107 protein-coding genes, 4 tRNA genes, 1 pseudogene and 1 riboswitch (1 of these 113 running past the window's edge) are annotated in these 110,847 nt (G+C 57.0%); of the genes and pseudogenes, 51 read left to right on the forward strand and 61 right to left on the reverse strand.

Translation table 11 applies throughout. The features are described 5' to 3' along the window. The 4 genes from mukB to F0319_RS03305 form a co-directional block, all read left to right on the forward strand. A protein-coding gene (gene mukB, locus F0319_RS03290; RefSeq protein ID WP_149366274.1) for a chromosome partition protein MukB crosses the window boundary here: on the forward strand, positions 1 to 582 show its 3' portion. The gene continues 3,870 nt to the left of window position 1, outside the view; only the last 582 of its 4,452 coding nucleotides appear in the window; its start codon lies beyond the left edge, outside the window; it ends in the stop codon at positions 580 to 582. Positions 583 to 759: 177 nt separating this feature from the next. Further along, complete coding sequence (ldtD, locus tag F0319_RS03295; RefSeq protein ID WP_149366275.1) at positions 760 to 2,583, forward strand: L,D-transpeptidase; 1,824 nt, start codon at positions 760 to 762, stop codon at positions 2,581 to 2,583. A 174-nt stretch (positions 2,584 to 2,757) separates the two neighbouring features. Continuing rightward, positions 2,758 to 3,309 carry a peptidoglycan L,D-endopeptidase MepK gene (gene mepK / locus F0319_RS03300; RefSeq protein ID WP_032639289.1) on the forward strand — a complete coding sequence of 184 codons (552 nt, stop codon included), beginning with the start codon at positions 2,758 to 2,760 and terminating at the stop codon, positions 3,307 to 3,309. Positions 3,310 to 3,329: 20 nt separating this feature from the next. Beyond that, positions 3,330 to 3,977, forward strand: a complete 648-nt coding sequence (locus tag F0319_RS03305; RefSeq protein WP_008499950.1) for an MBL fold metallo-hydrolase — start codon at positions 3,330 to 3,332, stop codon at positions 3,975 to 3,977. 48 nt (positions 3,978 to 4,025) lie between these two features. Here the strand turns inward: F0319_RS03305 and aspC are convergent, their stop codons facing one another. The 4 genes from aspC to pncB all read right to left on the reverse strand — a co-directional run bounded on the left by aspC (position 4,026) and on the right by pncB (position 9,879). Continuing rightward, positions 4,026 to 5,216, reverse strand: a complete 1,191-nt coding sequence (gene aspC / locus F0319_RS03310) for an aspartate transaminase (RefSeq protein WP_033145106.1) — start codon at positions 5,214 to 5,216, stop codon at positions 4,026 to 4,028. A 184-nt stretch (positions 5,217 to 5,400) separates the two neighbouring features. Beyond that, positions 5,401 to 6,504 carry a porin gene (locus tag F0319_RS03315; protein ID WP_047651295.1) on the reverse strand — a complete coding sequence of 368 codons (1,104 nt, stop codon included), beginning with the start codon at positions 6,502 to 6,504 and terminating at the stop codon, positions 5,401 to 5,403. A gap of 606 nt (positions 6,505 to 7,110) precedes the next feature. Next, positions 7,111 to 8,511: an asparagine--tRNA ligase gene (asnS, locus tag F0319_RS03320; RefSeq protein WP_111964555.1), complete on the reverse strand. Its 1,401-nt coding sequence runs from the start codon at positions 8,509 to 8,511 to the stop codon at positions 7,111 to 7,113. 165 nt (positions 8,512 to 8,676) lie between these two features. After that, positions 8,677 to 9,879, reverse strand: coding sequence for a nicotinate phosphoribosyltransferase (pncB, locus tag F0319_RS03325; protein ID WP_149366276.1), 1,203 nt, complete (start codon positions 9,877 to 9,879; stop codon positions 8,677 to 8,679). A 254-nt stretch (positions 9,880 to 10,133) separates the two neighbouring features. Here pncB and pepN point away from each other — a divergent pair, with 254 nt between their 5' ends. After that, positions 10,134 to 12,746 carry an aminopeptidase N gene (gene pepN, locus F0319_RS03330; RefSeq protein WP_149366277.1) on the forward strand — a complete coding sequence of 871 codons (2,613 nt, stop codon included), beginning with the start codon at positions 10,134 to 10,136 and terminating at the stop codon, positions 12,744 to 12,746. Positions 12,747 to 12,796: 50 nt separating this feature from the next. Here pepN and ssuB read toward each other — a convergent pair whose 3' ends face one another. From ssuB to ssuE, 5 genes are read right to left on the reverse strand one after another with little or no spacing between them, the layout of a single operon-like run. Further along, entirely contained in the window at positions 12,797 to 13,567 is a 771-nt protein-coding gene (ssuB, locus tag F0319_RS03335) for an aliphatic sulfonates ABC transporter ATP-binding protein (RefSeq protein ID WP_149366278.1), read from the reverse strand. Then, positions 13,564 to 14,355 carry an aliphatic sulfonate ABC transporter permease SsuC gene (gene ssuC, locus F0319_RS03340; protein ID WP_149366279.1) on the reverse strand — a complete coding sequence of 264 codons (792 nt, stop codon included), beginning with the start codon at positions 14,353 to 14,355 and terminating at the stop codon, positions 13,564 to 13,566. Before ssuC ends, ssuB begins: the two co-directional genes overlap by 4 nt. 9 nt (positions 14,356 to 14,364) lie before the next feature. Further along, positions 14,365 to 15,510: an FMNH2-dependent alkanesulfonate monooxygenase gene (gene ssuD / locus F0319_RS03345; RefSeq protein ID WP_008499942.1), complete on the reverse strand. Its 1,146-nt coding sequence runs from the start codon at positions 15,508 to 15,510 to the stop codon at positions 14,365 to 14,367. Next, positions 15,507 to 16,469, reverse strand: a complete 963-nt coding sequence (locus F0319_RS03350) for a sulfonate ABC transporter substrate-binding protein (RefSeq protein WP_149366280.1) — start codon at positions 16,467 to 16,469, stop codon at positions 15,507 to 15,509. Before F0319_RS03350 ends, ssuD begins: the two co-directional genes overlap by 4 nt. Beyond that, positions 16,462 to 17,037, reverse strand: a complete 576-nt coding sequence (gene ssuE / locus F0319_RS03355; protein WP_008499940.1) for an NADPH-dependent FMN reductase — start codon at positions 17,035 to 17,037, stop codon at positions 16,462 to 16,464. The genes F0319_RS03350 and ssuE overlap by 8 nt, the downstream gene beginning before the upstream one ends. Before the next feature lie 248 nt (positions 17,038 to 17,285). Between ssuE and pyrD the strand changes: the two genes are divergently transcribed. Then, positions 17,286 to 18,296 carry a quinone-dependent dihydroorotate dehydrogenase gene (gene pyrD / locus F0319_RS03365; protein ID WP_149366281.1) on the forward strand — a complete coding sequence of 337 codons (1,011 nt, stop codon included), beginning with the start codon at positions 17,286 to 17,288 and terminating at the stop codon, positions 18,294 to 18,296. A 165-nt stretch (positions 18,297 to 18,461) separates the two neighbouring features. Next, positions 18,462 to 19,004 (forward strand): cell division protein ZapC, encoded by a 543-nt coding sequence (gene zapC, locus F0319_RS03370; RefSeq protein ID WP_032651189.1) that lies wholly within the window; start codon positions 18,462 to 18,464, stop codon positions 19,002 to 19,004. On the opposite strand, the gene F0319_RS03375 is transcribed toward zapC, so the two are convergent. Then, on the reverse strand, positions 19,001 to 20,110 hold the full coding sequence (locus F0319_RS03375; protein WP_149366282.1) for a YcbX family protein: 1,110 nt from the start codon (positions 20,108 to 20,110) through the stop codon (positions 19,001 to 19,003). The two genes, zapC and F0319_RS03375, sit on opposite strands and share 4 nt — an antisense overlap. 98 nt (positions 20,111 to 20,208) lie before the next feature. Here F0319_RS03375 and rlmKL point away from each other — a divergent pair, with 98 nt between their 5' ends. The 6 genes from rlmKL (at position 20,209) to rmf (ending at position 28,135) form a co-directional block, all read left to right on the forward strand. Then, entirely contained in the window at positions 20,209 to 22,317 is a 2,109-nt protein-coding gene (gene rlmKL, locus F0319_RS03380) for a bifunctional 23S rRNA (guanine(2069)-N(7))-methyltransferase RlmK/23S rRNA (guanine(2445)-N(2))-methyltransferase RlmL (RefSeq protein WP_021240859.1), read from the forward strand. A gap of 12 nt (positions 22,318 to 22,329) precedes the next feature. After that, entirely contained in the window at positions 22,330 to 24,237 is a 1,908-nt protein-coding gene (locus F0319_RS03385; protein WP_149366283.1) for an ABC transporter ATP-binding protein, read from the forward strand. 13 nt (positions 24,238 to 24,250) lie between these two features. Further along, positions 24,251 to 25,504 (forward strand): membrane integrity-associated transporter subunit PqiA, encoded by a 1,254-nt coding sequence (gene pqiA, locus F0319_RS03390; protein WP_023335152.1) that lies wholly within the window; start codon positions 24,251 to 24,253, stop codon positions 25,502 to 25,504. A 4-nt stretch (positions 25,505 to 25,508) separates the two neighbouring features. Next, complete coding sequence (pqiB, locus tag F0319_RS03395; protein WP_149366284.1) at positions 25,509 to 27,149, forward strand: intermembrane transport protein PqiB; 1,641 nt, start codon at positions 25,509 to 25,511, stop codon at positions 27,147 to 27,149. Continuing rightward, on the forward strand, positions 27,146 to 27,712 hold the full coding sequence (pqiC, locus tag F0319_RS03400; RefSeq protein ID WP_008499932.1) for a membrane integrity-associated transporter subunit PqiC: 567 nt from the start codon (positions 27,146 to 27,148) through the stop codon (positions 27,710 to 27,712). The genes pqiB and pqiC overlap by 4 nt, the downstream gene beginning before the upstream one ends. A 255-nt stretch (positions 27,713 to 27,967) precedes the next feature. After that, a complete protein-coding gene (gene rmf, locus F0319_RS03405; protein ID WP_013097261.1) occupies positions 27,968 to 28,135 on the forward strand; it encodes a ribosome modulation factor in 168 nt (55 codons plus the stop codon). Between the two features lie 70 nt (positions 28,136 to 28,205). Here the strand turns inward: rmf and fabA are convergent, their stop codons facing one another. Both fabA and F0319_RS03415 read right to left on the reverse strand, forming a co-directional pair. Continuing rightward, positions 28,206 to 28,724 (reverse strand): 3-hydroxyacyl-[acyl-carrier-protein] dehydratase FabA, encoded by a 519-nt coding sequence (fabA, locus tag F0319_RS03410; protein ID WP_008499931.1) that lies wholly within the window; start codon positions 28,722 to 28,724, stop codon positions 28,206 to 28,208. Between the two features lie 68 nt (positions 28,725 to 28,792). Then, complete coding sequence (locus F0319_RS03415) at positions 28,793 to 30,553, reverse strand: AAA family ATPase (RefSeq protein WP_149366285.1); 1,761 nt, start codon at positions 30,551 to 30,553, stop codon at positions 28,793 to 28,795. Positions 30,554 to 30,739: 186 nt separating this feature from the next. Here F0319_RS03415 and matP point away from each other — a divergent pair, with 186 nt between their 5' ends. Next, positions 30,740 to 31,192 (forward strand): macrodomain Ter protein MatP, encoded by a 453-nt coding sequence (matP, locus tag F0319_RS03420; RefSeq protein ID WP_008499929.1) that lies wholly within the window; start codon positions 30,740 to 30,742, stop codon positions 31,190 to 31,192. Positions 31,193 to 31,257: 65 nt separating this feature from the next. Here matP and ompA read toward each other — a convergent pair whose 3' ends face one another. Together ompA and sulA are read right to left on the reverse strand one after the other, a co-directional pair. Beyond that, the gene (ompA, locus tag F0319_RS03425; protein ID WP_023311028.1) at positions 31,258 to 32,313 is read right to left on the reverse strand and encodes a porin OmpA; all 1,056 of its coding nucleotides are present in this window, start codon (positions 32,311 to 32,313) and stop codon (positions 31,258 to 31,260) included. A 354-nt stretch (positions 32,314 to 32,667) separates the two neighbouring features. Then, entirely contained in the window at positions 32,668 to 33,177 is a 510-nt protein-coding gene (sulA, locus tag F0319_RS03430) for an SOS-induced cell division inhibitor SulA (protein ID WP_111964573.1), read from the reverse strand. A 217-nt stretch (positions 33,178 to 33,394) separates the two neighbouring features. On the opposite strand from sulA, the gene F0319_RS03435 reads away from it, so the two are divergent. After that, complete coding sequence (locus F0319_RS03435) at positions 33,395 to 34,021, forward strand: TfoX/Sxy family DNA transformation protein (RefSeq protein WP_149366286.1); 627 nt, start codon at positions 33,395 to 33,397, stop codon at positions 34,019 to 34,021. Here F0319_RS03435 and yccS read toward each other — a convergent pair. Both yccS and F0319_RS03445 read right to left on the reverse strand, forming a co-directional pair. Next, the gene (yccS, locus tag F0319_RS03440; RefSeq protein ID WP_149366287.1) at positions 33,978 to 36,140 is read right to left on the reverse strand and encodes a YccS family putative transporter; all 2,163 of its coding nucleotides are present in this window, start codon (positions 36,138 to 36,140) and stop codon (positions 33,978 to 33,980) included. The genes F0319_RS03435 and yccS overlap by 44 nt on opposite strands. Positions 36,141 to 36,159: 19 nt before the next feature. Further along, on the reverse strand, positions 36,160 to 36,606 hold the full coding sequence (locus tag F0319_RS03445; RefSeq protein ID WP_149366288.1) for a YccF domain-containing protein: 447 nt from the start codon (positions 36,604 to 36,606) through the stop codon (positions 36,160 to 36,162). A gap of 123 nt (positions 36,607 to 36,729) precedes the next feature. On the opposite strand from F0319_RS03445, the gene helD reads away from it, so the two are divergent. Continuing rightward, positions 36,730 to 38,784: a DNA helicase IV gene (gene helD / locus F0319_RS03450; protein ID WP_149366289.1), complete on the forward strand. Its 2,055-nt coding sequence runs from the start codon at positions 36,730 to 36,732 to the stop codon at positions 38,782 to 38,784. 58 nt (positions 38,785 to 38,842) lie between these two features. On the opposite strand, the gene mgsA is transcribed toward helD, so the two are convergent. Both mgsA and csgI read right to left on the reverse strand, forming a co-directional pair. Next, on the reverse strand, positions 38,843 to 39,301 hold the full coding sequence (gene mgsA / locus F0319_RS03455; protein ID WP_115874655.1) for a methylglyoxal synthase: 459 nt from the start codon (positions 39,299 to 39,301) through the stop codon (positions 38,843 to 38,845). Positions 39,302 to 39,381: 80 nt separating this feature from the next. Continuing rightward, positions 39,382 to 40,044, reverse strand: a complete 663-nt coding sequence (gene csgI / locus F0319_RS03460; protein ID WP_127730303.1) for a curli synthesis inhibitor — start codon at positions 40,042 to 40,044, stop codon at positions 39,382 to 39,384. Positions 40,045 to 40,217: 173 nt separating this feature from the next. Between csgI and F0319_RS03465 the strand changes: the two genes are divergently transcribed. Beyond that, the gene (locus F0319_RS03465) at positions 40,218 to 40,631 is read left to right on the forward strand and encodes a CoA-binding protein (protein ID WP_008499920.1); all 414 of its coding nucleotides are present in this window, start codon (positions 40,218 to 40,220) and stop codon (positions 40,629 to 40,631) included. 37 nt (positions 40,632 to 40,668) lie between these two features. Here F0319_RS03465 and hspQ read toward each other — a convergent pair whose 3' ends face one another. Further along, positions 40,669 to 40,986 (reverse strand): heat shock protein HspQ, encoded by a 318-nt coding sequence (gene hspQ / locus F0319_RS03470; RefSeq protein WP_013097248.1) that lies wholly within the window; start codon positions 40,984 to 40,986, stop codon positions 40,669 to 40,671. 60 nt (positions 40,987 to 41,046) lie between these two features. Further along, a complete protein-coding gene (rlmI, locus tag F0319_RS03475) occupies positions 41,047 to 42,237 on the reverse strand; it encodes a 23S rRNA (cytosine(1962)-C(5))-methyltransferase RlmI (RefSeq protein WP_014883260.1) in 1,191 nt (396 codons plus the stop codon). 173 nt (positions 42,238 to 42,410) lie between these two features. Between rlmI and F0319_RS03480 the strand changes: the two genes are divergently transcribed. The 3 genes from F0319_RS03480 to yccX are packed head-to-tail and all read left to right on the forward strand — an operon-like array spanning position 42,411 to position 44,060. After that, complete coding sequence (locus F0319_RS03480) at positions 42,411 to 42,968, forward strand: kinase inhibitor (protein WP_149366290.1); 558 nt, start codon at positions 42,411 to 42,413, stop codon at positions 42,966 to 42,968. A 10-nt stretch (positions 42,969 to 42,978) separates the two neighbouring features. Further along, positions 42,979 to 43,767, forward strand: a complete 789-nt coding sequence (locus F0319_RS03485; RefSeq protein ID WP_149366291.1) for an AraC family transcriptional regulator — start codon at positions 42,979 to 42,981, stop codon at positions 43,765 to 43,767. A gap of 11 nt (positions 43,768 to 43,778) precedes the next feature. After that, positions 43,779 to 44,060, forward strand: a complete 282-nt coding sequence (gene yccX, locus F0319_RS03490; protein ID WP_029739909.1) for an acylphosphatase — start codon at positions 43,779 to 43,781, stop codon at positions 44,058 to 44,060. On the opposite strand, the gene tusE is transcribed toward yccX, so the two are convergent. From tusE to F0319_RS03520, 6 genes are all read right to left on the reverse strand, one after another. Further along, entirely contained in the window at positions 44,057 to 44,386 is a 330-nt protein-coding gene (tusE, locus tag F0319_RS03495) for a sulfurtransferase TusE (RefSeq protein WP_111964534.1), read from the reverse strand. The genes yccX and tusE overlap by 4 nt on opposite strands. A gap of 69 nt (positions 44,387 to 44,455) precedes the next feature. Then, on the reverse strand, positions 44,456 to 45,007 hold the full coding sequence (locus tag F0319_RS03500; protein WP_111964533.1) for a LuxR C-terminal-related transcriptional regulator: 552 nt from the start codon (positions 45,005 to 45,007) through the stop codon (positions 44,456 to 44,458). A 10-nt stretch (positions 45,008 to 45,017) separates the two neighbouring features. After that, positions 45,018 to 46,175, reverse strand: a complete 1,158-nt coding sequence (locus tag F0319_RS03505) for a CfaE/CblD family pilus tip adhesin (protein ID WP_149366292.1) — start codon at positions 46,173 to 46,175, stop codon at positions 45,018 to 45,020. A gap of 1 nt (position 46,176) precedes the next feature. Then, positions 46,177 to 48,894 (reverse strand): TcfC E-set like domain-containing protein, encoded by a 2,718-nt coding sequence (locus F0319_RS03510; RefSeq protein ID WP_149366293.1) that lies wholly within the window; start codon positions 48,892 to 48,894, stop codon positions 46,177 to 46,179. Between the two features lie 72 nt (positions 48,895 to 48,966). Next, entirely contained in the window at positions 48,967 to 49,473 is a 507-nt protein-coding gene (locus F0319_RS03515) for a CS1 type fimbrial major subunit (RefSeq protein WP_021240847.1), read from the reverse strand. Between the two features lie 75 nt (positions 49,474 to 49,548). Then, the gene (locus F0319_RS03520; RefSeq protein WP_111964530.1) at positions 49,549 to 50,292 is read right to left on the reverse strand and encodes a fimbrial protein; all 744 of its coding nucleotides are present in this window, start codon (positions 50,290 to 50,292) and stop codon (positions 49,549 to 49,551) included. A 308-nt stretch (positions 50,293 to 50,600) separates the two neighbouring features. On the opposite strand from F0319_RS03520, the gene F0319_RS03525 reads away from it, so the two are divergent. After that, entirely contained in the window at positions 50,601 to 51,356 is a 756-nt protein-coding gene (locus tag F0319_RS03525) for a winged helix-turn-helix domain-containing protein (protein WP_149366294.1), read from the forward strand. Continuing rightward, a complete protein-coding gene (locus F0319_RS03530) occupies positions 51,353 to 51,829 on the forward strand; it encodes a hypothetical protein (RefSeq protein WP_111964528.1) in 477 nt (158 codons plus the stop codon). Before F0319_RS03525 ends, F0319_RS03530 begins: the two co-directional genes overlap by 4 nt. A gap of 54 nt (positions 51,830 to 51,883) precedes the next feature. On the opposite strand, the gene yccA is transcribed toward F0319_RS03530, so the two are convergent. Further along, positions 51,884 to 52,543, reverse strand: coding sequence for an FtsH protease modulator YccA (gene yccA, locus F0319_RS03535; protein ID WP_023335168.1), 660 nt, complete (start codon positions 52,541 to 52,543; stop codon positions 51,884 to 51,886). Positions 52,544 to 52,813: 270 nt separating this feature from the next. Here yccA and F0319_RS03545 point away from each other — a divergent pair, with 270 nt between their 5' ends. From F0319_RS03545 to F0319_RS03555, 3 genes are all read left to right on the forward strand, one after another. Further along, positions 52,814 to 54,442 carry an ABC transporter substrate-binding protein gene (locus tag F0319_RS03545; protein WP_133294121.1) on the forward strand — a complete coding sequence of 543 codons (1,629 nt, stop codon included), beginning with the start codon at positions 52,814 to 52,816 and terminating at the stop codon, positions 54,440 to 54,442. Positions 54,443 to 54,586: 144 nt separating this feature from the next. Beyond that, positions 54,587 to 54,674: transfer RNA gene (locus F0319_RS03550), tRNA-Ser, on the forward strand. 290 nt (positions 54,675 to 54,964) lie between these two features. Next, complete coding sequence (locus F0319_RS03555) at positions 54,965 to 55,222, forward strand: YjhX family toxin (protein WP_149366295.1); 258 nt, start codon at positions 54,965 to 54,967, stop codon at positions 55,220 to 55,222. 106 nt (positions 55,223 to 55,328) lie between these two features. Here the strand turns inward: F0319_RS03555 and F0319_RS03560 are convergent, their stop codons facing one another. The 6 genes from F0319_RS03560 to F0319_RS03580 all read right to left on the reverse strand — a co-directional run bounded on the left by F0319_RS03560 (position 55,329) and on the right by F0319_RS03580 (position 60,466). Then, the gene (locus F0319_RS03560) at positions 55,329 to 56,165 is read right to left on the reverse strand and encodes an alpha/beta fold hydrolase (RefSeq protein WP_111964524.1); all 837 of its coding nucleotides are present in this window, start codon (positions 56,163 to 56,165) and stop codon (positions 55,329 to 55,331) included. Between the two features lie 251 nt (positions 56,166 to 56,416). Beyond that, the gene (locus F0319_RS03565; protein WP_008499867.1) at positions 56,417 to 56,635 is read right to left on the reverse strand and encodes an acyl carrier protein; all 219 of its coding nucleotides are present in this window, start codon (positions 56,633 to 56,635) and stop codon (positions 56,417 to 56,419) included. Between the two features lie 17 nt (positions 56,636 to 56,652). Continuing rightward, positions 56,653 to 58,086, reverse strand: a complete 1,434-nt coding sequence (locus F0319_RS03570; protein ID WP_149366296.1) for an AMP-binding protein — start codon at positions 58,084 to 58,086, stop codon at positions 56,653 to 56,655. Further along, the gene (locus F0319_RS03575; protein ID WP_149366357.1) at positions 58,083 to 59,201 is read right to left on the reverse strand and encodes an MBOAT family O-acyltransferase; all 1,119 of its coding nucleotides are present in this window, start codon (positions 59,199 to 59,201) and stop codon (positions 58,083 to 58,085) included. The genes F0319_RS03570 and F0319_RS03575 overlap by 4 nt, the downstream gene beginning before the upstream one ends. 9 nt (positions 59,202 to 59,210) lie before the next feature. Continuing rightward, entirely contained in the window at positions 59,211 to 59,333 is a 123-nt protein-coding gene (locus tag F0319_RS22465) for a hypothetical protein (protein WP_256371422.1), read from the reverse strand. Then, entirely contained in the window at positions 59,330 to 60,466 is a 1,137-nt protein-coding gene (locus F0319_RS03580) for a D-alanyl-lipoteichoic acid biosynthesis protein DltD (RefSeq protein WP_149366358.1), read from the reverse strand. Before F0319_RS03580 ends, F0319_RS22465 begins: the two co-directional genes overlap by 4 nt. A gap of 277 nt (positions 60,467 to 60,743) precedes the next feature. Here F0319_RS03580 and F0319_RS03585 point away from each other — a divergent pair. Beyond that, positions 60,744 to 60,831 (forward strand) — tRNA-Ser (locus F0319_RS03585). A 45-nt stretch (positions 60,832 to 60,876) separates the two neighbouring features. Here the strand turns inward: F0319_RS03585 and F0319_RS03590 are convergent. The 3 genes from F0319_RS03590 to hpxO are packed head-to-tail and all read right to left on the reverse strand — an operon-like array spanning position 60,877 to position 64,030. Beyond that, positions 60,877 to 61,812 (reverse strand): PDR/VanB family oxidoreductase, encoded by a 936-nt coding sequence (locus tag F0319_RS03590; RefSeq protein ID WP_149366297.1) that lies wholly within the window; start codon positions 61,810 to 61,812, stop codon positions 60,877 to 60,879. Between the two features lie 11 nt (positions 61,813 to 61,823). Beyond that, positions 61,824 to 62,861, reverse strand: a complete 1,038-nt coding sequence (gene hpxD, locus F0319_RS03595; RefSeq protein ID WP_188035081.1) for a molybdenum cofactor-independent xanthine hydroxylase subunit HpxD — start codon at positions 62,859 to 62,861, stop codon at positions 61,824 to 61,826. A gap of 14 nt (positions 62,862 to 62,875) precedes the next feature. Further along, positions 62,876 to 64,030, reverse strand: coding sequence for an FAD-dependent urate hydroxylase HpxO (hpxO, locus tag F0319_RS03600; RefSeq protein WP_149366298.1), 1,155 nt, complete (start codon positions 64,028 to 64,030; stop codon positions 62,876 to 62,878). A gap of 239 nt (positions 64,031 to 64,269) precedes the next feature. Here hpxO and uraD point away from each other — a divergent pair, with 239 nt between their 5' ends. Then, positions 64,270 to 64,770, forward strand: a complete 501-nt coding sequence (gene uraD, locus F0319_RS03605; protein ID WP_149366299.1) for a 2-oxo-4-hydroxy-4-carboxy-5-ureidoimidazoline decarboxylase — start codon at positions 64,270 to 64,272, stop codon at positions 64,768 to 64,770. After that, the gene (uraH, locus tag F0319_RS03610; RefSeq protein WP_115874674.1) at positions 64,767 to 65,090 is read left to right on the forward strand and encodes a hydroxyisourate hydrolase; all 324 of its coding nucleotides are present in this window, start codon (positions 64,767 to 64,769) and stop codon (positions 65,088 to 65,090) included. Before uraD ends, uraH begins: the two co-directional genes overlap by 4 nt. On the opposite strand, the gene guaD is transcribed toward uraH, so the two are convergent. Further along, entirely contained in the window at positions 65,070 to 66,389 is a 1,320-nt protein-coding gene (gene guaD, locus F0319_RS03615; RefSeq protein ID WP_111964518.1) for a guanine deaminase, read from the reverse strand. The two genes, uraH and guaD, sit on opposite strands and share 21 nt — an antisense overlap. A gap of 100 nt (positions 66,390 to 66,489) precedes the next feature. Continuing rightward, positions 66,490 to 67,986, reverse strand: a complete 1,497-nt coding sequence (locus tag F0319_RS03620; protein ID WP_111964517.1) for an NCS1 family nucleobase:cation symporter-1 — start codon at positions 67,984 to 67,986, stop codon at positions 66,490 to 66,492. Between the two features lie 144 nt (positions 67,987 to 68,130). Here F0319_RS03620 and F0319_RS03625 point away from each other — a divergent pair, with 144 nt between their 5' ends. The 3 genes and pseudogenes from F0319_RS03625 (at position 68,131) to puuE (ending at position 70,535) form a co-directional block, all read left to right on the forward strand. After that, on the forward strand, positions 68,131 to 68,847 hold the full coding sequence (locus tag F0319_RS03625) for a GntR family transcriptional regulator (protein WP_111964516.1): 717 nt from the start codon (positions 68,131 to 68,133) through the stop codon (positions 68,845 to 68,847). Continuing rightward, positions 68,847 to 69,679, forward strand: a pseudogene (gene hpxA, locus F0319_RS03630) (allantoin racemase). The gene F0319_RS03625 and the pseudogene hpxA overlap by 1 nt, the downstream one beginning before the upstream one ends. Further along, entirely contained in the window at positions 69,636 to 70,535 is a 900-nt protein-coding gene (gene puuE / locus F0319_RS03635) for an allantoinase PuuE (protein WP_232057393.1), read from the forward strand. Before hpxA ends, puuE begins: the two are co-directional and overlap by 44 nt. A 48-nt stretch (positions 70,536 to 70,583) precedes the next feature. On the opposite strand, the gene hpxZ is transcribed toward puuE, so the two are convergent. Genes hpxZ through hpxW form a run of 4 tightly spaced genes read right to left on the reverse strand, consistent with a single transcriptional unit; the run spans position 70,584 to position 74,144 of the window. After that, positions 70,584 to 70,970 carry an oxalurate catabolism protein HpxZ gene (gene hpxZ / locus F0319_RS03640; RefSeq protein ID WP_149366301.1) on the reverse strand — a complete coding sequence of 129 codons (387 nt, stop codon included), beginning with the start codon at positions 70,968 to 70,970 and terminating at the stop codon, positions 70,584 to 70,586. Continuing rightward, complete coding sequence (locus F0319_RS03645) at positions 70,967 to 72,364, reverse strand: AtzE family amidohydrolase (RefSeq protein ID WP_149366302.1); 1,398 nt, start codon at positions 72,362 to 72,364, stop codon at positions 70,967 to 70,969. The genes hpxZ and F0319_RS03645 overlap by 4 nt, the downstream gene beginning before the upstream one ends. Continuing rightward, complete coding sequence (gene hpxX, locus F0319_RS03650) at positions 72,361 to 72,549, reverse strand: oxalurate catabolism protein HpxX (RefSeq protein WP_045334723.1); 189 nt, start codon at positions 72,547 to 72,549, stop codon at positions 72,361 to 72,363. Before hpxX ends, F0319_RS03645 begins: the two co-directional genes overlap by 4 nt. Before the next feature lie 11 nt (positions 72,550 to 72,560). Next, complete coding sequence (gene hpxW, locus F0319_RS03655) at positions 72,561 to 74,144, reverse strand: oxamate amidohydrolase (protein WP_149366303.1); 1,584 nt, start codon at positions 74,142 to 74,144, stop codon at positions 72,561 to 72,563. A gap of 142 nt (positions 74,145 to 74,286) precedes the next feature. Between hpxW and hpxU the strand changes: the two genes are divergently transcribed. The 7 genes from hpxU (at position 74,287) to hpxK (ending at position 80,658) form a co-directional block, all read left to right on the forward strand. After that, the gene (gene hpxU / locus F0319_RS03660) at positions 74,287 to 75,126 is read left to right on the forward strand and encodes a MurR/RpiR family transcriptional regulator HpxU (protein WP_149366304.1); all 840 of its coding nucleotides are present in this window, start codon (positions 74,287 to 74,289) and stop codon (positions 75,124 to 75,126) included. Positions 75,127 to 75,317: 191 nt separating this feature from the next. Beyond that, on the forward strand, positions 75,318 to 76,100 hold the full coding sequence (locus F0319_RS03665; protein WP_023311064.1) for a transporter substrate-binding domain-containing protein: 783 nt from the start codon (positions 75,318 to 75,320) through the stop codon (positions 76,098 to 76,100). A 4-nt stretch (positions 76,101 to 76,104) separates the two neighbouring features. After that, on the forward strand, positions 76,105 to 76,770 hold the full coding sequence (locus tag F0319_RS03670; RefSeq protein WP_111964571.1) for an amino acid ABC transporter permease: 666 nt from the start codon (positions 76,105 to 76,107) through the stop codon (positions 76,768 to 76,770). Beyond that, a complete protein-coding gene (locus tag F0319_RS03675) occupies positions 76,770 to 77,426 on the forward strand; it encodes an amino acid ABC transporter permease (protein ID WP_168708008.1) in 657 nt (218 codons plus the stop codon). Before F0319_RS03670 ends, F0319_RS03675 begins: the two co-directional genes overlap by 1 nt. Beyond that, positions 77,407 to 78,144 (forward strand): amino acid ABC transporter ATP-binding protein, encoded by a 738-nt coding sequence (locus F0319_RS03680; protein WP_008499843.1) that lies wholly within the window; start codon positions 77,407 to 77,409, stop codon positions 78,142 to 78,144. Before F0319_RS03675 ends, F0319_RS03680 begins: the two co-directional genes overlap by 20 nt. Before the next feature lie 13 nt (positions 78,145 to 78,157). After that, positions 78,158 to 79,399, forward strand: a complete 1,242-nt coding sequence (locus tag F0319_RS03685; RefSeq protein ID WP_115874686.1) for a pyridoxal-phosphate-dependent aminotransferase family protein — start codon at positions 78,158 to 78,160, stop codon at positions 79,397 to 79,399. After that, positions 79,396 to 80,658, forward strand: a complete 1,263-nt coding sequence (hpxK, locus tag F0319_RS03690; RefSeq protein ID WP_149366305.1) for an allantoate amidohydrolase — start codon at positions 79,396 to 79,398, stop codon at positions 80,656 to 80,658. Before F0319_RS03685 ends, hpxK begins: the two co-directional genes overlap by 4 nt. Here hpxK and F0319_RS03695 read toward each other — a convergent pair. Beyond that, positions 80,624 to 81,625 carry a magnesium transporter gene (locus F0319_RS03695; protein ID WP_111964506.1) on the reverse strand — a complete coding sequence of 334 codons (1,002 nt, stop codon included), beginning with the start codon at positions 81,623 to 81,625 and terminating at the stop codon, positions 80,624 to 80,626. The two genes, hpxK and F0319_RS03695, sit on opposite strands and share 35 nt — an antisense overlap. A 60-nt stretch (positions 81,626 to 81,685) precedes the next feature. Then, positions 81,686 to 81,855, reverse strand: a riboswitch (M-box (ykoK) riboswitch). A gap of 158 nt (positions 81,856 to 82,013) precedes the next feature. Here F0319_RS03695 and F0319_RS03700 point away from each other — a divergent pair. Continuing rightward, complete coding sequence (locus tag F0319_RS03700; protein WP_136194661.1) at positions 82,014 to 82,517, forward strand: DedA family protein; 504 nt, start codon at positions 82,014 to 82,016, stop codon at positions 82,515 to 82,517. 1 nt (position 82,518) lies between these two features. Here the strand turns inward: F0319_RS03700 and F0319_RS03705 are convergent, their stop codons facing one another. Further along, entirely contained in the window at positions 82,519 to 83,268 is a 750-nt protein-coding gene (locus tag F0319_RS03705) for an SDR family oxidoreductase (protein ID WP_149366306.1), read from the reverse strand. A 100-nt stretch (positions 83,269 to 83,368) separates the two neighbouring features. Between F0319_RS03705 and F0319_RS03710 the strand changes: the two genes are divergently transcribed. After that, complete coding sequence (locus tag F0319_RS03710; RefSeq protein WP_023335206.1) at positions 83,369 to 83,728, forward strand: winged helix-turn-helix transcriptional regulator; 360 nt, start codon at positions 83,369 to 83,371, stop codon at positions 83,726 to 83,728. 1 nt (position 83,729) lies between these two features. Here F0319_RS03710 and F0319_RS03715 read toward each other — a convergent pair whose 3' ends face one another. Next, on the reverse strand, positions 83,730 to 84,524 hold the full coding sequence (locus F0319_RS03715; RefSeq protein WP_149366307.1) for an SDR family NAD(P)-dependent oxidoreductase: 795 nt from the start codon (positions 84,522 to 84,524) through the stop codon (positions 83,730 to 83,732). Between the two features lie 125 nt (positions 84,525 to 84,649). Beyond that, positions 84,650 to 85,093 carry a winged helix-turn-helix transcriptional regulator gene (locus tag F0319_RS03720; protein ID WP_111964502.1) on the reverse strand — a complete coding sequence of 148 codons (444 nt, stop codon included), beginning with the start codon at positions 85,091 to 85,093 and terminating at the stop codon, positions 84,650 to 84,652. A 152-nt stretch (positions 85,094 to 85,245) separates the two neighbouring features. Between F0319_RS03720 and agp the strand changes: the two genes are divergently transcribed. After that, entirely contained in the window at positions 85,246 to 86,487 is a 1,242-nt protein-coding gene (gene agp / locus F0319_RS03725; RefSeq protein WP_149366308.1) for a bifunctional glucose-1-phosphatase/inositol phosphatase, read from the forward strand. A 33-nt stretch (positions 86,488 to 86,520) separates the two neighbouring features. On the opposite strand, the gene F0319_RS03730 is transcribed toward agp, so the two are convergent. Together F0319_RS03730 and wrbA are read right to left on the reverse strand one after the other, a co-directional pair. Beyond that, positions 86,521 to 86,748: a YccJ family protein gene (locus F0319_RS03730; RefSeq protein WP_008499832.1), complete on the reverse strand. Its 228-nt coding sequence runs from the start codon at positions 86,746 to 86,748 to the stop codon at positions 86,521 to 86,523. Positions 86,749 to 86,768: 20 nt separating this feature from the next. Beyond that, the gene (wrbA, locus tag F0319_RS03735; RefSeq protein WP_023311076.1) at positions 86,769 to 87,365 is read right to left on the reverse strand and encodes an NAD(P)H:quinone oxidoreductase; all 597 of its coding nucleotides are present in this window, start codon (positions 87,363 to 87,365) and stop codon (positions 86,769 to 86,771) included. A 391-nt stretch (positions 87,366 to 87,756) separates the two neighbouring features. Here wrbA and F0319_RS03740 point away from each other — a divergent pair, with 391 nt between their 5' ends. Together F0319_RS03740 and F0319_RS03745 are read left to right on the forward strand one after the other, a co-directional pair. Further along, a complete protein-coding gene (locus F0319_RS03740) occupies positions 87,757 to 87,927 on the forward strand; it encodes a con-10 family general stress protein (RefSeq protein WP_023311077.1) in 171 nt (56 codons plus the stop codon). A gap of 116 nt (positions 87,928 to 88,043) precedes the next feature. Further along, positions 88,044 to 88,967 carry a DMT family transporter gene (locus tag F0319_RS03745; RefSeq protein WP_149366309.1) on the forward strand — a complete coding sequence of 308 codons (924 nt, stop codon included), beginning with the start codon at positions 88,044 to 88,046 and terminating at the stop codon, positions 88,965 to 88,967. On the opposite strand, the gene rutG is transcribed toward F0319_RS03745, so the two are convergent. The 7 genes from rutG to rutA are packed head-to-tail and all read right to left on the reverse strand — an operon-like array spanning position 88,955 to position 94,389. Further along, complete coding sequence (gene rutG / locus F0319_RS03750; protein WP_149366310.1) at positions 88,955 to 90,277, reverse strand: pyrimidine utilization transport protein G; 1,323 nt, start codon at positions 90,275 to 90,277, stop codon at positions 88,955 to 88,957. The genes F0319_RS03745 and rutG overlap by 13 nt on opposite strands. A 21-nt stretch (positions 90,278 to 90,298) precedes the next feature. After that, positions 90,299 to 90,793 carry an NADH-dependent FMN reductase RutF gene (rutF, locus tag F0319_RS03755; RefSeq protein ID WP_111964498.1) on the reverse strand — a complete coding sequence of 165 codons (495 nt, stop codon included), beginning with the start codon at positions 90,791 to 90,793 and terminating at the stop codon, positions 90,299 to 90,301. A 9-nt stretch (positions 90,794 to 90,802) separates the two neighbouring features. After that, positions 90,803 to 91,393, reverse strand: a complete 591-nt coding sequence (locus F0319_RS03760; protein ID WP_111964497.1) for a malonic semialdehyde reductase — start codon at positions 91,391 to 91,393, stop codon at positions 90,803 to 90,805. A 9-nt stretch (positions 91,394 to 91,402) separates the two neighbouring features. After that, entirely contained in the window at positions 91,403 to 92,203 is an 801-nt protein-coding gene (gene rutD, locus F0319_RS03765) for a pyrimidine utilization protein D (protein ID WP_149366311.1), read from the reverse strand. A 7-nt stretch (positions 92,204 to 92,210) separates the two neighbouring features. Continuing rightward, positions 92,211 to 92,597: a pyrimidine utilization protein C gene (gene rutC, locus F0319_RS03770; protein ID WP_010429508.1), complete on the reverse strand. Its 387-nt coding sequence runs from the start codon at positions 92,595 to 92,597 to the stop codon at positions 92,211 to 92,213. 11 nt (positions 92,598 to 92,608) lie between these two features. Next, complete coding sequence (gene rutB, locus F0319_RS03775; protein ID WP_149366312.1) at positions 92,609 to 93,298, reverse strand: pyrimidine utilization protein B; 690 nt, start codon at positions 93,296 to 93,298, stop codon at positions 92,609 to 92,611. Next, positions 93,298 to 94,389, reverse strand: a complete 1,092-nt coding sequence (rutA, locus tag F0319_RS03780; RefSeq protein ID WP_111964494.1) for a pyrimidine utilization protein A — start codon at positions 94,387 to 94,389, stop codon at positions 93,298 to 93,300. The genes rutB and rutA overlap by 1 nt, the downstream gene beginning before the upstream one ends. 245 nt (positions 94,390 to 94,634) lie before the next feature. Between rutA and rutR the strand changes: the two genes are divergently transcribed. Further along, positions 94,635 to 95,273, forward strand: a complete 639-nt coding sequence (gene rutR, locus F0319_RS03785; RefSeq protein ID WP_008499819.1) for an HTH-type transcriptional regulator RutR — start codon at positions 94,635 to 94,637, stop codon at positions 95,271 to 95,273. On the opposite strand, the gene F0319_RS03790 is transcribed toward rutR, so the two are convergent. Together F0319_RS03790 and putA are read right to left on the reverse strand one after the other, a co-directional pair. Next, on the reverse strand, positions 95,270 to 95,665 hold the full coding sequence (locus tag F0319_RS03790; protein ID WP_149366313.1) for a lysozyme inhibitor LprI family protein: 396 nt from the start codon (positions 95,663 to 95,665) through the stop codon (positions 95,270 to 95,272). The genes rutR and F0319_RS03790 overlap by 4 nt on opposite strands. 51 nt (positions 95,666 to 95,716) lie before the next feature. Further along, entirely contained in the window at positions 95,717 to 99,679 is a 3,963-nt protein-coding gene (gene putA / locus F0319_RS03795) for a trifunctional transcriptional regulator/proline dehydrogenase/L-glutamate gamma-semialdehyde dehydrogenase (RefSeq protein ID WP_149366314.1), read from the reverse strand. 423 nt (positions 99,680 to 100,102) lie between these two features. On the opposite strand from putA, the gene putP reads away from it, so the two are divergent. Both putP and F0319_RS03805 read left to right on the forward strand, forming a co-directional pair. Further along, positions 100,103 to 101,611, forward strand: a complete 1,509-nt coding sequence (gene putP, locus F0319_RS03800) for a sodium/proline symporter PutP (protein WP_111964491.1) — start codon at positions 100,103 to 100,105, stop codon at positions 101,609 to 101,611. A gap of 116 nt (positions 101,612 to 101,727) precedes the next feature. Next, a complete protein-coding gene (locus tag F0319_RS03805; RefSeq protein WP_032648964.1) occupies positions 101,728 to 102,147 on the forward strand; it encodes a DUF3574 domain-containing protein in 420 nt (139 codons plus the stop codon). Positions 102,148 to 102,217: 70 nt separating this feature from the next. Here F0319_RS03805 and F0319_RS03810 read toward each other — a convergent pair whose 3' ends face one another. Next, the gene (locus F0319_RS03810; RefSeq protein WP_149366315.1) at positions 102,218 to 103,402 is read right to left on the reverse strand and encodes a NupC/NupG family nucleoside CNT transporter; all 1,185 of its coding nucleotides are present in this window, start codon (positions 103,400 to 103,402) and stop codon (positions 102,218 to 102,220) included. A gap of 251 nt (positions 103,403 to 103,653) precedes the next feature. Here F0319_RS03810 and efeU point away from each other — a divergent pair, with 251 nt between their 5' ends. The 4 genes from efeU to phoH all read left to right on the forward strand — a co-directional run bounded on the left by efeU (position 103,654) and on the right by phoH (position 108,234). After that, on the forward strand, positions 103,654 to 104,487 hold the full coding sequence (gene efeU / locus F0319_RS03820; protein ID WP_111964489.1) for an iron uptake transporter permease EfeU: 834 nt from the start codon (positions 103,654 to 103,656) through the stop codon (positions 104,485 to 104,487). A gap of 41 nt (positions 104,488 to 104,528) precedes the next feature. Beyond that, the gene (efeO, locus tag F0319_RS03825) at positions 104,529 to 105,656 is read left to right on the forward strand and encodes an iron uptake system protein EfeO (protein WP_111964488.1); all 1,128 of its coding nucleotides are present in this window, start codon (positions 104,529 to 104,531) and stop codon (positions 105,654 to 105,656) included. Between the two features lie 5 nt (positions 105,657 to 105,661). Continuing rightward, positions 105,662 to 106,945, forward strand: coding sequence for an iron uptake transporter deferrochelatase/peroxidase subunit (gene efeB, locus F0319_RS03830; protein ID WP_149366316.1), 1,284 nt, complete (start codon positions 105,662 to 105,664; stop codon positions 106,943 to 106,945). Between the two features lie 500 nt (positions 106,946 to 107,445). Beyond that, a complete protein-coding gene (phoH, locus tag F0319_RS03835; protein ID WP_024908976.1) occupies positions 107,446 to 108,234 on the forward strand; it encodes a phosphate starvation-inducible protein PhoH in 789 nt (262 codons plus the stop codon). Positions 108,235 to 108,424: 190 nt separating this feature from the next. Here the strand turns inward: phoH and F0319_RS03840 are convergent. Next, positions 108,425 to 108,512 (reverse strand) — tRNA-Ser (locus F0319_RS03840). A 228-nt stretch (positions 108,513 to 108,740) separates the two neighbouring features. Continuing rightward, on the reverse strand, positions 108,741 to 109,601 hold the full coding sequence (locus F0319_RS03845) for a pirin family protein (protein ID WP_149366317.1): 861 nt from the start codon (positions 109,599 to 109,601) through the stop codon (positions 108,741 to 108,743). 109 nt (positions 109,602 to 109,710) lie between these two features. On the opposite strand from F0319_RS03845, the gene F0319_RS03850 reads away from it, so the two are divergent. Further along, positions 109,711 to 110,616 carry a LysR family transcriptional regulator gene (locus F0319_RS03850; RefSeq protein ID WP_149366318.1) on the forward strand — a complete coding sequence of 302 codons (906 nt, stop codon included), beginning with the start codon at positions 109,711 to 109,713 and terminating at the stop codon, positions 110,614 to 110,616. 134 nt (positions 110,617 to 110,750) lie between these two features. Here the strand turns inward: F0319_RS03850 and F0319_RS03855 are convergent. Beyond that, positions 110,751 to 110,838, reverse strand: a tRNA-Ser gene (locus F0319_RS03855). Positions 110,839 to 110,847: the final 9 nt, after the last annotated feature.

The following is a 110,847-nucleotide window of genomic DNA, read 5'->3' on the forward strand; positions in this document are numbered from 1 at the left end:
TCTGAGCAGCATGAGCAGCATCAGGATCTGTTTAACAGTAACCGTCTGACCTTCTCCGAAGCGCTGGCGAAGCTCTATCAGCGCCTGAACCCGCAGATTGATATGGGACAGCGTACGCCGCAAACCATCGGTGAAGAGCTGCTGGACTACCGAAACTATCTGGAAATGGAAGTTGAGGTAAACCGTGGCTCAGACGGCTGGCTGCGTGCGGAATCCGGAGCGCTCTCTACCGGTGAAGCGATCGGTACCGGTATGTCAATTCTGGTGATGGTGGTACAGAGCTGGGAAGACGAAGCGCGCCGCCTGCGCGGCAAAGACATCTCCCCTTGCCGACTGCTGTTCCTTGATGAGGCTGCGCGTCTTGATGCGCGCTCCATTGCCACGCTTTTTGAGCTTTGCGAACGTCTCGATATGCAGCTCATCATTGCGGCACCTGAGAACATCAGTCCCGAAAAAGGGACAACCTACAAGCTGGTGCGTAAAGTGTTCCAGAACAGCGAACACGTTCACGTTGTTGGGCTGCGTGGCTTTGCACCGCAGCCGCCAGAATCATTGCCTGAAACCACGGCGGACGCTTCCTGAAGCGTCTTCTGACCCGAAGCGGCGCCCTGGCGCCGCTTTTTTTTAAACTTAACTTGTGCTTAGGGCTGCGTTATCTTTAAACTTCTTTACATAAGGTAAGGCAACAGCTTAGCCGTCTACCTATAATGAAAGAAAGCCCCAACGTGATGGGCATGTCGTGAAAACAGGGGGCAAGGGATGTTGCTTAAGAAAGAATGTGGTCGTCAGCTGTCGGCGCTGAGTTTATGCCTGGCAGTGATGTTTGCTCCGCTGTTAACCGCCCAGGCCGACGAGCCTGAAATTGTGCCGACTGACAGCTCGGCAACGACAGGCGCGCAGCCAACGTCGTTGTCCCAGCCTCTGGACCAGTCTCCGGCAACGGCTATCATGGCCGGTATTAAGCCGCTGCCGGAAGGCATCGACGCAGAATCGCTCAGCCAGCAGCTGCAGTCGGGGCTGCCGTCCGGGTACGCGCCTGTCTATCTCAATCCGCTCACGCTCCTTTATGCTGCCCGCGATATGAAACCGATGTGGGAAAACCGCGATGCCGTTCGCGCCTTCCAGCAGCAGCTGGCGGAGGTTGCGATTGCAGGGTTTCAGCCGCAGTTTACAAAATGGGTTGAGCTGTTAACCGATCCTGCCGTCACCGGGCAGGCGCGAGACGTGGTGCTTTCCGATGCCATGATGGGCTACCTGCAGTTCGTGGCGGGTATTTCGGTCAACGGCAACCGTTGGCTTTACAGCGATAAGCCGTACAAGCTGGCGACGCCGGCGCTGTCGGTGATTAACCAATGGCAGTTAGCGCTGGATAACGGCGAACTGCCGCGCTTTATCGCCAGCCTCGCACCGGCGCACCCACAATATGCCACTCTGCACCAGTCGCTCCTCGCGCTGGTGGGTGACTCGCGCCCATGGCCTCAGATGCGCGGCACCGCGACGCTGCGTCCGGGGCAGTGGAGCAGCGATGTGCCTGCCCTGCGCGAGATCCTGACTCGTTCCGGTCTTCTTGATGGCGGGCCACATATTGCGTTGCCAGGCGACGATCCGCAAAATGCGGCGGTCAGCCCGTCAGCTCCCGTGAAAGAGAAAAAAACGATTGCCGTCAGCAATAAACCCGCAGCATACGATCGCGAGCTGGTTGCGGCAGTGAAGCAATTCCAGACCGCACAGGGGCTGGGGGCCGATGGCGTCATTGGCCAGACGACGCGAGACTGGCTGAACGTATCGCCTGCGCAGCGGGCAGGTGTGCTGGCGCTCAATATCCAGCGTTTGCGCCTGCTGCCTGGAACACTCTCTACCGGAATTATGGTTAACATTCCGGCTTATTCCCTGGTCTATTATCAGGACGGTAGCGAAAAACTGGCGTCGCGCGTGATTGTCGGGCGTCCGGATCGTAAAACACCGATGATGAGCAGCGCGCTGAATAACGTGGTGGTTAACCCACCGTGGAACGTGCCGCCGACGCTGGCGAGAAAAGACATTCTGCCGAAGGTCTGGAACGATCCGGGGTATCTGGAACGTCATGGCTATACGGTGATGCGCGGATGGAACAGTAAAGAGGCCATCGATCCTTATATGGTCGACTGGTCGACAATTACGGCTTCTAATCTGCCGTTCCGTTTCCAGCAGGCACCCGGGGCGCATAACTCTTTAGGGCGCTACAAATTCAATATGCCGAGTTCAGACGCTATCTATCTGCACGATACGCCGAACCACAATCTGTTCCAGAAAGATACTCGCGCGCTGAGTTCTGGCTGCGTACGCGTGAACAAAGCCTCGGAGCTGGCCAATATGCTATTGCAGGATGCGGGCTGGAACGATACGCGCATTTCCGATGCCCTGAAGCAGGGGGATACGCGTTACGTTAATATTCGACACAACATTCCGGTCAATCTTTACTATCTGACGGCGTTTGTTGGCGAAGACGGGCGTACTCAGTACCGTACAGATATTTACAATTATGATCTCACCGCGCGATCCGGCGCACAAATTTTGCCAAAAGCGGAACAATTAATCAGGTAAATGAAGCAGTTCGGGAAAAATGATTGTCGTAAGTTAGGGTGAATAAGGGGCAATATCGCTGCAAGCCGCGTATTCACTGGGGTTGGGCGCCTTGACGTACCCGGTTTTGCCAGTTAAGGTGCCCTTCGTGCGCTAAGCATATTACGATTTCTTTTACCTGTAGACCTGATTATCATGGACAAATTTGACGCTAATCGCCGCAAACTGCTGGCGTTAGGTGGTGTTGCGCTTGGCGCAGCGGCCATCTTGCCGACGCCAGCATTTGCCACCCTCTCGACACCTCGTCCGCGAGTTTTAACGCTCAACAACCTGCATACCGGTGAGTCGCTAAAAGCGGAGTTTTTCGATGGCAGAGGCTATATTCAGGATGAATTAGCAAGACTTAACCATTTTTTCCGTGATTTCCGCGCGAATAAAATAAAAGCCATCGATCCAGGACTGTTTGATCAGCTTTTCCGCCTTCAGGGCCTGCTGGGCACCAGCAAGCCGGTTCAGCTCATTTCTGGCTATCGTTCGATTGATACCAATAATGAACTGCGCGCCCACAGTCGCGGGGTAGCGAAAAAAAGCTATCACACGAAGGGACAGGCAATGGATTTCCATATTGAAGGCGTTTCGTTAGCCAATATTCGCAAAGCTGCGTTATCTATGCGCGCAGGTGGTGTAGGATATTACCCCAGCAGCAACTTTGTGCATATTGATACCGGTCCGGTTCGGCACTGGTAATAACGAAACACAGGAGCAGTATGAACTATCGTATTATTCCGGTTACCGCGTTCTCCCAGAATTGTTCTCTCATCTGGTGCGAACAGACTAAACTGGCCGCGCTTGTCGATCCCGGCGGTGACGCTGAGAAGATCAAGCAGGAAGTCGCCGACAGCGGCGTGACGCTCATGCAGATTTTACTGACGCATGGTCACCTCGACCATGTGGGTGCAGCGGCTGAACTGGCTGAACACTACGGCGTGCCGATAGTTGGTCCGGAAAAAGAAGATGAGTTCTGGCTGCAGGGGTTACCCGCCCAAAGCCGCATGTTTGGCCTGGATGAGTGTCAGCCTTTGACGCCCGATCGCTGGCTGAACGAAGGAGAGCGCGTTAGCATAGGGAATGTGACTTTACAGGTGTTGCATTGTCCTGGGCATACGCCAGGCCATATCGTCTTCTTTGATGACCAGTCCCGTCTGCTGATTTCCGGCGATGTGATTTTCAAAGGTGGCGTAGGACGCAGCGATTTTCCGCGCGGCGACCACGGTCAACTGATTCAGTCGATTAAACAGAAGTTATTGCCGCTGGGTGATGATGTAACGTTTATCCCTGGACACGGTCCGATGTCGACGCTGGGCTATGAACGGCTCCATAACCCGTTCCTTCAGGATGAAATGCCTGTCTGGTAACCCGAATAAAAAAAGCCTGCATAACGCAGGCTTTTTTATGGGCGCAAATTACAGTACGGCGACAATCGCTTCGCACAGTGGCGCCATGTTGTCAGGCGTCATGCCTGCAACGTTCACGCGGCCAGAGGCCACGGCGTACACGCCAAACTCTTCACGCAGACGCAGAACCTGCTCTTTGGTCAGACCGCTGAACGAGAACATACCATTCTGTTTGATGATAAAGCTGAAGTCGCGATCCGCGCCTTTCTCAGCCAGGGTGTTCACAAACAGCAGGCGCATGCGCTGAATACGCTGACGCATATCGTTCAGCTCTTGTTCCCAGATAGCGCGCAGCGCATCGTTGCTCAGGATAGTCGCAACAACAGACGCACCGTGTGCCGGTGGGTTAGAGTAGTTAGCGCGGATAACCGATTTCATCTGGCTGAACGCACGATCGACGGTCTCTTCGTTAGCGGCAACCAGCGTACAGGCACCCACGCGCTCATTGTACAGACCGAAGTTCTTTGAATATGAGCTTGCGACAATCAGCTCCTGGTGCACGGCTGCGAACGCGCGCAGGCCTTCGGCATCTTCTTCCAGACCACGGGCGAAGCCCTGGTAGGCAAAATCAAACAGCGGCAGCCAGCCTTTCTCTACGGACAGCTTCGCCAGGTGTTGCCACTGCTCAAGCGTCGGGTCGATACCGGTTGGGTTGTGGCAGCAGCCGTGGAACAGCACCACGTCACCTGCCTGCGCCTCGCTCAGGCTCGCCAGCAGGCCGTCAAAGTCGAGAGAGTGGTTTGCCGCGTCGTAGTAGGCGTATTCACGCACTTCCAGACCCGCAGAGTTAAACACGCTCTTGTGGTTCGGCCAGCTTGGGTTGCTTACCCATACGCGCTTAACAGAGGTGTTTTTCGCAAGGAAATCCGCCGCCACGCGCAGCGCACCGGTACCGCCTGGGGTCTGTGCTGTGCGGGCACGTTTGTCACTCACAATTGCACTGCCTTTACCGAACAGCAGCTCCTGGGTGCAGCGACCAAATTCAGGGATACCATCAATACCGAGGTAGTTTTTGGTGGTTTCGTTTTCCAGCAGATACTGCTCAGCTTTCTTAACGCTGGTCAGTACCGGAGTTTTGCCGGTTTCATCTTTATATACACCAATACCCAGGTTGATTTTGCCAGGGCGGTCGTCGGCACGAAACAGATCGGCCAGGCCCAGAATCGGGTCGGCAGGAGCGGCGGTAATGTTCTCAAACATGACGAAGTTCCATTGTGATTACAGAAGTGAAATCCGCTATCAGGTTAACGGTAGATTTACAAAATGCCAACCGTTTGCGACGAAAAGCGTGCGGCTTTTCAAAAGTCGCCATTATTTTCTGTCAGGCATAAAAAAACAGGGCCGAAGCCCTGTTCATTAAGCATATAACAAAGTGGTGTTCTGATTAGAACTGGTAGGTTACGCCAACGGTAGCCTGGTTGTCAGAGCCAACCCAGCTGGTGGACGCATCTTTGTCGTCCAGCAGGTTGAAGCGGTAGTCACCGTACACGTTGAAGTTCTTGTTGAAGTAGTAAGTCGCACCAGTGGTGATGTATTTCGCCAGGTCACGGTCGCCGATGCCGTTCAGGTCTTTACCTTTGGACTGAACGTAAGAAACGGAAGGACGCAGGCCGAAGTCGAACTGGTACTGAGCGATAACTTCGAAGTTCTGAGTCTTGTTAGCAATGTTATAAACATTACCATCATCATTCGGAACATAGTTTTCGCCGCTGTTACCCAGGCGGCTCATGTTGCGAGTCTCTGCATAAACGGTCGCGAGGTAGATGTTGTTTGCGTCGTATTTCGCGCCAACAGCCCAGGATTCAGCTTTATCGCCTTTACCATCTTTTTTCTGCTCAAGCGTACGGTTAGCGGTGCTGTAGGCACCGATCAGACCGAAGCCTTCACCGAACTCGTAACCCAGTGACAGACCAACGCCGTCGCCGTTTGCTTCATTCAGGTTTTTACGATCGTTTTTACCCTGGTATTGAACGCCAAAGTTCAGACCATCAACCAGACCGAAGAAGTTGTTGTTACGGTAGGTCAGCAGGCCAGTAGAACGGCTGGTCATGTAGTTATCAACATAACCGCCACCCCAGGTTTCGCCAGAGAAGGATGGAGCCATATCGGTGTAGGATTCTACGTCATACACGATACCGTAGTTACGACCGTAGTCCAGAGAACCCGCGTCAGCGATTTTCAGGCCAGCGAAAGCCAGACGGGTTACGTTAGTCTGGTCACCTTCAGCTGCACCGGCGCGAGCACGGTATTCCCACTGGCCGTAACCGGTCAGTTGATCATTGATCTGAGTTTCGCCTTTGAAGCCGATCTGGCCATAAGAGGAGTCAGCGTTTTTGTGTACGCCAGAAGTGGTGAAGCCGTGTTCACCCACAACTTTACCGTAGAAGTCCAGCTTGTTGCCGTTTTTGTTATAGATTTCTGCAGCGTTAGCTGCACCGGCTACCAGCAGGGCAGGGATTACCACTGCCAGAATATTGCGCTTCATCATTATTTATTACCCTCATTGGTTTTTTTATGACACTCGCCACTGCCGTCAATAAATTCTGTCAATAAATATTTCCGGAACTATTGATGAGAGTTAGGTGTCTTTATGTATCTGACAGGCATCTTTCCATTCGCCGAAGCGTTTCGCTAGCCTGAAAGTGCTACAATTCTCAAGATTGAGTAACAGAAAGAAAATATGTGTAACTAAATATGTATTTTTGGGAACTTTGTGAACCACCTCAAACTTCAGAGTGCCCTGGCGAATTAAACAACAGAGCATATCCTATATATATGAATTCCTTATGATTAATTTGGATAAAGGCAATTCATATAAACAGACGCTAAACGACCCGGTTTTTCTTATGACTACTGAAAGCCTTCTGGATGGCTGTAAAAATGGTTGAAATTTGTGCTATTGCCCGATGGTGAAATAATCGCAATAAGACTAGGGTTTATTTTTTGTGGCTGGATGTTTCGCGGAAACAAAACGTAACAGGTAGTGGTTGTGACGGGGCGAAGGTTTAAAGACGCTGACTTTAAGCTGACGAAAACTGACAATACAGAATAAAATAATGGCCAGCAGATGCTGGCCATTTTAGTCTTTTAGCGATTAGAAGCTGGCGTTACGTGGAGTACGTGGGAACGGAATCACGTCGCGTACGTTCTGAACACCGGTAACGTAGGCAATCAGACGCTCGAAGCCCAGACCAAAACCGGCGTGCGGTACGGTACCGTAACGGCGCAGATCGCGGTACCAGCTGTAGTCAGCTGGGTTGAGCCCCATCTCTTCCATACGCGCGTCCAGCACATCAAGACGCTCTTCACGCTGAGAGCCACCGATGATTTCACCAATGCCCGGTGCCAGAACGTCCATCGCTGCAACGGTTTTACCGTCTTCGTTAAGGCGCATATAGAAGGCCTTAATGTCTTTCGGGTAGTTTTTAACGACAACCGGCGCTTTGAAATGCTTCTCGGCCAGATAGCGCTCGTGCTCAGACGCCAGGTCAACGCCCCAGTAAACCGGGTTCTCGAACTTCTCACCGCATTTCTCGAGGATCGCCACCGCGTCGGTGTAGTCCACCTGCGCAAAGTCGGCAGACACAAAACGCTCCAGACGCGCTACTGCATCGCTGTCTACGCGTTCTGCAAAGAATTTCATGTCGTCAGGACGCTCTTCCAGCACCGCTTTGAAGACGTACTTGAGCATCGCTTCCGCCAGGCCCGCAACATCGTCCAGGTCGGCGAACGCCACTTCCGGCTCCAGCATCCAGAATTCCGCCAGGTGACGGCTGGTGTTGGAATTTTCTGCACGGAAGGTAGGGCCGAAGGTGTAGATCTTAGACAGCGCACAGGCGTACGTTTCGCCGTTGAGCTGACCGGAAACGGTCAGGAAGGCCTCTTTACCAAAGAAGTCTTTGTCATAGTCCACTTTACCTTCCGGCGTGCGCGGCAGGTTTTCGAGATCCAGCGTTGAGACACGGAACATCTCACCGGCACCTTCCGTATCGGACGCGGTAATCAGCGGGGTCGACACCCAGAAGTAACCCTGTTCATCGAAGAAACGATGCAGCGCCTGCGCCAGCGTATGACGCACGCGCGCCACCGCACCAATCAGATTGGTACGCGGACGCAGGTGGGCCACTTCACGCAGATATTCGATGCTGTGACGTTTAGCCGCCATCGGATAGGTGTCCGGATCTTCAACCCAGCCGGTGACTTCAATGGCAGAAGCCTGAATTTCGAAGCTCTGGCCCTGGCCCGGTGATGCTACAACCACGCCGGTGACAATAACGGAACAACCCGTTGTCAGGTGCAGAACGTCATCATTGTAATTGGGCAGAGAATTATTAATGACGGCCTGTACAGGATCAAAGCAGGAACCGTCATAGACGGCGAGGAAGGAGATGCCAGCTTTAGAATCTCGGCGGGTACGCACCCATCCGCGCACGGTGACTTCCTGGTCAACGGCGACACGGCCCTGGAGTACGTCGGCTACAGGCACAACGCTCATAATATTCTCTCTGTTAATAGTCGGAAAAAATAAACACTTGTCCACCCTTATGGGGGGATATCTATGTTACCTGCCATCCGCTATCAGACAAGTAAATTTCGCAGTCAAAAGAGAAGAATTGAGAAATAAATAAGGGAAGGGAGCCATAAAGGCTCCCGTAAGCGCTTAACTGGCTTTTTTAATCAAGGGGAGATCGAACGCTTTGCGCAATGCGCGGACAAACGCTTTGTCATGGCAGATGGTTTTACCCGGGCTGTCGGAGAGTTTCGCCACAGGCTTGCCATTACATTCCACCAGCTTTATCACGATATTCAGAGGTTTTACCTGAGGAATGTCGCAGGTCAACCGGGTACCAATCCCGAAACTCAGGTTCACTCTGGTGTTGAAATGACGATAGAGTTCGACCGCTTTCGCCAGGTCGAGATTATCCGAGAAGACGAGCACTTTGCTCATCGGGTCAATGCCAAGTTTCTCGTAATGGGCAATCGCCTTCTCGCCCCACTCGATCGGATCCCCTGAATCGTGGCGTAACCCCTGATATCGCTCTGCAAATTCAGGTCCAAAGTCGCGAAGGAAGGCATCCATCGTAATGCAGTCGGTGAGGGCGATCCCGAGTTGATTCGGGTACTCCTCAAGCCATGCGGCCAGCGCCGCTCGCTGGCTGTTGGCCAGGTCAGGGCTGATCTGCTGATGCGCCTGGAACCACTCGTGCGCCTGGGTGCCCATCGGCGTCAGGTTGAGGCGACGGGCCAGATCGTAGTTACTGGTACCCACGAACCACGGCTCCTGCTGCAGACGTTTAACGATGGCCTCCTGTACGTCGCGCGAAAAACGGCGCCGCGTACCAAAGTCCATCAGGCGGAAGCGGGACATGTCCAGCCCTGCGGTCAGCGTGGAGAAGCCAGCGAGTTTGTTTTCCAGCGCGGCGACCGCCTGCTCGACGCCTTTTTCCGGCGAACGGTAGCGGTGAGCCAGTTCACTGATCACCGCCAGAAGCGGCACTTCCCACATGATCACTTCGCGCCACGGGCCTTCAAGGCGAATATCCAGCTTGCCGTTATCGTTAAGCACGGTGACCTGCTCCGGCTTATAGCGGAAATCGCGCAGCCAGTTCAGATAGTCGGCTTTGAAGAAAGGCAGGCCAGAAAGCCACTGATATTCCTCGTCCTGCAGCGTCAGATGCTGCATAGCATCGACCTGTTCACGAATGGCGTCAGCATAGATACCGAGCAAGTCGTCGCCACGACAGCGGAATTCCGCCGCGACGTGAACGTCATAGTAGTGGTGGAAAACGGCTTGCTGCATATGCAGTTTATACGCGTCGGTATCCAGCAACGTATGCAGAACTGGAGAAGCGAATTGAGTCATAGGTGCGCAGTAGCATCCTCTCACAGGAGCGTTTAGTACAATAAACAACTCCGGAGTATACCTTGTTTAGTGATTTATTGAACCCCGATCACAACATAAGCGCGTTTTATGGTCGAGGGCATTTTGTGCCCCGTGTTATACAAATGTAGCAAAAAAGGGTGTTGACCCTGAAAAGATGAACATTCTGCATAGCGCGATTTGCGCAACAGGAATATATTGAAACGTTACTCGACAAACGATGCATAAGGTTTTCTATGACACAACAGCCACAAGCCAAATACCGCCACGACTACCGTGCGCCGGATTATCTGATTAGCGAAATCGATCTGACTTTTGACCTGGATGCCACTAAAACCGTTGTTACGGCGGTGAGTCAGGTGACGCGCCACAGCGCAACCGCCGTTCCGCTGCGTCTGGATGGCGAAGACCTGACGCTGGTCTCCCTGCATATCAATGATGAAGCCTGGTCGGACTATAAAGAAGAAAACAACCAGCTGGTCATCGACAACCTGCCGGAACAGTTTACGCTGCGCATCGTGAATGAAATCAGCCCGGCCGCCAATACCGCGCTGGAAGGGCTTTACCAGTCTGGCGTGGCGCTGTGTACCCAGTGTGAAGCGGAAGGGTTCCGCCACATTACCTGGTATCTCGACCGTCCGGACGTCCTGGCGCGCTTCACCACCAAAATAATCGCCGATAAAACCCTGTATCCCTTCCTGCTCTCCAACGGCAACCGCGTAGGTGAAGGCGAGCTGGAGAATGGCCGTCACTGGGTTCAGTGGCAGGATCCGTTCCCGAAACCGTGCTACCTGTTTGCGCTGGTGGCGGGGGACTTCGACGTGCTGCGTGACACCTTCAAAACGCGCTCAGGACGCGAGGTGGCGCTGGAGCTGTTCGTAGACCGCGGTAACCTTGACCGCGCGCCGTGGGCGATGACCTCGCTCATCAACTCCATGAAGTGGGACGAAGAGCGCTTCGGCCTCGAATATGACCTCGACATCTATATGATCGTCGCCGTCGATTTCTTCAACATGGGCGCAATGGAGAACAAAGGGCTGAACGTCTTTAACTCCAAATACGTGCTGGCGCGCACCGATACCGCCACCGATAAAGATTATCTCGACATCGAACGCGTCATCGGCCACGAATATTTCCACAACTGGACCGGTAACCGCGTCACCTGCCGCGACTGGTTCCAGCTGAGCCTGAAAGAAGGCCTGACCGTCTTCCGTGACCAGGAGTTCAGCTCCGATCTGGGGTCACGCGCGGTGAACCGCATCAACAACGTGCGAACCATGCGCGGCCTGCAGTTTGCAGAAGATGCCAGCCCAATGGCGCATCCGATCCGCCCGGATAAAGTCATTGAGATGAACAACTTCTACACCCTGACGGTGTACGAAAAAGGCGCAGAAATTATCCGTATGATCCACACCCTGCTGGGGGAAGAGAACTTCCAGAAAGGGATGCAGCTCTACTTCGAGCGTCATGACGGCAGCGCGACCACCTGCGACGATTTTGTGCAGGCAATGGAAGATGCTTCTAATGTCGATCTTTCCCACTTCCGCCGCTGGTACAGCCAGGCCGGTACGCCAATTGTTACCGTCAAAGACGACTACAATCCGGAAACCGAGCAGTACACGCTGACCATCAGTCAGCGCACGCCGCCGACGGCAGAGCAGGAAGAGAAATATCCGCTGCATATTCCGTTCAGCATTGAGCTGTACGATAACGAAGGCAAAGTCATCCCACTGCAGAAGGGCGGCCACCCGGTACACCACGTATTGAACGTGACCCAGGCCGAGCAGACCTTTATCTTTGATAACGTCTACTTCCAGCCGGTGCCTGCTCTGCTGTGCGAATTCTCCGCGCCGGTGAAGCTGGAGTACAAGTGGAGCGATCAGCAGCTGACGTTCCTGATGCGTCACGCGCGCAACGATTTCTCCCGCTGGGATGCGGCGCAAAGCCTGCTGGCGACCTACATCAAGATCAACGTAAACCGTCACCAGCAGGGCCAGCCGCTGTCGCTGCCTGTGCACGTGGCTGACGCGTTCCGCGCGATCCTGCTGGATGAGAAGATTGACCCGGCGCTCGCCGCTGAAATTCTGACCCTGCCGTCAGCAACGGAAATCGCCGAGTTGTTCGAGATTATCGATCCGATCGCGATCGTGGCGGTGCGTGAAGCGCTGACCCGTACGCTGGCTGCTGAACTGGCGGACGAGTTCCTCGCCATTTATAACGCCAACAAGCTTGACGCTTATCGCGTTGAGCACGCGGACATTGGTAAACGTTCTCTGCGTAATACCTGTCTGCGCTACCTGGCGTTTGGTGAAACCGAGCTGGCGAACACCCTTGTGAGCAAGCAGTATCATGAAGCGGATAACATGACCGACGCGCTGGCAGCGCTGGGTGCAAGCGTTGCCGCTGAGCTGCCGTGCCGCGACGCGCTGATGCAGGAGTACGACGACAAGTGGCATCAGGATGGCCTGGTGATGGACAAGTGGTTCATCCTGCAGGCGACCAGCCCGGCGGCCGATGCGCTCAGCAACGTGCGCAGCCTGCTGAAGCATCGTTCCTTTACACTGAGCAACCCAAACCGCGTGCGTTCGCTGATTGGCGCGTTTGCAAGCAGCAACCCGGCCGCGTTCCACGCCGAAGACGGCAGCGGTTATCAGTTCATGGTGGAAATGCTGACCGAGCTGAACAGCCGTAACCCGCAGGTGGCGTCGCGCCTGATTGAGCCGCTGATCCGTCTGAAACGCTACGATGCGAAGCGTCAGGCGAAAATGCGTGCCGCGCTTGAGCAGCTGAAAGGGCTGGAAAACCTGTCTGGCGATCTGTACGAGAAGATTGCTAAAGCCTTAGCGTAATAAAAGTTAACCCGGCCCTCTCCCTGTGGGAGAGGGCCGGGGTGAGGGCATCAGGCATTAGCCTTAGCTTGCTGTAACTCCGTACCTCCACGCTTCATCACCCGATCCAGCACTTCCGCTTCCAGCTCCGCCAGTCTTGCCGAGCCCACGCGACGAGGCCGCGGAAGATCTACCGTCAGATCCAGACCTATTTTGCCATCTTCTATTAAAAGCACCCGGTCGGCCATTGCGACGGCTTCGCTCACGTCATGCGTCACCAGCAGTACCGTAAAGCCGTGTGCCTGCCAGAGAGATCCAATCAAATCCTGCATTTCGATTCGCGTCAGGGCGTCGAGCGCGCCCAGCGGTTCATCAAGCAACAGCAGGCCCGGACGGTGAATTAACGCGCGCGCCAGCGCCACGCGCTGCTTCTGCCCACCCGAAAGGGCTGCAGGCCATTCATCGGCTCGATTTTCCAGCCCAACGGCGGCCAGCGCCTGGCGGGCTTCATCCCTCCAGTTGCCCTTAAGACCGAGCCCGACATTGTCGATAACCGTTTTCCACGGCAGCAGGCGCGCGTCCTGGAACATCATGCGGGTATCGTACTGGATATTCGAAAGCGGCGTTGTCCCTGCCAGAATGTCGCCGCCGTTGGGGGCTTCCAGTCCGGCCAGAAGCCGTAGCAGGGTACTCTTTCCACCGCCGCTGCGCCCGACAACGGCCACAAATTGTCCGGCGGGAATATGCAGATCCAGCCCGTTAAGAATGGTGTTTTCACCGTAGCGTTTGGTGACGCCGTTCAGCAGTAGCGGTGTCCCCTGATTCAGTCGTGCAGTATTCATGCTTTCGCCTCCTGAAGGGTATAGGCCGGGTTCCAGCGCAGCCAGATGCGCTCCAGCCACTGGGCGCTGACGTCGGCGAGTTTGCCGAGCAGGGCGTAAAGGATAATCGCAACCACCACCACGTCCGTTTGCAGGAATTCGCGGGCGTTCATCGCCAGGTAGCCAATCCCGGAGTTGGCCGAGATGGTTTCCGCCACAATCAGCGTTAGCCACATCAGGCCGAGCGCGAAACGCACCCCGACCATAATGGAGGGCAGGGCGCCCGGCAGGATCACGTGAATAAACAGGGAAAAACCGGACAAGCCGTAGCTGCGCGCCACCTCGACCAGACCGCGATCGATATTGCGGATGCCGTGCCAGGTGTTGATGTAAATGGGGAAAAGCGTGCCCAGCGCCACGAGGAAAATCTTGGCGCTCTCATCAATCCCAAACCACAAAATGACCAGCGGGATCAGCGCCAGATGCGGCACGTTGCGCAGCATCTGGATGGAGGTGTCCAGCAGCCGCTCGCCCCAGCGTGAAAGACCGCTGATCAGGCCCAGAACCAGACCAATGCTGCCGCCGATGGAAAACCCGATCGCCGCGCGCCAGGAGCTGATCGCCAGATGCTGCCACAGCTCTCCGCTGACGCTCAGCGACCAGAACGCTTCTACAACGCCCTCCGGAGAGGGCAGAATGCGGCTCGACAGCCAGCCGGTGGACGATGCGAGCTGCCAGAGCGCCACAATGCCGACGGGTAAAAACCACGGCGCGGCGCGCAGCAGCCATTTTTGTGAGGTGGCAGACATGGTCCCTCCTTAGCTCTGTGCGGCTTTGCGTGGAATAAATTCGTTTGCCACGGCTTCGCCCTGCAGCTGGAGCTGCTGCGGCTGCGGAACCTCCGGAATGGCGACATCAAGATGCGGGAACAACAGCTCGCCGACCTTGTACGCCTCTTCCAGGTGCGGATAACCGGAGAGAATAAAGCTGTCGATACCCAGTTCGGCGTATTCATTGATGCGCGCGGCCACGGTCGGGCCGTCGCCGACCAGCGCCGTCCCCGCACCGCCGCGCACCAGACCGACGCCCGCCCACAGGTTCGGGCTGATCTCCAGATTCTCGCGCTTGCCGTTGTGCAGGGAGGCCATCCGGTGCTGCCCGACAGAGTCGGTTTTGGCAAACGCGGCCTGCGCCTTTGCGATGGTCTCGTCGTCCAGATGGGAAATCAGGCGGTCAGCGGCCTGCCAGGCTTCTTCATTGGTTTCGCGCACAATCACGTGCAGGCGAATACCGAAGCGCACCTTGCGGCCATGGGCGGCCGCTTTCGCGCGAACCTGAGCGATTTTTTCTTTCACCAGCTCAGGCGGTTCGCCCCAGGTCAGATAGAGGTCGACCTGCTCCGCCGCCAGATCCTGGGCTACATCCGACGACCCGCCAAAATAGAGCGGCGGGCGCGGCTGCTGCACCGGAGGGAAGTAGAGCTTCGCGTCGCGAACGTGAATATGCTTGCCTTCAAAGGTGACGGTTTCCCCTTCCAGCAGGCGTCGCCAGACGCGGGTGAACTCGGCGGAGGCTTCATAGCGTTCGGTATGGTCGAGGAACACGCCGTCACCCGCCAGCTCCTGTGGATCGCTGCCCGTTACCAGGTTAAACAGGGCGCGGCCGTTGGACAGCCTGTCCAGCGTGGCCGCCTGACGTGCCGCCACGGTAGGGGAGACGACGCTCGGGCGTAACGCGACAAGGAACTTCAGACGCTGGGTGACCGGGATCATCGACGCGGCGACCAGCCAGGCATCTTCACATGATCGTCCGGTCGGGATCAGCACGCCGGTGAAGCCGATTCGGTCCGCCGCCTGCGCAATCTGCTGCAGGTAGCCGTGGTCAACCGGGCGCGAGCCCTCTTCTGTACCAAGATAGTGTCCATCACCGTGGGTGGGTAAAAACCAGAAAAGATTCAGACTCATGATTTAGCTCCTTCTTTGCCTGCGGGCTGCCAGATGCGTTCGCGAATAGTGACCTGTTTTGGCACCAGGTGGTTTTGATAGAAAAGGTCAGCCGTTTGTTGCTGAAGCGCGGCGACGTGTGCGTCCACCGGGGTAATGGTGGTCGGCGGACGGTGGTTGAGATAGCTCGCGATCACCGGCTCAGGTAAGCCCATGGTTTTCGCCAGCAGGGCAATGCTCTCCTGACGCTGGCTCTGAGTCAGGGCATCGGCCTGGGTAAAGGTATCCAGCACGCCCTGAATAAATGCGCCGTTCTTTTCCGCATAAGGGCGCGCGGCCAGATAGAACGAGCCGGTCTGCTTCAGCGTGGTACCGTCTTTCAGCACGCGAACGCCGCCCTGCAGCAATGCGGCGGAGTAGTACGGGTCCCAGATGGCCCAGGCATCAACGTTCTTCTGCTGGAACGCGGCGCGCGCGTCGGCAGGTGTCAGGTAAACGGGCTGAATGTCGGTGAACTTAAGCCCGGCCTCTTGCAGAGCGCGCAGCAAAAGGTTGTGTGAGCTGGAACCTTTCTGGAAAGCGACCTTATGGCCTTTAAGATCGGCGACGCTTTTAATGTCGCTGTTTTCAGGCACCAGAATGACTTCGGCCTTAGGCTTGGGCGGCTCAACGCCAACGTAGACGAGGTCCGCTCCTGCGGCCTGGGCGAATATAGGTGGGATATCGCCCGTGCTGCCGAGATCGATACTGCCCACGTTCAGGGCCTCCAGCATCTGCGGGCCGGCCGGGAACTCCACCCAGGAGAATTTGGTGTCCGGGAAGCGTTTTTCCAGGAGCTGGTGGCTTTTTGCCAGCACCATGCTGACGCTGCCTTTCTGATACCCGATGCGTAAACTTTCCGGAGCCGTTTCTGCGGCATGGGCCAGCGAGGTAAGGGCCATCAGACCTGCCAGACCGATACGGGTGAACGTTTTAAACATGTGCGACTCCTTGAGGCTGACCAAACGCCGGGGCCTGGATATCTCTGCGGTGAAGGGCATGCCAGAACGTCTCCAGGGCGTTATCGAGGCGGGTTTGCAGGTTGGGCGTAAAGTGTGGTTTGTGTTGATAGTCAATGACCTGTGAGTCATCGGCGAAAACCCCATGGAGGATCTCCTGCGCTTTCAGCGCGTTCAGTACCGGCTTCAGGGCGTAATCCACGGCCAGTAAATGGGCAACCGTACCGCCCGTTGCCAGCGGCAGCACGACTTTGCCGTCCAGGGCGCGTTCCGGAAGCAGATCGAGCAGGGTTTTCAGCGCGCCGGAAAAAGAGGCTTTATAAATGGGCGTTGCCACTATTAAGCCGTCAGCGCCGTTAAGCTGCTCGATGAGGGTTTTCAGCGCGGGGCTGTCGAAACGGGCGTAGAGCAAATCTTCAGGTTCGAAGTTATGCAGGTTCCAGTGGCACACTTCCACATCCAGAGCATTCAGTTTTTCACGGGCATATTCCAGCAGGGCGCTGGAGCGCGACGGGAATCGTGGACTTCCGGCCAGGGTAATGACGCGCATACTTCCTCCTTATAACTAATTGTTTGCTTTTATCTAACATTCATAACAATTTTAAGGAGTGTGACACCGCGCGTTTATTCCACTAAATGATTTATCTGCAATTAAAATGCAAAAAAGTGCATAAGAAATGGACGGGGAGGTAAACGATTGCGTTTTACGAGGGTTTTTTGCCGCAGGTCAATTCCCTTTCGCGATGGGATCGCCCATAATCCCCTCCCGGTTTGCACACCGGGAATCCAGGAGAGTTCATGTACTACCCCTTCGTTCGTAAAGCCCTTTTCCAGCTCGACCCTGAGCGCGCTCATGAATTTACATTCCAGCAATTACGTCGTATTACCGGCACGCCTCTGGCCGCGCTGGTGCGCCAGCATGTGCCGGTAAAACCTGTGCAGTGCATGGGGCTGACCTTTAAAAATCCGCTGGGTCTGGCGGCCGGTCTGGACAAAAATGGCGAGTGCATTGATGCCCTGGGCGCGATGGGCTTTGGCTCCATTGAAATCGGTACCGTCACCCCGCGCCCGCAGCCGGGAAATGACAAGCCGCGCCTGTTCCGACTGGTGGAAGCCGAAGGGCTGATCAACCGCATGGGCTTTAATAATCTCGGTGTTGATCACCTGGTTGAGAATGTAAAAAAAGCCCATTTTGACGGGATATTAGGCATCAATATCGGCAAAAATAAAGACACGCCGGTAGAGCAGGGTAAAGATGACTATCTGATTTGTATGGAAAAAGTCTACGCCTATGCCGGTTATATTGCGGTGAATATTTCTTCACCCAATACCCCGGGGCTGCGCTCTTTACAATATGGCGAAGCGCTGGACGATCTTCTGAGTGCCATTAAAAATAAACAAAATGAGCTTCAGTCGATCCACCATAAATATGTTCCGGTCGCGGTTAAGATCGCCCCGGATCTTTCTCCCGAAGAATTGATCCAGGTTGCCGACAGTTTGGTTCGCCATAATATTGATGGTGTGATTGCAACCAATACCACCCTCGATCGTTCCCTCGTGCAGGGAATGAAAAACTGTGACGAAGCGGGTGGGTTAAGTGGCCGTCCGGTACAATTAAAAAGCACCGAAATTATTCGCGCCCTGTCTGCGGAATTAAAAGGTCGTCTGCCGATTATTGGCGTCGGCGGCATTGACTCCGTGATTGCTGCGCGCGAGAAAATGGCGGCGGGTGCGTCGCTGGTGCAGATCTATTCCGGCTTTATTTTTAAAGGACCGCCGCTGATTAAAGAAATCGTTACTCATATCTAATCTTTTCTCTTAATCAGACAACCAGGGCTTTATTTCCAGCCCTGGTTGTTTTATATTCCGTCACTGTTGCTTATTTAGTCATTATAGTCTTTTATTAATGGTGTTATAAACGAGGCGGCAAACAGGACATTTTTAGTACAGGACGTTTGGGGACGGGAGAGACACATGCGAATTAAACCTGACGATAACTGGCGCTGGTATTTTTGCGACGAGCATGACCGAATGATGCTCGACTTAGCCAATGGCATGTTGTTTCGTTCTCGTTTTGCCCGCCGAATGTTAACCCCGGATGCGTTTTCCCCGTCGGGCTTTTGCGTTGACGATGCAGCGCTTTATTTCTCCTTTGAGGAAAAATGCCGCGATCTGGTGCTCTCTAAAGAGCAGCGCGCCGAGCTGGTATTAAATGCGCTGGTGGCTATCCGTTTCCTGAAACCGCAAATGCCAAAGAGCTGGCATTTTCTGCCCCACGGCATGAACTGGACCCCGGCAACGGGCGATGCGGCGAGCGTAAATCTGAGCGATACCGCAGAAGAGGTGAGCCTGCTGGTGGTTGAGCCTGGCGAAAATGCTGCACTCTGTCTGCTGGCGCAGCCCGGCGTAACGATTGCCGGGCGGACGATGCAGCTTGGGGATGCTATTAAGGTCATGAACGACAGGCTGAAGCCCCAGCTTCGCGTGGATGCCTTCAGCCTCGAGCAGGCGGTTTAAGCTTCCAGCTGTACGGACGTTTTCGGGACGCAGCTACAGCACAGAATTGTGCCGTCATTTCCAATTGCTGATTTTTTCAACGCACTCACTTCGCCATCCACCAGCCTGATGCGGCAGCATCCGCAAATGCCTGCGCGACAGGAATACGGTACACGAATACCAGCCTGCTCCAGTTGCTCCAGTAATACCTGCTGGTTGTTGCCACGGATGACGTTGCCCTGCCAGTGAATATCTATCGCGGAGGCGACATTCGTCACAACGTCGACCATTTCTTCTTCCTGCCCTGAGCCGTACACCCTTGCAGGCCCTCGGGCAAGAATCTCTACCTCATCACCGACGCGGATAGCGCCGCTGGAGCGCGGGATGAGGTTCTGGCCGAAATCCACATCGCCGTTGTCCTGCGCGGTGCGGAATGACTGCAATGTCTTCAACGGTTCGCCGGAAGGGTGCTTCTGGCCTTTCTCCGGGCTAACCGTCGTGAAAATGCAGCGGCTGCACGGCTTCACCACGTCAAAAATGACGCTGCCAATGCGGATCACTTTCCAGGTGTCTTCATCCCAGGCGTCGGCGCCCGTCACTACCAGGTTTGGACGGAACTGTTCCATCTGAACGCTGGCTTTACAGCGGCCTTGCAAATCACGCAGTGAAGCTTCGTTAGTCAGCAGGAACGGGAAGCCATCGGCGAAGGAGAGAGGAACGGCGTCGTGGCGCTTCACGCGACGCGTCAGTTCAGGCCCAACCCAGCGCAGCTGCACGTCGCGGGAGAAGAAGCCGCTCAGCCAGCGGTTGATCTCATCCGGGGCGATGCGCGCGGTAAAATGATTGCCCCACACTTCCGTCGGCGCATCGACAGGCGCAAAATCAGCAAAGCGAATTATCGCGCTGGAACCGTCCGGCGCGGTAAGGTGCAAACCGTCATGAAGCGGGGAAGGGGTAAAGCGAACCATCTGAGGGAACTGGCGTGCGGTAATGAACGTTCCGTCAGGCTCGGTGACCATAAAAATACGATCGAAGGCAAATCCGCTCATGTCGGCAAGCGCGTGAGAGACGCCGATGCCGCGCATGGATTTCACCGGATGAATAAAAAGCCTGGATAACGTCGCCACTGCACACTCCCTCGAATGAAAATAAGCCTTCAACTTTATGACATACACGCCATATTAGCTATAATGCGCGACAATTTTCTAAGAGTAAAAGTGACGATATGAATTCTCTGTTTGCCAGTACGGCCCGTGGGCTGGAAGAGCTGTTAAAAACTGAACTGGAAAGCCTGGGCGCGCAAGAGTGCCAGGTGGTTCAGGGTGGTGTCCATTTTGAGGGCGACACGCGGCTTATTTACCAGAGCCTGATGTGGAGCCGCCTGGCGTCGCGCATCATGCTGCCGATGAAGGAGTGCAAGGTCTATAGCGACCTTGATCTCTATACCGGCGTACAGATGATCGACTGGACAGAGATCTTCACCCCGAATGCCACCTTTGCGGTGCATTTCAACGGCGTGAACGACGAGATCCGTAACAGCCAGTATGGTGCCCTGCGCGTAAAAGACGCCATTGTGGACTGCTTCACCCGTAAAAATAAGGAACGTCCCAACGTCGATCGTGAAAACCCCGATCTGCGTATTAACGTCTGGCTGAACGGCGACACGGCAAGCATCTCTCTCGATCTGAGCGGCGCGGGCCTGCACCTGCGCGGCTACCGCGATCGTACCGGTATGGCACCCATCAAAGAGACCCTGGCGGCCGCCATTGTGATGCGCTCCGGCTGGCAGCCGGGCACGCCGCTGCTCGACCCGATGTGCGGTTCCGGTACCCTGCTGATTGAAGCGGCCATGCTGGCCACCGACCGCGCGCCGGGACTGCACCGCGGCCAGTGGGGCTTCAAAGGCTGGGCGCAGCACGATGAAGCGCTCTGGAAAGAGGTCAAAGACGACGCGCAGACCCGCGCACGTAAGGGGCTGGCGGAATATACCTCTCATTTCTACGGCTCCGATAGCGACCCTCGCGTCATTGAGCGCGCGCGCAGCAACGCCCGCCGTGCCGGTATCGGCGAGCTGGTCACCTTCGAAGTAAAAGACGTGGCAAACCTGACCAACCCGCTGCCAAAAGGCCCGTACGGTACCGTGATCAGCAACCCGCCATACGGCGAACGTCTCGACAGCGAACCGGCGCTGATTGCCCTGCACAGCCTGCTGGGCCGCAACATGAAGGACCACTTTGGCGGCTGGAACCTGTCTCTGTTTAGCGCCTCGCCGGAACTGCTGAGCTGCCTGCAGCTGCGTGCCGATCGCCAGTTTAAGGCGAAAAACGGCCCGCTGGACTGCGTGCAGAAAAACTACCATCTGGCGGAGAAGGCGGCCGACAGCAAGCCGTCCGGCGTGGCGGAAGATTACGCTAACCGTCTGCGCAAGAACCTGAAGAAATTTGAGAAGTGGGCGAAGCAGGAGGGCATTGAATGCTACCGCCTGTATGATGCCGACCTGCCGGAGTACAACGTGGCGGTTGACCGCTACGCGGACTGGGTGGTGATTCAGGAATATGCCCCGCCGAAAACCATTGATGCGCAAAAAGCGCGTCAGCGCATGCTGGACGTCATCGCCGCCACCATCGCCGTGCTGGGTATTGCGCCAAACAAGCTGGTGCTGAAAACCCGTGAACGGCAGAAAGGCAAAAACCAGTACCAGAAGATGGGCGAGAAGGGCGACTTTATCGAAGTGGGCGAATACAACGCGCGCCTGTGGGTCAACCTGACCGACTATCTGGATACCGGTCTGTTCCTCGACCACCGTATCGCCCGCCGCATGCTGGGCCAGATGAGTAAAGGCAAGGACTTCCTGAATCTCTTCTCCTACACCGGCAGCGCCAGCGTGCATGCCGGTCTGGGCGGCGCGCGTAGCACCACCACGGTAGATATGTCACGTACCTATCTGGAGTGGGCGGAGCGCAACCTGCGCCTTAACGGCTTAACCGGACGTCAGCATCGCCTGATGCAGGCCGACGTGCTGGGCTGGCTGCGCGATACCGACGAGCAGTTCGACCTGATCTTTATCGATCCGCCGACCTTTTCCAACTCCAAGCGTATGGAAGATAGCTTTGACGTTCAACGCGATCACCTACGCCTGATGACCGACCTGAAGCGCCTGCTGCGCAAAGGCGGCACCATTATGTTCTCGAACAACAAACGCGGCTTCCGTATGGATCATGACGGCTTAGCAGCCCTGGGACTGAAAGCACAAGAAATCAGCCAAAAAACGCTGTCTCAGGACTTTGCCCGTAACCGTCAAATCCATAACTGCTGGTTGATTACCGCGGTCTGAAAGGAAAAATAAATGTCTTTAATTAGTATGCACGGCGCGTGGCTCTCTTTCAGCGACTCACCGCTTCTCGATAATGCAGAGCTGCACATCGAAGATAACGAGCGCGTCTGTCTGGTGGGCCGTAACGGCGCGGGTAAATCCACGCTGATGAAAATCCTTAACCGTGAACAGGGCCTGGATGACGGACGCATTGTTTACGAACAGGATCTGATCGTCTCCCGCCTCCAGCAGGACCCGCCGCGTCACGTGACCGGCAGCGTTTACGATTTCGTTGCGGAAGGGATCTCCGAGCAGGCCGAATACCTGAAGCGCTATCACGAGATTTCGCATCTGGTGATGACCGATCCGAGCGACAAAAACCTCAACGAACTTGCAAAAGTGCAGGAGATGCTCGATCACCACGGTCTGTGGCAGCTTGAAAACCGTATTAATGAAGTGCTGGCACAGCTCGGTCTGGAACCCGATATGGAGCTGTCGGCGCTCTCCGGCGGTTGGCTGCGTAAGGCGGCCCTGGGCCGCGCGCTTGTTAGCGGGCCGAAGGTGCTGCTGCTGGACGAACCGACTAACCACCTGGATATCGAAGCGATCGACTGGCTGGAGGGCTTCCTGAAAACCTTCAGCGGCACCATTATTTTCATCTCACACGACCGTTCGTTTATCCGCAATATGGCGACGCGTATTGTCGATCTCGACCGCGGCAAGCTGGTCACCTATCCCGGCGATTACGACACCTATCTGCTGGAGAAAGAAGAAAACCTGCGCGTGGAAGAGCTGCAGAATGCCGAGTTCGACCGCAAGCTGGCGCAGGAAGAGGTCTGGATCCGCCAGGGCATCAAAGCCCGCCGTACCCGTAACGAAGGCCGCGTGCGCGCCCTGAAGGCGATGCGTCGCGAGCGCAGCGAACGCCGTGAAGTGATGGGCAGCGCCAAAATGCAAGTGGAAGAGGCGTCCCGTTCCGGCAAGATTGTCTTTGAAATGGAAAACGTCAACTATCAGGTTGACGGTAAAGTGCTGGTGAAAGACTTCTCCGCACAGGTCCAGCGCGGCGACAAAATTGCCCTGATTGGCCCGAACGGCTGCGGTAAAACCACGCTGCTGAAGCTGATGCTGGGCCAGCTGCAGGCCGACAGCGGACGCATTCACTGCGGGACCAAGCTCGAGGTCGCCTACTTCGACCAGCACCGCGCGGAGCTGGATCCGGACCGTACGGTGATGGACAACCTCGCCGAAGGTAAGCAGGAGGTGATGGTAAACGGCAAGCCGCGCCACGTGCTGGGCTACCTGCAGGACTTCCTGTTCCATCCGAAACGCGCCATGACGCCGGTGCGCGCGCTGTCCGGCGGTGAGCGCAACCGTCTTCTGCTGGCGCGCCTGTTCCTGAAGCCAAGTAACCTGCTGATTCTCGATGAACCAACGAACGACCTGGATGTCGAAACGCTGGAATTACTCGAAGAGCTGATCGACGGCTATCAGGGTACCGTGATGCTGGTTAGCCACGATCGTCAGTTCGTTGACAACACCGTGACCGAGTGCTGGATCTTCGAAGGTGAAGGGCGAATTGGTCAATACGTAGGCGGTTATCACGATGCAAAAGGGCAGCAGGCACAGTCGCTGGCGACGAAGCAGTCAAAGTCCAAAATTGGTCCTGAAGCTACTGTAACAAAAGCAGAAACTGTCAAGAAAACCTCGGCTAAACTAAGCTATAACCTGCAGCGCGAACTGGAGGGACTGCCGCAGCGTCTTGAAGAGCTGGAGGCCGCGCTTGAGGATCTGCAAAATCAGGTTGCTGATGCGTCATTCTTTACCCAATCGCATGACTATACTCAGAAAGTACTGTCAGAAATGTCCGCGGCTGAAAAAGCCCTGGAAGAAGCATTTGAGCGCTGGGAGTACCTTGAGTCTCTGAAAAACGGCGCATAAACAGGGATAACATATGTGTGACCAGCACCATGCCGACAGGCATATTTTATGCTCGCAATGCGATATGCTCGTGGCGTTGCCAGAGCTTGGTCACGGACATAAAGCCCTGTGTCCACGTTGCGGTGCGACGTTGACAACCGAGTGGGACGCGCCGCGGCAGCGTCCCACTGCTTACGCTCTTGCAGCACTTTTTATGCTGCTGCTCTCCAATCTCTTCCCCTTCATCTATATGAAGGTGGGTGGGATAACCAGCCAGGTGGATTTGCTTGAGATCCCGGGCGTGATGTTCTCAGAAGATTACGCCAGCCTCGGCACCTTTTTTCTCCTGTTTGTCCAGATAGTCCCGGCTTTTTGCCTGGTCGTAATCCTTTTGCTGGTCAACCGCGTCAGGATGCCCGCATCACTGAAAATCCGGCTTGCGCGTATCCTTTTTCAGCTCAAAAGCTGGGGCATGGCCGAGATCTTTCTGGCGGGCATTCTGGTCAGTTTCGTGAAGCTCATGGCATACGGCGACGTGGGGATCGGCAGCAGCTTTATTCCGTGGTGTCTGTACTGTGTCCTCCAGCTGCGTGCATTCCAGTGCGTTGACAGGCGCTGGGCGTGGGACGATATCGCCCCGGCACCGACGCTTGCACAGACGGTGAAGGTCGGCGTGCCCGGAATTCGTCAGGGGTTACGTTCCTGCCCATGCTGCACCGCCGTGCTGCCCGCCGATCTCGACGTTTGTCCGCGCTGCGAAACGAAAGGGCATGTGCGGCGTAAAAATAGTCTTCAGTGGACGATGGCGCTGCTGGTCACGTCCATCATGCTGTATCTGCCTGCCAATATTCTGCCAATTATGATCACCGATTTGCTCGGTGACAAAATGCCCTCAACGATCCTGGCCGGGGTGATACTGCTTTGGGGCGAGGGTTCCTATCCGGTCGCTGGCGTCATCTTTATCGCCAGTATTATGGTGCCAACCTTAAAAATGATCGCCATCGCCTGGCTCTGTTGGGATGCGAAAGGCCATGGAAAACGCGACAGCGAACGCATGCACCTGATTTATGAGGTGGTCGAGTTTGTCGGACGCTGGTCAATGATAGACGTGTTTGTCATCGCCGTTCTCTCTGCGCTGGTGCGGATGGGCGGTTTGATGAGTATTTATCCCGCGATGGGGGCTTTAATGTTTGCACTGGTCGTGATCATGACCATGTTTGCGGCCATGACCTTCGACCCTCGTTTATCGTGGGATCGTGAGCCTGAATCAAGCCATGAGGAAGAGTAAGAGCATGGAAAATAAGAGTGGAGAGGCGAAAGTGCAGAAGGTCAAAAACTGGTCACCGGTGTGGATTTTTCCCATCGTGACCGCGCTGATCGGTGCATGGATCCTGTTTTATCATTACAGCCATCAGGGACCGGAAGTCACGCTGATAACCACCAATGCCGAGGGGATTGAGGGCGGTAAAACGACCATCAAAAGCCGTAGCGTGGATGTGGGCGTGGTCGAAAGCGCAACCCTGACCGACGATTTAACCCATGTGGAGATTAAGGCGCGCCTTAATGCCGGCATGGAGAAACTGCTGCACGGCGATTCCGTTTTCTGGGTCGTTAAACCGCAGGTGGGGCGTGAAGGGATCAGCGGCTTAGGAACGCTGCTTTCGGGCGCCTACATAGAGCTGCAGCCCGGCGCTAAGGGTAACCAGCCTGCCAAATACCAGCTTCTGGATTCACCGCCGCTTGCGCCGCCTGATGCCAAGGGCATCCGCGTGATCCTCGACAGCAAAAAAGCAGGTCAGCTCACGGCGGGCGACCCGGTACTGTTTCGCGGCTACCGCGTCGGGTCGGTTGAGAAAAGCACGTTCGATCCGCAGAAACGCGCAATTAGCTATCAGCTCTTCATCAATGCGCCAAACGATCGTCTGGTCACCAGCAACGTCCGTTTCTGGAAAGACAGCGGGATCGCGGTGGATCTGACCTCGGCAGGCATGCGCGTTGAAATGGGTTCGCTGACCACGCTGTTTGGCGGCGGCGTGAGTTTTGACGTGCCGGAAGGCCTGGATTTGGGGCAGCCGGTCGCAGAGAACACCGCTTTCCGTCTCTTTGACGACCAAAAAAGCATTCAGGATGCGCTCTATACCGATCACGTTGACTTCCTGATGTTCTTCAAAGACTCCGTTCGCGGCCTGCAGCCGGGGGCGCCCGTTGAGTTCCGCGGCATTCGTCTCGGTACGGTTGGACAAGTGCCGTTCTTCGTCCCGGGCCTTCAGCAGGTGCTGGATGATGATTACCGTATTCCGGTGCTGATCCGCATTGAACCAGAGCGTCTGCTTAACCAGATTGGTGAAAATCAGGATATCGCTACCCATATCACCCAACTGATGGAACGCGGTCTACGCGGGTCGCTGAAAACCGGCAACCTGGTAACCGGCGCGCTGTATGTGGATATGGACTTCTACCCGAAAGCACCGCCGATTACCGGTATCCGTGAATTCGGCGGCTACAAGATCATCCCAACGGTGAGCAGCGGTCTGGCGCAGATCCAGCAGCGTCTGATGGAGACGCTGGATAAGATCAACAATCTGCCACTGAATCCGATGATTGAAGCGGCGACAAACTCGCTGAGCGAAAGCCAGGCAACGATGCGCCGTCTGCAAACCACGCTGGATAACATCAACAAGATCACGGCGAGCCAGAGCATGCAGCAGCTGCCGCAGGACATGCAGAAAACGCTGCGTGAGCTGAACCGCAGTATGCAGGGCTTCCAGCCGGGCTCTGCGGCCTATAACAAGATGGTGGCAGATATGCAGCGTCTTGATCAGGTCCTGCGTGAACTGCAGCCGGTGCTGAAAACGCTCAACGAGAAGAGCAATGCGCTGGTGTTCGAAGCAAAAGATAAAAAGGATCCTGAGCCGAAGAGGGCAAAAGAATGAAAAAATGGCTATTGATGGTTGGCGCTCTGCTGTTAACGGCGTGCAGTTCAGGGGGCGATAATAAAAGTTATTATCAGCTGCCTGTGGCAACCCACAGCGGTGGGCAAAGCACGGCGAGTCAGGGAAACCGCCAGCTGTGGGTTGAGCAGGTCGCCGTGCCGGATTATCTGGCAGGGAACGGCGTGGTCTATCAGACCAGCGACGTTAAATACGTGATTGCGACCAACAACCTGTGGGCCAGCCCGCTGGATCAGCAGCTGCGCAACACGCTGGTGGCTAACCTGGGCAGCCAGCTTCCGGGCTGGGTAGTCGCGTCGCAGCCGCTGGGTAACGATCAGGATACGCTGAACGTCACCGTAACGGGCTTCCACGGCCGCTATGACGGTGCGGTGGTGATCAGCGGGGAGTGGTTGCTGAACCATCAGGGGCAGCTGATTAAGCGTCCTTTCCATCTGGAGCTGAAGCAGCAGAAGGATGGCTATGACGAAATGGTGAAAGTCCTGGCTCAGGGTTGGGCGCAGGAGTCGGCCAGTATCGCGAGGGAGATTTCCCGGCTGCCATAAGTAAAATTCATCATTAAAAACCGCAGTTGGCCTGTCGCTGATTGCGGTTTTTTTTCGTTTTCAACTCAGGTTGTTACTTGTGCCACGTCACAATTTTTGTACAAATGAACTTCCATGTAGCTCACAAATATGACACCCGTATGAATTTTGAACATTGACGATGCGACTAATTCGGGGTATTCGTTATCTGTGCCTGTGCAGATAGCGCAGACACTGTTTTCTTTCCACCAGACAAAAGAATGAGGGAAACGAGGCATGAAGAGACAGAAACGAGATCGCCTGGAACGGGCTCATCAACGTGGTTATCAGGCCGGCATCGCTGGACGTTCTAAAGAAATGTGTCCTTATCAGACGATAAATCAAAGGTCACAATGGCTTGGAGGCTGGCGAGAAGCCATCGGCGACAGGGCACTCATAGCCTGATAACGTCTCTTTCAAAAAAGAAACCTCCGCATTGCGGAGGTTTCGCCTTTCCGGGGTTCGAAAAGCACGATCAGAACGCAGAAGTGTCCTGGAACAGGCCAACCTTCAGGTCGCTTGCGCTATAGATCAGACGACCGTCGACCAGTACTTCACCATCTGCCAGGCCCATAATCAGGCGGCGGTTTACGATGCGCTTGAAGTGAATACGATAGGTCACTTTCTTCGCTGTAGGCAGAACCTGTCCAGTGAATTTCACTTCGCCCACGCCCAGTGCGCGGCCTTTACCTTCGCCACCCAGCCAGCCCAGATAGAAGCCAACCAGCTGCCACATGGCATCCAGGCCCAAACAGCCAGGCATTACCGGATCGCCAATAAAGTGGCAACCGAAGAACCACAGGTCCGGGTTGATATCGAGTTCTGCTTCTACGTAACCCTTATCGAAGTTGCCGCCGGTTTCGGTCATTTTCACGACACGGTCCATCATCAGCATGTTCGGGGCCGGCAACTGTGGGCCTTTTGCGCCAAACAGTTCGCCGCGACCAGAGGCAAGAAGATCTTCTTTTGTATAGGATTCGCGTTTATCTACCATGTTCTCAGTAAGCCTTATTTTAGTGAAGGACGCAGGATAGCTAACACGTGTACGCTGAACAAGTCCGATCAGTTCGAACTAAACCAGCCCAGCCAGCGTAACGGCCATGGATAACGGTGACGAGCATCCTGCTGTGTTGCCTGAGCAATGCGCTCCTGGATAGTCTGCATCAGGGTGGTTTGCCCTTCGCCATCCCATACCAGGTTTGTCAGTAAGGGTAGTGCATCCTCAATCCCTTCGATGGCCCAGATGGCGAACTGCTCTTGTTCAACCGCATCCAGAATCTCCTGGCTGAGGCTTAAATGGCGTGCGTTGGGAGCAGGAATAATCACACCCTGCTTGCCGTTTAAACCGCGCTGCTGGCAGATAGAGAAGAAGCCTTCAATTTTTTCGTTGAGGCCGCCGACAGGCTGGGCACGACCGAATTGGTCCACCGAGCCGGTGATCGCGATGTTCTGATTGATGGGCACTTCCGCCAGGGCGCTGATTAAGGCGCACAGTTCAGCCATAGAGGCGCTATCGCCATCCACTTCGCTGTAGGATTGCTCAAACGTCAGCGAGGCGGAGAAGGGGATCTGTTGCTCAAGCTGCAGCTCAGACATCAAAAACGCCTGCATGATCATCATGCCTTTGGCGTGAATGTTGCCGCCCAGCTCGGCTTTGCGTTCGATGTCGGTAAATTCGCCATCGCCAATATGCACAACGCAGCTGATACGGGACGGTTCCCCGAATGCGCGCGGATGGCCAGGAAATTCAATCACCGACAGGGCGTTGATCTGCCCGACGCGTTCGCCTTCGGTTTCCACCAGAATTTGTTCCAGCAGAATTTCATCCTGCATACGGTCAGCAAGATAGCCTTCTCGCCACTCTCGCTGAGCCAGCATCTGGTTGAGCTGCTCTCCGGTGAACGCACCGTTACCGCTAATCACACCCACTTCACGCAGCTGTTTGCCGATCCAGAGCGGGCAGAGTGGCAGCGTTTCCTGGTCACCGGTATAGCGCACCGCTTCGCGTATCAGGCCTGGCCACGCGTCAGCCGCAGGTGTTGGCAGCGTAAAACGTTCAGCAATGGCCATCACCCACTGGCACCACTGCGCCATATCGTCGGCATCGGCAATCTGGATATTATCTTCGTATTCGCTGTATACCGCCTGCTCAGCCAGTTCAGGCTCCATTTCCTGGAAGTCCGCCAGCGACTCACGGTCGCCCGTCAGCACGACGGTTAACGACAGCGGCATAGACGGAACCGAGACAGGCAGGGGACGAGACTCATCGTAGCCGACCCAGTCGAAACGCTGCTGATGCACGATGGTTTTCAGACGCATCCACAGCAGCGGCTGCGAGAGGAGGGTACGCAGTGAGATGATGAGAACACCGCCATTTGCGCGATGTACCAGCCCCGGCTGCAGCGAAAGTTCGCCGTTAAACTGGCGCAGACAACCAAAGAGTTGTTCCGCCTCGACCCAGTTAGCGATAACCACCTCGCCCTTAGCGGCAAAACCGCCATCGGCCTGCGCCGCAGGTTCGAAAGTGACATCATGTCCTGCAATACGATACTGCCCGCCAAAAACGGCGTTCGCTTCCGGCTTCAGCTGGCGCACAGCATCTCCGAGCAGCGTCAGGTATTCCGCTTCTTCCGGGGCTTTGAGCAGCATGAAGGGTGCTGTTGCCCATGGGCTTAACATCTGCTCCAGCGCGTAATGCAAACGAGGCTGCGTATAGCTAAGGATGAATTCGTGGTCTTTTGCGAGTTCGGGCTGTGCAAACAGTTCCTGGTAACTTTCGGTATCCGGAACAAGGTCACGCCATGCAAGTTTCGTAATGGTCAAAGTTGATGTTTTTTAGTCAGATGTAAAAGCGTGGAGTATACCGTAAGCGGGGGGCTGTACCCAAGCAGGATTGGGGATTTCGACAGGGCGAATGCCTGCATTCACTCACAGGATATGATTTCTTTTCAGCAGATTGCTAAAAAACTGATATTCTGAACAGAGTTACGTGGTAACACTGAGATCGCAATGAAATATCAACAACTGGAAAATCTCGAAAGCGGCTGGAAATGGAAATACCTGGTCAAAAAGCACCGTGAAGGGGAGCTGATCACCTGCTACATCGAAGCCAGCGCTGCGCAAGAAGCCGTGGATATTTTGCTGACCCTCGAAAATGAACCGGTACAGGTTAACGGGTGGATTGAGAAACATATCAATCCTGCGTTGTTAAACCGGATGAAGCAAACTATCCGCGCGCGACGCAAACGGCATTTTAATGCTGAGCATCAGCACACTCGCAAAAAATCAATCGACCTTGAGTTCGTTGTCTGGCAGCGCCTGGCCGGGCTGGCACAACGACGGGGTAAAACGCTGTCGGAAACCATCGTGCAGCTGATTGAGGATGCAGAACATAAAGAGAAGTACGCCAACCAGATGTCGACGCTGAAGAACGACCTTCAGGCTCTGTTGGGTAAAAAGTAGATTTTTTACTTTTCTTCAGACAATAAAAAACCCCGCATGGCGGGGTTTTTTTATAAGACGATAACTTATGCCGCTGGCTGAGTTACAACGTCTTTGATGCCTTTAACTTCGATCTCTACGCGACGATCTGGAGCCAGGCAGTCGATCAGTGCAGCGCGAGCTTTCACGTTGTCACAGGTGTTGCCAGTAACTGGGTTAGATTCGCCCATACCACGTGGGGAGATCTTGTTAGCTGGGATACCTTTAGAGATCAGGTAATCAACAACAGACTGAGCACGTTTCTCAGACAGTTTCTGGTTGTAAGCGTCAGAACCGATACGGTCGGTGAAGCCCAGAACCACTACAGAACCGTCTTTAGGATCCAGGTTGCTCAGCTGGGTGTACAGCTGATCCAGTGCCTGCTGACCTTCTGGTTTCAGAGTCGCTTTGTTGAAGTTGAACAGAACGTCAGACTTCAGAGTGAAGTGCTTGGTCTGTACTTCTGGTGCTGGAGCCGGCGCTGGAGCAACAACTGGTGCTGCTTCTTCCTGCTGGCCGAAACGGTAGGAAACACCTACGCTCAGCATGCCGTTGTCTGGACGAACACCAACGGTGTTGCCGTCGCCGATGTTGTTAACCCACTGGTATTCCAGACGGGTAGCGATGTCACGGGTCATAGCCCACTCAACGCCACCAGCGAATACTGGGGAAACACCGGTGTCATGGTTGTCGCCAGAAATGTTGTTGCTGGAGTCAGCACGCCATACCATGCCGCCCAGACGGGTGTACACGTCCAGATCGTCAGTGATTGGGTAGCCCAGTTTAGCGGTCAGTTGAACGCCCTGTGCTTTGAAAGCGCCGTTGATGGTGTCGCCTTTGTATGGCATACGACCTAACCAGTCGTAACCCATTTCAAAACCAACATACGGGTTAACCTGATAGCCACCGAACGCACCTGCACCAAGCTGGCTCTCGTGAGTTGGGCCATCATTGTTCAGGCTGCTGTTGTACCAGCCAGTGTCGTGGAACTGAGACCAGCCCAGTTTACCACCTGCATACCAGGTATTATCTTTCGGAGCGGCCTGCGCTACGGTAGCGAAGCCAGCCAGTGCCACTGCAATCGCGATAGCTGTCTTTTTCATTTTTTGCGCCTCGTTATCATCCAAAATTCGCCATGAAAGTCTCAAGAGAGAATCACGGTTAAATCCTTCACCGGGGGGCGTGGTCAAATATAAATCTACCGATATCTTCGGCTTAGGCCGAGCACCCCTGGCGATGTAAAGTCTACAACGTAGCTGAAAACTTACAAGTGTGAAGTCCGTCAGGCATATGAAAAAAAAAGTTCCGTATACCGATTATTTAACATTTTTCGAACGAATTTTGTGCAATAAAATTAAGGAGAACCGCACCAGACAAGCCTTGCCGCAATTTTCAGGTCGGGAACTTAAATCCCATCTTGCGGTCAAAAAAAATTCCAGGAAAAATCTTAATTTCACTCAATGATACAAATTTGAGTGAATTTTTAGCCCAGAAAGTTGTCCTCTGCGGTAAGAATCCGATCGAACCGGACGCATAATGAACCCGATCGCATTCCCTTCTTCAGCGGCTTCAGTCAGACGGAAATGTTCTTCTTCAGTCAATTCTTCCGGTAACCATCCAATCACCACGCTGTAATTCCCTGTGCGTAACGCGCGAATCATCGACTCAACGGTATCGCAAGGCGAGAGTTGATTAATTTGCATGACTTTCGTCAGCGGCAGGCCGGCGGACTGAACCCACTCACGGCTCAGCTTTTGCTGAGGCGTGAGCCAAAGCTGCCAGCGCGATTGCTGACCGAGCTGTTGTAATAACGGCAGTAACAGAAGTTGCGTTAACAAGGGCTGGTCTTCACGATAAACCACTTCACTGATAAGCCCCGTGGAAACACGCTCGATGGAATTCTGCGAGACATTGCCTGCGGCAGAAGAGAGAGAGGTAGCGCGATTTGCATAGCCTGAAGTGTGCATATTCATTCCAGCCCTGTAGTTACTGTATGGATATACAGTAACCCCTGTATGCCCAAAGATCAACCTCATTTTCGGAAAGCGACTCGCAAAATTCATTCAATCTTGATGCTCCTCGAAAAATCATCTTGCTCAACGACGATAAGTTGCCTATTTTCCTGCTAACGGATCCGCTAGTAAGAAATTTGGTTGTTACTTTATGATTTTGAAGGGAAATATCATGAAAAAGATATCTTATGAACGGATTTATAAATCTCAGGAATACCTCTCCCCGTTGGGTGAGATTCATCACCGCGCGTTGTTTGGAGGCTATACCCTCGCGGTGGATGATGCGGTTTTTGCCATGGTCTCAGACGGCGAGCTTTATCTTCGCGCCTGTGAGGAAAGTGCGAAATACTGTGTAAAAAATGCCTCCTCTTTTTTGACGTTGATGAAGCGAGGCCGCCCGGTGCTGCTCAACTATTATCGTGTGGATGACGGATTATGGCAGGACAGGGAGCGGTTACTTCAGCTCTCCTCGTTTGCGCTCAGTGCGGCAAGAAAAGAGCGTTATCAGCGCCATCAACGAAACCGACTCAAAGATCTGCCAAACCTGACCTTTCAGCTTGAAGTCTTGCTCTTTGAAGCTGGCATCACCAATGAGGAAATGTTGCGGGAGCTTGGAGCCAGGGCGAGCTGGCTAAAGATGCGGGCAAAAAACAAAGCGCTGAGTATAAAAGTTCTCTTCGCGCTGGAAGGGGCTATCGAGGGGCTGCATGAAGCGGCACTCCCGGCAGACATTCGCCGGGAGCTCACGGAGTGGTTTAATGCGTTGACTGAGCCACTGGAGAATCACTCCTCCAGCTAGCGATGTGTTGTTGCAGCCGGCAAATTTCAGGCAGCAGAGCGATAAGCAGGCCTATCTGCTGAAGCACCAGAGGTGCTTTACTGTCGTTTCCCGGGTCTAGATGCGCAATGCGTTGAGCCAGTTCATCCAGCGCCTGTTGAACGCGCGGCTCATCGGCTGGTCGATGATGAAGCGCGTCATCGACATAACAGACGGCGTCATCAAGCAGGTTGAGAATACCCGAGTTGGTGAGTTTCTCACGGTGAGCACCCAGCGTCGAAATATAGCTGGTGAACGTATGGTTCAGGCAGAGCAGGCGGAACGCGGTCTCTCGAATATCCGCCGTGGCGCGAGGCTCCGTCGACATGTTAGAGACTACGGAGGCCAGTTCCGCATCACTGTTGTGCGCGTCGCGGCGGGCTATCCGGTAAGCCAGGCGGTTATCGCGGCCCTGATGATATTGCTCCAGGATCGCGTCAAGGTATCGACAGTTGGCGTTCATCGCCCTGTCTACCACGCGCGGCAAATTTCGGAAACGCCAGTCCGGCCAGATAAAGCTGACCGCGGCCCAGGCAATCGCACAGCCAATCAGCGTATCGATCACTCGGGGCAGGGCGACTTCAAACCCTTCACCCAGCAGGTTAAAGCAGAGCAGCACCAGCAGCGTGATGAACATGGTGGCATGGGCGTACTGCACGTTGCGAAACGCGAAGAACAACACGCCGGTGATCACGATCAGGATCAATTGACCTTCAACGGAGGGCACGAAATAGAGCACCGGAAGGCCAATCGCGACGCCAACCAGCGTGCCGATAATACGCAGCGCAAGACGATGTCGGGTGGCATTATAGTTCGGCTGGCAGACAAACAGGCTGGTCAGCAGGATCCAGTAGCCGTGATGCAGCCCGGTAATCTGGATAAAGGCATACCCCACGCACAGCACCAGCGACATTCGCACGGCGTGCCGAAAGAGAGCCGACTCCGGCGTAAAGTTGCGGCTCAGCCGTAGCCACATATCGCTAACGCTGTGTACGCTGTCATCAGCAAGCTGGTTTTCCACCTCACTGCCTGGCAGCGCCATCGCTTGTTCGGACTCAATGGTTGCCAGCTGGGCATCAATCGCACGCAGGTTGTTAAGCAGAAAACCCAGCGCTTTGATGTGTTCCGGTGACGTTCCGCTGGCCCGAACGCGGTCGAGTGCCGCATCAAGATGGCTGAATACGCGTTCAAAGCGGGGGTCATGCTGATAGGGCGTTCGCAGCAGAATGGAGTGCGAGAGCTGTTGGCACGCCTGGGATTGCATGGACAGCAGACGCTGGAAACGGAACATCACGTCGCTGTAGCGGAACTTCTCGCGCAGGGCGGCATACTGAACGTGCGAGGAGCTGGCGCGTTCATGAATGTCCTGGGCTGCAAAATAGTAGTGAAGCGTCCGTCGTGTTCCGCGCTGACCGCGATCGCCGCGCAGACGGGTAAGCAGGGAAGCTTTTGTCTGATTAAGGGTGGCGACCAGCTGGCCATTTGCCAGGGCCAGATCGTAGAGCGGTGCCTGGCTTTCTTCCTCGATGTCCGGGTCGAACAGCCGGGATTTCAGTTCCAGATAGCGGGCTAGCTGCTCAAAGCTGCGGGCAAGGTTATCCTGCAGCGGGCGAACCGGGAAAAGCAGATGACCGGTTAGCGTCAGCAGGTTATACCAGATGGCGCCCAGCAACAGCAGAACCGGCTGCTGGTACCACTGGTCGTACAGGGAAACGCCCAGCATGGTGTAGATAGCGATCAGCAATGCACCAAAAGCGATGGTGGCATAGCGCTGCCCAAGCCCGCCCAGCAAAATAAACCCGCTGGTTGAGAGCGTAAGGCCCAGGGCAAACAGCCAGGGCCACGGGAAAAGCAGCTCAACGGAAGCTGACGCAATAAAAAAGCAGACGAGCGTAATGACCAGGTTACGTAAACGCCCGGCCAGACGGTCGTCCAGATCCGCCAGCGCCCCGGCCACCACCCCCAGCGTGAGCGGAATGGTGAGCTTGACATCATTCAGCCACCAGGGCAGGGCAACCGTGCCGCAAAGCGCGATAAATATCCTGACGTTATAAAGCCAGGTGCTGTTCCAGGTATAACGGCGAAGCAGTGGGCTTAGCATAAACGCGGCCAGTCCTTATTTACTGAAAACGACGACGAGCGTTTGCTTCGCGCGCCGCTCTGGCCACTTCTACCGGAACAACCCTGCGACCAACGGGCCAAAGGGCGATAGTGGCGATCTTGAAGTTTGCGATCCCCACAGGAATACCAATAATCGTGATGCACTGTGCAATACCGGCAAAAATATGCATGATGCACAGCCACCAGCCAAAGAAAATCAGCCACAGAATGTTAAGCAGGGTTCCGCCCGTATTCAGCAGGGCGTTTTTGCTCTCCGGATTCAGCTCGTCAACGTGGATAGCTTCATTCCCGTAGGGGATTAAGGAGAGTTTTGTGATTTCCCAGCAGGAACGGGTCAGGGGAAGCGTGAAAATCAGGACGATGCTCACCAGCGTGGCAAAAAGCCAGGAAAGGGTGGTGGCAAAACCGCCCAGCACAAAATTCAACACATTCAGAACGGTACGCATAAACGCTCACTTCCTTTCGATATAATTAACGCCCAATGATTGTAACGTTTTTTTAGGCTGGAGCACCTTAAAACTGGCAGTTAAACTGTCAGGTAAATTATCTCTTCGTGGATTTGGCGGAACATGGAACTGAAAGCAACGTCGCTGGGCAAACGCCTGGCACAACACCCTTACGACAGGGTTGTTCTCCTTAATGCCGGGGTGAAAGTCTCCGGGGAACGCCACGAATACCTTATTCCGTTTAATCAGCTTCTGGCTATTCATTGCAAACGCGGTCTGGTGTGGGGCGAGCTGGAGTTCGTTCTGCCTGACGATAAAGTCGTGCGCCTTCATGGTACCGAGTGGGCGGAAACCCAGCGTTTCCATCATCATCTGAACGCACTCTGGCAGCAGTGGAGCCAGGATATGAGCGTGATTGCCGCCCAGGTGCTGCAGCAGGTGCTGGACGATATCGCCCAGAGCAACGCGCAGCAAGCGTGGCTGACCCGTCAGCAGACTGCCGGGCTGCAGCAAAAGATCCGGCAGGCACTCTCGGCGCTGCCGCTCTCCGTGACGCGTCTCGACGAGTTTGACAACTGTCGCGACGCCTGGCGCCAGTGTCAGGCCTGGCTGAATGATAAGGATAAAAGCCGTCTCGCCCATAACCAGGCCTGGACGGATGCCATGCTTACCCAATACGCCGATTTTTTCAGTACGGTGGAATCGTCACCGCTCAATCCGGCTCAGGCGCGAGCGGTGGTCAACGGCGAGCAGTCGCTGCTGGTGCTGGCGGGAGCCGGTAGCGGTAAAACGTCGGTGCTGGTCGCGCGTGCCGGCTGGCTGCTGACGACCGGAGAAGCGGTCGCCGATCAAATTCTGCTTCTGGCCTTTGGCCGTAAGGCCGCGCAGGAAATGGACGAACGGATCCAGGAGCGCCTGCACACCCGGGATATCACGGCCAGAACATTCCATGCTCTTGCGCTGCATATTATTCAGCAGGGCAGTAAAAAAGTGCCTTCCATCAGTAAGCTGGAAAACGACGCGCAGGCGCGTCAGGAGCTGTTCATCAAAACGTGGCGCCAGCAGTGCAGTGAGAAAAAGGCGCAGGCGAAAGGGTGGCGTCAGTGGCTGGAAGAGGAACTCAACTGGGAGGTGCCTGAGGGCAGCTTCTGGCAGGATGACAAACTGGCGCGTCGGCTGGGTTCGCGACTTGACCGTTGGGTCAGCCTGATGCGAATGCACGGTGGATCGCAGGCTGAGATGATTGAAAGCGCGCCGGAGGCAATCCGCGAGCTGTTTTCGAAGCGGGTCAAGCTGATGGCTCCGCTGCTGAAAGCCTGGAAAACAGCACTGAAAGAAGAAGATGCGGTCGATTTCTCCGGTTTGATCCATCAAGCCATCATCATTCTTGAAAAGGGACGTTTTGTCAGCCCGTGGAAACATATTCTGGTGGATGAGTTCCAGGATATTTCTCCACAGCGTGCGGCTCTGCTCTCGGCGCTGCGGGCACAAAATAAACATACCTCTCTGTTTGCGGTGGGGGATGACTGGCAGGCCATCTATCGCTTCAGCGGGGCACAGCTTTCGCTGACGACCGCATTCCACCACTATTTTGGCGAAGGCGATCGCAGCGATCTGGATACGACCTACCGCTTCAATTCACGGATTGGTGAAATCGCCAACCGCTTTATCCAGCAGAACCCGCATCAGCTGGCAAAACCGCTCAATAGCCTGCGGCCTGGGGATAAAAAAGCAGTGACCCTGCTGGCGGACGATCAGCTGGAACCGCTGCTGGACAAGCTCAGCGGCTACGCGAAGCCCGATGAGCGTATCCTGGTGCTGGCACGCTACCATCACCTTAAACCTGAGGCGCTGGAAAAAGCCGCCACCCGCTGGCCGAAACTGCAGCTTGAATTTATGACGATTCATGCCAGCAAAGGGCAGCAGGCCGATTATGTGATCGTGGTGGGGCTGAAAGAGGGGAGCGACGGTTTCCCGGCCCCGGCCCGCGAGTCGGTGATGGAACAGGCCCTGCTGCCGGAGCCGGAAGATTTCCCGGATGCCGAAGAGCGGCGTTTGCTGTATGTGGCAATGACCCGCGCGCGCCATCGCGTGTGGCTGCTGTTCAATAAAGAGGAGCCATCCGCGTTTGTCGATATTTTGAAGAGTATAGATGTGCCGGTGGCGCGGAAGCCATAACGCCGCCGGGCAAGGATGGCTAGGCCGGGTAAGGCGTAGCCGCCACCCGGCAAAAAAGCTACTTCAGTCTGTCGGAAAGATAACGCTGGTAGTCCGGAATAAGGATATCAACCGGCGAGTTAAACTGCGGCGATTCGATGATGAAATCCGCCGTCGACAGGTTCGTCGCCACCGGAATATTCCACACCGTCGCCAGGCGCAGCAGCGCTTTGACATCCGGATCGTGCGGAACCGCGTTCAGCGGGTCCCAGAAGAAGATCAGCACATCAATTTTCCCTTCGGAAATCTGCGCGCCGACCTGCTGATCGCCGCCCATCGGGCCGCTCAGCATCGCATTCACCTGCAGACCCGTTTCGCGCTGGATCAGGTTACCGGTTGTACCGGTCGCCGACAGGGCGTGTTTTTCCAGCAAAGACTGATGGCGGCGAACCCAGTTAAGCAGCATTTGTTTACAGTGATCGTGCGCCACGAGAGCAATGTGTTTGCGCTCAGGTAGCGTGCGTGTTGTCAGTTCCATAATCATATCCATCAGGTTAACTGACTACACGATGACGGGAACCGTCTGACGCTGCAAGAGAAAGGCGTAAAAAATGTGGCTTATGATGAAGGTTGTTGTTTTGCCCACTGTAAAAAACGGGCCCGCGTGTCGGGATCGGCCTGCTGGAACCAGAATTTAAGGCGCTGTTCCGTCAGTGTCTGGGACTGAGGAGGAATGACGTCCAGTTCAGAGACGCCGGACAAAAGCGTACTGTCGTCCGCCATCATGGTCGCAAACTGCGGAAGAGAGGCGCGTTTACCCGCTTTGTTATAGGTCTGGGTCGCTGCCTCGTAATCCGGGCCTTTCGGTGAGGTCGTCAGCGCCAGAATATCCAGCTTCACCGGAATCGGCATCGCATCCCCGTCCAGCAGTTCAACGCGGGGTGAAGCGTCGAAGGCCGCAGACTCTTTCTCCGTTTCAAGGCGAGGCAGAGTGATGTTCACCTGACTGATTTGCCGGGTGTTAAAGCTGACGATCAGCGGCGGCGAGATGTACATCCTTTGTTCGTGATTCGCAAGCCCGATCGATTTTTCCACCCGGAAGACCAGCTGATGCGGCCCGTTATCCAATTCGATGCTGTCCGCACCGCGCAATAACGAGCTGGAGACCTTTTTTCCGTCCAGTACAAGGAGATCAATGTCGGTAGAGAGCCGGAGCGTGGTAGCAAAAACCCAGACCGGCATCACTAACGCAATCAGAGCAGTGGCAATACCGGTTTTCATAAAAGGCTCCCGTCAGAAATCCTGTCGCCGCATTAATGTATCTAAATTTTTCGATAATCACGTTTACTAACATATAGACATATTTCGCCGTTTTGCCCTCATGCATCTGTATGGGATGGATGGTTGAGATGTGCGGTTTGGCGTACACTTTTAAAAAAGCCAGGAGAAAAACCATGAAAGAGAACGATATTGCCGAGATTCTGACATCTACGCGTACCATTGCGCTGGTGGGCGCGAGCGATAAACCCGATCGTCCAAGCTATCGGGTAATGAAATACCTTCTCGATCAGGGCTATCACGTCATCCCGGTCTCGCCAAAAGTGGCGGGAAAAACCTTACTGGGTCAGCAGGGGTATGCCACGCTCGCTGACGTGCCGGAAAAAATTGATATGGTTGATGTCTTTCGAAATTCCGAGGCAGCGTGGGAAGTGGCGCAGGACGCTATTGCCGTCGGGGCGAAAACGCTGTGGATGCAGCTGGGCGTGATTAACGAGCAGGCTGCGGTGCTGGCGCGGGATGCGGGGCTGAACGTCGTCATGGACCGCTGTCCGGCGATCGATATCCCCCGTCTGGGGCTGGCGAAGTAATAAAAAAAAGCCCGTTCATCGGGCTTTTTTTACACGCTTAGTTCCGCAGGCGCGGAGCCTGTAACTGTTTGCGGATAGTCTGAGCAAGTTCATCCATAGTGGGTTGCTCCGGATGCTCATCCTGCAGCTCGCTACTCAGCTGCGCTTCGGCAAGGTAGGTGTGGACGGGTTGCCCGTCATCACCTTCCATCACCACATGGTACCAGGGCGCGGCGCGAAGCTCTGCGTTGACCGCCAGCTCGTCTGCTGACGGTTCATCAAGGGAATACTCCGGGTCGATATCCACGACCACACCCAAATACCCGAGCAAAGTGTGGCGGACCTGCTGGCCGATACCGAATTTGCTGGCAATCATAGTCACCTCCCGGGAAATACGACTTACACGTTATGTGCGGGCAATATTTCTCTTTTCAAGTTACATGACGCGACAGGCAAACCCTTTCAGATACAGTCCTTCCGGGTAGGTAGCAATCACGGGATGATCGGCTGCCTGACGGAACTGCTCTATAAATTGTACATCACGGCCAGCATCTATTGCGGCGTCGGCGATGATTTTCTGAAATAAATCTGTGGTCATCAGGCCGGAGCAGGAGAACGTGAGCAGAACCCCGCCCGGGTTCAGCAGCTGGATTGCCAGCATGTTGATATCTTTATACCCACGGCACGCGCCCATCAGCTGGCTTTTATTTTCCACAAACTTTGGTGGATCCATCACGATGACGTCGAACTTCTCGCCCTGATCGCGATATTTACGCAGCAGCTTGAACACGTCATCGCGTACAAATTCCGCTTTGCTCAGATCCAGCTTGTTGAGCTCGACGTTCTGTTTTGCCACGTCCAGCGCTTCCTGCGAGGTATCCACGCTGACAACCTGGGCGCAGCCGCCCATCAGAGCTGAAACGGCAAAACCGCCGGTATAGGAGAAGCAGTTCAGCACGCGTTTGTCGGCAACGTACTGACGCGTAGCCAGACGACTGTCTCGCTGGTCGAGGTAATAACCCGTTTTGTGCCCGCCCTGAATATCCACTAGCAGCTTCATGCCGTGCTCTTCAATCGGCAGCAGGGCAGGCGGCAGTTCGCCGGTCACTGGGCCTTGCGTCAGCTCCATGCCCTCTTTTTTGCGCACCGCCACATCGCTGCGGTCGTAAATGGCACACTGCGGGAACAGGGTTTGCAGGGCGCTAATCAGCGCGGCACGCTGGTATTCCGCCCCGGCGCTCAGAAGTTGCAGCACCAGGAAGTTGCCGAAGCGATCGATGGTTACACCTGGCAGCCCGTCGGACTCACCGGCAATCAGGCGGTAGCTGTCCAGCCCGTCGCGTTTTGCCAGCCATTCGCGCCACTGCTGCGCCTGCTGCAGGCGGCGGACGAAGAAGTCGATATCGATGGTTTCATCTTTATCGAAGGTCCAGACGCGGGCACGGATCTGGGACGCTGGCGAGTAAGCGCCTCGCGCTAACCATTTCCCCTGATGGTCAACGATATCAATGGTTTCACCGAGGCTGGCTTTACCTTCCATACGGGCAACCGCGCCGGAAAAGACCCAGGGATGACGGCGCAGTAATGATTTCTCGCGCCCTTTGGCTAACACTAAACGTACACTCATAATTTGCTGTTCTGTCGATTTCAGGAAATGGCGCGTAGATTACCACATTCAGCAAGGCGCAATCATCTGCGGATGCCGTTGAGCGTTTCGGCACAAAATCAAATCGCTTAGGCACATTACGATATTGCAGCTGGCTTTAGAGTGGGGCTTCCGGTACAGCAAAGGGAGCACCCATGAAAAAGCGCAGTGTAATAGCCATAGCCGCTCTGGCGGCAATGAGTTCTCAGGTTTTAGCGGCAACGCCTTTCGGTATCACCAGCCGGGATATTTCCGGCGAACGGCGGTTAGCGACACAGCAGGTGTTTGAGGGGTTCGGCTGCCACGGTGGAAATACTTCACCACAGCTGGCATGGAAGAATCCCCCCGCCGGTACGAAAAGTTTTGCCGTTACGGTATATGACCCGGATGCACCTACCGGCAGCGGCTGGTGGCACTGGACAGTAGCCAATATTCCGGCGAAGACAATGACGCTGCCTGCTGATGCCGGTAATCCGAACGGCGAGAAATTACCTGCCGGCACTGTGCAGGGGCGTAATGATTTCGGCTATTCTGGATTCGGCGGCGCATGTCCACCCGCCGGGGATAAGCCTCATCGCTATCAGATTACCGTCTGGGCGCTGGACGTGGATAAACTGCCCGTCGATAAAAATGCCAGCGGCGCGCTGGTCGGTTTTATGCTCAATAGTCACGCTCTGGCAAAGGCTCAGTTAACAGCAACCTATAGCAGATAAGGATGGCAGGGTGCAGGAGTTTCATTTTCGACATAAACATCTTACAGCGGGTGAAGTGACTGCCAGCAAAATGCATCGCCTGCACCAGGTTAAACTTTTTTTTCCGGCTATTTGTCATATCACTCACGGCAGTAAGGTGATTGTTCAGGATGATAACCGCCTGGAGGCGACACGGGATGAACTCATTATTATCCCTGCCAATACGTCGATGGAAATTATCAATCAGCCTGTAAACGGGCTGTTTCACTCGGATTTGCTAATGTTATCGCCGGAAATTGTTGCCGAGTTTAAAGCGCATTACCTGAAATCCTGGCCGCGCACGACGCTGCATTCGCTCTGTGCTCCGCTGAGCGAGGGGCTGGCATTTATGTGGGACAACCTGCTGCACGCCGTGCGTCAGGAGTTACCGGAAGCGCTACAAAAGCATCAGGCCTTCGGTCTGTTGCTGGCCTTGCTGCATGATGGCGTGGCGGGTCCGCTGCTTGTTGAGCGAAACAGTAACCTGACCGAGCAGGTGCGGCAGTTCATTATGCTGTCGCCCGCCAGAGACTGGACCGCGCAGGACGTTGCCAGCCGTCTCGCATTAAGCGTGCCGACGCTGCGCAGGCGGTTGCGTGAAGAGTCGCAGAGTTTTCGCCAGATTGTGGAGGAGGTGAGGATGGCCGTGGCTTTGTCACAGCTACAGTCAACACGATTACCGATCGGCGAAATCGCATTACAATGTGGATATCTTTCCAGCTCTCGTTTCACTGCCCGTTTCCGGCAACACTATGGCTGCTTACCGAAAACGCTACGTTAAGGAGAAGAAGAATGTCTAAAGTCTGCACTATTGCCTGGGTTCACGGCGTTGTTCAGGGCGTCGGGTTCCGCTACAGCACCCAGCGCGAAGCGGTTGAGCTTGGGCTAACGGGATACGCGCGCAACATGGACGACGGAAGCGTCGAAGTGGTCGCCTGCGGCGAAGCGGAGCAGGTCGACAAGCTGGTGGCGTGGCTGAAAGCGGGTGGGCCGCGCAGCGCGCGGGTTGATAAGGTCTTAACTGAACCCCATCAACCGGGGCGCGAATACGTAAACTTCGGTATTCGGTATTAAATGCACTTCACCGGCTTAGGCAGGCCAGCAATTTTGGTGGCCTGTTTTGCCGGGCCTTTCGGGAACAGACGATACAGATAGCGGCTGTTGCCTTTCTCTTCACCGAACTTATTGGCCATCGCCTTGACCAGCATGCGGATGGCCGGAGAGGTGTTGAATTCAAGATAGAACTCGCGAACAAAACGCACCACTTCCCAGTGTTCTGGAGAGAGGGTTATCCCTTCGTTTTCCGCAATTTTCTCCGCCAGCGGTTCGCTCCAGATCGTCGTATCTTTCAGATAGCCTTCGCTATCGGTCTCAATTTCCTGGCCTGCAAAAATGAACATAATTTTCTGTCGTGTGTGAAAAAACCGGCGACAGTGTAGCAAAAAAGAGGCCGCAGGATAAACCGTGCCCTACAGGAGGAGCTGCAGCAGATTATTGGCATTAAGCTTTTTCAGCGCGTTGCATTTATGGGTCGAAACCTGTTTCTCAGACATACGCGTCATGATGGCAATGTGGCGTACCGGCAACCCGGTAAGCATCAGATCGAGCACGTTGAATTCAAGGCCGGTAAGACAGCAGTCAAGACTTCGAACGCGACGGGGCTCTTTTGCCAGCAAATACGCCGCATCTGCAACGGCGATCCTGTCGTCGATGATATAAAGCGTTAGCGTACCGAAACGCTTGCGTAAATGCGTCGCCAGCGCCCACCCTTTTTCATTGCAGACCAGATAAAGGCTGCCTTGCCAGCGGGCGGCTTCCAGTCTGAGTAAAATGTTAATCAGTGCCTGATGCGTACCCGCAACGGAAAAACGACAGCGTACGACAACCACGCGGCGGGAAAGCAGAGTTGGCTGCCATTGTACGGTATCGCTTATGACCTCTGGCTGGACGCCCCGACGCAGCAGCGCATAGCGCAACCCTTCGGCGTAAAATCGATTGTTGTCGAGAATGGCGTAACTCACGGTGACCTCGTTATAACGTGCTGGGCGTATATATAACGCGCAGCGTGCCGGTGTAGTCGCCCGCGTTTTTGCTGCTAGCAGCAAACGCGGGGGTTTTCAGGATAATCGGTGCAGGAATGCACAGTACGCTCTCGCGTCCGCCGGGCAGCAAGACCTGACGCAGATACTGCGGATCGTTCGTGCCTTGCCAGACAAGGGTTTTACCGTTCGAGACGGTTTCGGTTGCGCCTGTTATTGGATTGGTGACGGAGACCCTATAATCGAGACGATCCCGCGCATCGGTCTGGCTACCGCCACGTCGCCTGATAGAAAACGCGCCATCTGCACGGCCCGCTGACGTAAGTCCGTCGTCCTCAAACCGAAGGTAGGCGCGGGTGCTGGTACTGTTATTGCCGTCGTACAGGCACATATCCAGCGAGTTCTCACCCTGGATCTCACTGCCTCCCGGTCGCCCCGGGAAGTTGGTCAGGTTGAGGTTAACGATGGGCGTTGAGTGCGGAAAGGCTGGCAGATATATCTGCTGGTTTCCCGGGTCGACCACCTCAATGCGAATATTTGCCTGCCATTTGGCGATGGTGAGATAGCCAGGACAACCGACATTTACGTCATTGAAGTTGCCGCCGCAGTCGGCGCTTCCCCACTGACGCAGGTTCTGCTTCAGCGTGGCGGTCCAGATCCCCGGCAGGGCGAGCTTATCCAGTTCGCTTTTCACGATATAGAAATCGAAATAAGGCTCTCTGTTCCAGTCAGCGATGGTGGCCGTTCCCCCTGTCACGAAGCTGGCAAAGGTAAACACTTTGTTGTTGATAAACATGTAGTGATCGCCATACACCTTGATATCCGCCGTCTTGCCGGTGAGGGTATGCGTGAAACGTAAATTGATGGCATAGGGCGCGGCCGGGTTTGCCGAGAACCAGACCGGTGAGTTCATGCAGGCGCCGTTCGTGGTATCGGTACGGGACTGACAGGTCAGGGTATTGCGTCCCCACTTTTGCGGATCTGCGGCGTCAAAGCCGCCCGATTCATGAAACCAGATGTCAAAACGCGCGGGCGGCGCGGTGCGATCGAAGCTGATCCCTACGCTGGTGTTTCGTCCCGCGGGAGAGCCTGCCAGCGTCTGGCTGGCCCACAGGCTTATGAACAGTAAAATAAAGAGGCACTTAATCACATCATTTCCCTTTAGTGAGGCTATCGGTGTTCATGGCAGTCGGGCCAGCAGGAACCGACCGTCCGGCCAGCATCAGCTGTGCCTGCTGCTGGACGGCATCCGGCAGGGCGGAGAAGGTTAACTCCTTACAGGGGATCGACCCGACATAACGCACCACGTCGCGCATACTCTTCACGTTCAGCGCACACTGATAAAACTGCTGCTGACGCACCAGGTAGAGGTTATGCAGCAGGGCGTCGCTTTGGGCGCTAAACCCGCCGTTGCCAAGGTCGCTCCAGCCGTTCACGTTCAGCGGCACGCCGCCGATAAACGGCGAATGACGCTCGTCGGTTAACTGGCCGAGCCAGGTGTAGCTTGCGGTGGTTTGCACGTCCCGGCGCAGCAGTTTGCCAGGCACCATAAACAGCGTTCTGCTGCCCGATCCTTGCGTGATTTCACTGCTGGCTCCTCGTGAGACATCCAGCGATTCGTTAACCGTCAACGTTGTCTGCTGATAGCCCGGCACCGCGAAGAGGGCGCGGCTATTGCCCGGAATATCTGCGCTGCCGCCGTTATCCAGCGACACGGCCACGCGCGGATCCTGAGCATCTTCCGGCGTGGTCACGTTCACCGCGACGGCGGAAGCAGGGCGACCGTCGCTCCAGCGGCCCAGCCACAGGCCAGAACGCGACAGCGCAAGGGTCGAGCTGTAGTTGCCGCTGCTGCTCAGCGTATGGCGCCGATCCTGACGATCCCAGGCGTCGCTGACGGTAAGACTGCCGTTGCCATATCGCCCGCCCTGGCGCGTATAGGCTGAGGTATTCAGCGAGTCGCTGTTAATGCCCGACGCGCTAAGGCCGTACTCATTTTCGCCGCGGGCATCGGCATACCAGTTATGCGCCACGCTGTAGCTCAGCTGGTTTTTTTCACGTTGCTGGTGCTGCCATGTCGCGCCCAGAGAGGTGTAGCTTGATGCATCGCCCTGACGGTTATGCGTCATGGACAGGCTCACGCTCAGGTAGCCGCCTTTATCCCTGCCTTCGCGTGAGTCATCGTTACGCATGAACAGGTTAATGCTGCTGTTAATGTTCAGACCATGGGTGCTGAAGGCCTTGCTCAGGCCACCCTGCCAGGCCCGCGTACGCGAGCGGGTCATGTAGACTGATTCCCACGGCAAACCCGCATCGTGGCGATCGTCGCTGTCCGGGAGCTCCCGACGTGAAACGTACCGTCCTTCGTTGCGGTTATCCGAATACCCCAGGCTCGCATACCAGGCGCCGACCGGGACGGAGAACATCACCGAGAGGGTGCGATAACAGCCGTTCACGGCATCAAACCCTGTACTTCGGGTGTTGCAGTTTTCCGCTGATAGCGCGTTGCGATAGAGGCTAAGTGAAAAACCGTCGTTGTAGCTGATTTGCTGGATATTGCCTCGCTGGCCTTCGCTGCCGTAAAGGTAGCTAAACCGGGTACTCAGCACGCCATCGATCGGGCCCGCGTTGAAGCCCCGGCTCCAGTCGATCGCATTTTCCAGGAAACGCTGGTTTTTCTTGAACGTTGCGCCGCTGGTTAGCGCCAGCGACGGGGTCAGGGGCAGGCGTACGCCCGCCTGCGCAACCGCACGGCGTTCTTCGTTTTGTTCGCTGTTGTCGGTTTCGCCCGCCTGCAGGAACCACTCGACGCGGTCGAATGGCGTAATGCCGGTTCGGGTAAACGGCACCTGCTCGGTGCGCGTCAGCCGGTTATTTTCATAGATGGAGAGCGTCACGGTGTAGCTCCCGTCCGGGAACGATCGCGTGTCCAGGGTTTGCGCCCCGGCATTCAGATAAAAGCTCGCCAGAAGCTGATTGCCCCGGCGGGCGTCGATACGCGCGTCATGGGAAAGTAGCACGGTAACAGGGGTTCCCTTCGACTGCTGAACCGGATTTATCCACGCCCTTGTCGATCCCGTGCGCAGGCCGCGAATTTTGCCCAGCGGCAGCTGGCTGAGGTTAATATTTCCGCCAGCATTACTGAACAGATCGCGGGTATCCATCTCGCCTAGCTGGACATAGTACTGACGCAAGATATCCTGGCGGAACCAGGCGTTGTTGACGGTTATCTCCTGCTGCTGCTGACGCCGTGAACGCTGTCCCAGCCAGGTCCAGTCGAGATTAACATAGCCGTCCTGCGTGAGCGCCAGCGCGCCGTTGCCCTGCACGGTAGCCGACTGATAATCCCTGTCGGCAACGAAGTTAATGTTCTGCTGATGGATCAGCGCATTTTCAGTGTCCTGCGTGGGCTGATACCACTGATTTTCCGCGATGGCTTTAGGCAGAAATTTCTTGTCCAAAAACAGGCTAATGCGGGCGTTATTCTCGTCATAGATAATGGCCGCGCGGTCGGTATCAATGTAATCGCAGCCTGCTGCGGAGCCGTTGCTGCTGCAGGCCAGGTTGCCGTTACGGGCAAGCGGAACGGCCAGCGCGGCAGACACGGTGGCAACGAGTGCAGGGGCGTCATTGAACCGTCGTTTGATGGCCGCAACCACGGTTTCAGGTGCGACAAAGCTCACCGTTTCAAGGGTGATATCCGTTTCAAAAAGTCCAAGCGACTCGCCGTAGAGGTTGACCTCTGTCCACAGGCGCTGCGTTTTCGCCAGATCTTCAAAACCTGCCGGGACGGCCATCCCGGCGCAGGCGAGTTGGATGGAAGCGGGTAACAAAGCAACAAAGAGGAGGGTATTTCTGTGAAACGCCATGAACGAGCCTCGACATCATCCTGACGTCAGAGGGTGGGCACCCTCTGACGTTATTCCTTAGGTGCTGTGGTGTTACGCACCGCCTTCCGTGGTAGTCGCCTGCGTCAGCATCAGGCTGACAACGCCGCTGTACTGACCGGTTTTCAGAATGCCTTTGGTGGTCTGGGAAATGGTCAGCGGAAGTACCGCTGAACCGTTTTCGATGCTTCCCGGGAACAGTTCGGTACCGGTGTATTCAACATCTGCGGTAGAGAGGGTTTTATCGCCCAGCTTCACCGTCATTGGGATGGTCTCAGCGCCGTCGGCATTCGCCAGCTTCGCGGCGCTCACCAGACGGACTTTCACGTTGCTGGTGGCGGAGTTAGACCACACCTTGGTATTCAGACGATAGCTTTCCAGACCGCGGCCAGGCAGGTACTGCATATCGATGCTTGCCGGCAGCGGCGTGTTATCGGCCTGGGTCATATCCAGCTGTGAATCAACGCTGGCGTTGACGGTAATATCTTTTTGAATCGCCAGCGCGCTAACGGACGTGGTCATCGCGGCAACAATCATTAGAGGTTTAAAGTACTTACGCATTGATATCTCCATATTTACAAATGAGCACCCTGGCTCTTTAAACAAACCCTTTGGGGTCTTTACGGTGACGTCGTGTTATTGCACGACGGGTAAATCAGCTTCTTCAGCGGTTTTATTCACCCAGTTGAAGTAGCGGAATTTATATTTCTGGCCTTGTGTCTTTGTGAGCGTTTTTAATTTCCGTTCGGTGTCCGGATAAATCGTCGCGTCTTCTTTAACCCATTTACACGACGAATCTGCGTTACAAATACCGATCTCTCTCAGCGGCACGCGCAACGTGCCGTTGTTTTTTAACGTGCCCCTGCGAGGGTCTATCGTCAGTGAAACCACACTTTTTTCCGGTGCGAGATGGATCAGGGCGCCCCAGATCACATTGACGCCCAGTCTTGCCGTCGCCGCAGGGCTTTCTGCCTTGCCCGGAATAATGCTGTCAGGCTGCTTTACTCCTTCAAAATAGACGCGCCAGGTCGTCTCTTTTTCCGGGGGCGTAAGCGATACCAGACGAACCACTCGCATTGCACCTGCCGCAAGGGCGAATTTTTCCGGTGTGACAACAACACCGCCTTCTTTCCACGAGGCCACATCAATCTCTTTTTCCTGGGCCGTGCCGGGATTAAGAATTTTCTTTTGCCTCACCCGAATGAACTGAATATCATCCGTTTTTGACGCCACCTTAATTTGCGCCGCACCGGACTTATCCACGTTAAGTTCCATGGGATACACGCTCATATTGGCGAGTGCCATTTCTGAGAAAAATGGCAGTGACAGCGCAGCGATATAAAAGGCAGTTGTCTTATTCACATTTTTTTTCTGTTTCACTTTCGGTCCGCCTGCGTTGAGTTCATTCCCGGAGCATTCACAACGGGACACCCTCTGCTAACGTATCGCTTCAGGGCAGGGAAACTTTAACCAGAACAGCGGTTTGTGAAAATTTGTATTAATTAACTCGTTACATACAGTTTTTTATCCTGCTTTTCTGGCTTTAAGGTTGTATAGTTAAGCGAAAATACCGCGACCAGGGATGGAGAGAAAATTCCTTCTGATGAAAAAATAAGCAGATCGGGAGGCGATTTTCATGTCGATGTACCAGGGATTAAAAAGCATGCGGTAACAGCCGAGAATAAAAGATGTTTTTTATATGCAATAATTCGTTGTTATTTGATCCTGAAGCACATGCAATAAGTCTTGTTGGACACCCGGAATCTGTATTAACGCTTTCGGCACCCGCCGTTCGCCTCTTACAGGAATTTATTAAACACAAAGGGCACGACCTGAGTCGGGAGGAATTGATTACCCGCGTGTGGGAGGAGTTTGGCTTTACGCCATCGGGAAATAATCTCAATAAAGCGGTGAGCGAATTACGGAAAAGCTTCCAGGCGCTGGGAGAGAGGTATGAATTTATCGTAACCGTGCCCCGTTATGGGTTTCGCTTTGAGGCCGATGTGATTTTTCAGCCTGGAGAGAATATTCAAACCGCCGAGCCGCAGCCTCCGTCTGCACCGCAACAGGAAAAGCGGCGACCCGCTTCCCTGAAAAGGTGGGGGATTCCTGCCGTATTGATTGTCGCTGTATTGGGAGCGAGCTTCTGCTTTAGCCGACAGCAGGGGATATTCGTCCCGGCGAAACTCATGCCGGTTAAGGAGAAAATCGCGCGTTGCAGCATCTGGATTATCAACGATCACGGAAGACCGCTGGTGTTATCGAAATTAGCGGAGCGGCTGACGGCCAATAACGTGGCGTGCGAACGTGAGGAATACGACATTTATTATTTCAGCGCCCGTTTTTCTATTGCCACTGCAGATGAGGTGTTCATTGGCGCTTGCCCGGTCAGTAAATCCAGCCTGTGCAAAACCATCCGTTATAAAAGTGGGGCACAAAAATGAAAATAAAACTTCTTTTTGGGCTGGGTGGCGCATTGGTCGGCAGTGCCCTGGCGCTATTTTACTATTCCGGCTGTGTGTTTAAAAAGGATGTGCTGGCCTGCAGCACTGAATTTAACTTCACGCGCAATGAGGGAAAAGCCAGCGAAGTAAAGGTCAATACCGTTGCTCAGTTCTATTTTCACCGGGATGGTACAGGGGTAACTACCTATAAAGGCGCGGCAAGGGCTGACGGGCAAAATATGATCGTTGACAGGGACGTGGACTTTACCTGGCAGCAGCGGGACGACGATAAGGTCATTGTATTGAGCTACACCGAAACCTGGCGTCGGCACAATGACAATACGCCTGACGCACAGTGGGGGAGCTTTGCCAGTCCTACCGCACGTTATTACCTCACGATCTCTGAACTCTCGCCATCCGTGTGGCTGATTCAGGACCGGCGTTACCCCACCTATATTTGCCGGGGTGAGTAGGGCATAAAAAAAGGAGAATGCCAGAGGCATTCTCCTTTTTAATATCCGTTGTGCTTAATCGCGGCTGGCGAAGCCCAGGATGCTCAACAGGCTGACGAAGATGTTGTACAGCGACACGTAAAGGCTGACGGTGGCGCGGATATAGTTCGTCTCACCGCCGCGAATGATGTTGCTGGTTTCAAACAGGATCGCGCCGGAAGAAATCAGAATAAACACGGCGCTGATCGCCAGGTGCAGGGCAGGCAGCTGCAGGAAGATGTTAGCCACCATGCCCACCAGCACCACAACAACACCCGCCATCAGCATACCGCCGAGGAAGGACATGTCCTTACGGGTGGTCAGCACGTAGGCCGAGCAGCAGAAGAATACCAGCGCGGTACCGCCCAGCGCCATGCCGATAAGGTCGCCCATACCGGCAGACAGATACGCGTTCAGCATCGGTCCCAGGATGTAGCCCAGGAAGCCGGTGAAGGCAAAGGCCGACAGAATACCGACCGGTTTGTCAGCGGTTTTGTAGGTCAGGAACATCAGACCATACATACCCACCAGCGTCAGGATCAGCCCTGGAGACGGCAGCATCAGCACGGTGCTGGCTGTGGCGGTGATCGCTGAGAATGCCAGCGTCAGGCTGAGCATGAAATAGGTATTGCGCAGCACCTTGTGGGTGCTGAGTAGCGATGTGCGGTCGCGTGAGGAAGTAATTATACGATCCATGAGTCACTCTCTTATGACAGATGTAATTAACGGAAAGAATAGGAAACGGGGCGCCAGTCTCAAAGTGGTTTTACCCATCTTTACTCAGCAGGTTAGCGCTGGAGCTGGTTGTTTCTTCTGCATAAATACATTTCACCAGTATGAACAGCGGTTTGGCGCGATTAATCAGATCAACCTCTTATAGGTTACTGAAAATTATTGCGTTATTACCATAAGGCCGCTAAGAGTTATTTCCGGATCGTCACAAAAACAGACAATAAGGCGAAGGAAATGAAACCACAAACACGCACGCGCTTTACGCTCTCTTTACTTACCGCAGGGATCCTGTGCGCCAGCACGGCTACCTGGGCGGCTAACGTGCCGGCAGGAACGCAGCTGGCCGATAAGCAGGAACTGGTCAGGAACAACGGTAATGAGCCCGCTTCGCTCGACCCGCATAAAGTCGAAAGCGACGTCGAATTCAATATTATCAGTGACTTATTCGACGGGCTGGTCAGCGTTTCCCCGTCGGGTGAAGTTCAGCCCCGACTGGCGGAAAAATGGGAGAACAAGGACAACACCGTCTGGACGTTCCATCTGCGCCCGGGCATCACCTGGAGCGACGGTACTGCCATCACCGCGGAAGATGTGGTCTGGAGCTGGCAGCGTCTGGTTGATCCTAAAACCGCTTCACCATATGCCAGCTATCCAGGCAACATGCACATCGTAAATGGTGCGGACATCGCTCAGGGGAAAAAAGCCCCCGATACGCTGGGCGTGAAAGCCATTAACGACACCACGCTGGAAGTGACATTGACTCAGCCTAATGCGGCATTCCTGGCAATGCTGGCGCACCCGTCACTGGTGCCTGTGGATAAAGTCCTGATTGGCCGCTTTGGCGACAAGTGGACCAAGCCTGAACATATCGTCACCAGTGGGGCGTATAAGCTATCACAGTGGGTGGTCAACGAACGCATTGTGGCGGAGCGCAACCCGCGCTACTGGGATAATGCTCATACCGTGATCAACAAGGTGACGTATCTGCCTATCACCTCCGAAGCCGCGGATGTGAACCGCTATAAAGCGGGTGAAATTGATATCGTGTACACGGTGCCGATCAACCAGTTTGCCCAGCTTAAGAAGACTCTGGGCAGCCAGCTGGATGTCTCTCCGCAGCTGGCGACCTATTACTACGAATTCAATACCACCCGACCGCCGTTCAACGACGCCCGGGTGCGCAAGGCGCTGAACATGGCGCTCGATAAAGACATCATTGCCGGGAAAGTGTTAGGGCAGGGGCAGCGCCCGGCGTGGCTCATCAGCCAGCCGGATATCGGCGGCGTTAAGCTTCAGAACCCGGACTACGCCAGCTGGCCGCAGGACAAGCGCATCGCTGAGGCGAAAAAACTGCTCAACGAGGCCGGGTACAACGAAAGCCACCCTCTGAGCTTCAACCTGCTCTATAACACCTCTGAATCGCACCAGCGTATCGCGATTGCGGCCAGTTCCATGTGGAAAAAGAACCTCGGCGTGGAGGCGAAGCTGCAAAATCAGGAGTGGAAAACCATGCTGGATACCATGCACACCCACAACTTTGACGCGGTGCGGTACGCGTGGATTGCCGATTACGACGATGCGGCGACCTTCCTGAACACCTTCCGCACCGGCGACAGCGAAAACACCAGCCAGTACAGCAATCCGGAATACGACCAGGCGCTGGTGAATGCCGCAAAAGCCAAAACAACGGAAGAGCGGGGTAAGTTCTACCAGCAGGCGGAAGATCTGCTGGGTCGTGATGTGCCGGCCATTCCGGTTTATCACTACGTTCGCACGCACCTGGTGAAACCGTGGGTGGGTGGGTTTACGCCGGATAAGCTGGGGTACTATTACACCAAAGATATGTACATCAAAAAACACTAAGCCTGAGCGCGGGAGACTGTGCTGATAAAATCGTCGATGTGTCGTCAGTTCAACCGATTAAACACGTTTTGACTATTTTTACAGCGAACGAGTGCAGCCACTCTTTACAGCACGCGGTGAGGTGTTTATAGTTCGCCTCACTTAGGAAGTGTGGCCGAGCGGTTGAAGGCACCGGTCTTGAAAACCGGCGACCCGAAAGGGTTCCAGAGTTCGAATCTCTGCGCTTCCGCCAGATATAAACCCCAGGTTACTCGTGAACCTGGGGTTTTTGTTTTGGATTGACCGATCCGCCTCACACTTTCAAGACCCCGTTATTTCCCCGCAAAAATCAGGCGCTATTATTCACCCCGTAAATACCTTTTCATCTCTCATCGAGGCTTTGATGCTGGAGAATGTTTTCATCAGATAATCAGTTTCCCGACCTTTTCAGGACGGACTGGTTATCGCTGCGCTTAAACCTTACGCACGCACCTGCGGGTGTGGGCTCGTTTTTACGCATGATGATTACACAGGTTTTCCAGTATGAATTTATCCCGTCAGGAACAACGTACCTTACACGTTCTCGCCAAAGGTGGGCATATTGTGCACGTCCGCGACAGTTCCGGCCGCGTTACGTCCGTAGAGTGCTATACCCGTGAAGGGCTGATACTGAGCGACTGCACGCTCAGCGTCTTCAAAAAACTCCGCACCAAAAAGCTAATCCGCTCCGTGAACGGGCAGCCGTACCGGATCAACACCACCGGGCTGAACAACGTTCGCGCCCAGCTGGATAATCGCTAAGCGGAATAGACAACGCCACCCTCGGGTGGCGTTCATGCATTAAACTGAATATTGTGGCGGAATGTAGGCCGGGTAAGCGCAGCGCCACCCGGCAAGAAACGCAGCGTTATGAGCGAATGAAAGCCAGAATGTCCGCGTTGATAGTATCCGCATGGGTGGTATGCATCCCGTGCGGGAACCCCGGATAAATTTTCAGCACGCTGTTCGCCAGCAGCTTGTCCTGCAGCAGGGCGGCATTCTTATACGGCACGACCTGATCGTCGTCGCCCTGCATCACCAGAACGGGAACCGTGATGGTTTTTAAATCTTCCGTCTGATCGGTTTCAGAAAACGCCTTAATCCCCTCATAGTGGGCCTTGGCGCTGCCGATCATGCCCTGACGCCACCAGTTCTGAATCGTACCCTGTGAAATCTCGGCTCCCTCACGGTTAAAACCATAGAAAGGACCGCTGGCGACGTCGAGATAAAACTGGGCGCGGTTAGCCGCCAGCGCTTTGCGGAAGCCATCGAAAACCTCGATCGGCGTTCCGCCGGGGTTAGTCTCCGTTTTGACCATGAGAGGCGGAACAGAGCTGACGAGCACCGCTTTGGCAACGCGCCCCTGCGGTTGGCCGTACCGGGCAACATAGCGGGCGACCTGGCCGCCGCCGGTGGAGTGACCGACGTGCACGGCATTACGCAGATCCAGGCTTTCAACCACGGCTGACGCATCGGCCGCATAATGATCCATATCGTGCCCTTCACTCACCTGGTCCGAACGCCCGTGACCGCGGCGATCGATAGCGATAACGCGATAGCCTTCAGCAAGGAAGAAGAGCATCTGGTTATCCCAGTCATCGGCACTCAACGGCCAACCGTGGTGGAAGACAATGGGCTGGGCCTCTTTGGGGCCCCAGTCTTTGTAGTAAATGTTGACGCCGTCTTTCGTGGTTACGAATGCCATACTGCAGACTCCTCTGTTAAAGGCAAAACGATCGCAACCCGAGCGGAGAGCGAATCATTAATGCCTTAATTAAGTTGGCTTTTTTCTGTTTCCCGTACCGACAGTACCCCTAAAGTGTAGGTGAAATAGTAAAAGCAGTGGGTTTCATTCCTGTGAAAGGCAGCGTTTTGCTTTCAGGCGGGAGGGGGAACGAAAAAAGGCTCTGGGGAGATCCTCCAGAGCCTTCAGGGCAGGATTAACTGCAGGGGCGTTTAGCGGTTTTCTTCAATATAGCGGGCCAGGTCAGCCGGGGTTTTCAGCACCGTCGCTACGTCAGTTGGCGGGATCATACAGCCGTAAACGTCCTGCACTTCCAGCACCATATCGACCGCCAGGATGGAGTCGAGAATGTCGGATTCAATCAGTTCATCGTGAAAGCCCACCTTACGGGATAACACTTTTTCGAACAGGGCGAGAATTTCTTGTTCCATAATTTTTCCTGGAGTCATTAATTTGTGCGGGCGTAAGCGTCCAGCAGCTTGCGGTCAATTTTGCCGTTGGGATTCAGCGGCAAAGCGTCTTTTACGATAATTTGTGAAGGCACCATATAGTGCGGAACCACCTTAGACAGCGACGTTTTGATGGTATCCGGCGCCATATCGGTCACGCAGAACGCGGCAATGCGCAGCACGCTGCCGCAGGATTTCATCAGCGGCAGAACCACCGCTTCGTTGATGCCGGACATGGCCAGCAGGCGGTTTTCAATCTCGTTAATTTCAATACGGTAGCCATTCAGTTTGACCTGGCTATCGTTGCGGCCCTGGCAGTAGATAAGTCCCGCTTCATAGCCCAGATCGCCGGTCCGGTAGCCGCGAAATGCTTCATTTTCCCGACGGAGTAATTTTTCTGCGTTCTCCTGCGGTAGGCCCAGGTAGCCGCGCATGACGTTTTTACCCCAGATAATCAGCTCGCCTTCAGCGGAAATTTCCATTCTGCTCTCTGGCATCATGACCCCCACCGGCAGCACGGCGCTGTCGCTGTTCAGGATCTCATCCGTGATTTCAACCACGGTGGTCGCGATGGTCGCTTCCGTTGGACCATAGGAGTTAATGATTTTTGCCTGCGGGAAGCGGCGGCGAAGCTGTTTAACCAGCGCTTTATTCAACACTTCACCAATGAAGATAAAGACGTTGAGTTCAGGTAAATACTCGCTGTTAAACTGCGGGGAAAGCAGCTGCTGGTAAGCAAAAGAGGGGGTGGAAATCCAGGCGGAGACGGCATTGCTTTTCAGTCGTTCCAGCCAGTTCTCTTTTTGAATGTCTTCTTTGGCGTTCAGCACGATGTGTCCACCCATCGCCAGATTCGCCAGCAAAGGGATCAGGGAGAGGTCAAAACTGAACACCGCGTGGTTCATCAGCACTGGTTTTTCCGGCAGCGAAAAGTCCTGGCTGACCCATTTCATGAAGTGCCATACGCTTTCACGTCCAATCTGCACCCCTTTAGGCTTGCCGGTGCTGCCTGAGGTAAACATGATATAGGCCAAATCCTGCTCCTCCAGCACCTTGCCCGGTTCACCGGTGGCGATAAACTGCCGGGTCGCGACGTCGTAATAGTAAGGGGCGCTGGCCAGATGGCAGATCTCCCGCAGGCGCTCCTGCGGGTAAATGCAGTCCACCGGAATGTACGGAATGTTGTGCAGCAGGCAGCTATAAATCGCCACGGCGAACTCGGCCTGCTGGTGTCCGTACAAGACGACCGGCGTACCGGCAACAGGCTGGCAACGCTCATAGCGCTGCGCCCAGTCCGTCACGGCCGCGGAAAGCTGCAGCCAGCTTAAGGCTTCGTCGCTGCCGCTGATGGCCAGCTGCTGCGGGGAGGCGGGATCGCATAATGCCGCACGCAAGAAATCGTGCATTTCCTGAAGATCGGAGTGATTTTTCATAGAGGTGACATTCCACTAAAGATGTAAAGGGAGCCCGCGGCGCTTCCCAGCGTCAGAATGCGTCCCAAAAATGCAACGGCCGGATACTGCAAGCCCCGGTGCAATGCCGGGCTGCGTTTGGCTAACCACAGCAGCATGTTATGAGTGACGGAAATCGCGCCAAACAGCGCGCCGCTGATGACGTAATGGCGTTCCAGGCCATTCCATGCCCCCATGCAGAACAGGGTGCAAAAAATACCGATATTTTGCGCCAGCGTTTTGTTCTGACGGAAAAAGTTGAACTTCATCAGGTTCATATAAACGGGCATAAAGACCACATCGCGCAGCCATTCAGACAGGCTGATGTGGAAGCGGCGCCAGAAATCCTGCGGGTTCTTTGCCAGAAGCGGCATATTGAAGTTTGCCGGAATGTTGAGTCCAAACAGGCGGCCTGCGCCGATGGCCATATTGCTGTAGCCCGCAAAATCAAAGTACAGATAGGCGCTATAGGCAATCGACATCACCACGCCCACGGTCAGCGTAAACGGCTTATGGCTCCAGGGCTGCACGACAAGTGAGTCAACCAGCATCGCAAACAGGAACTTCTGGATAATGCCGGTAATGATTTGCTCCAGCGCCACTAAAAACTGTTCGCGAGTAAGGGCAAAGACGGGCTTGCTGACGTCGCTCATCCATGTCCGCCAGCGGTACATTGGGCCCGCCAGAATAATAAAGGGCATAAACAGATAGCAGAAATAGTGCAGGAAATTCTGCCCTTCTTTTTTACTGCGATAGAGCAGCACGTCCACCGCGCGGAACGTCATAAAAGAGAGGCCGATCATGCCGAGATGGTGATTAACGTGCAGTTTCACCAAAAATAAAGGAAGCAGCGTTAACACAATCGCCTGCCAGGTTTTTAACCATCCTTTTTCTTTTAACGCGGCGACAAGGTAAAAACTAAAAAAAACGACCGCGGGAACACGGTAATCACCCTGAAAAATATAGCCCCAGCCTAATGCGGCCAGGACGGATAAGGCCGATAAATAAGTCAGGCGATGGCGTAATACGCGATTGACCAGCGCAAACGCCAGCGCGGATGAAAACAAATAAACAAAAAACATTCCTGAGCTATACATCATTCGGCCTCAGAATTTTTGATATTCAAAATGCAGCTGCATACTCATGCTGTCATCGACAGAGGTCCACGCGACGACGGTAATCGCCAGCAGGAGATAAAGGAAAAAAAGACGGATCGCAATTTTCATCATTTAAAACTCTGTGCAATAAAGCGAATCATAGGAACCCAGGCCAGTTCGGAAGGGTGCAAACGATCCCAGTTCCAGCCATTCTGATAAGGCATGGCGTACATATCTAAATAGGGGATCTGGTTCTTTTCCAGAATGGTTTTAATTTGCTTATCAACCGGGCGGAAGGTATCGGTGTTGTAAAGCGCCCAGGGGTTAACCGGGTCGACGATAGCAATCACCTGCACGTGATGTTCTTTCAGCAGCTGGACGGTTTTACTGAAAGCGGCGATTTGCGCAGGCACGACCGGCGTGTCGTCCCACTGTTGCCGCGTACCGTCCTCTTCGTAAATCGTTTTGTCCATCCACAGGGTGGCCGCGCTCTGCTGGCGTTTTTTATTTAACTCGCGGGCATTCGCCAGCTCTTTATCCCAGTCAGGGATAATGTGGGTGGCTGGCTGCGGCGGCCAGGTCTGAACCGTCTGGGGCCTAATGTTGAGCAGCGACAGCCAGTCGTTTTTTATCATGGTACAGACGTTCGCAAACTGGAAGCTCAGCTCGTCCCAGATCAGATCGGGATGCCAGCCAAAGACGCGCATTTGGCCAAAGGTTAAATGGCTTATTTCTTTACTATCAATATGCTTTAAATAATTAACCAGCAGCGGGCGCGCCTGCGGATCCTTCACCAGTGGATTAAAAATAGAGCCGGGGAAATTATCGGCATAAATAGCCGGTGGCAGCCCTTTTGAGTAAAAGCTGTCAGGCGCCAGCAGCAAAACAACTTTACTGTTTGCGTTAAGGCTATTTTTAAAGCGTGAGAATAGTAAAAATTGCGTTTCATCATCGACAAACGCATCGCCATACGCCACGACGGGTTTGTGTAATTGCTTATTAAAGTAATTATATACAGCGTAATGTTCATCTTCTGAGGTGGCAACCTCAGACGCGCCAATGAAGAAAATAGCATTCCCTTCTAAGGCATGAGAAATAGTGGCAATTTTTTCCGCCTGTTCTTTAGGCGTACCCGCCATTGATTTAATCAGCGGCTGGAAAGTGAGCGGTGGATCGAAACTCGTCACCAGCGGGTGAACACAGAGAAACAAAATGGCCAGCGTCGCCATCAGGAAATGTAAGCAAAGCGAATTTTTGATTTTCATCATCAACCAGTAACACTGCATGGCAGTAATTTCTAAATCTGTGGCTACTCAGATTTATAACAATTACACAACAAATGACCGTTTATTTTTGTGGCATTCTATACCAGAGAGTTTTAAAACGATGAGTGTTGCTATGTTACGGTATGTACAAGGTCGCGGAGAGTGATGTGAAGTCAGCGTTTGGGTGACTTTTTGCGCAGTCAAACGCCTGTGGGGAAAAATAGAAAAATTCCTGCTTTACAAGGCGCTAATAGATGTTTATAGTGCGCCTCACTTTGGAAGCGTGGCCGAGCGGTTGAAGGCACCGGTCTTGAAAACCGGCGACCCGAAAGGGTTCTAGAGTTCGAATCTCTACGCTTCCGCCAAATTCGAAAACTCTGCGATAGCAATATCGCAGGGTTTTTTTCGTTTTACAGCCCAATCACCAGCTCCCCGGAATGGCTTCGCGAACAGCACAGCGCCACCTGCTGGTTCGTCGCGCTTTTTTCCGCCTCCGACTGCACGCTATCCCGGTGATCCACCACGCCGTCAATCACCGGCGTCAGGCACGCGCCGCAGATCCCCATTTCGCATGACAGCGGAATGTCCACCCCGTTTTCCTGTAATACCTGGGCGATGGTCTTATCCGCAGGCACCGGCCAGCGCTCACCGGTGGAGGCCAGTTTGACCGTGAAAATCTCCCCGGTTTCACCGCCTGCGGCGGGCGCAACGGGTTGAAACGCCTCGCTGTGAAGTTGGGCGTCATCCCATCCCTTTGCAGTGGCGACCTCACACACTTTTTCCATAAATCCTGCCGGTCCGCATATCCAGGCGTGAAGCCCCGCCTCGGGCGCGGGGAGATGCTCTGCCAGCGTTATGCGCGGGCTGGCGGTATGAATGAGGCACTCATCGAACCGGGAGAGTTCACGCGTAAACGCCGCGCTTTCGCGGTTTCTGACGTAATAGTGCAGCGTAAACGGCGTTCCGGTCGCCTTCAGCTGCAGGGCCATCGCGTACAGCGGCGTAATGCCAATGCCCGCCGCCAGCAGCAAAACCCGCTCAGCCTGCTGAAGCGGAAACAGGTTGCGCGGGGCCGATATCATCAGCTTCTGCCCGGGACGCAGCGTCTCGTGAACGTAGCGCGACCCGCCGCGCGAGGCGGTTTCACGCCCCACGCAAATAAGATAGCTCTCGTCCCCACATGCTCCGGTCAGTGAATACTGGCGCACCACGCCGCAGGGCAGGTGGACATCAACGTGCGCGCCGGCCTGCCACGTCGGGAGCGCTTCGCCGTTTTCAGCCACCAGCCTGACGGCGAGGCTTTTGTCGCCCTCACGCCACAGCCCGTCAACAATTACGCTCAGCATATCGGCCTCCGTCATACCAGGAAAAATTCGCCAAAGCCCATCTTCTTCAGCCCCCGACGGTAGGCAATTGAGCTTTTATCTGCGGGAATATGGGCTTCCAGCGTCAGATCCAGCGGCAGGCTTTCCGGGCGCTGGGTTTCGACCATCAGGCGATCCTCTTCAAAAATGCGCAGGTTAAAGGCATGCACATCCTCCACCGGAATATGCAGGTCAAAGTTGCGGGCGATAGGGGCGAACATGCGGGTCACGCGCGACGACACGGGCGACGCGGCGTTCATGATCGCCAGCCGCGATTCACCCGGAAAATGAATCGTCAGGGTAGCGGTAAACGGCAGGTGCATTTCAAAATGGCGCAGCCACTGGAACCCTTCTGGTGCCTGCACGTCCGAACTGGCGGGATAGTTGCTCACGGAGCTCCAGTAATCCGCCACGAAGCCGAACGGCGTCTCCTGCGGCTGATAGGCAGGTACAAGCTGATTATTGGGGTCGGCAAAGGTTTCGGTGTGGATCCACGCAAAGTGCGCCACGTCCAGAAAACCCTCTACCTGACGTCCGGCAAAGCCGTTTACCTCAAACGCCGGGCAGTTAATCTGCTGAAATCCGTCGTCATCCCAGTGCGGCATGGCGGGCAGCGGCGCGGGGTTATCCGGATCAAAGGCCAGGCAGGTCCAGATCAGCCCGTACCGCTCTTCCACGGCGTAGTTAATCAGGTTCAGCTTCGCCGGAACGGGCTGGTCGGGGCTGGAGGGAATACGGTTGCAGCGCCCGTCCTCCCCAAAGCGTAAACCATGATAGGGGCAGATAATCCCGTGCTCATCGTGAAAGCCGAGCGTCAGCGGCACGCCGCGGTGCGGGCAAACGTCACGGGCGACCACAACCTGGTCGTTTATCCGGTAAATCACCAGCTGTTCATCCAGCAGCGTCGCTTTGATCGGCGCCGGACCGACGTCGCAGGCGCGCGCGACCGGATGCCAGCATTTCGCCAGACGCAGCCAGTCCTCTGGCTCAAACGTACAGTGGGCGGGTGGAGTCGGTTCTCTTTTCATCATTATCCCTCTTGCGTTCAGCCTAACGGGCCGCCCTGAATGGTCTCGCACAGACCGTTGATGATGCGCTCTCCGGTCTCTTCGCTAAGCTCCTGATACCAGGCCTGCGTCAGCGCCATGTCTTTCCCGTGGGTGACGTCGCAGCGCTTACGCGCCTTCAGCACCAGGTCGCGCACCCGGTCGCAGCGCAGCGCCTCGTACTGCCGCAGCGCCAGCGTAATATTATGGTTTTCACGCAGGCATTCCCCCAGCACTACGGCATCTTCCATCGCCGCGCAGCCGCCCTGGCCGATATCCGGCGTAGTGCTGTGCGCGGCATCGCCGAGCAGCGCGACGTTGCCGCGCACCAGGCTGTCGAACGGCTCGATATCGTGGATTTCGATGCGGTTGGTCGTTTCAGGATCCAGCGCCGCGATAAGCTTCTGCACCGGCGGCGCCCAGCCGCGGAAGTAGCCAGTGAGATCGGCGCGCAGGGTGGTGCGATCTTCCGCCAGGCCTGCGGGCAGCGGCACGTCAAAAAAGAAGTAGAAGCGTCCGCCGGAGACGGGCATCAGCGACACGCGTTTGCCTTCGCCAACGAACATGGTCCACTGGTGCGCCGGGGCGATCTCTTCGTCAATCTTCACCAGCCCGTTCCAGTTTACGTACCCGGCGTATCGGCGCTCCGGCGTGTATCCCAGCACGTACGGGCGAACCGCCGAGTGGCTGCCGTCGGCGGCAATCAGAAAATCGCCGGTTGCCGTGGTGCCATCGGTGAAGGTGACGTTCACGCCCGCGTCGTCTTCATGGACGTGTTCCACGCGCTTGCCGAACTGCACCCTGTCGCGCCCCCAGAAGTCCAGCATTTCGCGCTGGAGTTCAGCGCGCGAGACGGGGCAGGGACGCCCGCCGGTACGCTCAACCAGCGGGGCAAGGCTAAAGCGGGTCAGGGTATCGCCGCGCCGGTAATCCTTGTAGGCCATAAAACGCATCGGCCCGCCATAGGTCTCGATGATGTCGCCCATGCCGAGGTGCTGCATGCATTTCACGCCGTTAGGCCAGATGGAGATGGCCGCCCCGACGGGCCTGATCTCCTTTACGGCTTCAAACACGGTACAGTCGATGCCCGCTTTCTTCAGCGCCACGGCGGCGCTCAGGCCGCCAATGCCCGCGCCAATCACGATTGCTTTCATGCTTCTCTCCTTTTGCAGGGTGTAAAGACATTCAGCAATTTGCGTACCAGGCTGCAGCATGGCGAAAACGGCGTTGTAAGGGAGACGTTTGCACTGCTAAGGTGCGTAAACGCGGTGAGCGTGCCTTTTTATGAATCAAAAATTTCCAGTTGAGCTATACGGAATCGACTGTTTCACGCCCGCGTTCAGGGTGGCGTGGTTTGTGCAATAGCCTGGAGAAGGATAATAAAGGAGACACTATGATCGCACTGCACGACTTCAATCAGCTTCCTGAGAAAGATGCTCTTACGCTGCTTCTGCCCTGCGTGGCGATACCCGGCTGGGCCGACGCGCTGGCTCTGGGGCGGCCATACGCCAGCCGGGACGAATTACTCAGTACGGCAAACGCGCTGACGCAAAACTGGGACGAAGCGGAGCTGGCGCAGGCCCTGAGCGCCCATCCGCGCATCGGGGAAAAGTCCGCGGGTTCAGCGGCGGAGGCGGCGCTGTCGCGTCAGGAGCAGGGCGCTGTGAACGATCGCGATGGTGCTCTTGCCCAGGCGCTGCGCGAGGGCAACGCCCGCTACGAGGCCCGCTTCGGACGCGTGTTTCTGATCCGCGCGAAGGGCCGCAGCGGCGAGGAGATATTGCGGGCCCTGCACGCGCGGCTGGAGAACAGCGACGCGCAGGAAGTCCGTGCCGCGCTGGAACAGCTGCGGGAAATTACGCTGCTTCGGCTGGAAGGAGTTATTAGCGAATGAGCACACTCAGCACCCATATTCTCGATATCTCAACGGGCAAGCCCGCGGAGGGCGTAACGGTTCATCTGCAACAGGACGGGAAGACGCTGGCCACGGGCGTGACCAACGCCCAGGGGCGCATCGCCGCGTTCGTTGCCTCTCTGCCCGCGGGCCGCTATCGGCTGGTGGCGGAGATCGGGGCGTGGTTTAGCGATACCGGCCGGGAGACAATCTACCCCTGTGCGCAAATTGATTTTGTGACGGGAGAAACGGCAGACGAGCATTTCCATCTGCCGTTTGTGATTGCCCCCGGCGGGTGGTCAACCTACCGGGGCAGTTGACCACACCCGCTCGCCGTTGACCCAGGTCTCGCTGATGTTGCGCTCGTCTCCGAGGGTCATCAGCACAAAAAGCTGCTCGTAGATATCCTGACAGCGGCGATTGCGCAGGCGCTGCAGCGGCGTCACGTCGGGATCGATGACCACAAAATCAGCCTCTTTGCCGGGTGTGAAGTTGCCAATCTTATCGTCCAGCCGGAGGGCGTGCGCGCCGCCCAGCGTGGCGTGGTAAAACGCCTCGCTGGCGCGCAGGCGGTAGCTTTGAAGCTGGCCGACCTTGTAGGCTTCCCCCAGCGTGCGCAGCATGCTGAAGGTCGTGCCCGCCCCAACGTCGGTGCCGATGCCCATCCGCACCCTGTGCTGCCAGCAGGCGGGGAGGCGAAACAGCCCGCTGCCGAGAAACAGGTTAGAGGTGGGGCAAAACGCCACCGCCGAGCCGGTGTCATGCAGGCACTGCCACTCGCTGTGGTGCAGATGGATCGCGTGGGCAAACACGCTGCGCTCGCCGGTCAGGCCGTAGTGGTGATACACGTCCAGATAGCGCTCGTGCTCCGGCCAGAGGTCGCTTACCCAGGCCACTTCGTTGGGGTTTTCGCTCAGATGGGTCTGCAGCCAGGTGTCCGGGAACTCCTCTCTGAGCAGGCTGACCGCCGCAAGCAGCTCGGGGGATGACGTCGGGGCAAAGCGCGGCGTAATGGCATAGCCCAGCCGTCCCCGATGGTGCCAGCGCTGGATTAGCGCCCGCGTCTGCCGGTAGCTCTGCTTCGCGTCTTCGCTCAGGTAGTCCGGCGCGTGTCTGTCCATCATCACCTTTCCGGCGATAAGGCGCATGTTGAGGCGCAGGGCCTCGGTAAACAGCGCTTCGACCGATTCCGGATGCAGCGTGCAAAACACCAGCGCGGTGGTGGTGCCGTTGCTAACCAGTTGCTGTATGAAAAATTCGGCGATCTCTTTCGCGTAGGCCTCATCGGCAAACTGGCTCTCCACCGGGAAGGTGTAGGTGGTCAGCCACTCCAGCAGCTGTTCGCCAAAGGCGCCGATCATCTCCGTTTGCGGGTAATGGACGTGGGTGTCGACAAAACCGGGCAGCAGCAGCCTGCCGCGCAGGTCGGTATAGCCTTTGTGCGGGTCAAGATACTGCTCGCCCTCCTGCCACGGCATCTGCGCCAGAATTTTTCCGCTCTGTATAAACAGCAGCCCGTCCTCAAGGTAGCGCGCGTGTTGAGCAATGGCGTCTGCGCTGTCGCAGACCCGGGCAATATCAAAAAATGCACCGCGTATCGCAGTCTGGTATTCCATCATGGTTCCTGCCTTCGTGTTTGCGTAGCGGGGGTGAGAAGGCTCAGCAAGAACGGTGCCAGAATGAAAGGGCCGCAGATAAGCTGCGGCCGGAGGACGAGGGTTACTCTTTTTGCGTTGCCACGCGGGAGCTGAACGACGTCGCGCCCGCCGTCTCACGATCTTCCCGCGCCAGCCAGCGGTAGGTCACGCCGCCGAGGAAGACGCCGATAAACCAGCTGAAGTTCGCCACCTCATGCAGGGCCGGGATAAAGCTAATCACCAGGCCCACGGCAACGGATGGGATCAGCGCGCCAATAGCTTTCGGGTTAAAGCCGTTGCGGTACCAGTATTTACCCTTTGGCGTGTCGTCGAACAGATCGTCAACCGACACCTTGCCGCGCTTAATCAGGTAGAAGTCGGCAATCAGAATGCCGAACAGCGGGCCGATGAACGCCCCGAGCACGTCCAGGGTGTAGTGGATAAGCTCCGGCGAGTTGAACAGGTTCCACGGGGTGAGCAGGATCGAGCCGACGGCGGCAATCATGCCCCCTGTGCGGAAGCTGATTTTCTGCGGCGAGCAGTTAGAGAAATCAAACGCCGGGGAGACGAAGTTTGCCACGATGTTGATCCCGATGGTGGCGGTGATCATCGTCAGCAGGCCAATCGCCACGGCCAGATCGTTGCCCACGCGGCTGACGGTCTCAATCGGGTCAGTGATCATGCGGCCAAACAGCGACTGGGTGCCGGAGACAATCACTACGGTGACGATGGAGAACAGCAGGAAGTTAAACGGCAGGCCCCAGCGGTTGCCGCGGCGGATCTCGCCCATGCTTTTGCCGTAGCGGGAGAAGTCGCCAAAGTTGAGCAGCGGGCCGGAGAAGTAGGAGACCACCAGCGCGGTCGCGGTGATCATCTGCCAGGTCTGCTCGCCCGCGCTCAGGGATTTGCTGGCGAGGGTAAAGGAGATCCCGTCAAAACCGGTCTTGTATACAATCCAGCCTGCGAGGGCAAGCATCACCACGTAGACCGCCGGACCGGCGATATCAATAAAGCGCTTGATGGCGCTCATGCCGTGCCAGAAGACCATCGCCTGCAGGACCCACATAATAGCGAAGCAGATCCAGCCCAGATGAGACAGGCCCAGGAACGCGCCGGCGGTGAGCGAAGAGAGCGATGGCCAGAACTTCAGCGCCACCAGCATCAGGGCGTTGGCGGCAAGATAGGTCTGGATGCCGTACCACGCGAAGGCAATCAGCCCGCGGATCACCGCCGGAATATTGGCTCCGAAGACGCCGAACGCCTGACGGCTGATCACCGCATAGGGCACGCCAGCCATCTGGCTTGGTTTGGCCACCAGGTTGGCGCACAGCTGCACGATGCAAATCCCCACCAGCAGGCAGAGCAGCACCTGCCAGCTTGCCAGCCCGAGCGTAAAGAAGCTCGCGGCGACAACATAACCCCCCATGCTGTGAACGTCCGACATCCAGAACGAAAAGATGTTGTACCAGCTCCAGTTCTGGTCACGCGTCGGTGCCAGATCCTCATTGCAAAGACGTGGGCTGTAAACCGCACCGGAATCAGCGGCCGTACCTTGCTGTGCGTTTTGACTGTTTGGCATGAAACCTGCTCCTGTGAATGAAAACCCGTTAAGCGGGAGTGCAAACGGTGTTGCAGGATCCAGGCCAAAATAATAAATCTTGTATGCAATATTTTATTTTTATGTATACGATTCGATAACGAAGAGTAAAAGACGGAGTGGTGAATGAACAACATAAACGCCCTGCAGACCGCGCCAGACCTGCATGACAAAGACGAATCGATCTTTCAGGCGCTGATGACCGCGATTGTCGAACATCAGCTGCTGCCGGGGAGCAAATTGCCGGAAGAGGCGCTGGCCGAGGTGTTTGGCGTAAGCCGCACGGGCATCCGCAAGGTGCTTCAACGACTCGCCGCTGTGCAAATGGTCACCCTGACGCCCAAGCGTGGTGCACACGTCGCCAGTCCGACGGTGGAAGAGGCGCGACACATCTTTCGCACCCGCGCGCTGCTGGAGGTCGCTAACCTTCCGGACGTGCTGGCGCACTGCCAGCCGCCGCACCTTGCCGCGCTGGAGACCATTATTCGCCAGGAGCAGCAGGCGCACGAGGCCTATGACGGCCCGGCGGCGATTCGCCACTCCGCCAATTTCCACATTCAGCTGCAGGCCATCTCCGGCAACCAGGTGCTCACTGAGATGGTGACCAGCCTGAGCCAGCGTTCTTCGCTGGTGATTGCCACCTGGGGCGCGCCGTGGCGTCAGGGCTGCCGCTGCAACGATCACGAACAGCTTGTGGATCTGCTGCGCCAGAAGGCGCTTGAGCCATTAAGCGATGCCCTCATGCACCATTTTGAACATATCGTCGCCAGCCTCTGCTTCGAGCGGGCGGGCGAGTGCCTGCCTGATTTTGCCCGGCTGTTTGCCGGCCACAAGGAGTCGTAATGTCTGTCTGTATACAAGTGATCAACCCCAACACCAGCCTCGCCATGACGGAAACCATCGGCGCGGCGGCGCGCGCGGTGGCGGCGCCGGGGACGGAGATCCTCGCAGTCTGCCCGAGCGCGGGCGTGCCGTCTATAGAAGGCCACTTTGATGAGGCCATCGCCGCCGTCGGTGTCCTGGAACAGATCAAAAAAGGCAGGGAACAGGGCGTGTCGGGTCACGTGATTGCCTGCTTTGGCGATCCGGGCCTGCTGGCGGCGCGCGAGCTGGCCCAGGGGCCGGTTATCGGCATTGCCGAAGCCGCGATGCACATGGCGACGCTGGTGGCGACGCGTTTTTCGGTGGTTACCACGCTGCCGCGCACGCTGATTATTGCCCGTCATCTGTTGCACCAGTATGGCTTTCAGGACCATTGCGCGGCGCTGCACGCCATCGACCTTCCGGTGCTCGCGCTGGAGGATGGCAGCGGTCTGGCGCAGGAAAAAGTGCGCGCGCGCTGTATACAGGCGCTGAAAGAGGATGGCTGTGGCGCCATCGTGCTGGGCTGCGGCGGCATGGCAACGCTGGCGCAGGAGCTGACCCGCGAGCTGCGCGTGCCGGTGATAGACGGCGTCAGCGCGGCGGTGAAGATGGTGGAATCGCTGGTGGCGCTGGGGCTGTCGACCAGCAAGCACGGGGATCTGGCATTCCCGGAGAACAAACCGTTAAGCGGGCATTTTCAGGCATTGAATCCATTTTAATTTTTGGGGGTGGCAATGGGGCTTTTTGAACAGGATTATCCGCGGGATCTGCGCGGCTACGCGGGCAACCCGCCGCACGCGCGGTGGCCTAATCAGGCGCGCATCGCCGTGCAGTTTGTGCTCAACTATGAGGAAGGGGCGGAAAACCACGTTCTGCACGGCGATGCCGGATCCGAGCAGTTCCTGTCGGACATTATCGGCGCGGCCAGCTACCCGGATAAGCACATGTCGATGGACTCCCTCTACGAATACGGCAGCCGCGCCGGGTTCTGGAGGATCCACAATGAATTTCAAAAGCGCGGCCTGCCGCTAACGGTCTTTGGCGTGGCGATGGCGCTGGCGCGTCACCCGGAGATCGTTGAGGCGATCAAAGCCGCAGATTACGACGTGGTCAGCCACGGCTGGCGCTGGATCCATTATCAAAACATGGACATCAGCCAGGAGCGCGAACACCTGCATAAGGCGGTGCACGTTCTGACCGACCTGTTCGGCAAGCCGCCAGCGGGCTGGTACACCGGGCGCGACAGCCCCAACACGCGCCAGCTGGTGGTGGAGCACGGTGGTTTTGACTACGACAGCGACTACTACGGCGACGATTTGCCCTTCTGGACGGAAGTAGCCTGCAGCGACGGCACCCGCAAGCCGCACCTGATTGTGCCGTATACGCTGGATGCGAACGACATGCGCTTCGCGACCGCGCAGGGGTTTAACACGGCCGAGCAGTTCTATACCTACCTGAAGGACAGTTTTGACGTGCTGTACGAAGAGGGAGAAAGCGCGCCGAAGATGATGTCCATCGGCATGCACTGTCGCCTGCTGGGGAGACCGGGGCGTTTTCGCGCGCTGCAGAAGTTCCTGGATTATGTGCAGCAGCACGAGCGGGTATGGGTCTGTACCCGCCAGCAGATTGCCGACCACTGGCGGGAGGTGCATCCGTTTCAGAAATAACTGAGCCGTCTTTAGCCGGGTGGCGGCTGCGCCTTACCCGGCCTACGACTACGACATCAAACTCACCTGCGCCGCCACGATCCGCCACCCGTAGGCAAACCGTACCCACGTCTGCTGCTGGCGGCCAATGCGTTCCGTCCCCGCGCGGGTAAACTCGGTGCTGCACACGGCATAATCCTCCCCGAAGGTGGTAATCACTGTGTGGCGCAGCGTCCGCTGCAATCCGGCGGACGGGCGCGCCGCCCGAAAGGCGCGGATTTCATCAATCCCGTACAGGTTTTCACCCGCTCCGAGACGCACCGTGCTTTTGTCGTGCCAGAACAGCTCGTCCAGCACCGCAACGTTGTTGCTCACCAGCGCGTCCTCATAGCGGTAAAACGCGGCGGTCACCTCGGCAACCACCCACGGGAGGTTAATGTCATCGTGATTCATCATGCTGCTATCTCCGCCGGGCGGGCATCGGTGATGCCGTTCTCTTCCAGAACCCGCGCGACGCGCAGGCAGGCCTGCTCGTTAAACGGCGCGGCAATCAGCTGCAGGCCGATGGGCGCACCCTGCGCGGTGCGCAGGGGAACGGTGGTCACGGGCAGGCCCAAAAACGAAATTGGCTGGGTCAGCATCCCCATGCTGGCGCGAATGGGCAGCGGCTGGCCGTTAATCTCCATGGTCTGCTCACCCGCCAGCGTGGCGCTGCGCGGAGTGGCCGGGGCGATCAGCACGTCGGCCTGCGCGAACAGGGTTTTGAACGCCTGCCGGGCGTGAGCGCGAAACCGCTGGGCCTGAATATACCAGGCTGAGGGGATCATCGCCCCGGCGAGCAGCCGTTCGCGAGAGTGCGGCTCAAAACGCGCCGGTTCATGGCGAAGCGCGGGCAGGTATTGATTTCCCCCTTCGGAGGCGCTGATGATAAACGCCGCCGAACGCGCCAGCTCGGCGTCAGGGAACTGCAGCTCATCCTGCACGTCGAGCGCCTTCGCCACCCGCGCCACGGCGGCTCTGGCGTCTGCGTCGCACCAGGTGGTGAAATAGCCGCCGAGCACCGCGCAGCGCAGGCCATCAAGCCCACGATCGAGCAGGGGGCGCGTCTGTTCCCGGGAGCACTCGGCCTGAAAACCGTCGCTGGTATCCCGTCCCTGCAGCGCATCATACACGGACGCCAGGTCGCACACGCGGCGGGCGAAGGGGCCGATATGATCCAGGCTCGCGACAAACGGATGGCTGCCGGATCGCGACAGGCGGCCAAAGGTGGGCTTCAGGCCATAGATACCGCACAGGGAGGCCGGAACGCGAATCGAGCCGTTGGTGTCGGTGCCGAGCGAAAAGTGCACCAGCCCGGCGGCCACCGCGGCGGCTGAACCGCCGGACGACCCGCCCGCAATGCGCGTCAGGTCGTGCGGGTTACGCGTCGTGCCGTAGTGGCTGTTCTCGGTGGTAAAACCGTAGGCGTAGGCGTCCATATTGACCATCCCGGTCAGCAGCCCGCCCGCGCTGCGCAGCTGGCGCACCGCAAAACTGTCAGCGGCGGCGGCAGGGCGCTGGCTGAACAATTCGGCTCCGGCGAGGGTGGTGTGACCGGCAACGTCGAACAGATTTTTTACCGCGTAGGGCACGCCCGCCAGCGGCGGCAGGGGGCGCTTTTCCCGTCGCAGGGTATCGATATTGTCGGCCTCGGCGAGCATGCGTGCTTCCGTCACGGCGGTCCAGGCGCCGATCTGCGGGTTAACGCGCGCAATCCCCTCCAGCGTCTGTCGGGCGATCTCGCGAGCGCTCAGCTCCCCAGCGCTTAGCGCCTGCTGGATCGCGCTGATACTCATCTCGTGTAGCGTCATGCTTTATAAACTCCTGCAATCTCCAGACGGTCGTCGAGCGGCAGCGCCATCAGCGGGGCGGCCATGGTGGCTATGCGGCTGAACTGCAGCTGCAGCTCGGCGCGGCGGGCGTCATCCAGCGTCACGCCGAGTACAGTTTCCATTTGCGCCAGGTATGCCTGCCAGTCGGGTTGGTGTGTCGTCATTTTTTTTCTCCTCAGAATCCGGCGGCCGCGCCGTTGCTGCGCGGGTCAAATGCCCCTTCGAACAGCCCGTTGGGGTGGCGGACAATCGCGCCCGCGTGGCCCATGGCTTCACTAAAGTCAGGGAAAAGCTCCACCTCGTGACCGAGTGCCCGCAGGCGCACGACCGTCTCGGGTGGAAAACGTCCTTCAAGCTTTAAGGTGTCCGAGGTTTGTCCCCAGGTGCGCCCCAGCAGCCAGCGCGGGCGGGAAATGCTCTCCTGTAAAGGCACGCCCTGAATCGCGTAGCGGGTAAAGATCGCGGCCTGGGTCTGCGGCTGTCCGTCGCCGCCCATCGATCCGTAGACCATCACGCGACCGTCCTTCAGACGCGCCGCCGCCGGGTTCAGGGTGTGGAACGGCTGTTTGCCCGGCGCGAGGGCCAGAAGATGGGCGGGATCGAGGCTGAATGATGCCCCTCGGTTCTGCCAGACGATGCCGGTATCGGGCAGCACCACGCCGCTGCCGAACTCGTGATAAATGCTCTGGATAAACGACACGGCAAGCCCGCTGCTGTCCATCACCCCCATCCACACCGTATCGCCGGGGCCTTTTCCGGTTCCCCACGGTGCGGCCCGGCCGTCGTCAACCCTGTTGGCAAGCGCCTGCAGGGCGGCGGGATCCAGCAGATCCTGAATATCGGTTTTCAGCTCGCGCGGGTCGGTGATGTGGGCATCACGCAGGCCAAAGGCCAGCTTGGTGGCTTCAACGATGCGGTGAAGGGTTTCGGCGTCGTCGGCCTCCGCCATGTTCAGTCGGTCGGTGATGCCGAGTATCGCCAGCGAGACCAGCCCCTGCGTCGGCGGGGCGTGGTTAAAGATCTCCCCCTGCTGATGCTGCAGCGTCAGCGGCGCGGTGCGTCGGGCTGCGTGGGCGTGTAAATCGGCCAGCGTAACGGGCAGGCCCAGCGTCTCCATGCCGTGCGCCAGCACGTCCGCCAGCGGGCCGCGATAAAAACTGTCCAGACCGTCTTCCGCCAGGCGCCTCAGGGTTGTAGCCATGGCGGGCTGGTAAAAGCGGCTCCCGGCCTGCGGCGGCTTGCCGTCGACCAGCCAGGTTTCCGCGAAGCCCGGCACATCCTTCAGCTCGTCGAACTTGCTGGCAGTGGCGTGAGCCTGAGAGGCCGTGACCGGCGTGCCGTTCTGCGCGTAGTCAATGGCGTCGGCCAGCAGGCGGGCCAGCGGCAGCGACTTGCCGGTCATCTCACGGGAAACCTTCAGCGCCTCGTCCCAGCCGCTGACCGTGCCGGCGACGGTTAGCGCCGCCTGCGGTCCGCGATGGGGGATCTGCGTGAGCCCATCGTAGGCGGCCAGCGTCGCGTGCGATCCCGCCGCGCCGCTGGCGTCAATGGCGATGGGGTCGCCTTCCGGCGGCACGATAAGCCAGAAGCCATCGCCGCCCAGCCCGTTCATATGCGGGTAAACCACGGCGATGGTGGCCGCCGCCGCGACCATCGCTTCTATCGCGCTGCCGCCTTCGCGTAGCACCGTCAGCGCGCTCTGGCTGGCGAGGTGGTGCGGCGCAACCGCCATACCGTGTGTGGAGACATTACTTTGCATGAAGAATCCTCGTAACCCTGAAAGTCACAAGGCGCTGCAAAAGCTGTTCCAGTTCTGAAAGAAAAGTTTCAGTAAACTGGCACGTATAATGAAAGGTAGAATGAAAACCAAAATGTAATGAAACAAAAGTTACAGAGGCGCTATGGAACAACTGGATGAACGTCTGAAAGCACAATACCCGTCGCTGTCGCCGCAGGAGCAGCGGGTGGCGGACTTTATTTTTGATCATTTTGACGATCTCATTAGCTACAACAGCGCCGAGCTGGCGCAGCTGAGCGGGGTATCGAAAGCCACGGTGAGCCGTCTGTTTAAGCGTCTGGGCTATGAGAAATATAAGGACATGCGCGAAGAGCTGCGCACCCTGCGCCAGAGCGGGATGCCGCTCACCGATAACCGCGACGCGGTGCAGGGCAACACGCTGCTGGCACGCCACTACAAGCAGGAGATGGCGAACCTGACCCAGTGGATCAATGCCCTCGACGCGCAGCAGTTTGCCGACGCCATGGCCTGCATGGTGAAGGCGCGGCGGATCGTGATTATCGGCATGCGTAACGCCTATCCGGCGGCGCTCCACCTGCGCCAGCAGCTGCTGCAGGCGCGCGGTCAGGTGCTGGTCCTGCCGCAGCCGGGGCAGAGCCTGAGCGAGGAGCTGGTGGACTTAACGCCGGACGATCTGGTGGTCATGATGGCCTTCCGCCGCCGTCCGCGCATCATTCGCCCGCTGATGCAGCAGCTTCAGAGCAGCGGTATTCCGGTGCTGCTGATGTGCGAGCCGCAGGCCCACAGCCTGTTTCCGTTCGCCAGCTGGCAACTCTGCGCCCCGCTGGACAGCGTCTCGGCCTATGACAGCTATTCCTCGGTTAACAGTCTGATCAACCTGCTGGCGAACGCCTTCCTGCATGAGATCCTCGATAAAGGCCGTCCGCGCATTCACGATATTGCCTCCCTCTATCAGCAGCTGGACGAGCTCGAACAGCGATAATGGGGCATCAGGCTGGTGCTTTGCATTAAAATGGTGCGTAATGGCGGGGCGAAAATGGAGAGCATTTCCGCCCCGTCCGCATTTTATCAGGCTTTACAAGAATATTTCCCGCTTCGCCTTATCTGGCACATTAGTTGCAAAATCACATTCAAAGAATCTTTTGTTTCATGTTAACGTTACGGGGAAGCACCATGAAAAAATTGTTGATTGCACTGGCCGGGGCAGCATGCCTCTTCACGCAGCTGCCGGCAAAGGCTGACCAGCTACAGGATATCGAGAAGCGCGGTACTATCCGTATTGCCGTTCCGCAGGACTTCCCGCCGTTTGGCTCGGTGGGGACCGATCTGCAGCCCCAGGGGTACGACATCGATATGGCGCGCTATCTCGCCAAACAGATGAAGCTCAAGCTGCAGCTGGTGCCGGTGACCAGCGCCAACCGCGTGCCGTACCTGCAAACTGATAAGGTGGACCTGGTCATTTCCAGCCTCGGTAAAAACCCGGAGCGCGAGAAGGTGATCGACTTCAGCCGCGCCTACGCGCCGTTCTTCCTTGGCGTGTTTGGTCCAAAAGGGGCCGAGCTGAAGGACGCCGCCGCGCTGAGCGGAAAAACCATCGGCGTGACGCGCGGGGCGGTGGAGGACATGGTGCTGACTGGACTGGCGCCGAAAGACGCGGACGTGAAGCGCTACGAAGACAATAACACCACGCTCTCCGCTTACCTGTCGGGGCAGGTGCAGTACGTGGCAACCGGTAACCTCGTGGTGGCGGCCATTTCGCGCCAGAACGCGGATAAAGCCCCGGTGCCGAGCTTTATGCTGAAAGATTCGCCGTGCTTTATTGGCCTGAAGAAAAACGAACCGGCCCTGAAGGCAAAAGTGGATGCGCTGATTGAGCAGGGCATCAAGGACGGCACGCTGAACGGCCTGTCTGAGCAATGGCTGAAGGCCCCGCTGCCGGCAAACCTTGGCGCCTGAGCCGATGACTGAGCAACTTGATTTCTCCGCGCTCTGGCCGCACTGGCCGGAGCTGCTGGCAGGGCTGTGGGTCACCGTTCAGCTGACGGTGATGGCGACCGTCGGCGGGCTGGCGATAGGGATTTTCGGGGCGGCGATCCGCAGCGGACGCACGACCTGGTTCAGCCGGATCTGGGGCGGCTACGTGGAGATCATCCGCAACACGCCGTTTGTGGTACAGCTGTTTTTCATTGTCTTCGGCCTGCCAAATCTTGGCCTGAAGATGACGGCGGGTGAAGCGGCGCTGCTGGCCATGGTGGTAAACCTGGGCGCCTACAGCACCGAGATTATCCGCGCGGGCATTCAGGTCACGCCGAAAGGGCAGTGGGAAGCCGGACGCGTGCTGGGGCTCACCCGCCTGCAGACCTTTATTCGCGTGGTGCTGCCGCCCGCGCTGCAGCGCATTTACCCGGCGCTGGTGAGCCAGTGCATCATCGTGATGCTCGGCTCGTCGGTGGTGTCGCAGGTCTCCTATGAAGAGCTGACCTTCGCCGCCAACCTGATCCAGTCCAGAACGTTTTTGAGCTTTGAGGTTTATCTGGTGACAACCGGGATTTACCTGGCGCTGTCGATAACCCTGCGCCAGCTGATGATGGCGGCAGGACGCAAATGGCTGGGGGTGCAGGCATGATGACCACCTTTACCGACTGGGACATTATTCGCAACCTGCTGCTGGCCGGACGCTGGACGGTGCTGCTGTCGCTGGTGGCGTTCGTCGGCGGGGCGGTGGTAACGCTGCCGCTCCTGCTGCTGCGCCTGACGGGCGGGCGCACGGTGAAGCGCATTATCCGCGGCTATATTGAGCTGTTTCAGGGCACGCCGCTGCTGATGCAGCTGTTCCTGGCCTTCTTCGGCGTGGCGCTGTTCGGCATCGACGTCTCGCCGTGGACCGCCGCCTCGCTGGCGCTGACGTTTTACACCAGCGCGTTTCTGCTCGATATCTGGAACGGCTGCATTCGCGCTTTACCGAAGGGGCAGTGGGAAGCGTCGCGCTGCCTGGGGCTGACCTTCGGCCAGACCCTGTTTCGCGTCGTCGCCCCGCAGGCGCTGCGCATCGGCATTGCGCCGACGGTCGGCTTTGCCGTGCAGGTGATCAAAGGCACCGCGCTGGCGTCGATTATCGGTTTTGTCGAGCTGACCAAGGCCGGGACCATGCTGACCAACGTGACCTATCAGCCGTTTAAGGTCTTTGCGCTGGTGGCGCTCGGCTACTTTATTCTGTGTTATCCGCTGTCGCGCTACAGCCGCTATCTGGAGACGAAATTCAATGCCTCTCATCACCATTAATCAGGTGCAGAAGTACTACGGCGATAACCACGTGCTCAAGGGCGTCGATCTGGATATCGACATGGGCCAGGTAATCTCCATTATCGGGCGCAGCGGATCGGGCAAAAGCACGCTGCTGCGCTGCATTAACGGTCTGGAAGGCTATCAGGACGGCAGCATCAAGCTGGGCGGCATGACCATTACCGACCGGGATTCCCAGGCGCGTGAAATCAGCCGCTCGGTGGGGATGGTGTTCCAGAGCTTCAATCTGTTCCCGCACATGACGGCGCTGGAAAACGTGATGCTCGCCCCGCGTCGGGTGCTGAAGAAAAGCGCCGCCGAATGCCGCGAGCTGGCGCAGCGCATGCTGGAGAAGGTTGGCCTCGGCGATCGTCTGGATTACTACCCGTCGAGCCTCTCCGGCGGCCAGCAGCAGCGCGTGGCGATTGCCCGCGCGCTGGCGATGTCGCCGAAAGTATTGCTCTGCGACGAGATCACCTCCGCGCTCGACCCGGAGCTGGTGGGCGAAGTGCTCAAAGTGCTGGAGCAGCTGGCGGCCGAGGGGATGACGCTCATACTGGTTACCCATGAAATGAATTTTGCCCGCGAAGTGGGCGACCGCGTGGTGTTTATGCACCAGGGGAAAGTCTGGGAGCAGGGCGACAGCAAAACGCTGTTCGCCAACCCGCAGACCACGGAACTGAAGCAGTTCATCTCCTCCGTGCGCGGCCTCAACTGATAAGGACTTAACAATGGATATCGCACACTTTCCGCAAATCAACCCGCCGCAGCGCCTGCTGATGGGGCCGGGCCCGATCAACGCCGACCCGCGCGTGCTGCGCGCCATGTCGAGCCAGCTGATCGGGCAGTACGATCCGGCCATGACCCACTACATGAACGAGGTGATGGCGCTTTATCGCGGGGTATTCCGCACCGAAAACCGCTGGACGATGCTGGTGGACGGCACCTCCCGCGCGGGAATTGAAGCCATTCTGGTCTCCGCCATCCGCCCGGGAGATAAGGTGCTGGTGCCGGTCTTTGGCCGCTTTGGCCACCTGCTGTGCGAAATTGCCCGCCGCTGCCGCGCGGAGGTGCATACCATCGAGGTGCCGTGGGGCGAGGTGTTTACCCCGGACCAGGTCGAGGATGCGATTAAGCGTATTCGTCCGCGCCTGCTGCTGACCGTGCAGGGCGACACCTCCACCACCATGCTGCAGCCGCTCGCCGAGCTGGGCGCGATCTGCCGCCGCTACGACGTGCTGTTTTACACCGATGCCACCGCGTCGCTCGGCGGTAACGCGCTGGAGACCGATGCCTGGGGGCTGGATGCCGTCTCGGCCGGGATGCAGAAATGCCTCGGCGGCCCGTCTGGCACCTCGCCGATCACCCTGAGCGCGCGCATGGAGGAGGCGATCCGCCGCCGCAAATGCGTTGAGGAAGGCATACGCACCGACGCCCACCGCGACGGCGACGAGGAGATGATCTACTCCAACTACTTCGATCTCGGCATGGTGATGGACTACTGGGGGCCGGAACGTCTTAACCACCACACCGAAGCCACCACCGCGCTGTTTGGCGCCCGCGAGTGCGCGCGTCTGATCCTGCAGGAGGGGCTGGATAACGGCATCGCTCGCCACAGGCTGCACGGCGATGCGCTGCTGAAGGGCATTCAGGCGATGGGGCTGGAGACCTTCGGCGACCTGAAGCACAAGATGAACAACGTGCTGGGCGTGGTGATCCCGCAGGGCATCAACGGTGACCAGGTGCGTAAGCTGATGCTGGAGGATTTCGGGATTGAAATCGGCACCTCGTTTGGCCCGCTGCACGGCAAAGTTTGGCGCATTGGCACCATGGGCTACAACGCACGCAAGGACTGCGTGATGACCACCCTGAGCGCGCTGGAGTCGGTGCTGAACTACCTGAAATTCTCCACCACGCAGGGGGCCGCCATGCAGGCCGCGTGGGACCACTATCGCCGCGAGACGCCGCAATGAGCCCGGCGGCAGAGCGAGTGATGGCGCGCGCCGACGCGCTGGCCGCCATCAGCGAAACCCCGGACGGCCTGACGCGAGTCTATCTCTCCACGCAGCATCTGCAGGCTAACCAGCTGATCGGAGAGTGGATGTGCCAGGCGGGCATGACCGTCTGGCAGGACAGCGTGGGCAATATCTGCGGACGCTATGAAGGCCAGCAGGAGGGGGCGCAGGCGGTGCTGCTCGGCTCGCATCTCGATACCGTGCGCAATGCCGGGCGCTACGACGGCATGCTCGGCGTGCTTGCCGCCATTGAGGTGGTGGACAGCCTGCACCAGCAGGGTGTGCATCTGGCGCAGGCCATCGAGATTGTCGGCTTTTGCGACGAAGAGGGAACCCGCTTCGGCATTACGCTGTTAGGCAGCCGGGGGCTGACGGGCACCTGGCCGCAGGGCTGGCTGGAGAAAGCCGACGCCAGCGGCATCAGCGTGGCGCAGGCGATGACTCTGGTGGGGCTCGATCCTGCACGCGTGTTGCATGCCGCGCGCCGTCAGGAGGATTTCAGCGCCTATCTGGAGCTGCATATTGAGCAGGGGCCGTGCCTTGAGCAGGAGGCGCTCGCCCTGGGCGTGGTGCAAGCCATTAACGGCGCGCGTCGTCTGAACTGCCGCTTTACCGGCGAGGCCGGGCACGCGGGAACCGTGCCGATGCACCACCGCAGGGATGCGCTGGCCGCCGCCGCCGAGTGGATGGTCATCATTGAAAACGCTACCCGACAGCAGGGCGGAAACCTGGTGGCGACGGTTGGCGAACTGCGCTGCCTGCCGGGGGCGGTGAACGTGATCCCCGGCGAGGTTCAGCTCTCGCTGGATATTCGCGGCCCGCAGGATGCGCCGCTGGATCGGTTGCTTAACGACCTGCTGGAGCATGCGCAGGCGATCGCATCGAGCCGCAATCTGGACTTCAGCGCCGAGGAGTTTTACCGCATTGCCGCCACGCCGTGCCATATCCACCTGCAAAACGTGCTGGAGGAGGCGGTCAAATCGGTACAGGGTCGCTCGCTATCGCTACCCAGCGGTGCGGGCCATGATGCGATTGCCATCGCGGAACGCTGGCCGGTCGGCATGCTGTTTGTGCGCTGCAAAGGAGGCGTCAGCCACCATCCGGCGGAATCGGTGATGGCTGAAGATGTCGCCCTGGCGATTGAGGCGTTTTCGCGAGCGGTGATCCAGCTGGCGGACCGCGTTACTCCAGCCCCAGCGTATATTGCGCGATCTTAAAGTAGATAATCAGCCCGGTACCGTCGATAAGCGTCGCAATAAACGGCGCGGAGACGACAGCCGGGTCAATGCCGCAGCGCTTGAGCACCATCGGAATGACGGACGAGACAATCGCACTCCAGAGCGTAATGCACACCAGCGTCAGGCTGACGATGAGCGTAATCTCCAGCCCAATCCCCATCATCCAGGCGCGGATACACCCTGCGATACCGAGCGTGGCGGCAATCATCAGCGAGGTGGTCATCTCTTTACGCAGTACGCGGCCAACGTCGCGCAGACGCACTTCCCCCAGCGCCATGGCGCGCACCAGGGTGGAGGTGATCTGCGTCCCGCTGTTGCCGCCCGTGCCGATCAGCAGCGGAATAAAAAACGCCAGCGCGATGGCGGACTCCAGCGCCTCTTCGAAATGCTGGATCACCGAGCTGGTGTAGGCTTCTGCGACAAAAAGCAGCAGCAGCCAGACGGAGCGTTTCTTCCACAGGCTATACGGACTGGTATCCAGATAGGGCTTCTCCAGCGGTAGCGTCGCCCCCTGAAGCTGGGCGTCTTCAGTGACGTCATCTTCCAGCAGATGGGCGATTTCGCGCTCCGTCAGGCAGCCGACGAGCTTGCCGTGGGTGACCACAGGCACCACATCCGCGCCGCCGTGCGCCAGCAGTCCGGCAACGTCGGCACGTTCATCCTCCGGTTTGACCTGCAAAAACTGCGAAATCATCAGCGATTTCACCGGCTGGACCGTGTCGGCGGTTTGCAGCAATTTACGCACGGCAATCATGCCCGCCAGGCGACCATTGTCTTCAATAAAAATATGAGACGGAATATCGTCGTCTTTTAATTTTTCGAAGAATTGCTCGCGCGCCAGCGCCACGCATAATGAAATATCAAGGACAATAAAATCGGTATTCATATATTGCGCGACAGCGCTGTCATTGAATGCCAGGTTTTGGTTGTGAATCGCGTAAGACATAGTGAATTCCCTTTGAATAATAACATCTCTCAGGGGCGAGCAAGACAGGGCATGTCGAAGAGGAGATCCCCACGTCCTGGGTTCAGCACTGTACACCGTATCCCGTGAGGGAAGTTATACTGACAAAGCCTTGATTCGACAGTGCCTGTTTTACCCTGTGCCGGTTCTCTCGAACCTACCAGAGCGATAACGTGTATTTGTACAGGAGCCTCGCCATAACGAGATCGTTGTAAAACGAGGGAAATAATACGCCTGTTTAAATTTACCGCTCAGGAAATTAAATAATGTTTAAGAACGGTTTAGATAAATATTATTAATAAAGCGTTGAGGGTTTATTTAGGTTTATTCATTTTAAATGGAGGATTAAATAATTAACGGAGGAGAGAAAATGGCGTGGCTTGATAATCTGCTGAATCATTTTGCGCTGTATCCGGCACATCTTTTCGCGCTGTTATTTGTGATGGCGCTGAGTAAATCGACGGTGCTGATCTCCTCCGTGCTGCCGCCCGCGTCGGTGATGCTGCTGGCGGGCATTACCGTCAGCCAGGGGAGCATGCATCCTGCGTTGGCATGGCTGGCTGTAGTGATGGGGGCAACGGCGGGATCGGTGCTGAACTACCACTTAGGGCAGCTGATGGGGCACACCCGGCTGGTCACGCGCTTTACGTCGAAGCATGCCGCTACGTTTTTACGGGTACAGCATCAGCTGCAAAAGAACGGCGTCATCGCACTGTTTACGTCGCGCTTTCTGGCGGTGCTGCGTTACATCGTGCCGCTGGCAGCGGGTATGCTCAGGCTGAATGCAGCAAAGGTCTACGCCGTCAGCCTGCTTTCCGCCTGCGCGTGGGCGGCGCTGTATGTCGGCGCGGTCACCGGCATCAGCGCCTTTTGAGTTACAGGCTCCCCATTCCACCATCCACCAGAAGCTCCGTTCCTACAGTGTAGCTCGACTCGTCGGACGCCAGATAGAGCGCGGCTTTTGCCAGCTCCGCCGTTGAGCCCATTCTGCCCAGCGGCACCATCTTGATGATTTCCGCCATCATCGCGTTAAGCGCCTCGTCGCTTAAGCCCGTTTTCGTAAACGCCGGGGTCTCCACCGGACCGGGGCTCAGGCCGTTGACGCGTATCCCGCGCGGCAGCAGTTCCGCCGAGAGCGTGCGCGCCAGCGACAGCAGGGCGGCCTTGCTCGCGGCATACACGCTGCTGGTGGGCAGGCCGATGCGCGCGCTCACGGAGCCGCAGAGGATCACCGACGACGGGTTATTCAGCAGCGGCAGCAGCGCCTGAATCAAAAAGAACGGTCCCTTCAGGTTGATGCCCATCAGGCGATCCCAGGTCTCTTCCCGCCACTCTTCCAGCGGCGCGTGCGTTACGTCGCCGGCGTTGAGAAACACCGCGTCCAGGCGTGGCCAGCGGGCGGCGAGGGTTTCCGCCAGGGCTTTTTGCGACGAGATATCGCCCGCATCGGTTGGGATCACCCAGGCCTTATCGCCAAGAATACGTTCTGCTTCGGCGAGGGTGTCCGGGTTACGCCCGGTCACGGCGACGCGCGCGCCTTCGGCGATAAACGCCTGCGCGGTGGCGAGGCCGATGCCGCTGGTGCCGCCGGTAATCAGCGTATATTTATCTGTTAAACGACCCATATTCTTCTCCTGAAATGTCACTGGAGAAAGCACTATAGAAACGTTAGTATCGAAAGGAAACCAGGTACCAAATGGATACTTAAGAGGCAAGAGGTGTGCTATGGCAGAAATGCTGGAGGTGTGCTGCGAAAAAAAATCTGAGGCGTATACCTGCCCGATGACGCAGTTTGTGAACCTGATTTCCGGTAAATGGGCGATCCCCATTCTCTATCGCCTGATTGTCTTTAATACGCCCGTACGCTTTGGCGATCTGCTGCGGGCGGCTGCCCCCATCACGCAGAAAGAGCTGACGAAGCAGCTGCGCCTGTTTGAGCAGCGCGGGCTGGTGACGCGGACGGTCTACCCGGAGATCCCGCCGCGCGTGGAGTATCAGATAACCGAGCTGGGGTTAACCCTGCAGGACGCACTCTCCCCGCTGGCCGCCTGGATGAGCGAGTACGGCGACCAGCTTGAGCGTTAGGCTACTGTTTTACGTAGCGCGGTGCCGGAATGCCGGTGCGCGCGCTGTTGAACAGCTCAAGACGCGCCGCTTCGTAGCGATCCCACAGGCCAGCGTCATGCATCGGCGGGATGGTGATCGGTTCACCCTGATCCAGACCCGCCAGCGACGCATCCACCATATCGTCGGTGGTCATCACCGATCCTTCCGGCAGATCGTTCACCGTGACGCCCGAATGGCTCCAGATTTCTGTCGCCGTGGCGGCGGGCAGCACGGCCTGAATGCGCACGCTGCTGTCGGCAAACTCTTCCTGTAACCCACGGGTAAAGCTCAGAACCCACGCCTTGGTGGCGCTGTAGAGCGCGCTGCCCGCCCGGACGTGCAGGGCCAGCACGGACGCGATATTGATCAGCGTGCCGCGATTGTTCTGCGCCAGGCGGGGCAGGATGGCGTAGGTCAGACGCATCAGCGCCGTGGTGTTCAGGGTGTTAATAGCCTGATGCTGCGCCACCTCGCCCGCGAGGAACGGTGCCATCTGCGCGGTGCCCGCGTTGTTAACGAGCGTATCAATGGCGATATTGCTGCGCAGCTCTTCTTCCACTGCGCGGATCCCGGCTTCATCGGTGAGATCGGCAACCAGAATATCAACGGCCACGCCATAGCGCGCGCGCAGGTCGGCGGCGAGGATTTTCAGGCGATCCTCGCGACGGGCGACCAGCACCAGGTTAGCGCCGCGCGCGGCAAGGCGGTCAGCATAGACGGCACCGATCCCGGAAGAGGCACCCGTAATCAGGGCTGTGGTGATTTGCGTAGTCATCGTGTGTTACCTCAAAGCAAAGTGGGTTATTTGGTTTCAATATGAAACTGAATAAACTCTCTGCTATTTGGTTTTATAATGCAACCATATTTGCGAGCATTTTGTGCTTTTGCCGTCGGGAACGGTCAGGAGGGGAGTTTAGCCACGATCTCTTCAGGCGTCAGTTCGCGCCCGTCGTCGGCGATAAGCGCCAGTTTACGCAGGGGTTTGCGCTGTTCGGTATCGACCAGCACGGTGCCGCATTCGTTTTCCGCGAACAAAAACTCGTTGCCCCACTGGGAGAGGGCAACCAGCACCGTTTGCAGGGCGCGCCCTTTATCGGTCAGGACATACTCCTGCCAGGCGCTGCCGTCAGACGCAGGCTGAAGCCGGAGGATGCCCTCGTCGACCAGCAGTTTTAGCCGCGTAGTCAGCATATTTTTTGCGATACCGAGGCTTTTCTGGAACTCGCCGAAGCGTTTAATCCCGCGTAGCGCGTCGCGAACAATCAGCAGCGACCACCAGTCGCCTATAATATCCAGCGAACGGGCGACGGGGCAGGTGCTCTCTTCAAGGCGGGTACGTTTCACAGCGAATTCTCCGGTGGGGTGTGGTTTTATTATAAAACTAATCTGCACGCGTCGTAAGCATGTTAATCATCAGTTTGAGAAATGCTTCCCGGAAAATTGTCACGAATCTGTCACACTGAACGCGACATTTTAAAACGAGTGAGGAATTAGGGATGAGAAAAGCACTACTCGCGCTGGCAGTCGCCGGTTCCATTTCAGCAACGTTTGGCGTGCAGGCGCAAGAGACGCCGGAAGGGTATCAGCTGGAGCAAGTTTTAATCATGAGTCGCCATAACCTGCGCGCGCCGCTCGCTAATAACGGCAGCGTGCTGGAGCAGTCCACGCCGAAGCAGTGGCCGGAGTGGGAGGTGCCGGGCGGTCAGCTCACCACCAAGGGTGGCGTGCTGGAAGTCTATATGGGCCATTATATGCGCGAGTGGCTGGCGCAGCAGGGGATGGTGAAGACGGGAGAATGTCCAGCGGCGGATAGCGTTTATGCTTACGCCAACAGCCTGCAGCGTACCGTCGCTACCGCGCAGTTCTTCATTACCGGCGCGTTCCCGGGCTGCGATGTGCCCGTGCACCATCAGGAAAAAATGGGCACCATGGACCCGACGTTCAACCCGGTGATTACCGATAACACGCCGGAATTCCGCGAAAAAGCGCTCAAGGCGATGGAGACCGAGCGGCAGAAAATGCAGCTTGGCGAAAGCTATAAGCTGCTTGAGCAGATGACGAACTACGCCGATTCGCCGTCCTGCAAAGAGAAAAAAGTCTGCTCTCTGGCGGACGCAAAAGATACCTTCAGCGCCGACTATGAAAAAGAGCCTGGCGTATCCGGGCCGCTGAAGGTGGGTAACTCGCTGGTGGACGCGTTTACGCTACAGTATTACGAAGGCTTCCCGGCTGACCAGGTGGCCTGGGGAGAAATCAAAACCGACCAGCAGTGGCGCGTGCTGTCGAAGCTGAAGAACGGCTATCAGGACTCGCTGTTTACCTCAACCGAGGTGGCGCAAAACGTGGCGAAGCCGCTGGTGAAATATATCGATAAAACGCTGGTCACCGACCAGGCTAAAGCGCCTAAGATCACCCTGCTGGTGGGACATGACTCGAACATTGCTTCCCTGCTGGCGGCCCTGGATTTCAAACCGTATCAGCTGCACGACCAGCAGGAACGCACCCCGATTGGCGGCAAGATTGTCTTCCAGCGCTGGCATGACAAAAATGCCAACCAGGAGTTGATGAAAATTGAGTATGTCTATCAGAGCTCAGAGCAGCTGCGCAACGCCAGCGTGCTGTCGCTGCAGTCGCCTGCACAGCGCGTGACGCTGGAGCTGAAAGGCTGCCCGGTAGATGCGAACGGCTTCTGTCCTGTCGACAAATTCAATGCGGTGATGAATAACGCGGCGAAGTAAAAGAGAACCCCCCGCTGCGGCGGGGGGAAACGCTTAGACGTTTTTACGTTCGATGGTTTGCTCGCCCCAGAAGAGCGAGTCTTTATCCGTTTTTTCGAAGGCGCGCACCAGCACCTCATCGTTACCTTCCTCCCAAATCTGCTCGGCCAGCTTTTCATCGTATTTCGCGACTTCAAAGATAGCTTCGGCAATCTCCGGAGAGGTGTTGCGTAAACTTGCCCATTCGCCCACGTGGTGAGCTTTGGATTCTTGAGTTGGCATGCTTGTCCTCCTGTTGGGTGTTAGCCGTTCAGTTTTTTGGCCAGACCCGCGACGTATTCACCCTGATAGCGGGCGATAGACAGTTCTTCATTGCTTGGCTGACGTGAGCCATCCCCACCGGCAATGGTGGTTGCGCCGTACGGCGTACCGCCACGCACCTGGGAAATGTCAAACAGCTCCTGCGCGCCGTAGCCAATTGGCACAATCACCATCCCGTGATGAGCAAGGGTAGTCCAGGTTGAGGTAATCGTCTGCTCCTGACCGCCGCCGGTGCCGGTAGAGCTGAACACGCTGGCGAGTTTGCCGTAGAGCGCCCCGGATGCCCAAAGTCCGCCGGTTTGATCGAGGAAGGTGCGCATCTGGCCTGACATATTGCCGAAGCGGGTCGGGGTGCCGAAGATAATGGCATCATAATCCGCCAGCTCCTGCGGGGTGGCGACCGGGGCGTTTTGCGTTTTCCCCCCGGCTTTCAGGAAGGCTTCCGCCTGCATGGTTTCCGGTACGCGTTTCACCACAACCTCAACGCCGTCAACCCTGTTTGCACCTTCTGCTACCGCGTGAGCCATGGTTTCAATGTGTCCATACATGGAATAATAGAGCACCAGAACTTTTGCCATTTTGCTTCACTCCTCGTTGGTTTCTCTGACAGCGGATCGCTGCGCTCTTTTAAAGATATGCCATCACGGCCAGACTGCAAAAATGAACGCCATTTATTTGATTTATAACAACATGAGTAGAAAAATGGCTTTGTAGCAAAATGATACAACTTTCCAGGCGCGGATTTTTAAAATGATAAGAAAGGCTTATGCATCCACGCCGCGTCATCTCATCCGAAAGACTGAGATCATGTTGCAGGATATTACCTCTGGCTTGCCGGACAGCCTCAGTCCACTAAGCTTAGTTTCACGCGGCACAGATACAGGCGTTGTCCTTGCGCCGCGAGGTGAAAGAATCCTCTTTTACTGAATGCAATATGATGTCTAATGTTTCACACTCTGGAGGTTAGAGATGGCAAACCATCGTGGTGGTTCAGGTAATTTCGCTGAAGACCGTGAAAGAGCATCAGAAGCAGGTCGTAAAGGTGGCCAGCACAGCGGGGGCAATTTTAAAAATGACCCTCAGCGCGCATCAGAAGCTGGTAAAAAAGGGGGGAAAAACAGCCACGGCAGCAGTAAGTAATACGCCGGGTTGAACCTCTGCCGCCGGGATCTCCCGGCGGTTTTTTATTTCTGCAACATTGAACTGTAACTAAAGGCAACGCACACTACAGAATTGTTTTCTCTTTCTGGTGCCGCATGTCTGTCTCACGCTTCAAATTCTCCGTTAAACCGCAGGAAGCCATCCTCATTCTCATCACCATGTTCTGGGGTGGGACGTTTCTGGCCGTTCAGTACGCGGTGACACTCAGCGATCCGTTCTTTTTTGTTGGTCTGCGCTTTGCGACGGCGGCGCTTGCCGTGGGGCTAATTTCGCTTAAAACGCTTAGGGGGCTGACGCTGAAAGAGCTTAAGGCCGGCGTGGCGATTGGGGTGGCGATAGCGATGGGCTACAGCCTCCAGACGTGGGGATTGCAGACCATCTCCAGCAGCAAATCCGCATTTATCACCGCCATGTATGTGCCCCTGGTGCCGCTGCTGCAGTGGCTGTGCCTGGGTCGGCTGCCGGGGATGATGTCCTGTATTGGCATCGTGCTGGCGTTTATCGGTCTGATTTTGCTGGCCGGGCCGGAAAACAATCTTCTGGCGCTGGGGCCGGGCGAAATCATTACCCTGATTGGGGCGATCGCCATTGCGGCGGAAATTATTCTGATTAGCGCCTGGGCGGGCAAGGTCGACGTCAAACGCGTAACGGTGGTGCAGCTCGCGACGGCGTCTCTGGTGGCCTTTGCGACGATGGTTCCGGCAGGGGAGTCCGTGCCGCAGATGTCCACCGGTCTGGTGGTAGTCGCACTGGGACTGGGTATCTTCAGCGCCATTATCCAGGTCACCATGAACTGGGCGCAGCGCAGTGTCTCGCCGACGCGGGCAACGGTGATCTACACCGGTGAGCCGGTCTGGGCAGGCATTTTCGGGCGACTCGCCGGCGAGCGTTTGCCGCTGCTGGCCCTGGTGGGCGCGGCGTTTATTGTCGCCGGGGTGCTGGTGAGCGAGCTGAAGCTCAAGCGGAAGAAAAACGCGCTGCCAGAAGATGACAGCGCGACGTTAAATCACGAATCCTGATGTACAACCTCGCCCTGCGGCGCAGCGGCCATCCGGCGGCTCAGCAGGGCGTTAAGCAGGATCGCGCCGAAGGTCGCGGTGCCAATCCCGCCGATCGTAAACCCGCCCAGCGTCAGGGCAAAATCGCCTGCGCCCAGCACCAGCGTGACGGCCACCATAATCAGGTTGCCGTTCTGGCTGAGATCGACCCGATGCTGCACCCAGATACGCGCGCCAGCCACGGCGATCAGCCCAAACACCACGATTGAGGCCCCGCCGATGACCGGTGACGGAATGGTGTGGATCAGCGCGCCGAACTTCGGCGAGAAGCCGAGCAGCATCGCCATCACCGCCGCCGCCACGAAAACCAGCGTCGAATAGACTTTGGTTACCGCCATCACGCCGATGTTTTCGGCATAGGTGGTGACGCCGCTGCCGCCCACGGAACCGGAGAGCATGGTCGCCAGCCCGTCGCCGACGAAAGCGCGGCCCATGTACGGATCCATACTGCGCCCGGTCATCCCCGCGACCGCCTTCAGGTGGCCCAGATTTTCCGCCACCAGGATCACCGCCACCGGTGCGATAAGCATCATCGCCTGGGTGTTAAAGGTGGGCGAGGTCACCTTCGGCAGACCGAACCAGGCGGCCTGATGCAGCAGCGTAAAATCAACCGGCTTGCCGAGACCAAAAACGTTCGCCAGCAGGGCATACACCAGACAGGCAACAATCAGCCCGACCAGGATCAGCAGCCGCTGGATCATGCCTCGCGTAAACACCGCCACCAGGCCGATGCACAGCACGGTCACGACGGCCATCCAGCTTTCAAACGGCGAGCCGGAGACGCTTTTCACCGCAATCGGCGCAAGGTTCAGGCCAATCGCCATCACCACGGCGCCGGTGACTACTGGAGGCATCATACGTTCGATCCAGCGCGTGCCGATCTTCATTACCACCAGACCTATCAGGGTATACACCAGACCGCAGGCGATGATGCCGCCGAGGGCCACGCTCAGGTTGGGGTTGATTCCCTGGCCGTTAAACCCGGTGGTGGCGATCACCACGCCGACAAAGGCGGCGCTTGATCCCAGATAGCTGGGCACGCGCCCGCCGGTGACAAAAAAGAACAGCAGGGTACCGATACCCGACATCAGAATAGAGAGGTTGGGATCCAGTCCCATCAGCATCGGCATCAATACCGTGGCGCCAAACATGGCGACCGCGTGCTGGACGCCCATCACCATCGTCTGCCCGAGCGGGAGTCGTTCATCCGGCGCGACCACGCCAGCTTCTGTGGAGGTCGATTTCAACTGCCAGTGGGGAAATCCGAACATGGTCTGTCTCCTTAAAGCGGGTTAACAGGCGGGTCGCATAAGCGCGTGGTAGCCGCGGTCAAACCACACCAGGCCTTGCGGCGCGGGGTGGCGAATAATCGAAACGATGTCGCAAAAAAGAATGTCGTGCGTACCGACGCTCACCACCTGGCTGATCCGGCAGTCAAACGAGGCCAGCGCCTCCTCCAGGCGCGGACAGCCCGTGTCGCCCGTTTGCCAGCGGGCGGCGGCGAAGCGTTCTTCCATCGGCGTTTTGCCGCCAAACAGGTTTGAGAGCGGCTCCTGTCCGGCGCTGAGGGTATTGACGCACAGGGTGCGGTTCTCGCTGAACGTCGGCCAGACGGACGCGCCGCGGTTCAGGCACACCAGCAGGGTGGGCGGTGAATCCGTGACGCTGCACACCGCGCTGGCGGTGAAGCCTGCCATCCCCGCCGGGCCGTCGGTGGTGATGATATTCACCGCCGCGCCAACGCAGGCCATAGCATCGCGAAAGGTTTGTTTATCCGGTGTCGTCATCATCGCTCCTTACGCCAGCCCGCAGGCATCGTCGAAGGTCAGGCGCGGCAGGCGCCCGTAAAGTTTGCCCGGGTCGCCGTAGCCAATGTTGATCAGCAGGTTGCTTTTAAGCGTCGTGCCGGTGAAAAAAGCCTCGTCGACCTTTTGGCGATCAAAGCCCGACATCGGGCCGGTATCCAGCCCCAGCGCGCGACAGGCGAAAATCATGTAGGCGGCCTGCAGCGAGCTGTTGCGAAAGGCGGTCTCTTCCGCCAGCGCGGGGCTTGCGGTAAACCAGCTTCGGGCATCGCCGTGCGGGAACAGTTCAGGCAGGCGCTCGTAGAATTCACCGTCCCAGGCGACAATCGCCGTGACCGGAGCGGTAAGCGTTTTCTCCAGGTTGCCGCTGGAGAGCGCCGGGCGCAGCTTCTCTTTTCCCTCAGCGCTTCGCACAAACACAATCCGCGCCGGGGAGCAGTTGGCGGACGTGGGCCCCCATTTCATCAGGTCGTAGATTTCGCGCAGCGTCTCGTCGCTGACGGCAATATCCTGCCAGCCGTTATGGGTGCGGGCGCCGGTGAATAGCGTTTCCAGCGCGGCGGGGGTAATGGCTTCGCTCATTAAATCTCCTTATAAAGCGGGTTCAGGGCTGTGCAGCAGGCTGGCCAGCCCGTTCAGCAGCAGGGTGTTAAAGGTGTCCGGCTCGGTGACGTTGCAGGCATGCCCTCCCTGGCGCATAACCGCGCTGTGGCTGTTCGGGATCGCAGCCTGCAGCTCAGACGAGCAAACAGAGGGCACCAGCATGTCGTCGGCGGAACAGATGATCTGGACCGGGCAGCGGATGCGCGCCGCATGGCGGCTGAAGTCGGCCTTTTTCAGGGCGCTGAGCCTGTGCAGCAGGTTGGCTTTTCCCTGAAAGTGGGCCAGCGCCAGCGCTTCTTCGGCCTCCAGGCGGGGCGCGCGAGCGGCCATCCAGTCTGCCGGGTAGAGAAACAGCGGCTGCGCCTCAACCCACGCCTGTGGGCCACCGTAATGCAGCAGGCGCTCGCGGATCTGAAAGCAGCGGCGGGTGTGGGCGTTGAGGGTCAGCCAGCCGTTGACGCACACCAGCGCGGTGAGGGCGTCGGGCCTGTCGAGGGCCAGCTGCAGGCCGACCAGCGCCCCCAGCGCGTGGCCGACGACGCTGTAGCGTGCAATTCCGGCCTCAGCCAGCGCCTGGTCCAGTTCGTCCGCCATCTCTGCAAGGCTGTACCCTTCCGGCAGGACGTCGGGGTTATTGCCCGTTCCACGCTGGTCATAACACACCACCTGATATTCCGGCTCCAGCGCGGCCAGCTGTGGCAGCCAGTAGCTGCCGCTGCCGCCGAGCCCGGCAATAAGGACCACCACGGGCGCACCCTCATACGGGGACGGTGAGACGGAAAGTTTCATGCCTGCCTCACTTCGCGATGTGCGCAACGGTGGCGATCTCAACCAGCGCCTCCGGCTTCACCAGGCCGCACTGAATGCAGAACCGGGCCGGCTTATCGCCGGGGAAGAACTCGGCGTAGATTTCGTTAATCGCGGCGTAGTTTTTCCAGTCGGTGATAAAGATGCTGTTGAAGGTCACGTCCTCCATCGTGCCACCGGCCGTTTCGATCACGGTTTTGATCGTCTCCAGCACGTGGCGGGTTTGCGCCTTTGGGTCGTTGATAAACACCACGTTGTTGTCTTTATCAAACGGCAGCGTGCCGGAGACATACACCACGCCGTCGGCAAGGGTGCCGGGGACAAACGGGGCGATGGGCGTGCTGGTGCCCGGCGGGATGATTACGGATTTCGGCATCAGATGTCTCCTCAGGCGATACGGGCGAGCGGGGGATTCAGGGCGTCGCAGAACTCGGTGACGCTGCTGACCCAGCCAAAAAAGGTTTCGATATTGAACAGGGCCGCCTTCTGGGCGAATTCCGGCCCGGCCTGATGGGTCGCGTCTTCCAGCACCACGCCAAAATACTCGAGGAAAAAGCCGTCGCGCAGGGTCGACTCCACGCAGACGTTGGTGGCAATGCCGGTGAAGACCAGGTGGCGAATGCCCCGGCTGCGCAGCAGGCTGTCGAGCGGCGTGTTGAAAAAGCCGCTGTAGCGCGGTTTGGGCAGGACGATATCACCCGCCTGCGGGACCAGCTCATCCACCAGCTGATAGTCCCAGCCGCCTTTCGCCAGCAGCTTGCCCTGCAGTTCGGGCCGTTTGCGCATGGTTTTCAGGGCGTTCGACTTGTGGAAGTTGGGCGAGCCGGGGCCGCCGGCCTCGACGTACTGCTCGTCCCAGCCGTTCTGGAACCAGATGATGAGCATGCCCGCGGCGCGCGCGGCGGCGACGGCGGTTTTAATGTTCGCGATCACCGGCTGCGTAGCGGAGACGTCGAAGCCCGCCAGGTCCAGATAGCCGCCCTGGCTGGCGTAGGCGTTTTGCATGTCCACCACGATCAGCGCGCTCTGCTCCGGCGTGAAGGTAATGGCTTCCGGGCGTGCGTTAAGGGTCGTCATTATGCCACCTCCTTCGTGACGGCAGGAACGTGGGCGCGGCACTGCATCAGCGGCTGGATGCGCTCGCCGAAGGTTTCCACGCCGGTGAGGAAATCATCGAAGGTCAGGAGGACGCCTTCCGCACCGGGCACGGCCGCCACTTCGTCAAGCATTCTGGCGACGCTGGCGTACGAGCCGACCAGCGTGCCCATGTTGATATTGACGGCAGAGGTCGGGTCGGCCATCTGGCGCACGTTTGTGTCTGCGCCGGAGCGGGTATCCTTCTGGCTCTGCTCGGTAAGCCAGCTCAGGGCCTCCTCGTCGGCGCCGTCCTTATAGCGCTCCCATTTCGCGCGCGCGGCGTCGTCGGTTTCGTCTGCTATCACCATGAACAGCACGTAGGAGCCCACGTCGCGCCCGGTTTTGTCGGCGGCCTCTTTCATGCGAGCGGCGGTCGGGGCGAAGGCGGCAGGCGTGTTAACGCCTTTACCGAAGCAGAAGTTGAAGTCGGCGTATTTGGCGGAGAATTCCATCCCCGCGTCGCTCTGTCCGGCGCAAATCACCTTCATCGGCACCGACGGCTGCGGGCTGACGCGACAGTCGTTCATGGTGAAGAAGTCACCCTTAAAATCGCTTTTGCCGGTACCCCACAGGTCGCGCAGAACCTGCACGTATTCGGTCAGGTAGTCGTAGCGACGCGAGAAGTAATCGTCACCCGGCCAGAGCCCCATCTGCTCGTACTCGGGTTTTTGCCAGCCGGTAACCAGGTTGACGCCAAAGCGTCCGCCGGAGATGGAGTCAATGGTGGATGCCATGCGCGCGACGATCGCCGGGGGCAGGGTAAGCGTGGCGGCGGTGGCGTAGATCTGGATCCGCGAGGTGACTGCCGCCAGCCCAGCCATCAGAGTGAAGGACTCCAGGTTGTGATCCCAGAATTCGGTTTTGCCGCCAAAGCCGCGCAGCTTGATCATCGAAAGCGCAAAGTCGAAATGGTAGTGCTCCGCTTTCTGCACGATGGCTTTATTGAGCTCAAAGGTCGGCATGTATTGCGGTGCAGTGGTCGAGATAAGCCAGCCGTTGTTGCCGATGGGTACAAATACGCCAATTTTCATCACGAACCTCTCTTCATTACGTCGCAGGTGTAACGGTGATTTTGCAAAGGCAGTGCCAGTTTTGAAAATGGCAGTGTTATTAGTGTGTTAATCAGAAGTTGGTGGATTGATGCAGCTAAATGTGGACTAACTGGTCAAAAACATTGCACAGAAAACAGGCATTCATGCGCGATCGGAGTGCAGGATGTCGTGGTGAGACGGGGGTTTTGCTATGCTGAGGGCAACGCAGAATAAGGAGAGCGGGAATGACACAAGGCGCAGTGAAAACACCAGGTAAACGTTCGCAGGCGGTGAGCGCCAAGAAGCAGGCGATCCTCAGCGCGGCGCTGGAGACGTTTTCGCAGTTTGGCATTCACGGCACGCGCCTGGAGCAGGTGGCGGAGCAGTCCGGGGTATCCAAAACCAATCTGCTCTACTATTACCCGTCGAAAGAGGCGCTGTATGTCGCGGTGATGCAGCAGATCCTCGATATCTGGCTGGCGCCGCTGAAAGCGTTTCGCGAAGAGCTGGCCCCGCTGGTAGCGATCAAGGAGTACATTCGCCTGAAGCTGGAGGTGTCGCGCGATTACCCGCAGGCATCACGGCTGTTTTGTCTTGAGATGCTGCAGGGCGCGCCGCTGTTGCAGGCGGAGCTGACCGGAGATTTAAAACAGCTGGTGGATGACAAGTCGGCCATTATTGCCGGATGGGTTGCCAGCGGAAAGCTGGCCCCGGTCGATCCGCATCATTTGATCTTTATGATTTGGGCCTCCACCCAGCATTACGCTGACTTTGCGGCCCAGGTCGAGGCGGTGACCGGAAAAACGCTCCAGGACGAAGCGTTTTTCCACAGCACCCTGGAAAACGTGCAGCGGATGATTATTGAAGGGATCCGCTTACGTTAGTTTGCCGGCGGGAGAGGGCAGCTTAAGTCGCCCTCTTCACACTGCATCAGCGAGGCCAGAAACGCTTCGCGCTCCACGGTTTTTTCCGCCAGGCACTGGTTAACAATCATTGGCTGAACGCTCCCGCCTTCCGTACCCGAACCGATAAACGCGCAGTCCGCATCGCGCAGGGTAATCCACGCCTGCTGCGCTTTTTTCAGCAGATCTCGCTGAGGGTCTGCCGCACGCTTAACGGCCGCCTGGTACGTCTGGTTGAGCTTTTTATCGGCAGCCTGGTACTGCTGCGCGCTACAGGTATTCAGTTCAAGCTGGGTGGTCGCTTTGTCGCACTCGTCGGCCAGCGCGCTGGCGCTCAGCAGCAGCGCTGCACAGGCGATAAGATATCGTTTCATATATTCCCCAATAAAATAAGGCTCCGTCTCCGGAGCCTTATTAGCACAGCGTTAACCTATTGTCATCAGACTGGCGTTACCGCCCGCCGCCGCGGTGTTGACGCTGAGCGAGCGCTCCACGTACAGACGCTCCAGCAGCAGGTTGGTTTCCCCGCGCGCAAAGCCCTGCACCGAAACAATCGCCCCGCTGCGGGCCGCAACCTGCTCGCACAGCTCGCGGAGCTGATCGGAATCACCGTGGTAGATCACCGCATCAAACGGCTGGGTAAGCAGGATATCGGCTTTCGCAAAGCGAATGCGGGCCGAGACCGCTTTCGGCAGCTGTTTGGCGAGATCGCGATGCAGAGCATCTTCCGGCCACAGCACTTCACAGCCGGTGGCCATGGCGGCGGCCAGCTGTACCAGCGCGTCCTGCTCGTTATCCGCCACGCACAGCACGCGCTCGCGCGGCATCAGCGTCCAGGTGTTGCGCTCGCCGGTTGGTCCCGGAAGCAGACGCTGCGTACCGGCCTGCGCCAGCTCGCCGTACTGCTGTGCGACAGCACGCAGTTCAGGACGTTTTTCCGCCCAGGCGATCAGCGCCTCCAGCGGCTGGGTCAGTACGGTTTTCAGCTGTGCATCGACCGGATACTCCGCATCCTGGCGAGCCAGGGTGACGCCCAGCGCGTTCTCCGGACGGTTCGCCAGCAGACGGTACAGGTAGAGCGGACCGCCCGCTTTCGGACCGGTGCCGGAAAGGCCTTCACCGCCGAACGGCTGTACGCCCACGACCGCGCCAACCATGTTGCGGTTAACGTACAGGTTGCCCACTTTGGCGCTGCCGGTCACCTGCGCAATGGTCTCGTCGATACGGGTATGCACGCCGAGCGTCAGGCCATAGCCGGAGGCGTTGATCTGCTCAACCAGCTCGTTGAGGTTGTTACGGTTGTAGCGCACCACGTGCAGTACCGGACCGAAGACCTCTTTTTTCAGCTCGTCAAAGCTTGCCAGCTCGATAAGCGTAGGTGGCACAAAGGTGCCGGTCCGCCACTCGCGGGTATCTTCGCTGTTCTCGCGCACCGCCTGGAACACCGGGCGGCCTTTCGCGCGCATGCTCTGAATGTGGTTTTCAATATTGGCTTTGGCTTCCGCGTCGATCACCGGCCCAATGTCGGTGGTGAGACGGCCCGGGTTGCCCATGCGGCATTCGGCCATCGCGCCGCGCAGCATCTTCAGCGTGTGGTCTGCCACGTCATCCTGCAGGCACAGCACGCGCAGGGCGGAGCAGCGCTGACCCGCGCTGTCGAAGGCGGAGGCCAGGACGTCAACCACCACCTGCTCGGTGAGGGCGGAGGAGTCAACGATCATGGCGTTCATGCCGCCGGTTTCCGCGATGAGTGGCGTAGGACGACCCTGCGCATCCAGACGGGTGGCAATGTTGCGCTGCAGCAGCGAGGCCACTTCGGTCGAACCAGTAAACATCACGCCGCGCACGCGGTTATCGGAGGTCAGTTTGGCGCCCACGGTTTCACCGCGGCCCGGCAGCAGCTGGACCACGCCCGCCGGTACGCCTGCCTCCAGAAGAATGTTGATGCCCTGCGCGGCAATCAGCGGGGTCTGCTCTGCCGGTTTTGCCAGCACGCTGTTGCCTGCGGCCAGGGCGGCGGCAATCTGGCCGGTGAAGATCGCCAGCGGGAAGTTCCACGGGCTGATACAGACGACCGGACCCAGCGGACGGTGGGTTTCGTTATCGAAATCATCGCGCACCTGACCGGCATAGTAGTGCAGGAAGTCGACGGCCTCGCGTACTTCGGCGATGGCGTTGCTGAAGGTTTTACCCGCTTCGCGCACCAGAATGCCGATGAGCGACTGCATCTGATCTTCCATCAGCACCGCCGCGCGTTCCAGAATGGCGGCGCGCTCCTGCGGCGGCGTGGCGAACCAGATAGGGGCGTTATTCACCGCGCTGTCCAGCGCCTGATCCACTTCCGCTTCTGTCGCTTCACGCACGTAGCCGACGATATCTTTTGGCTCTGCCGGGTTGATGACCGGCTGCATGTCGCCGTCATCAACGGGCTGCTCCAGCATCGGTTTGGCCTGCCACTTCTGCAGCGCGCTGTTGAGCAGGGCAGAGGAGAGGGACGCCAGACGGTGTTCGTTGGCGAGATCCAGACCCGCCGAGTTAACGCGGCCTTTGCCGTACAGCTCGCGCGGCAGGGCAATTTTTGGATGCGGCAGACCAATCTGGCCTTCCTGCGCGGCCATCTTCTCAACGGCCTGTACCGGGTCGGCCACCAGCTCGTCCAGCGGCAGCGTGGTGTCGGCGATGCGGTTAACGAAGGAGGTGTTCGCGCCGTTTTCCAGCAGACGACGAACCAGGTACGCCAGCAGGGTTTCGTGCGTGCCCACCGGAGCATAGATACGGCACGGGCGGTTTAGCTTGCCATCCGCCACTTTACCTGTGACCTGCTCGTAAAGCGGTTCACCCATGCCGTGCAGGCACTGGAACTCGTACTGGCCCGGATAGTAGTTTTGCCCGGCCAGACTGTAGATCGCCGCCAGGGTGTGTGCGTTGTGGGTAGCGAACTGCGGATAGATCAGGTTCGGCACGCCGAGCAGCTTTTTCGCGCAGGCGAGGTAAGAGACGTCGGTGTAAACCTTACGGGTATAGACCGGATAGCCTTCCAGCCCTTCCATCTGGGCGCGTTTGATTTCGCTATCCCAGTAGGCGCCTTTCACCAGGCGGATCATCAGGCGACGACGGCTGCGGCTGGCCAGGTCAATCAGGTAATCAATGACGAACGGACAACGCTTCTGGTAGGCCTGGATAACGAAACCGATGCCGTTCCAGCCTGCCAGCTCCGGCTCGAAGCACAGTTTTTCCAGCAGATCGAGGGAGATCTCCAGACGGTCGGCCTCTTCGGCGTCGATGTTAATGCCGATGTCATACTGGCGCGCCAGCAGGGTCAGGGATTTCAGGCGCGGGTAGAGCTCTTCCATCACCCGGTCGTACTGCGCGCGGCTGTAGCGCGGGTGCAGGGCGGAGAGCTTAATCGAGATGCCCGGGCCTTCATAAATACCGCGACCGTTGGACGCTTTACCAATGGCGTGGATCGCCTGCTGGTAAGAAACCATGTAGGCCTGCGCGTCGGCGGCGGTCAGGGCCGCTTCACCGAGCATGTCGTACGAATAGCGGAAACCTTTGTCTTCCAGCTTGCGGGCGTTCGCCAGCGCTTCGGCAATGGTTTCTCCGGTCACAAACTGTTCGCCCATCAGACGCATCGCCATGTCCACGCCCTTGCGGATCAGCGGCTCGCCGCTCTTGCCGATGATGCGGTTCAGGGAGCGTGACAGGTTGGCTTCGTTATGGGTCGAAACCAGTTTGCCGGTAAACAGCAGGCCCCAGGTTGCCGCGTTAACGAACAGCGACGGGCTGCGGCCAATGTGCGAATGCCAGTTGCCGTTGCTGATCTTGTCGCGGATCAGCGCGTCGCGGGTGGCTTTATCCGGAATACGCAGCAGCGCTTCCGCCAGGCACATCAGCGCCACGCCTTCCTGAGAGGAGAGGGAGAACTCCTGCAGCAAACCCTGAACCATTCCGGCGCGGCCGGTGGCGGTTTTCTGGTTGCGCAGCTTGTCGGCTAACTGATACGCCAGGCTGTGCGCCTGTGCGGCAATGGCTTCCGGCAGGCGAGCCTGCTCCAGCAGCATCGGCACGGCGTCGGTTTCGGCGCGGCGGTAGGCGCCGGTAATGGCGGCGCGGCTGACGGACTGCGGCAGGATCTGCTCGGCAAATTCAAGGAACGGCTGATGGCTTTCGTCGCCAGCGGCCGGCGCGTCCTCGCTTTCATTGGCGGCGCCGGCGAGCAGGGCAGGCAGCTCCGGCAGGCCCTCGTCGCTCTCGAGTCTTTCGAGATAGTTAAAAATCGCCTGCTTAATTAACCAGTGCGGCGTGCGGTCAATGCGGGTTGCTGCGGTCTTAATCCGTTCGCGGGTCGCGTCATCCAGCTTAACCCCCATGGTGGTCATACCCATGCCAAAGCTCCTGTTGTTCTGTAATAGCGTTCTGTAGATAGCGTGAAATATCCTCCATGTTGCAACTTTGTGCAACCGTGTTAAATGTGACCTGGTTTGCAACCCAGAAAATGAATGGATTGTTAACGAATGGTTAGCTGGAAAAACGTGCTGGCTTTGTCGCGGAAAGCCTGGTTTTATGCGGAAGTTAACACTTTTCAAAGGTGCAACCCGTAAAAGCGTGAGCGAGTGCAACCTATAGGAAACTCGTATCAAACCGGGGATGAAATTGATGTAAATGCAGTGTTAAATCGTTTGTCAGCGGAGGGCGCATACGGCAGGATAGCGCGCCCAACCGAAACACAAGATACCGTCACCTCGTTCCGGTGATCATATAACAAGGCAACCCGGACGGTTGTCGCTCGACACTTTTGGAGAATTTGAATGGCTATTAGCACACCGATGCTGGTGACATTTCTCGTTTATATTTTTGGCATGATCCTGATAGGGTTTTTGGCGTGGCGTTCCACGAAAAACTTTGACGACTACATTCTGGGCGGACGCAGTTTAGGCCCGATGGTGACCGCACTCTCTGCGGGCGCATCCGACATGAGCGGATGGCTGCTGATGGGTCTGCCGGGTGCGATTTTCATCTCCGGTATCTCGGAAAGCTGGATCGCCATCGGTTTGACCGTCGGCGCGTGGATCAACTGGAAGCTGGTGGCAGGCCGTCTGCGCGTGCATACCGAAGCCAATAACAACGCCCTGACGCTGCCGGATTACTTCACCGGACGTTTTGAAGATAACAGCCGCATCCTGCGTATTATCTCTGCGGTGGTTATCCTGCTGTTCTTCACCATCTACTGCGCCTCCGGCATCGTGGCCGGCGCGCGCCTGTTCGAAAGCACCTTCGGCATGAGCTACGAAACCGCCCTGTGGGCCGGTGCCGCTGCGACCATTCTCTATACCTTCGTGGGCGGGTTCCTGGCGGTAAGCTGGACCGACACCGTGCAGGCGAGCCTGATGATCTTCGCCCTGATCCTGACTCCGGTGATTGTGATTTTCACCGTTGGCGGCTTTGGCGAATCGCTGGAAGTGATCAAGCAGAAGAGCATTGAAAACGTCGACATGCTGAAAGGGCTGAACTTCGTGGCCATCGTCTCCCTGATGGGCTGGGGTCTGGGCTACTTCGGTCAGCCGCACATTCTGGCGCGCTTTATGGCGGCGGATTCTCACCACACCATCGTACATGCTCGTCGCATCAGTATGACGTGGATGATCCTGTGTCTGGCGGGCGCGTGCGCTGTTGGCTTCTTCGGTATCGCCTACTTCAGCAACAACCCGGCGCAGGCGGGTGCGGTGAACCAGAACGCCGAGCGCGTGTTCATTGAGCTGGCGCAGATTCTGTTTAACCCGTGGATTGCCGGTATTCTGCTCTCCGCGATCCTGGCGGCGGTGATGTCCACCCTGAGCTGCCAGCTGCTGGTCTGCTCCAGTGCGATCACCGAAGACCTCTATAAGGCCTTCCTGCGTAAAAACGCAAGCCAGAAAGAGCTGGTGTGGGTCGGGCGCTTCATGGTGCTGGCGGTTGCGCTGGTGGCGATTGCGCTGGCGGCCAACCCGGAAAACCGCGTGCTGGGTCTTGTTAGCTACGCGTGGGCGGGCTTCGGTGCGGCATTTGGTCCGGTCGTCCTGTTCTCCGTCATGTGGTCCCGTATGACCCGCAACGGCGCGCTGGCGGGGATGATTATCGGTGCGGTGACCGTTATCGTCTGGAAACAGTTCGCCTGGCTGGGCCTGTACGAAATCATCCCGGGCTTCATCTTCGGCAGCATCGGTATCGTGGTGTTCAGCCTGCTGGGTAAAGCGCCGTCTGCCTCCATGCAGAAACGCTTTGCGGAAGCCGACGCGCATTACCACACTGCGCCGCCGTCTAAGCTTCAGGCAGAATAATTTTTCTCGCTGCACAATACATGCCGGGTGAGCGTAAGCGCACCCGGCTTTTTTCTTGCCAAAATCCGTAATTTCCTGTGATATCCATGTGCTTATAACAATGAGGATAGCGAAGCATGACAATCAAAACAGGGTTAATGGCGGCGGCATTATTGATGCTGGCGGGCTGCAACGCCCCATCGCAGCATGCTGCGGTGGAGACCTGCAAAGCGGATAACCAGATGCAGCAAACCACGCTCTATTTCGGCTTAAATCGTCCTGCCGGGGCGCAGATTACCAGCAACGAGTGGCAGCAGTTTGTTGACCAGGACGTGACGCCGCGTTTCCGCGATGGCTTAACGGTGTTTGATGCGCGCGGGCAGTGGCTGGGGAACGACGGGAAAGTGGCGCGCGAGCCGAGCAAGGCGTTGATGCTGATACATGGAAAAGATGCGCAGAGCGAGAAGAACATCGAAGCGTTGCGCGGGATTTATAAGTCACGCTTCGCGCAGGAGTCCGTGATGCGTGTCGACCAGCCGGTGTGCGTGCAGTTTTAATGAAAACGGCGGGAATTCCCGCCGTTGTTGTTTTGTAGGCCGGGTATGCGAAGCGCCACCCGGCATTGCATCAGAGCACCAACCCCGCAAAGCTCGCCGACAGTAAACTTACCAGCGTTGCTCCATACACCAGACGCAGACCGAAACGCGACACTACGTTCCCCTGCTGCTCGTTAAGACCCTTAATCGCTCCGGCCACAATGCCGATGGATGCGAAGTTCGCGAACGACACCAGGAAGACGGATAAAATCCCCAGCCCGCGCGGGGACATCTGATGAGCGATTTTTTGCAGCTCAATCATCGCCACAAATTCATTCGCCACCAGCTTGGTCGCCATAATACTGCCCGCGTTCAGGGCGTCACCCAGCGGAATACCCACCAGCCACGCCAGGGGATAAAATACATAGCCTAGGATCTGCTGGAAGCTCATGCCAAATACGCTGGAGAAGAGGGCGTTAACGGCGCTAATAAGCGCGATAAAGCCAATCAGCATCGCCAGAATAATCATCGCCACTTTAAAACCGGCCAGAATATACTCGCCGAGCATTTCGAAGAAGCTCTGCGATTCATGCAGTTTTTCCAGCTTGATATCCGGCTCCGCTTCCGGGCGTGCCGGGTTGATGACCGAAAGAATAATAAAGGTGCTGAACATGTTCAGAATCAGCGCCGCGACGACAAAGTTAGCATCGAGCATGGTCATATACGCCCCGACAATCGACAGGGAGACCGTCGACATCGCCGTGGCTGCCATGGTGAAGAGACGACGGGAAGAGAGATCCCCCAGCACGCCCTTGTAGGCAATGAAGTTTTCCGACTGGCCGAGTATCAGCGAGCTAACCGCGTTAAAGGATTCCAGCTTACCCATGCCGTTCAGTTTCGACAGCAGCGTACCGATCACCCGAATAAAAATCGGCAGGATCCGCCAGTGCTGAAGAATACCAATCAGCGCGGAAATAAAAATAATTGGGCAAAGCACGCCGAGGAAAATGAACGCCAGCCCTTTTTCACCCATACCGCCAAAGACGAAATTGGTGCCTTCGCCAGCAAATTTGAGCAGTGACTCAAAAAATCCCGAGACGTATTTAATCAGGAATAACCCGCTTTCGGCGTGCAGGAAAAAGAACGCCAGGGCAATTTCAATGACAATCAGCTGTAAAACAAAACGAATGCGAACTTTTCGGCGGTCGAAACTTACCAGCCAGGCAAGCGCGAGAATAATAACCAGCGCCAGCAGGAAATGGACAATTTTAAACATAATTTATTTTCACCAGGTGTTTGAGGCGGATATTTAGCCACAGCCCTGAATCAGCGTAAATGGGCATTTTCGTTATAACTTATAAAGTTGAACGTAACGTATGTAACTATTATCAGGCTGGGCGTTTACAACTCGTCATCAAAACACCGCACATTTCGCTTGTTTTTCTTTTCGCCGTAATGATAATCACTATCACAAGAATTTACCTTTCTTTGCATCAGTTGACCGCGATAAACATTTAAGGTGTCGGCATGTTTGTTCCATTTCTCATTATGTTACGTGAAGGGCTCGAAGCCGCCCTTATCGTGAGCCTCATCGCCAGTTATCTGAAGCGAACCCAGCGCGGACGCTGGATTGGCGTCATGTGGGTCGGGGTATTCCTTGCCGCGGCGCTCTGCCTGGGCTTAGGTGTCCTCATCAACGAAACCACCGGCGAGTTCCCGCAGAAAGAGCAGGAGCTGTTTGAAGGTATCGTCGCCGTGATTGCGGTGGTGATCCTCACCTGGATGGTGTTCTGGATGCGTAAAGTCTCGCGTAACGTGAAGGTGCAGCTGGAGCAGGCGGTGGACAATGCCCTGCAGAAGGGGAACAACCACGGCTGGGCGCTCATTATGATGGTCTTTTTCGCCGTCGCGCGTGAAGGCCTGGAGTCTGTTTTCTTCCTGCTGGCGGCGTTTCAGCAGGATGTGGGGATCTGGCCGCCGCTCGGGGCCATGCTGGGTCTCGCCACGGCCGTGGTGCTTGGTTTCCTGCTGTACTGGGGCGGTATCCGCCTGAACCTGGGCGCTTTCTTCAAGTGGACCAGCCTGTTTATTCTGCTGGTGGCGGCAGGGCTGGCGGCAGGGGCGATTCGCGCCTTCCATGAAGCGGGCCTGTGGAACCACTTCCAGGACGTCGCGTTCGACCTTAGCAACGTGCTCTCCACGCACTCTCTGACCGGCACTCTGCTCGAAGGTATCTTCGGCTATCAGGAAACGCCGAGCGTCAGCGAAGTGGCGATTTACTTTATCTATCTGGTTCCGGCGCTGGTGCTGTTCGCAATGCCGCCGCGTACCGGCACGCAGGCGTCTCGCGTTACGCCATAATAGTTGATTTAGTTACAACATACTTTTTAAAGGGAAGAGTCATGGCAATTCAGTTCCGTCGTAGTGCGTTATGCGCAGGCATTGCCGCGCTGTTCGCTTCTGCATTCTCCGCCTGGGGCGCGGATGTTCCTCAGGTTAAAGTCACCGTTAATGATAAGCAGTGTGAGCCGATGACCCTCACGGTGAACAGCGGCAAAACCCAGTTTATTATTCAGAACCACAGCCAGAAGGCGCTGGAATGGGAGATCCTGAAAGGCGTTCTGGTGGTGGAAGAGCGTGAAAATATCGCTCCTGGCTTCAGCCAGAAGATGACCGCCAACCTGCAGCCGGGCGAGTATGAGATGACCTGCGGCCTGCTGACCAACCCTAAAGGGAAGCTGATCGTCAAAGGTGAAGCGACGGCCGATGCGGCGAAAGGCGCTGCGGTGCTGAGCCTGGGCGATGCGATTACCGCGTATAAAGCGTACGTCACGAAAGAGACGGCAGATCTGGCAGCGGCAACCAAAGCCTTTACCGATGCGGTGAAGGCCGGTGACATCGAAAAAGCGAAATCCCTCTATGCGCCAACACGTCAGCACTACGAGCGTATCGAGCCGATCGCCGAGCTGTTCTCTGACCTTGATGGCAGCATCGACGCCCGCGAAGATGATTTCGAGCAGAAGGCCGCCGATCCGAAATTCACCGGTTTCCACCGTCTGGAAAAAGCCCTGTTTGGCGACAACTCCACCAAAGGGATGGAGAAATACGCTGAGCAGCTGAACGGCGACGTGCTGGAGCTGCAAAAGCGCATCAGCGAGCTGGCCTTCCCGCCGTCAAAAGTGGTGGGCGGCGCGGCCGGCCTGATTGAAGAAGTGGCCGCGAGCAAAATCAGCGGCGAAGAAGATCGCTATAGCCATACCGATCTGTGGGACTTCCAGGCCAACGTCGACGGCGCGCAGAAAATCGTTAACCTGCTGCGTCCTCAGCTGCAGAAAGAGAACGGCGAGCTGCTGGGCAAGGTGGATGCCAACTTCAAAAAAGTCGACACTATTCTGGCGAAGTACCGCACCAAAGACGGGTTTGAGACCTACGACAAGCTGACCGACGCCGATCGTAACGCGCTGAAAGGCCCGATTACCGCCCTGGCGGAAGATCTCTCCCTGCTGCGTGGCGTACTGGGTCTGGACTAAGCACGATGAATAAGCATAGCGAGAACGACGTGGTTGAGCCTTCACGTCGTCGGTTGTTAAAAGGGGTAGGGGCGCTGGGGGGCGCGCTTGCTCTGGCTGGCGGGTGTCCGGTAGCGCATGCGGCAAAACCGCAAAGCGCGCCCGGCACGCTGTCACCCAATGCCCGCATGGAGACGCAGCCGTTTTATGGCGAGCATCAGGCGGGCATCCTGACGCCGCAGCAGGCGTCGATGATGCTGGTGGCCTTTGATTCGCTGGCCAGCGATAAAGCCGATCTGGAACGTCTGTTCCGCCTGCTGACGACGCGCATCGCGTTTCTCACCGCCGGTGGACCGGCGCCCGATACGCCGAACCCGCGTCTGCCGCCAATGGACTCCGGCATTCTGGGGCCGTTTATCGCCCCTGACAACCTGACCATTACCGTTTCGCTGGGGGAATCGCTGTTTGATACACGCTATGGGCTGGCAAAACAGAAGCCGAAAGCGCTGCAGAAAATGACGCGTTTCCCGAATGACTCGTTGGACGCTGCGCTGTGTCATGGCGACCTGCTTCTGCAAATTTGTGCCAACACCCAGGATACGGTGATCCACGCCCTGCGCGACATCATCAAGCACACGCCGGATCTGCTAAGCGTGCGCTGGAAGCGGGAAGGGTTTATCTCGGACCACGCCGCCCGCAGCAAGGGGAAAGAGACCCCGGTGAACCTGCTGGGCTTCAAGGACGGCACGGCCAACCCGGACAGCCACGATGGTGCGCTCATGAAGGAGGTGGTGTGGGTCACTGCCGATCAGGGCGAACCGGCATGGGCGGTGGGCGGCAGCTACCAGGCGGTGAGGATTATCCAGTTCCACGTGGAGTTCTGGGACCGCACGCCGCTCAAAGAGCAGCAGACGATCTTCGGCCGCGATAAGCAAAGCGGCGCGCCGCTCGGCATGAAGAACGAGCATGACGTGCCCGACTACGCCAGCGATCCTAATGGCGATGTGATTGCGCTGGACAGCCACATTCGTCTGGCCAATCCGCGCACCAAAGAGACGCAGTCCAGTCTGATGATGCGTCGGGGATACAGCTACTCGCTCGGCGTGACTAACTCCGGTCAGCTCGATATGGGGCTGCTGTTCGTCTGCTACCAGCACGATCTGGAAAAGGGCTTCCTCACCGTGCAGAAGCGCTTAAACGGAGAGGCGCTGGAAGAGTACATTAAACCTATCGGCGGAGGCTATTTCTTTGCCCTGCCGGGCGTGCGCGACAGCGGCGCGTATCTCGCTCAGGGTCTTATTGAAGCCTGATAATTGTCCCCGCAACCGTTCGCGGGGACATTATTTTTTCATATGACTATCCTGCTGTTATATTTCTGTAATATTTCTATATGAGACTGATTTCAACTGTAGGGACAGTCCTAAAAGTTGCATTCAGGTAAAATAAATGTTGCATTTATGATAACTCCTGATGTACTTAAGATAAGACAGCGGTAGTTCCCGGCAGTGATGCTGAATCACTATGGAGATCGCGAATGGTTGCGTCCTGTACTGGACAAGGTAAACATAACAACCGCAGCACCCGGCGCGGAGGCTCAGACTCCGGCAGCGATTTCCTCACCACTAAATTTTCCCCCCTCCCTCAAGAATCTGATTCGACCGACGTGCAGAACGGTGCGCGTAGCTGTTCCGTATCGTCATCCGATAGTGCAAGCAATGGCTTACAAGGAAGCCAACCCTCTGATGTTCGTGCGCATAATCGTGCCGACGCTGGCGCGTGTGATGAATACCAACAACTCAAGGTGCTATCCATGGGAAGACAAAAAGCAGTGATCAAAGCTCGTCGCGAAGCAAAACGTGTGCTGAGACGGGATTCACGTAGCCATAAACAGCGTGAAGAAGAATCGGTCACCTCGCTTGTGCAGATGAGTGGCGTAGAAGCAATTGGCATGGCCCGAGACAGCCGTGATAATTCTCCAATTGTGGCGCGCAATGAGGCTCAGGCGCACTACCTGAATGCTATCGAGAGTAAACAGCTCATCTTTGCAACCGGTGAAGCCGGATGCGGGAAAACCTGGATCAGTGCAGCCAAAGCGGCGGAAGCGCTGATCCATAAGGACGTGGAAAGAATCATTGTTACCCGTCCGGTACTGCAGGCTGATGAAGATCTCGGCTTCTTGCCCGGTGATATTTCGGAGAAATTTGCCCCGTACTTCAGGCCCGTCTATGACGTGCTGGTGAAGCGGCTGGGTGCATCCTTCATGCAGTACTGCCTGCGGCCAGAGATTGGCAAGGTGGAAATCGCGCCGTTCGCCTATATGCGCGGACGTACATTTGAAAATGCGGTCGTCATTCTTGACGAGGCTCAGAACGTGACCGCTGCGCAAATGAAGATGTTTTTAACGCGCCTCGGGGAGAACGTGACGGTTATCGTTAACGGCGATATTACCCAGTGTGACCTGCCGTCCGGCGTGAAATCCGGACTGAGCGACGCCATGTCACGTTTTGAGGAAGATGAGATGATTGGGGTGGTACGTTTCACTAAAGAGGACTGCGTGCGATCGGCGCTCTGCCAGCGCACGCTGCAAGCGTATTACTGAGTTTGCTGTTGCGTTCAAGGCCCGGGAAACCGGGCTTTGTTTTTTGTGCGGGCAGCCTGTTCGCTGCGCTCACAGTCTGTCCAACTGGCTGCGCCAGTTGTCGAACCCCGGTCGGGGATTCTCATCCCCCCTTTTCGGAGAATATAAAAGAAAAAAGCCCGTACTTTCGTACGAGCTCTCATCTTAAATATGGCGGTGAGGGGGGGATTCGAACCCCCGATACGTTGCCGTATACACACTTTCCAGGCGTGCTCCTTCAGCCACTCGGACACCTCACCATATTGTTTTGCTGCCTCACAGCTTGGGGGGCAACGGGGCGCTACTATAGGGAGTTGCGCTGACACGGTCAAGCAGATTTTCAGCTTTAGTGCCTGTTCGGTTAAGCAATAATCAGCTCCACGGTTTTTCGCCGTGGAGCAGGGGATTAACGCTGCGAATCGAGAACTTAACGGTTTAAGCGGGCGCTGGATCTCGGAGATCACAGCGGCAGTCCTCCTTTATTACGTTCAGATCTGGCCGAAGCGGCCGGAATTGAAATCACGAATGGCTTCGTTGATTTCACTCTTAGTGTTCATCACAAACGGGCCATAGCCCACGATCGGTTCATTCAGCGGCTCGCCGGCCATCAGCAGCACTTTTGCATCGCTGTTCGCCTCCTGGTGCAGTTTGTCACCTTCCTGACTCAATACGACCAGCTGGGCTTCACCCGCCTGAGTTGCACCGTTCACCGTGATGCTGCCTTCAAGCACGACCAGCGCCGTGCTCCAGCCTTCAGGCTGATTGAGCGTCAGATGGCTTCCCTGGTTCAGAGCGATGTCCCAGACGTTAAGCGGCGAGAAGGTGTGCGCCGGGCCGGTCACCGTGTCGTAGCGACCGGCAATAACTCGCAGCGAACCGCTGTTATCCGGCAGCGTCACCACCGGGATGTCGGCTTTCGTGATGCTCTGGTAGCCCGGTGCCGCCATCTTGTCTTTCGCCGGCAGGTTGACCCAAAGCTGCATCATTTTCAGTTCCCCGCCTTTCTGTGAGAACGCGCTGGAGTGGAACTCCTCGTGCAAAATGCCTGCCCCTGCGGTCATCCACTGCACGTCGCCGGGACCAATGACGCCGCCTTTACCCGTGGAGTCGCGATGCTCCACTTCACCGGCATAGACGATAGTGACCGTTTCAAAACCCCGGTGAGGGTGTTGACCCACCCCACGTTTCGCACCATCAGCCGGAAAGGTATATGGGCCCGCGTAGTCCAGCAGCAGGAACGGGCTGAGCGGCTCGCCGTGCGTCTGATAAGAAAACATTGAACGGACCGGGAAACCATCGCCAACCCAGTGCTGGCGGGGAGCGGTATAAACGCCTGTTACGTTTTTCATGATTAACTCCTGATGTTCTGTTGATGTAATTAGCTTATATTCAGGGTCAATATCCCGGTAGATAGTGAAAATGGCATTCACTGTTCTGAAAATAGAACGATGAGGTTTTATGCAGGATCTCAATGACTTTGTCTGGTTTGTGAAGGTGGTGGACTACGGTGGCTTTGCTGCGGCGGGAAGGGCGCTTGATTTACCGAAGTCCAGGCTAAGCCGCCGGATTGCGCAGCTGGAAGAGCGGCTTGGCGTACGGCTCATCCATAGAACAACCCGGCATTTTACGGTGACCGAGGTCGGCCAGACGTTCTATCAGCACTGCAAAGCGATGATGGTGGAGGCCGAGGCTGCCGAGGAAGCCGTGGCGGCACTGCAGGCCGAACCGCGCGGTATCGTCAGGATCACGTGTCCGATAACCTTACTGCATGTCCACGTTGGTCCGATGCTGGCAAGTTTTATGGCGCGCTACCCCGGGATCAATCTTCAGCTTGAGGCGACTAACCGGCGGGTAGATCTGGTGGGAGAGGGCGTGGATATCGCGATCCGCGTACGCCCGCGTCCGTTTGATGACAGTGACCTGGTGTTAAGGGTGCTGGCTGACCGGGGGCATTGCCTGGTGGCAAGCCCGGCGTTGATTGCCCGTCTGGGGGAACCGTCAATGCCGTCTGAACTCAGCGCCTGGCCTGGATTAAGTATGGGAGAGGGAAAGCACAACCATAAGTGGGCACTTTCCGGACCCGACGGGGCGAAAGCGGAGATCCATTACCATCCCCGTTTGATCAGTACGGATATGCTCGCGCTGCGTGAAGCCGCCATGGCAGGCATTGGCGTGGTGCAGTTGCCGATTTTGATGGTGAAGGATCAGCTTGCGTCCGGTGAGCTGGTCCGGGTGCTTGAGGCATGGGAACCCAGACGGGAAGTGATTCATGCCGTTTATCCTTCAAGACGCGGTTTGCTGCCCTCCGTTAGGGCGCTGGTGGATTTTCTGACCGAAGAGTATGCGAAGATGGTGGAAGAGTAGTTTTTTCCGGGTCGGGTAAGCGCAGCGCCACCCGACATGAGTTTCGCACAGAGCCACAAGGTTCGAATCCCCCCTGCATGCGTACAATATGCGAAAAAAAAGCCCGCATTTTCATGCGAGCTCTTCTTTAAATATGGCGGTGAGGGGGGGATTCGAACCCCCGATACGTTGCCGTATACACACTTTCCAGGCGTGCTCCTTCAGCCACTCGGACACCTCACCATATTGTCA

The sequence above is a fragment of the Enterobacter vonholyi genome (assembly GCF_008364555.1).
Classification (GTDB): Bacteria; Pseudomonadota; Gammaproteobacteria; order Enterobacterales; family Enterobacteriaceae; genus Enterobacter; species Enterobacter vonholyi.

Bases quoted from the DNA above. Each gene is read 5' to 3' on its own strand.
- F0319_RS03695 (WP_111964506.1), bottom strand. From the start codon at position 81,625: ATGTCTTACGCGATTCACAACCAAAACCTGGCATTCAATGACAGCGCT.
- F0319_RS03305 (WP_008499950.1), top strand. From the start codon at position 3,330: ATGAACTATCGTATTATTCCGGTTACCGCGTTCTCCCAGAATTGTTCT.
- pqiC (WP_008499932.1), top strand. From the start codon at position 27,146: ATGAAAAAATGGCTATTGATGGTTGGCGCTCTGCTGTTAACGGCGTGC.
- F0319_RS03745 (WP_149366309.1), top strand. From the start codon at position 88,044: ATGTCTGTCTCACGCTTCAAATTCTCCGTTAAACCGCAGGAAGCCATC.
- efeB (WP_149366316.1), top strand. From the start codon at position 105,662: ATGAATAAGCATAGCGAGAACGACGTGGTTGAGCCTTCACGTCGTCGG.
- hpxZ (WP_149366301.1), bottom strand. From the start codon at position 70,970: ATGATGAATCACGATGACATTAACCTCCCGTGGGTGGTTGCCGAGGTG.
- ssuE (WP_008499940.1), bottom strand. From the start codon at position 17,037: ATGCGCGTCATTACCCTGGCCGGAAGTCCACGATTCCCGTCGCGCTCC.
- rlmKL (WP_021240859.1), top strand. From the start codon at position 20,209: ATGAATTCTCTGTTTGCCAGTACGGCCCGTGGGCTGGAAGAGCTGTTA.
- F0319_RS03525 (WP_149366294.1), top strand. From the start codon at position 50,601: ATGTTTTTTATATGCAATAATTCGTTGTTATTTGATCCTGAAGCACAT.
- ssuC (WP_149366279.1), bottom strand. From the start codon at position 14,355: ATGTCTGCCACCTCACAAAAATGGCTGCTGCGCGCCGCGCCGTGGTTT.
- F0319_RS03315 (WP_047651295.1), bottom strand. From the start codon at position 6,504: ATGATGAAGCGCAATATTCTGGCAGTGGTAATCCCTGCCCTGCTGGTA.
- F0319_RS03555 (WP_149366295.1), top strand. From the start codon at position 54,965: ATGAATTTATCCCGTCAGGAACAACGTACCTTACACGTTCTCGCCAAA.
- ssuD (WP_008499942.1), bottom strand. From the start codon at position 15,510: ATGAGTCTGAATCTTTTCTGGTTTTTACCCACCCACGGTGATGGACAC.
- agp (WP_149366308.1), top strand. From the start codon at position 85,246: ATGAGAAAAGCACTACTCGCGCTGGCAGTCGCCGGTTCCATTTCAGCA.
- hpxX (WP_045334723.1), bottom strand. From the start codon at position 72,549: ATGACGACACACCAACCCGACTGGCAGGCATACCTGGCGCAAATGGAA.
- sulA (WP_111964573.1), bottom strand. From the start codon at position 33,177: ATGCACACTTCAGGCTATGCAAATCGCGCTACCTCTCTCTCTTCTGCC.
- uraD (WP_149366299.1), top strand. From the start codon at position 64,270: ATGATCGCACTGCACGACTTCAATCAGCTTCCTGAGAAAGATGCTCTT.
- F0319_RS03590 (WP_149366297.1), bottom strand. From the start codon at position 61,812: ATGCTGAGCGTAATTGTTGACGGGCTGTGGCGTGAGGGCGACAAAAGC.
- F0319_RS03465 (WP_008499920.1), top strand. From the start codon at position 40,218: ATGAAAGAGAACGATATTGCCGAGATTCTGACATCTACGCGTACCATT.
- ldtD (WP_149366275.1), top strand. From the start codon at position 760: ATGTTGCTTAAGAAAGAATGTGGTCGTCAGCTGTCGGCGCTGAGTTTA.
- F0319_RS03565 (WP_008499867.1), bottom strand. From the start codon at position 56,635: ATGGAACAAGAAATTCTCGCCCTGTTCGAAAAAGTGTTATCCCGTAAG.
- rutB (WP_149366312.1), bottom strand. From the start codon at position 93,298: ATGACGACCCTTAACGCACGCCCGGAAGCCATTACCTTCACGCCGGAG.
- F0319_RS03685 (WP_115874686.1), top strand. From the start codon at position 78,158: ATGGATATCGCACACTTTCCGCAAATCAACCCGCCGCAGCGCCTGCTG.
- F0319_RS03675 (WP_168708008.1), top strand. From the start codon at position 76,770: ATGACCACCTTTACCGACTGGGACATTATTCGCAACCTGCTGCTGGCC.
- rutA (WP_111964494.1), bottom strand. From the start codon at position 94,389: ATGAAAATTGGCGTATTTGTACCCATCGGCAACAACGGCTGGCTTATC.
- F0319_RS03810 (WP_149366315.1), bottom strand. From the start codon at position 103,402: ATGTTTAAAATTGTCCATTTCCTGCTGGCGCTGGTTATTATTCTCGCG.
- rmf (WP_013097261.1), top strand. From the start codon at position 27,968: ATGAAGAGACAGAAACGAGATCGCCTGGAACGGGCTCATCAACGTGGT.
- yccA (WP_023335168.1), bottom strand. From the start codon at position 52,543: ATGGATCGTATAATTACTTCCTCACGCGACCGCACATCGCTACTCAGC.
- csgI (WP_127730303.1), bottom strand. From the start codon at position 40,044: ATGAAAACCGGTATTGCCACTGCTCTGATTGCGTTAGTGATGCCGGTC.
- rutF (WP_111964498.1), bottom strand. From the start codon at position 90,793: ATGACGACACCGGATAAACAAACCTTTCGCGATGCTATGGCCTGCGTT.
- F0319_RS03850 (WP_149366318.1), top strand. From the start codon at position 109,711: ATGCAGGATCTCAATGACTTTGTCTGGTTTGTGAAGGTGGTGGACTAC.
- hpxD (WP_188035081.1), bottom strand. From the start codon at position 62,861: ATGATGAAAAGAGAACCGACTCCACCCGCCCACTGTACGTTTGAGCCA.
- F0319_RS03560 (WP_111964524.1), bottom strand. From the start codon at position 56,165: ATGGCATTCGTAACCACGAAAGACGGCGTCAACATTTACTACAAAGAC.
- rutR (WP_008499819.1), top strand. From the start codon at position 94,635: ATGACACAAGGCGCAGTGAAAACACCAGGTAAACGTTCGCAGGCGGTG.
- rutD (WP_149366311.1), bottom strand. From the start codon at position 92,203: ATGAAACTTTCCGTCTCACCGTCCCCGTATGAGGGTGCGCCCGTGGTG.
- mepK (WP_032639289.1), top strand. From the start codon at position 2,758: ATGGACAAATTTGACGCTAATCGCCGCAAACTGCTGGCGTTAGGTGGT.
- F0319_RS03570 (WP_149366296.1), bottom strand. From the start codon at position 58,086: ATGAAAAATCACTCCGATCTTCAGGAAATGCACGATTTCTTGCGTGCG.
- F0319_RS03480 (WP_149366290.1), top strand. From the start codon at position 42,411: ATGAAAAAGCGCAGTGTAATAGCCATAGCCGCTCTGGCGGCAATGAGT.
- rlmI (WP_014883260.1), bottom strand. From the start codon at position 42,237: ATGAGTGTACGTTTAGTGTTAGCCAAAGGGCGCGAGAAATCATTACTG.
- yccX (WP_029739909.1), top strand. From the start codon at position 43,779: ATGTCTAAAGTCTGCACTATTGCCTGGGTTCACGGCGTTGTTCAGGGC.
- F0319_RS03710 (WP_023335206.1), top strand. From the start codon at position 83,369: ATGGCAGAAATGCTGGAGGTGTGCTGCGAAAAAAAATCTGAGGCGTAT.
- F0319_RS03510 (WP_149366293.1), bottom strand. From the start codon at position 48,894: ATGGCGTTTCACAGAAATACCCTCCTCTTTGTTGCTTTGTTACCCGCT.
- pqiA (WP_023335152.1), top strand. From the start codon at position 24,251: ATGTGTGACCAGCACCATGCCGACAGGCATATTTTATGCTCGCAATGC.
- rutC (WP_010429508.1), bottom strand. From the start codon at position 92,597: ATGCCGAAATCCGTAATCATCCCGCCGGGCACCAGCACGCCCATCGCC.
- F0319_RS03435 (WP_149366286.1), top strand. From the start codon at position 33,395: ATGAAAAAGATATCTTATGAACGGATTTATAAATCTCAGGAATACCTC.
- F0319_RS03845 (WP_149366317.1), bottom strand. From the start codon at position 109,601: ATGAAAAACGTAACAGGCGTTTATACCGCTCCCCGCCAGCACTGGGTT.
- hpxK (WP_149366305.1), top strand. From the start codon at position 79,396: ATGAGCCCGGCGGCAGAGCGAGTGATGGCGCGCGCCGACGCGCTGGCC.
- F0319_RS03680 (WP_008499843.1), top strand. From the start codon at position 77,407: ATGCCTCTCATCACCATTAATCAGGTGCAGAAGTACTACGGCGATAAC.
- pyrD (WP_149366281.1), top strand. From the start codon at position 17,286: ATGTACTACCCCTTCGTTCGTAAAGCCCTTTTCCAGCTCGACCCTGAG.
- efeO (WP_111964488.1), top strand. From the start codon at position 104,529: ATGGCAATTCAGTTCCGTCGTAGTGCGTTATGCGCAGGCATTGCCGCG.
- F0319_RS03670 (WP_111964571.1), top strand. From the start codon at position 76,105: ATGACTGAGCAACTTGATTTCTCCGCGCTCTGGCCGCACTGGCCGGAG.
- F0319_RS03385 (WP_149366283.1), top strand. From the start codon at position 22,330: ATGTCTTTAATTAGTATGCACGGCGCGTGGCTCTCTTTCAGCGACTCA.
- F0319_RS03730 (WP_008499832.1), bottom strand. From the start codon at position 86,748: ATGCCAACTCAAGAATCCAAAGCTCACCACGTGGGCGAATGGGCAAGT.
- guaD (WP_111964518.1), bottom strand. From the start codon at position 66,389: ATGATGGAATACCAGACTGCGATACGCGGTGCATTTTTTGATATTGCC.
- hpxW (WP_149366303.1), bottom strand. From the start codon at position 74,144: ATGCAAAGTAATGTCTCCACACACGGTATGGCGGTTGCGCCGCACCAC.
- F0319_RS03620 (WP_111964517.1), bottom strand. From the start codon at position 67,986: ATGCCAAACAGTCAAAACGCACAGCAAGGTACGGCCGCTGATTCCGGT.
- F0319_RS03515 (WP_021240847.1), bottom strand. From the start codon at position 49,473: ATGCGTAAGTACTTTAAACCTCTAATGATTGTTGCCGCGATGACCACG.
- F0319_RS03545 (WP_133294121.1), top strand. From the start codon at position 52,814: ATGAAACCACAAACACGCACGCGCTTTACGCTCTCTTTACTTACCGCA.
- F0319_RS03445 (WP_149366288.1), bottom strand. From the start codon at position 36,606: ATGCGTACCGTTCTGAATGTGTTGAATTTTGTGCTGGGCGGTTTTGCC.
- F0319_RS03580 (WP_149366358.1), bottom strand. From the start codon at position 60,466: ATGAAAATCAAAAATTCGCTTTGCTTACATTTCCTGATGGCGACGCTG.
- F0319_RS22465 (WP_256371422.1), bottom strand. From the start codon at position 59,333: ATGATGAAAATTGCGATCCGTCTTTTTTTCCTTTATCTCCTGCTGGCG.
- F0319_RS03350 (WP_149366280.1), bottom strand. From the start codon at position 16,469: ATGTTTAAAACGTTCACCCGTATCGGTCTGGCAGGTCTGATGGCCCTT.
- matP (WP_008499929.1), top strand. From the start codon at position 30,740: ATGAAATATCAACAACTGGAAAATCTCGAAAGCGGCTGGAAATGGAAA.
- putA (WP_149366314.1), bottom strand. From the start codon at position 99,679: ATGGGTATGACCACCATGGGGGTTAAGCTGGATGACGCGACCCGCGAA.
- yccS (WP_149366287.1), bottom strand. From the start codon at position 36,140: ATGCTAAGCCCACTGCTTCGCCGTTATACCTGGAACAGCACCTGGCTT.
- F0319_RS03625 (WP_111964516.1), top strand. From the start codon at position 68,131: ATGAACAACATAAACGCCCTGCAGACCGCGCCAGACCTGCATGACAAA.
- pepN (WP_149366277.1), top strand. From the start codon at position 10,134: ATGACACAACAGCCACAAGCCAAATACCGCCACGACTACCGTGCGCCG.
- helD (WP_149366289.1), top strand. From the start codon at position 36,730: ATGGAACTGAAAGCAACGTCGCTGGGCAAACGCCTGGCACAACACCCT.
- F0319_RS03790 (WP_149366313.1), bottom strand. From the start codon at position 95,665: ATGAAACGATATCTTATCGCCTGTGCAGCGCTGCTGCTGAGCGCCAGC.
- efeU (WP_111964489.1), top strand. From the start codon at position 103,654: ATGTTTGTTCCATTTCTCATTATGTTACGTGAAGGGCTCGAAGCCGCC.
- F0319_RS03665 (WP_023311064.1), top strand. From the start codon at position 75,318: ATGAAAAAATTGTTGATTGCACTGGCCGGGGCAGCATGCCTCTTCACG.
- ompA (WP_023311028.1), bottom strand. From the start codon at position 32,313: ATGAAAAAGACAGCTATCGCGATTGCAGTGGCACTGGCTGGCTTCGCT.
- F0319_RS03740 (WP_023311077.1), top strand. From the start codon at position 87,757: ATGGCAAACCATCGTGGTGGTTCAGGTAATTTCGCTGAAGACCGTGAA.
- mgsA (WP_115874655.1), bottom strand. From the start codon at position 39,301: ATGGAACTGACAACACGCACGCTACCTGAGCGCAAACACATTGCTCTC.
- hpxO (WP_149366298.1), bottom strand. From the start codon at position 64,030: ATGAAAGCAATCGTGATTGGCGCGGGCATTGGCGGCCTGAGCGCCGCC.
- F0319_RS03700 (WP_136194661.1), top strand. From the start codon at position 82,014: ATGGCGTGGCTTGATAATCTGCTGAATCATTTTGCGCTGTATCCGGCA.
- F0319_RS03760 (WP_111964497.1), bottom strand. From the start codon at position 91,393: ATGAGCGAAGCCATTACCCCCGCCGCGCTGGAAACGCTATTCACCGGC.
- F0319_RS03805 (WP_032648964.1), top strand. From the start codon at position 101,728: ATGACAATCAAAACAGGGTTAATGGCGGCGGCATTATTGATGCTGGCG.
- wrbA (WP_023311076.1), bottom strand. From the start codon at position 87,365: ATGGCAAAAGTTCTGGTGCTCTATTATTCCATGTATGGACACATTGAA.
- aspC (WP_033145106.1), bottom strand. From the start codon at position 5,216: ATGTTTGAGAACATTACCGCCGCTCCTGCCGACCCGATTCTGGGCCTG.
- F0319_RS03715 (WP_149366307.1), bottom strand. From the start codon at position 84,524: ATGACTACGCAAATCACCACAGCCCTGATTACGGGTGCCTCTTCCGGG.
- pncB (WP_149366276.1), bottom strand. From the start codon at position 9,879: ATGACTCAATTCGCTTCTCCAGTTCTGCATACGTTGCTGGATACCGAC.
- putP (WP_111964491.1), top strand. From the start codon at position 100,103: ATGGCTATTAGCACACCGATGCTGGTGACATTTCTCGTTTATATTTTT.
- F0319_RS03645 (WP_149366302.1), bottom strand. From the start codon at position 72,364: ATGACGCTACACGAGATGAGTATCAGCGCGATCCAGCAGGCGCTAAGC.
- phoH (WP_024908976.1), top strand. From the start codon at position 107,446: ATGGGAAGACAAAAAGCAGTGATCAAAGCTCGTCGCGAAGCAAAACGT.
- rutG (WP_149366310.1), bottom strand. From the start codon at position 90,277: ATGTTCGGATTTCCCCACTGGCAGTTGAAATCGACCTCCACAGAAGCT.
- F0319_RS03530 (WP_111964528.1), top strand. From the start codon at position 51,353: ATGAAAATAAAACTTCTTTTTGGGCTGGGTGGCGCATTGGTCGGCAGT.
- hpxU (WP_149366304.1), top strand. From the start codon at position 74,287: ATGGAACAACTGGATGAACGTCTGAAAGCACAATACCCGTCGCTGTCG.
- F0319_RS03705 (WP_149366306.1), bottom strand. From the start codon at position 83,268: ATGGGTCGTTTAACAGATAAATATACGCTGATTACCGGCGGCACCAGC.
- tusE (WP_111964534.1), bottom strand. From the start codon at position 44,386: ATGTTCATTTTTGCAGGCCAGGAAATTGAGACCGATAGCGAAGGCTAT.
- zapC (WP_032651189.1), top strand. From the start codon at position 18,462: ATGCGAATTAAACCTGACGATAACTGGCGCTGGTATTTTTGCGACGAG.
- hspQ (WP_013097248.1), bottom strand. From the start codon at position 40,986: ATGATTGCCAGCAAATTCGGTATCGGCCAGCAGGTCCGCCACACTTTG.
- fabA (WP_008499931.1), bottom strand. From the start codon at position 28,724: ATGGTAGATAAACGCGAATCCTATACAAAAGAAGATCTTCTTGCCTCT.
- asnS (WP_111964555.1), bottom strand. From the start codon at position 8,511: ATGAGCGTTGTGCCTGTAGCCGACGTACTCCAGGGCCGTGTCGCCGTT.
- pqiB (WP_149366284.1), top strand. From the start codon at position 25,509: ATGGAAAATAAGAGTGGAGAGGCGAAAGTGCAGAAGGTCAAAAACTGG.
- uraH (WP_115874674.1), top strand. From the start codon at position 64,767: ATGAGCACACTCAGCACCCATATTCTCGATATCTCAACGGGCAAGCCC.
- ssuB (WP_149366278.1), bottom strand. From the start codon at position 13,567: ATGAATACTGCACGACTGAATCAGGGGACACCGCTACTGCTGAACGGC.
- F0319_RS03575 (WP_149366357.1), bottom strand. From the start codon at position 59,201: ATGTATAGCTCAGGAATGTTTTTTGTTTATTTGTTTTCATCCGCGCTG.